Below are 112,320 nucleotides of genomic sequence, written 5' to 3' on the forward strand. Positions count from 1 at the left end.
CAGGATCGCCACCGTGCCGAGACGGATCGGGATCATGATTCCGATCGCCATATAGAGCCCGAGCAGCGTATTGCCGCGGAAACGATATTCCGACAGGGCGAAGGCCGCCATGGCGCCGAAGAGCAGCACCAGCAGGATCGAGACGATCGTGACGATGAAGCTGTTCTGGAAATAGGTGGCGAAATCGCCCTGCCCCAGCACCGTCTGATAGCCGACAAGGCTGAAGGTCGACGGCGTCGGGATCATCAGCGGCTCGCGGAAGATCGAAGCGCGATCCTTGAACGAGTTGACGATGGTCAGAAACACCGGAAACAACGCGACCAGCGTATAGGCGCTCAGCGCCAGATGCACGAGGCCGGTGCGGATGGGAGATGTGCGTGCCTTGGACATGCGCGCTCCTCAGAACTGGTAGCGACGCATGCGCCGCTGGATGACGAAGAGATAAAGCGAGACGCCGGCGAGAATGATGAGGAACATCACCGTAGCGATCGTCGCGCCCATCGAGCGGTCGCCGAGCTGAAGCTGGAAACCGAAAAAGGTGCGGTAGAGCAAGGTGCCGAGAATGTCGGTCGACATGTCAGGCCCGGCGAGCGCCCCCTGCACGGTGTAGATCAGATCGAAGGCGTTGAAATTGCCGACGAAGGTCAGGATCGAGATGATGCCGATCGCCGGCAGGATGAGCGGCAGCTTGATCTTCCAGAATTGCGCCCAGCCGGTAATGCCGTCGCATTCGGCCGCCTCGATCACCTCTTCAGGGATGCTGAGAAGCGCGGCATAGATCAGCATCATCGGAATGCCGACATATTGCCAGTTCGAGATCAGCGACACCGCGATCAGCGCCGAACCGGACTTGCCGAGCCAAGGCGCGAACAGGAATTTCAAGCCGATGAGATCGAGCATCCAGGGCGCCACGCCCCAGATCGGCGAGAGGATCAGTTTCCAGATGAAGCCGACGATTACGAAGGACAGGAGAGTCGGCAGAAACATCGCCGTGCGGTAGAAGGCAACGCCACGCAGCTTCGGCACCGAAAGCAGGGCGGCAAGCGCCACGCCGATCGGGTTCTGCACGCACATGTGGATGGCAAAGAAGATCAGGTTATTGACAAGGGCATTCCAGAAATCGCGCGCCCAGCGCGCATCGCCGAACAGCACCTTGAAATTCGCCAGTCCGACGAAGGCCGGCTGCCCGTCGACCATATTGTAGAGCGACAGCCGGAGGGTTTCGATGAGCGGCAGCACCATGACGGCGGAATAGACGATCAGGGCCGGCAGCATGAAGACGAAAATGTGCCAGCGCACCGGGCGCTTGAGCGGGACGATATCCGCCGCGTTGTTGGTTTCGCTCATGGCTTTTGCCTGTTCTTGTCGACTGGCCGCAAGGGCAGCACAGGTGGAAAACGTTGCGCCTCACCCGAACTCTCCACCACCTGGGAAGAAAGGAACGCCCTGCTGGGATGCTATGTCGGGCTGGGAGGTCGCTGCGAATCTCCTTCTCCCCGCACGCGGGGAGAAGGTGGCCGGCAGGCTGGATGAGGGGCAGCAAACGCCGCCCCTGATCACATCACTTGGCCGGCTTGTACCAGCTGTCGAGGCCCTTCTGGAGCTTTTCGGCAGCAACCGCCGGCGTATCCGTGCCGTTGATGACGTTGGCCGATTCGACCCAGGTCTCGTTTTCGAGGTTCGGCGTGCCGCGCGACAGGATCTGATAGGTCGAGCGCACCGTCGACTTGTACGGGCCGCGCCAGGAAACGAATTCCTGAGCGAGCGGATCGGACATCTTGACCGGGTTGGAGTTCAGGCTGAAGAAGCCCGGCAGCGCGTTGGCGTAGATATCGGCGAACTCAGGCGAAGCGACCCAAGTGAGGAACTTCTTGGCTTCCTCAGCATGCGCGCTCTTCGCGTTCAGGCCGACCGCAATGTCAGGATGGTCGGAGATGTAGCCAGTGTCGCCAGCCTTTGGAACCGGCGGCGGGAAGGCGCCCATCTTGAACTGTGCCTGGCTGTTGAACAGCGCGATTTCCCACGAGCCGGCCGGGTAGATCGCTGCACGGCCGAGCGTGAAGAGGTTCTGGCTGTCGGAGTAGGTCTGAGCTTCGAAGCCGTCGCCGAGATAGGGCTTCCACTTGGCAAGCTCTTCATAGGGCTTGACCCAGTCAGCGTCGGTCAGCTTCTGCTTGCCGGCGATCAGGGCGGCGCGGCCGTCCTCACCCTTCCAGTAGTTCGGGCCGATGTTCTGGTAGCCCATGGTGGCGGCTTCCCAGAGGTCCTTCGTGCCCATGGCGAGCGGGATGTAGGTGCCGTCGGCCTTGATCTTGTCGAGCGCTGCGTAGAACTCGTCCTGCGTCTTCGGCACCGAGATGCCGAGCTTGTCGAAGGCATCCTTGTTGTAGATGAAGCCGTGGATGACCGAAGCCATCGGCACGCAGAAGGTCGACTTGCCGTCGTCGGTCGTCCAGGCGGCCTTTGCGACCGGCGAGAAGTTCTCCATACCCGGCAGATCATTCAGGCTCGTCAAGTTGCCGCTCTTGAACAGGGCCAGCGACTTGTCGAAGGGACGGCAGGTGATGATGTCGCCGGCGCTGCCGGCATCGATCTTGGCAGACGTTGCAGCATCGTATTCGGTCGGTGCTGTCGGCGAGAAGACGAGTTTGATGCCCGGGTTCTTGGCTTCGAAGGCCGGGATGATCTTCTCCTGCCAGATCTGCAGGTCGTCATTGCGCCAGCTTTCGATCGTCAGCGTGACGTCGGCGGCATGGACGAGGCCTGCTGACGTCAGCAGGCTGGATGCAAGCAGGAAGCTTTTCAGAGCAGTGTTTTTCATTTCCCTCTCCTGTTTAAGCGCCGCGAGGCGCTGTTTTCGATCTGAAACAAGCAATTGGCGTGCCTGAGGCAACACCCAACGCCCCTTGGAGGACCGCCAGCAATGCCGGTCCCGAAAGCTCGACGGACACGAAGGCGGATCGCCTGCGGCCGGACTGCGCACCTTCCCAGCGACTACACCGGGGCGGCGAAATGATGGGGAAAGCCGATGAATGCCGAATTCGCCACAAGCCCGATAGGCCAGTGGGTCGTCATCTCGATCACCTTCGTAGCGGTTCCGGCTTGGCTTAACTGCCGGTTTTCGCGGGCTTCGAAGTGCTGTTCCCTTTTGCGGAATTAATGCCAAAAAAATACCAATTGTCCAGCCGAATTTAACTTTTCGGCCTGAGAAAATTCGTTAAAAAATTAAATCCAGTAAAATCAATGAGATAAAAAGATTGATTTTCTCCCTCATTCCCACTTGGTAAATGGTATTTTTTTGGTATTGTATTAAAAAACATAGGGAACGGTATATTCGGAGGCCCGATGACGGAGCTTGCAATCGGCATAGACGGCGGCGGAACGAGCTGCCGGGCCGCAGTCGCGGACGGAAACGGCAATGTCATCGGCCGCGGCAAATCAGGCCCTGCCAACATTCTGTCGGATCTCGAAAACTCTCTTCTCAATATCGTCGAATCCGCCCGGCAGGCGCTGTGCGATGCCGGGCTTGCTGCTGAAACCATCTCGTCCGTCGCAGCCGTCGTCGGCGTCGCCGGTGCCAATGTCGGGGATTACGGCGGGCGAATCGAAAAGGCCCTGCCATTTGCCGAAGGCCGCGTCGTCACCGATGCGCTGATTGCCCTTCAGGGCGCACTCGGCGATGCCGACGGTATCGTTGGCGCCTTCGGCACCGGCTCGGTCTATAATGCCCGTAGGGACGGCCGGCTGAACGGCATCGGCGGCTGGGGTTTCGTCGTTGGGGACCAGGCAAGCGGCGCCCGCCTCGGCCGCGACCTGATGGAACGATCGCTGCTCGCCCATGACGGGGTGCGGCCGGCATCGCCGATCACCGAAGCGGTCATGGCCGAATACGGCAACGATCCCGAGCGCATCGTCGAATTCGCGCATTCGGCAAGACCGAAGGACTTTGCCCGCTACGCACCTGTTGTCTTCGAACATGCGGCCAAGGGCGATACTGTTGCGGTTGGCATCGTCACCGATGCCGCGACCGCGATCGGCGAAAGCCTCGAGGCGCTGCTCTGGCCCGAATGCCCGTCGATCTGCCTGCTCGGCGGCCTTGCCGAAGCCTATGAACCCTGGCTTGCCGAACGTTACAGGCCGCTGCTCGCCAAACCGAAGGGCGATGCCCTGCAGGGCGCGGTGGGACTTGCGGTGAAGCTCCTGAACAACAGGCAGAGAGGTGCGGCATGAGCGACGACCTCGCTACCATCCTATCCCTGGAGCGCCTGCAGGCTGCCGGTACCGGCCCGCTCTACGTCAAGCTGCGCCGCATGCTCGAAGAGGCCGTGCGCACCGGCACGCTCGGCCACGGCGATGCGCTGCCGCCGGAACGCGACATCGCCGAATTCGCCGCCGTCAGCCGCGTCACCGTCCGCAAGGCGATCGACGAATTGGTCGCCGACGGCCTGCTGGTGCGCCGCCACGGCTCGGGCACCTTCGTCGCCAAGCCGGTCTCCAAGGTCGAGCAACGCCTGTCGCAGCTGACCTCCTTCACCGAGGACATGGCGCGCCGCGGCATGTCCTCCCGCTCCGAATGGCTGCACAAGGGCATCCACACCCCCTCGCCCGACGAGATGATGATTCTCGGCCTCGGTACCGACGTCAAAGTTTCGCGCCTCTCCCGTCTGCGCATCGCCGACGACCAGCCGCTGGCGATCGAGAATGCCAGCGTTTCCGGCGAGTTCCTGCCCGATCCCTCGGCCGTCACCAATTCGCTCTATGCGGAACTTGAACGCCTCCAGGTCCGCCCCGTGCGCGCGGTGCAGCGCATCTCGGCAACCAATATGAAGGAAGCCGACGCCCAGCTTCTCGGCGTCTCGGTCGGTGCGGCCGGCCTGTCGATCGAGCGCATCTCCTATCTTGGCTCCGGCCGCGCCGTGGAATTCACCCGCTCGCTCTATCGCGGCGACGCCTATGATTTCGTCGCGGAGCTGACGATCGCGGTGACTTGAACCGCAAGGCCGACATCATCGGCTCAAAAGAAAAATCTTCTTGATTTTCAAAAGCATGGAGCCGGAAAGTGATTCACTTCCGGCTCCCTCGTTTCTTGAATCATTTTATCAGCGGAAGACGCCAAACGGCCGGTTACGCCGCGTCGTCGATCTCCTCATCCGCCTTGCGCGGCACGTAGTTCAGCACCGGTCCGAGCCAGCGCTCGACTTCGGAAACCTCCATGCCCTTGCGCCTTGCATAATCTTCCACCTGATCGCGCTCGATTTTGGCGACACCGAAATAATAGGAGTCGGGGTGGCCGATATAGAGGCCGGAGACCGAGGAACCCGGCCACATCGCATAACTTTCCGTTAGCTTCACGCCGGCCGCTTTTTCAGCGTCGAGCAGCTTGAAGAGCGTTGCCTTTTCGGTATGGTCTGGCTGGGCGGGATAGCCGGGCGCGGGGCGGATGCCGGCATAGGCTTCGGTGATGAGATCCTCTTTGCTGAGCGTCTCGTTCTTGGCATAGCCCCAATATTCCCGACGCACCTGCTCATGCATACGCTCGGCAAAAGCTTCGGCGAAACGGTCGGCCAGCGCCTTGACCAGGATCGAAGAATAATCATCGTTCGCCCGTTCGAAACGCTCGGCAATGGCGATTTCCTCAATACCGGCCGTCACCACGAAGCCGCCGACATAATCCTGAACACCGCTTGCGACAGGCGCGACGAAGTCGGAGAGCGCCACGTTCGGCCGCCCGTCACGCTTCGAAAGCTGCTGGCGCAGTGTGTAGAAGGTCTCCAGTTCTTGGCTGCGGCTCTCGTCGGTGAACAGGCGGATATCGTCGCCGACGGCGCCGGCCGGCCAGAAGCCGATGACGGCGCGCGGGCGGAACCACTTCTCGTCGATGATCTTCTTGAGCATGGCTTGCGCATCGGTCCAGAGCGCGCGCGCTGCCTCGCCCTGCTTCTCGTCTTCGAGAATGGCGGGGTAACGGCCGCGCAGCTCCCAGGTCTGGAAGAACGGCGTCCAGTCGATATATTTGGCAAGTTCGCCCAGATCGTAATCCTCGAACACCCGCGTGCCGAAGAATTGCGGCTTCACCGGCTGGTAGGCAGACCAGTCGATCTTGTGAGCATTCTCGCGAGCCCGGGGTAACGGCAGGCGCACCTTCTCTGCCTCGCTGCGCGCATGTGCTGCCGCCACCTTGGCATATTCGGCTCTTATATCGTCGACATAGCCCTGGCGCGTTTCCGGCGAAAGCAGTGCGGAGACGACGCCGACGGCGCGGCTGGCATCGGTTACATAGATCGTCTGCCCGTTGTTGTAGCCGGGATGTATCTTCACGGCCGTATGCACGCGGCTGGTCGTCGCCCCGCCGATCAAGAGCGGGATCTTGAAACCCTGCCGCTCCATCTCGGCCGCAACGTGCACCATCTCGTCGAGCGACGGCGTGATCAGGCCCGAAAGGCCAATGATATCGACCTTCTCGGCGATCGCCGTTTCGAGGATCTTCGTCGCCGGCACCATGACGCCGAGGTCGACGATCTCGTAATTGTTGCAGGCCAGCACGACGCCGACGATGTTCTTGCCGATATCGTGCACGTCGCCCTTGACCGTCGCCATCAGGATCTTGCCGGCCGACTGGCGCTCTTCGCCGCCGTTGAGGCGCTTTTCCTCTTCCATGTAGGGCAGCAGCACGGCGACCGCCTGCTTCATGACACGCGCCGACTTGACCACCTGCGGCAGGAACATCTTGCCTGAACCGAAGAGATCGCCGACGACGTTCATGCCGGCCATCAGCGGGCCCTCGATGACATGCAGCGGCCGGGCGGCCTGCTGGTGCGCCTCCTCGGTATCGGCCTCGATATATTCGGTGATGCCGTTGACCAGTGCATGTTCGAGACGCTTCTCGACACTCCATTCGCGCCAGGAGAGATCCTGGACCCGGCCTTCCCTGGCGCCGGCGCCGCGGAAGCGCTCGGCCACTTCGAGCAGCCGCTCGGTGCCGTCGGGGCGGCGGTTCAGCACCACGTCCTCGCAGGCCTCGCGCAGCTCGGGATCGATGTTGTCGTAGACCGCCAGCTGGCCGGCATTGACGATGCCCATGTCCATGCCCGCCTGGATGGCGTGGTAGAGGAACACGGCGTGCATCGCCTCGCGCACCGGCTCGTTGCCGCGGAACGAGAAGGACAGGTTCGAAACGCCGCCGGAAATATGCACCAGCGGCATGCGCTCACGGATCGTCCGCGTCGCCTCGATGAAATCGACGCCGTAATTATTGTGCTCTTCGATGCCGGTCGCGACCGCGAAAATGTTCGGATCGAAGATGATATCCTCGGGCGGGAAGCCGATCTTCTCGGTCAGCAGCTTGTAGGCGCGCGTGCAGATTTCCACCTTGCGCTCATAGCTGTCGGCCTGTCCGGTCTCGTCGAAGGCCATGACGACGACGGCCGCGCCGTAATTGTGCAACAGTCGCGCCTGGGCGAGGAAATTCTCCTCGCCTTCCTTGAGCGAGATCGAGTTGACGATCGGCTTGCCCTGGACGCGCTTCAGGCCGGATTCGATGATCGAGAACTTCGACGAATCGATCATCACGGGCACGCGGGCGATGTCAGGCTCGGCGGCGATCAGGTTGAGGAATTCGACCATCGCCTTTTCCGAATCGATCAGGCCCTCGTCCATGTTGATGTCGATCACCTGCGCGCCGTTCTCGACCTGGTCGCGGGCGACGTCGAGCGCTGCCGTATAATCGGCATTGGTGATCAGCTTGCGGAACTTCGCCGAGCCGGTGACGTTGGTGCGCTCGCCGACATTGACGAAGGGAATGTCCTTGGTCAGCTCGAAAGGTTCGAGGCCTGACAGCGACATGAAGGGACGATGCTCGGGGATCGGCCGCGGCTTGTACTTGGCGACGGTCTCGGCGATCGCCCTGATATGTTCCGGCGTCGAACCGCAGCAGCCACCGACGATATTGACGAGGCCTTCGCGGGCGAAGCTGTCGATCTGCGCGGCCATCAGCTCCGGCGTTTCGTCATACTGGCCGAATTCGTTCGGCAGGCCGGCATTCGGATAGGCGCAGATGAAGGTGTCGGCGACGCCCGAAAGTTCCTGCAGATGCGGGCGCATGGCGTTGGCGCCGAGCGCGCAGTTGAGACCGATCGTAAAGGGATTGGCATGGCGCACCGAGTTCCAGAAGGCCGACGGCGTCTGGCCGGACAGGGTGCGGCCGGACAGATCGGTGATCGTGCCGGAGATCATCACCGGCAGGCGCACGCCCTTGGCCGCGAAGCGCTCCTCGCAGGCGAAGATCGCCGCCTTGGCGTTCAGCGTGTCGAAGATCGTCTCGATGAGGATGATGTCGGCGCCGCCGTCGATCAAGCCGTCGATCTGCTCGCCATAGGCGGAACGCAGATCGTCGAAGGTGACGGCGCGAAAGCCGGGATTGTTGACGTCGGGCGAGATCGAGGCGGTGCGGTTGGTCGGGCCGATGGCGCCGGCGACGAAGCGGCGGCGGCCGTCCTCGCGTTCAGCGCGCTGTGCCGCCCGGCGCACGATCTCGGCACCTTCCTTGTTGAGGTCGTAGACCGCGCCTTCCATCTCGTAATCGGCCTGCGCGATGCGGGTCGAGGAGAAGGTGTTGGTCTCGAGAATGTCGGCGCCGGCCTTGGCGTATTTGTAATGGATCTCTTCGATCGCGTCCGGCTGGGTCAGGATCAGAAGGTCGTTATTGCCCTTCTGGTGACAGGCGCAGCCGATGAAGCGTGTCCCGCGGAACTGGTCTTCGTCATAGCCGAGCCCCTGGATCTGTGTGCCCATGGCGCCATCGAGGACAAGGATGCGCTCGCTCGCGGCTTGTTTCAAAGCCGCGAAAACTTCACTGCCGTCACGCTTGCCCGTTTCCGGACCAAAGAGATTGTCAAACACGGGAGGGCTCCTTGACGTCATAAGACTAGACTTCCAAATCACATAAAGATATCTTTATGTCAATATATGCCTATCGATTTCGTGCTTTGCAAGCCTGCAGCACCGCGCGCCTTTTCAGACGCGCAAAGGACGACCGATGCGATAGACCGATGACAGGCTTGCTCGACCTCTATATAGGCGTTTGCAACGCTTGTGCACGAAATCGGAGGAGCATCATGGCACCCGCAACCGGCAACGCCGTGCTTGGAAACTGGACGACCCGCGCCTATCACCGCGACTGGCTGCTCAACCAGGCGAACGGCCTCTTCGATTTCTTCCAGCACAATTCGGTCAACCCCAAGGGCGGCTTCTACGATCTCGACGACCAAGGCAGGCCGCTCGACGCCGAGGGCCAGGTTCGCGGCATCCATATTGCCGCGCGCGCCGTGCATTGCTTCTCGATCGGCGCCCTGCTCGGCCGTCCGGGCGCTGCCGACGTCACCGACCACGGCATGAACTATATCTGGAACCATCATCGCGACCGGAAAAACGGCGGCTATTTCTGGTCGCTTAACAATGACGGTCCGGTCGATTCCAACAAGCAGGGCTATGGCCATGCTTTCGTGCTGCTGGCCGCCTCCTCCGCAAAGACCATCGGCCATCCGCTTGCTGACGGCATGCTCAATGATATCACCGAGATCCTCAACACAAAGTTCTGGGAAGCCAAGCACGGCGCGATCGCCGAGGAATTCACCGCCGACTGGCAGCCGCTCGACGGCGGCGCCTATCGCGGCCAGAACTCCAACATGCACCTGACCGAAGCGCTGATGGCGGCCTTCGAAGCGACCGGCGACAGGCAATATCTGACCAAGGCCGAAAGCATCGCCGATCTCGTCATCCGCCGCGCCGCCGGTTCGGTCGACTGGCGCGTCGCCGAGCATTTCGACGCCGAATGGAAGCTCGACAAGGCCTATTATCATCCGAACGAAATGTTCCGCCCGGCCGGCACGACGCCCGGCCATTGGCTGGAATGGGCTCGCCTGATCCTGCAGCTCTGGGCGCTCGGCGGCAAACGCATCGAATGGATGCCGGATGCGGCGAAGGCGCTGTTTGCCCAATCCATGGCGCTCGGCTGGGACAACGACAAGGGTGGCTTCTTTTATACGCTCGACTGGGACGACAAGCCCGCCAAGCGCAACAAGCTCTGGTGGCCGGCCTGCGAAGGTGCGGCTGCCGCCCATTTCCTCAACGAACATCTGCCGAGCGATTTCCACGAGGAGAGCTACCGCAAGATCTGGAACGTGATCGAGCGCGCCTTCATCGACCACAAGAACGGCGGCTGGCATGAGGAACTGACGGAAGATCTCGTGCCCTCGCACTCGCTCTTCCCCGGCAAGGGCGATATCTACCACGCGCTGCAGGCCTGCCTCATCCCGCTCTTCCCGGCAACCGGCAGCCTGACGAAGGGCATCGCCGAGGCCAACGGCAAGCTCTGAGCTTCAGTAACCCGGCGCCGGCAGTTCGGCGCTCGGGTTGCGCTGGAACCATTCGACATCCTCGTTGACGCGGTCGAGATCCTCCTGCACGTCGCGCTGGTCGCGGCGGATGTCGTGCATGTCGTCTTCCAGATCCTCGATCCGCCGGCGCAGTTCCGAGCGGTCGCCATCCTTGGCATCCCTCAGCTTGTCGGAAAGCTCGTCAATGCTCATCTCCTTGGAGCTATAGTCGTTCTGCATCGAGTTGAGGCGTTCCTGCAGCCCGTGCTGCTTGCTGCCGAGGTTGAAGCCGCGCAGGAACCCCGGCGCGGCTTCCGGTGGGCAGACATTGGCATAGCCGCTGCCCGCCTGGCCGCGTGAAAGCCCGCTGAGCGGCGTGCAGTAGCGCACCAGGCCCGCTTGATAGCCCTGGAACCAGATCGACTGATCGGGGATGATCTTGACCCGTTCGCAGGATTTCGCATGGGCGGCGAAACGCTGCTGCGGCTCGTAGCCCGCCGCCCCGTCACTCTCACCGATCACCCGCCAGTCGGCGGCGACGCATTCCTCCTTGGACAGCGTGTTGCAGGAGGCAAGGAAAAGGCCGAAGCCGACAATGGCGGCAAGCGCAAGAAACAAGCGGATCATGGCGTCCCGGGGTAAAATAGGAGTGCGATGCCGCAGCTTAGCCGCAGGATAGGGCCGCGTCACCGGAGCGGCGACACGATTTTGCAGTTTTCATGGCTTTTTTCTGTCAAAATTACGGCGGGAAAGGCCGCATCAGAGCGGCGGGGCAAGCCGCAACGTATCCAGATCCTTCGCCAGCATCAGCGCCAGTGCCTCGACCGCGAGATTGTGGTCGTCGCGCTGCGGCAGGCCGGACACAGTGACGGCGCCGATGCAACCGGTGCCCTTGACGTTGATCGGAAAACTGCCGCCATGCGGCGCATAGTCGGCGCCATCAAGCCCATTGTCTTCGACCGTCTTGCCGTCCTTCTGCAACTTCAGGCCGGAGGCATAGCTGCTGCGGAAATAGCGCAACACCATGTTGCGCTTGCGGCGGACCCAATTGACGTTATCGGGCGTCACGCCAGGGAGTGCCGCGTAAAACACCGGCATCGAATGCAAGGTCACATCGATCGCGATGCCGAGGCCGCGCTCGGTGGCGAGTTCCTGCAGGAGCTTGCCGAGCTGCCATGCCGTCGTCAGGTCGAAAGCGTCGAAGCTCAGCGCTTTCTCCTGCTCCGCGATCCGGCTGAGATCGTTCTCGATTGTCATGGGTAAGCGCTCCTCTGCCGCGATAATCCGTGCAGACCATTCGCGCGGGAGCCGAAAAAGTAAAGCAAAACTTGGGCCTATGGCCTATCGCACCCGTCAGAGCTTCGGCGTCAGCATCTCGAAACGGTCGCGGATGGTGGCGCAGGTATCGCCGCCGAGCCTTGCAATCGCATCGACCGCTGCCGGATCGACATGCAGCCTTTGCGGATCGACGACCCCGTCGCGGTAATGCGCATAGACGATCTCACCCATGACGATCTGCCGCGAGCGGCCGAGTTCCAGCGTCACATGCCGCCGGCATTCGAAGGCGGCCGGCGCCTCGGCGATGAAGGGCGAAGCGACCTTCTCGCCCGGCATCGCCGTCAGCCCCGCCCGCTTCAGCTCGTCGACGCCGCGCGGATATTTGGCGCCGCAGACATGCATCGCCTCGGCGATGGCGAAGGAGACGATATTGACCGTGAACACCTCGGTCATGCGGATATTGTGGCCCGTGTCCTTGAACGACATGTCGGCATTGTTCTCGACCCCGATCGCAAGGATCGGCGGATCGGCAGAAAGGCAGTTGAAGAAGCTGAAGGGCGCGGCGTTGATCCGGCCGTCCTCATCCACCGTCGTCACCAGCGCGATCGGCCGCGGGATGATCGTGCCGATCATCAGCTTGTAGCGTTCGCGCTCGCTGAGCTGTTTGAAATCGAAGGAAACGGACATGGCTCAGCCGGCTTTCCGGACTGGCGCAAAACCGCTCATCGCCCCGCTGAAGGGTTTCGGCAGCGGGGAGGCATAGGAGCCGCGCTTGCTGGTGGAAAGCCCGAGCGACACCAGCGCCTCGGCCTGCTTGACGGCGGCCGCAACGCCGTCGACGACCGGCACGCCGTAGATCTCCTGCAGCTCGCGCGCCAGATCGGTCATGCCGGCGCAGCCGAGCACGATCGCCTCGGCGCCGTCCTCTGAAAGCGCCCGCTCGATCTCGGCCCTGAGCTTGCCGATTGCGCCCGAGGCCGCATCTTCCAGCTCCAGCACCGGGATGTCGGAGGCCCGCACCTTGGCGCGCTCGCCCATGCCGTAGCGGCGCACGAGATTGTCGATCAGCACCCGCGAGCGCTCCAGCGTCGTCACCACGGTGAAGCGCTGCGCCAGGAATCCTGCCGTCACCACGGCGGATTCGCAAAGCCCGAGGATCGGCACATCGGCAAAGCTCCGTGCCGCTTCGAGCCCGGTATCGTCGAAGCAGGCGATCACAGCCGCGTCATAGCCGACCGCCTGCCGCTCCTGGAGTTCAGAGAGCAGACCGGGGATCGCCAGCGCGCCGTCGTAATGTCCCTCGATGGAAACCGGCCCCATGCGCGACGTCGCGGCGATGATCTCCGTGCCGGAGGCTGCCACCGCACGCGCGGCGGTCGCGGCCTTCTCGGTCATGGAGGCCGTTGTGTTCGGATTGACGATGAGGATGCGCATATCAGTTTATCTTTGCCTGCCGCCGGCTGAGCATCATCATGATGCCGAGGGCGATGAGAATGATAGTGAAGGAAAACAGCGTCGTCACCGTGCCGAGCGCATAGAGCACCGGCGTCGTGACGTTGGTCGTCATGCCGTAGATTTCGAGCGGCAAGGTGTTGTAGCTGCCTGAGGTCATCAGCGTGCGGGCAAATTCGTCATAGGAGAGAGTGAAGCCGAACAAGCCGACGCCGATCAGGCTTGGCGCGATCATCGGCAGCACGACATGGCGGAACGTCTGCCAGGAGCTGGCGCCGAGATCGCGCGCCGCCTCTTCGTAAGCCGGCGAGAAACGGTTGAAGACGGCAAACATGATCAGCACGCCGAAGGGCAGCGTCCAGGTGAGATGCGCGCCGAAGGCCGACGAATACCAGGCGGGCTTCAGCCCTCCCTGCTGGAAGACCACGCCGATGCCGAGCGAGATGATGATCGACGGCACGACGAGGCTTGCGACCGTGGCGTAAAACAGCGCGGTCGAACCGCGGAAGCGGCGGCGGAAGGCAAGCCCGGCAAGCAGCGACACGACGACCGTCACCGCCATCACCATCAGCCCGAGGGTGAAGGAACGGCGGAACGAGGCGCCGAAATCGCCGACCGCCTGCTTCTCGAACAGGTTGAAGAACCAATGGGTGGAAACGCCGTTCATCGGGAAGGTCAGGCCGCCGTCCGGTCCCTGGAAGGAGAGGATCAGGATCGCCGAAAGCGGGCCGTAGAGAAACAGTACGAAGATGATGAAGAAGATCGCCAGCAGATAGAATTGCAGGCCGCGTTTTTCGTGGTTCATCTCAAAGCTCCTTGCGGATGTCGACGACGCGCAGGATGGCCGCGACCATCAGGAGCACGACGGCGAGCAGCACCACGGCATTGGCGGCCGCTGCCGGATATTGCAGCAGCGACATCTGGTTCTTCATCATCAGCGCCACCGAGGCGCTCTGGCCGCCGGACATCACCTGCACCGTCGAAAAGTCGGCCATGACGAGCGTCACGACGAAGATCGTGCCGATCGCCATGCCGGGCTTGGCGAGCGGAATGACGACGTTCCACAATATCTGCCAGCCCGACGCACCGGCATCGCGCGCCGCCTCGAACAGCGACCGGTCGATGCGCATCAGCGTGTTGAAGATCGGCGTCACCATGAACAGCGTATAGAGATGCACCATGGCGAGCACGACGGCGAAATCGGAATAGAGCAGCCATTCGATCGGCTGCGGAATGATGCCCATTTTGATCAGCGCCGAATTGACCAGGCCGTTGCGCCCGAGCACCGGGATCCACGAGATCATCCGGATGATGTTCGACGTCATGAACGGCACGGTGCAGACGAGGAAGAGGATCATCTGCGTTGAGGTCTTGCGGATGTGGAAGGCCAGGAAATAGGCGACCCAGAAGCCGATGACGAGCGTCAGCGACCAGACGATCGCGGTGAATTTCAACGTGTTGAGATAGGTCTTCCACGTCACCCACGAACCGAGCGTGTCGGTATAGTTCATGGTGAGGAAATCGGGGTAGAGACCGGCGAAATCGTAGTCCCAGAAGCTGACGACCGCGATCATGGCGATCGGCAGCAGGAAGAAGAAGCCGAGAATGGCGAACAGCGGCGTCGCCTGGAGATAGGATATCGCCGATGGGGAGAGCCTCAGTCGACGCCCGCCGCGCGCGCCCTGACCGTCCTCCTCCGTTTCCGCTGCGATGGTCGCCATATCCGGTTCTCCGTTCTAATTACGTCAAGTGGAACGAAGGTGCGTGCCACCCCCTCATCCGCCTGCCGGCACCTTCTCCCCGCTGGGGGAGAAGAGAATCGCGGCGGCGTCCGGGCCACCTGCTTTCCGACAGGGAGGGCTCAAAAAAGACCCCTCCCCAACCCTCCCCACAAGGGGGAGGGAGTTCTCTGCCGCACCGCCTCCGGACTCCCTCCCCCTTGTGGGGAGGGTTGAGGAGGGGAAAACGGCAATCGCATTACGCAGCGATGAACTCGTTCCAGCGGCGGACCATGTAGCGGTCCTCGTCCATGACGGAGTTCCAGCAGGCGACCGCGCCCATGCGGGCTTCGAAGGCTCCGCCGTCGCGAACGGCGCCAGCCTTTTCCATGACCTTGCCTTCGGGCGACAGGATATCGCCCTGTGCCGGCTTGCCCTCGATCCAGTAGCCCCATTCGTCGGCTGTCATGAAGTTCTTGGCCGTTTCCATGCAGGCGGAATAGTAGCCCTGGCGGTTGAGGTAGCCGCCGACCCAGCCCGACGTGTACCAGTTGATATATTCGTAAGCCGCATCGAGCTGCGCGCCCTTGAGGTGCGAGGCAAGGCCGAGGCCGCCGCCCCATGCGCGGTAGCCTTCCTTGAGTGGCTGATACTTGCAGGCGATGCCCTTGGAGCGGACGGCGGCGACGGCCGGCGACCACATGGACTGGATGACCACTTCACCCGATGCCATCAGGTTGACCGATTCGTCGAAGCTCTTCCAGAAGGCGCGGAACTGGCCGTCGCCCTTGGCCTTGATGAGGAATTCGATCGTCTTGTCGATCTCTTCCTTGGTCATGTTGCCCTTGTCGGCATACTTGATGTTGCCCATAGCCTCCATGATCATCGCCGCATCCATGATGCCGATCGACGGAATGTTGAGGATCGAGGTCTTGCCCTTGAACTTCGGATCCATGATGTCGGCCCAGCTCGAAATATCGCGGCCGACGAGATCGGGGCGGATGCCGAGCGTATCGGCATTGTAGATGGTCGGAACCATCGTCATCCACTGCGTCGGTTCCTTGGCAAAAGTCTTGGCGCCCGGAGCCTCGACGAAGCCGACCGTGTGCGGCGCCGTGCCCTGGGCGATGACGCTTTCCGGCTTCAGCTTGCCGTTGATGAACAGCGGCACGATCTTGTCGTAATATTTCAGCTTCTTGACGTCCATCGGCTGCAGGACGCCTGTCGGGAACACCTTCTTGGCGATCCAGTATTCGATATCGGCAATGTCGTAGCTGTCAGGCTGGGTGACGGCGCGCTGGGCGGCGGCGTCGGAATCGGTCGCCGTCATTTCCAGCGTAATGCCGAGATCGGCTTTGCACTTCTCGGCGATGGCATTGATGTTGGAAACGCCGGTGCCGAACTGGCGAAGCGTGATGTTCGTCTGCGCCCAGATTGTCGGAAAGCCGGTGATGGCGCCGGAGCCGGCGATGGCGCCGACAGCGGCGGCACCCGTCTTCAGCAGTGTGCGGCGGGACAGACCCTTCTCCGCCTTGGTCGATGTCGTTTCAGTCGTCATGTCAGTTCCCCTTTTCTTGATATGGAAGGTTCATGGTTCTTGATGGTGATGGCTCACGCCGAGGAGCGGCCGAGAAGCACGGCATCCTCGAGCGCCCAGCTGAGCGCGACGGTGTCGCCGACGGCGACCGGCCGGGCGAAATAGTCGCCGTCGTCTGATATGACGGTGAAATCGTCGCTGCCGGCGCCGATAACGGTGATCTTCACGGAAGAGCCGCGATATTCGATGTTGGAGACGATGCCGTTGAAGCCGAGCGTCCATTCGGTCGCCACCTGCAGGCGCACGCGATCGGTGCGGATGCCGATATCGACGCGCTCGCCGACCTCCCTGCCCGTCCCGCGCACGGAAAAGCTCTGCCCCTCCGGCACCGTCATGACCAGCACCCCGTTCTCGCTCGATGTCACCTGGCCCGACAGCACATTGTGATCGCCCATGAAGCGCGCGACGAAGGCCGTCGCCGGCCGTTCGAAGACCTCGCGGGGTGCTGCGGCCTGCTCGATCCGGCCGTCATTCATGATGACGATGACATCGGCGAGCGCCATCGCCTCTTCCTGGCTGTGGGTGACGTGCACGAAGGTGATGCCGAGCGACTTCTGCAGCTTCTTGAGTTCGGCGCGCATGCGGATCTTCAGGAACGGATCGAGCGCCGACAACGGCTCATCGAGCAGCAGCGCTTCCGGATCGGTGATCAGCGCGCGCGCCAGCGCCACGCGCTGTTGCTGGCCGCCGGAAAGCTGGGCCGGACGCCTGCTGGCATAGGCCTCCATCTGCATCAGTTTGAGCATCTCGCGCGCCTTCGCCCGCCGCTCCTGCTTGTCGACGCCCTTCATCTTCAAGCTGAAAGCGACGTTGTCGATCAGGTCGAGATGCGGGAACAGCGCATAAGACTGGAACATCATCGCCGTGCCGCGCCTGGCCGGCGGAAAATCGGTGACGACGACATTGCCGAGCCGGATATCACCCGACGAAATGCTCTCATGGCCGGCGATCATGCGCAGTGTCGAGGTCTTGCCGCAGCCCGACGGGCCGAGGAAGCAGCAATATGAGCCGGCCGGAATTTTCAGGCTGATCGCATGGACGGCCGTCGTCGCGCCATAGACCTTCGAAACGGATACTATATCGATCTCTGCCGCTTTCGACATCATGCCTTCCCCTGTTTGGAAAAGACGATGCATCTGCCGTGCCAAATGCAGTTTTCTGCATCAAACCGTTGCGAAATAAGGATTTTATATCAACAGAAGTTTCAAGGGCGAATTATAGGCAGAACCGCATCTGCTCACGATTTAGGCTATCGTGCGCGATTTGTGCAAAAGATCGTATACAATTTCAGCGTCACTTCGGGCACAAATTCTATTTAACTTTTGCCGCGAACACGGATATGGTTTGCCGACCATCAGGAAATCGATTTCATGAAATCCGCTGCCAAGGCTCAGCAGGCCGACGACTCCGCCGAAACCGGCGCGCAACAGATCCGCGATGCCATTCGCGAAGCGATCGTCGAGCGCAGGCTCTCGCCCGGTACCAAGCTTTCGGAAAGCGATGTCGGCAATCTCTTCAATGTCAGCCGCACGCTTGCCCGCGCCGCCCTGCAGGCACTCTCCTATGAAGGCCTCGTCAGCGTCGAGAAGAACCGCGGCGCTTTCGTCGCCTATCCCTCGCCGGATGAGGCGCGCCAGATCTTTTCCGCCCGCCGGCTCGTCGAACCCGGCATATTGCGCGAGGCAGCGGCCCGGATCACGCCCGATGACATCGCCCATCTGAGACAGCTGCTGCTGGAAGAAGGCCGCCTGATGAGCGAGCGCGGCCAGACGGCGCGCCGAGCCGAGATCAAGGCATCGGGCGATTTTCACCTGACGCTGGCGGCGATATCCGGCAATGCGATCATGCAGCGCTTCATGGAGGAGCTCGTTGCCCGCTCATCCCTCGTCATTGCGCTCTATGGCCAGTCGACTGCATCGAGCTGCGGCCATTCCGAACATGGCGACATCATTTCGGCGATCGAAGCCAAGGAACTCGACCGCGCCTGCCAGCTGATGCTGCATCATATCGCCCATATCGAGGCCGACCTCGATCTGCGCGAACGCAAGAGCCTCGGCCTCAAGGAAGCCTTCGAGCTCTGAACACGCAAAGGGGGAGCGCAGCTTTCGCCACGCCCCGCTTTCGTTTCAGACCGAAGGCTGAAGCTTACCAGGGTGTCTGCTTCGGCAGCGTCTCGAAGGCCGCGAAAATTTCCTCAGCGGTTTGCGGCTCGCTTGATCGCAGCCTCACGGTCCCGTCGCGCCCGATCAGGATCAGGCCGAACTCACCGGCCGGCGGTCCCTGCAGCCGCGCGCGAATATCGTCGGCATCGAGCTCCCAGTCATCATCGAACAGCGCGAACGCGCCGCCGCCGGCAATGGTGAATACCTCGACATCTTCCTCGATGAGGCGCATTTGCGCCTTGCGCAACCATTCGTCCTGAATGATTGGACGGTCGTCTTGCGCGTCTGCGAAGATGATCAATACCCGCTTCCTGTCGCGAAACTGCTCCAGCGATTGCGGAAGCTCCGGCTCATGTCTGGATGCGCCGATGATTTCATGAACGATGGATTTCAGCATGATGCTCATTCCTCGGCCGTCATCACTACAGAATTGCGCGTACAGATTTTCGCGTCCGAAGACGCGAGGCGCTGTAGTGGCGGGCTGTGCGGACTAAACGACTGGGGATGAGCGAGGTTCCGCCAGAAAGCGGAAAAGGATCGCAGCCATGGCCGCGATCCTCATCCTGTCAATCGCGGCTCTGGTCTTCGGCCGCGTGGGCCGAAACGGCGACGAGATCCGCCGTGCCGTTGGCGAGAAGGCGCTTGCGCACCAGCACGCGCATGACGCGTGCCGCCGTCGAGAAAGTCATCTGGTCGAGCGGGCCTTCGCCCTCCCACGGCTTGGTCAGCCGTTCGGTGACGGCGCCGACGATATTCATCGGCACGATGTCGGTGCATTCGCGCATGGCTTCGAAAACGAAGCTGATGGGGATGATCCGTCCTTCGTGGGTCACGATCGGCTCGGTCAATTCGCTATCCCATTCCTCGAAGGCATAGAGCGCTTCGCGGAACAATTGCTGGAGGGTAAACGGCGCGTGGCCGTTATGAAGTGGCGGCAGTGCATTCATCATGTCTGTCTCCTCTTGTTGGATTGAAGCCAAGTCCTCCGGTATCGGTCGGCATCAACGCGGGAACGGAAAAATATTGCCCCTGCGGACCGAATAACACGATTGATTCTATAGAGTAACGTGCCGGGGATAAAGCCATTTATCGGCCGCCGCGAAAGCCAATTTCATAACCGGCTGAAATTCTTGCATTTTTTAGGCGAAATTTTCTCAGGCGACACCCTTTTGGAAAATTCATGCCACCCGCGTTCAGACGCCCCAAAACGGTACGACGAGGCGAAAAAACCCTGAAAAATCACGGAACCTTTGTCGTTGTAATTTGTTTTGTTCTCATAATTCGCAAAACAGTCTGGGGTTATCACCAATGACGCAAATCCGTGAGCCGGAGCGCCGAAGCAGAATCCTGCGCGGCCGCCCCTATAGCCTTGATGAATTCGCTTCCAAATATGGCCTGCTGAGCGATCAGGCCGAAAGCCTGTTCACCCGTTTCGGGCCCTCCTCGATCGAACTCGACCTGCTGATGGCAGCCAAACGCCGGTCGCCGGTTCTGCCGGACAGAATTGCCGAATAACACTTTGACGAGTGGAATGGATAGATGAGCGACAGACGCCACGAATGGATCAGCAAAAGAGCTTACGCGATCTGGGAAGAACAGGGCCGGCCCATTGGCCGCGACGACCAACACTGGCGCCAGGCGGTTGCCGAACGCGATGTGCTTGAGCGTACAAAGGCCTCTTCCGATGGCCGCGAGGTGCTGGTGAAGTTTCGCCCGAGATCGCAGCAGCCCGAAATGCCGCAGCAAGACTGGGTCAATCCTTCCGCGAAGGTCGGCTGACCCCCATCCCATGCCGGCTTCAGCCGTTCGGCAGCGCTCGTTCATTGCCGGAGACCCCCGTGGCCGGCCTCGTCCTTAGAGGCCCCTGCGGGGCGCCTCACGATGAGGGCGGAGAGAGGTCGCCGCTTGCCTCACCGGAGAGCTGAGCGACAAGCTAAAGCCAGACTCTCTGCACGACACCACTCAGCACCACACAGCATACCGATCGCCCGCCTGCCACACGGCCGCCGATCAGCCCACACGGCACACCAATCAGCTCTCATCCTGAGATGCGCAAGCCGAAGGCCGGAGCCTCGAAGGACGGGGGATGGGTGCTGGGGCCGCTCCATTGCCGGAGCGGGACCCCGGTAGCCGGCCTTGCTTCTCTCGAGGCCCTGGCGCTTCAGGATGGAAAGAGTGCTCGGTTTGCCTTTCGCAAGAGAGCGTCAGCGACCGCACAGCGCAACCGTTTCCACAGACATCGTCGCTCCCGCCGCAAAGTCTCCATCAATCGTTTCGGAACAAGTCGATGAAATAATACGGATTTCTTAACCATAGATCCAGAACGCAGCGTCCGATCCTTTCACCACCAAATCGAATCACGACATGAATGAAGACGTATTCATCGGCAGTTTTGCAGAGCAGAAAGGCTGTGGGATTTGCCTGCCGACCGGCGGGGGTGTCATGCCTGAATTGCGGAGAAGAGGCTGAGCCGTTCGGGAAGGCCGATCGTCAGAAAGCGTTGGTTTCCTGGCAGAGCGCCCGGTGAACCTCGGTCCAGAACAGTGCCAGCGACCTATCGCCGTTGCGTTCGGCAACGAGGGCGCGGATCAGCGCTTCGGAGCCTGCCATGTCCTGCCAACTGGATTTCAGGCCCTTGGCGGCCTGTTGGCATTCGGCAATCTCGAATGGTCTCTTGCTGTCCATATGAGGTCTCCTCATGACAGGCGCTAGCAGATGGGACCCGAATTGTCATTCCCCGCATATGTGGGGATGCCTTGTATTTATGACGGCCCTCGCGGTAGGATTGAGGGAATTGGGGCAGTGGAAATGATTGAGAATACCTATAGCGAAAAGTTCGAGTCCGCTTTCGAACAGATCAAGGCCGCGGCCAATGTGGATGCCGCCATCCGCATTCTGCAGGCGGAATATGGCCTCGATTTCGTCACATACCATCTCGCCCAGACGATCGCCAGCAAGATCGATTCGCCCTTCGTGCGCACCACCTATCCGGATGCCTGGGTCTCCCGCTACCTCCTGAACAGCTATGTGAAGGTCGATCCGATCGTCAAAGAGGGCTTCGAACGGCAACTGCCCTTCGACTGGAGCGAGGTCGAGCCGACGCCGGAGGCCTATGCCATGCTGGTCGACGCCCAGAAGCACGGCATCAGCGGCAACGGCTACTCCATTCCCGTCGCCGACAAGGCGCAGCGCCGCGCCCTCCTGTCGATGAATGCCCGCATACCGGCTGACCAATGGGCCGAACTCGTCCGCCGCTGCCGCAACGAATGGCTCGAGATCGCTCATCTGATCCACCGCAAGGCCGTCTACGAGCTGCATGGCGAGAACGATCCGGTGCCGGCACTGTCGCCGCGCGAAATCGAGTGCCTGCACTGGACGGCGCTCGGCAAGGACTACAAGGATATTTCGGTCATCCTGGGCATATCCGAGCACACCACGCGCGATTATCTGAAGACCGCCCGCTTCAAGCTCGGCTGCGCGACGATCTCGGCCGCCGCCTCGCGGGCCGTGCAATTGCGCATCATCAATCCCTAGAGCCTTTCCTGGTCAGATTGCAGCATTCTGTTGGCTCAAACGGAGTCGGATGGTCGACCGGCCGGCGCGCGGCGTAGCCCGGCTCTACGGCCAAGCCGGCCGGTCGATCAGCTGGCCCGTTTCAGCCAACCCTCCGGCAGAATGCTTCAAGCTGACCAGGAAAAGCTCTAACTCGTTTGTCGTCGCATGTCGTGATCGCAAGATCTCACTTTTGCGCGGCAGGCTCTGCCCCCCTCATCTGAGGGGGCCCATCTGAGGGAATTTCCGATCCGGCCCGCCTGAACCATTCTGCCTTCCACGAACTTGAAAACGCTGGAGGGCAAAATGTTCGTTATCATTCAGGCACATGAGTATCAGAAATACGCTGCCGTACTCGACCAGATGTTTCGCCTGCGCAAGAAGGTGTTCGCCGATACGCTCGGCTGGGACGTGCCCGTCATCGGCCCTTACGAACGCGACAGCTACGATTCGCTGGCTCCCGCCTATCTCGTCTGGTGCAACGACAGCCGCACCCGTCTTTATGGCGGCATGCGCCTGATGCCGACGACGGGCCCGACTCTCCTCTACGACGTGTTCCGCGAGACCTTTCCCGATGCCGCCGATCTCATCGCCCCCGGCATCTGGGAAGGCACGCGGATGTGCATCGATGAAGAGGCGATCACCCGGGATTTCCCCGGCATCGATGCCGGCCGCGCCTTCTCCATGATGCTGCTTGCGCTTTGCGAATGCGCGCTCGATCACGGCATCCATACGATGATTTCCAACTACGAGCCCTACCTCAAGCGCGTTTACAAGCGCGCAGGCGCCGAAGTGGAAGAACTTGGCCGCGCCGACGGCTACGGCAAATATCCCGTCTGCTGCGGCGCCTTCGAAGTTTCGGACCGCGTGCTGCGCAAGATGCGCGCCGCCCTCGGCCTCACCCTACCCCTTTATGTCAGGCACGTGCCGGCTCGCTCGGTCGTGACCCAATTCCTGGAGATGGCAGCATGAACCGCCTCGCTGAAACCACCACGCAGAAGGATATCGGCGCGCTGGAACGCCATGTCCTCGCATCCCGCGACCTCGCCACGCAGATAGGGGATCCCTTCCTCTCCTATCTCCTCTCGATGGCGCTGTTCACGATCTACGAGAAGAAAGCCCATCACGAGAACGAGGCGCTGAAGAGCAGCTTCAGCTGAGGGCGCCGTTCCCCTCCGCCGTGCCTGAAGACGAGCCATGTCTCCCGGCGCCTCGCGCGCAGCCGCAAAACCAGTCCCCGTTTTGCGGCTGCGCGGCGTTACTACGTCATCAGGGAATTGATCGTCGAAATCAGCGTGTCGTGCATATAGGGCTTCGGCAGGAAAGCCGTATTGGCGGGTAGCGCCATCGGATCGAGCCGCACCATGCCCGAGGTGATGATGATGCCGATGTTCGGCCGCATCGCCCTCACCCGATTGGCAAGCTGGAGACCGTCCATCGAGCCGGCCATGTTGACGTCGGTGAACAGGATATCGACATCCTGCCTGCCCTTCAGCACCACCAGCGCCTCATCGGCATTCGCCGCCTCCAGCGCCACATGGCCGACATCCTCCAGCACATCGAGGATATTGAACCGGATCAGCGGCTCATCCTCCACGATGAGCACCACGGCACTGTTCAAAGCCACCATCTTCGATCGCCCTTTTCATGCGGAATTTCACTTGAATAAGTGTAGCCCAGGCGGGAAGGTTCCAGTGGCCGCCCACGAAATATGCATCGTCCACAGATGCGTGCGCTCTCCGCTTGTGGCTCCCTCGGATTTGCGTTAGAGCGGAACCCGTGCTGCGGGAACCATTGCCCCGGCACCCAAGCGCCGGACACCCGGCGCCAAGGGCCTGTAGCTCAATGGTTAGAGCCGGCGGCTCATAACCGCTTGGTTGGGGGTTCGAGTCCCTCCGGGCCCACCATTCAACTCTCTAAGATCCTGTTTTTACTGCTGTAGTCGGTGTAGCCGGACGCGAAATTTCGGAATTTTGACACGTAATTCCGGAATTTTGAAATCCTTGAGGGTCGCTCAAAGTCGCCTCAAAAGGCCCTCACAGCTAATTTCATTTTAGAAGACCAAGTGATTTTGCTGTTGCCTTCGTAATCGTACACTCGGAAACACCGGGCTCAGACACCAGGATGACGGCGCCGTGGATATAAGAGAGAGCTTCGGGATCGGATAGGCCCGCATCGACGAAATAGCGTTCAAGGGCATTCTGGTCGATTTCGTAGTCACATGTCTTGGAGAAGGCGATGATTTGCGCGAGCCCACTCGCTTCGTTCCTTTTAGCTGAATTCATCTCAGCCGAGACCTGGCTGGCTGTGCCAAGAACAAAGAGTGCCAACGCACAACATCCCGTGTAACGCAATGATCTATCCCTCAATGATTAATTCCGAAGCTTTGGTACCTTTTCCGCCCGAGGGTGAATAGGTCAATTCGGTTGCTTCGCATAAGAGAACCCCGCCGCATCTCTGCGACGGGGTTTTATCATTTACGCCGGTAGAACATATCGTAGATCGTCAGCAAAAGGGCAAGTATTCCTGCCACTCCCGAAGCGATTGCGATGGCCTGGTTGAGATCCATGGCCTTATCCTTTCGAACAGCGCCGAAAGGATCGTCTTGCAGGGTATTATCACCATTCATGGCCCTTCGGTCAGTGAACGTGGTCTTCTTCACCTCCCTGAGGCGCGACCACGCATGGCGCTAGGCTTCAATCCAACCACCAGGCGCGCAGAGCTGCTTAACACCCCTGAAGGCAAGCTCTTTGGCGGCATTCTATTTGCCTATCTGCGATGATGAGAAATGCGAAATGATTCTTCAAGATTAGAGCAAGCTCAAATGCGCATTTTTGAGAGTTCTCCACGCATACGCTGCAGCCAGACTGACCACCCCGTTACCGGCTGCATCGGATCGGTCCATCCGATCGGCCAACCCATGATCCAATCCGAAAAGTTCGGGTTGAAGGTCAGGGCGGACGTCGAGGATCGGGGCCCAGCGTTCAAACTGAGATGGAGCGGGCGGGAATAAGGGAAGCTGAAAGACTTCGTCGGCCGAGCCCCGCACGCTTTCATCAACATCCAGATCTGCGTCCAGAGCCGCGCGGCCTTGCCAATCCCAAATTGTGAACCCGCCTGAGACGCATCGTCCCTCATCCTGAATTGGCAATTCACCAACTCCAACTCGATCCGCGTGCAATATGGAGACTTTGTCGGCGTGGGCCACAATGAAGAGCCGGCGCCGTATCTGGCTAGCACCGGTTTCGAGCGCGCTGAACAGGCCCGCTTTGACTGTAAAGCCCAGCTCGCGAAGTTGCCTGAAGACGGTGTCGGCTCCCAAGGACATATGGCCTTCGACGTTTTCGAAGAAGCACCATTCGGGGTCGAGTTCACCAATGATGCGTTTGATCTGCGGCCAAAGGTGTCGAGGATCATTTTCGCCGCGGCGTCGGCCGGCAAGGCTGAAGGGCTGGCACGGATATCCTCCAGTGAGGATATGAACCTTGCCACGCCAAGGGCGGCTGTAGTGCGTCTCGTCCGGCGAAGGTTGCTCGTAGAGGAGCGAGCCTACCGGGAATATGGTGGTGGAAGTCTCCATACGCGTCAGTGTCCATGGGCCGGTGCCGGAAACGTCGATGCAAACCGCGCCTGTGAACGTCGTGCCCGCCCCACCGCTGATATCGATGGTGTGTTAGCCAAACCTCCCCCTCGACCCGATGCCAGATCGCATCGAGCCGTGCCTGGCCTTGCTGAAAGCAAGGCCACCGAAGGGCGACGACTGGGTTTATGAAATCAAATGGGATGGATATCGCCTGTCGGTTCATGTCGAGCCGACGCGCATTCGCATTCTGACGCGCGGCGGCCATGACTGGACAGATCGTTTCCCGTACCGCGGTTATTGCGCCCCCCGCCTAGCTCTAAATCAGCAGCCCCCTAATCCTTGCGAAAATTCACGAGGCGCATAAATTCAATCTATCGGATAGCTTTTGCTGGTGACCACGGATGTACTGGCACCGTGCGATGCAATCAAAGAAAGGTCGGCGCGAGCATTCGCCCGACCTTTCTTTTTATAGGTTGGCGCCCGTGGCAGTGCCGACTAAAAATCGAAATACACAGTCACTCCTGACCGACGACGATAGGAGTAATCGTCGCGATAGCCGTAATAGTCGCGATGACCGTAATACCGCGGACGGTAGCACGAGCCATAATACCTGCAGTCGCGGTAGGCGTATCGCTGTTTCCAGTGGCGATTTGCATGCCATTTCCCATGTTTCCGGTGTTTGACCTGCTCGACGTCTGGGGTGTGCAGTTGTGCTGCGTTCGGCACGACAATCGGCGTGGCGTTTAGCGGCAGGGCGAACGATGCAGACAAGACAATGGCTGCAAGTGACGAAAAAAGCATCTTCATCGGATCATCCTTTCAGGCTTCGATTCTGGGTTAACAAGGATTAACCTCCGATGAACGCGCGCTTCTCAGAAAAACACCGGCCGTTGGACTTCCTTCGGCTCGGCGGACGTGATTTTTTGGAATTTTGACACGAGGTTCCCGAAAAGCCCAATCAGGTCTTAAGGACGGCTCAAGGAGCGTTTAAACCGTTCTCAAAGGGCCGGCAAAATATCCTCCCGCCCGAGGTCCAATCCCGTCCGATTTCCGAGCGCTTTGCCGCGACGCGCCAGCGGTCATTGCCGCTGAAGGTCGGCCGGCGGTGGTGGGCACACTAAGTGCGCTTATAGATCGTCGCGGATAGAAAAAACGTAGTTGTAAGGCGTTCCGGAAGAGCCCTTCCGGACCTCGTCGATCGACAGGGAACGAAATTTTCGATCTTTCAGGCAATATACAGAATATCCAAACGGCTTAAGATAGTCGATCACACTGCCGACAGCGTTGGGTCGATGTCGGTCTTCCGCTTCGATAAGCAGATTTGGGCGATCCCGGTGCAATATAGCCTCCGCGCCTTCGAGTACTTTTAGTTCGTGCCCTTCAACGTCGATCTTGATGAAGCCTACAGTGTCGAACTGATAGCTATCCAGGCGCCGGGTTGGAACGGAAATTTCTTCGACATTTTGCGTCGAAAGCCTATTCTGCTCCTCAATCGTGGCGCAGCCATCCATGCGCTGATCACTGGGGATCCGCATCGTTGCAACGCCAGCGCTGTCGGAAAGTGCGACCTGCTCCACCCGAACCGACGAACCAAGCGCGGCCTTCAGAAAAGCTACCATGTTAGGCTGAGGCTCGAAGGCGACGACATTGCGCGCATACTTGGTCAAGAACCAAGAATAGACACCGTAGTTCGCACCTATATCGATTGCAGTCTGGCTCCGACGGCTTAATCGATCGAGGATCCGAAGCTCGGGCTCACCATGGCGCCATTCTCGTGAAGCGCGCGTCCATAACCTGAACCGAGGTGGCGCAATCTTAGCAATATGAAGCATGTAGGCTCCCGGTAACTCGAAAGCATGCGCTATCCACTCGTCGAGCGGCGTGCCCCCGTTTTTTCACCTTCCGTGAATTGGCAACCAGTGGCTAGATCATCGATAGTTGATGCCTTGCGTGGCCGTTTCGCCAAGCCTAGTTCTTTAGGTGAAGCCGACGTAGCCGTGGATCCCTTCTGCAGGCATGGCCAAACAACCTTGATCGTGGCAGCAAGCGCTTGCGAAGGGGTTTTCAACAAATAACAAAATCTTGATCGGCAACGACAGTTATCAGGACGCCTCTTCGGCCCTACTTGCCACGAGTATACGGACACGTTGGACAGTGAAGGGTGGGGAGATGCTTCAAACGCGCAAACTATCGGGGGCCATGACAGCCGTCTTCGTCATTACCATGTCGGCATCGGCCTGCACCACGAGCCCAAACGACTCGATGCAAACGGGCTCGGTCGGGTATACCGCCCGGAGCGCTGACTTTGACCTCCGGCCTGCCTGCCGCGATGGATTCGGCAATGATCGTCCGTGCAGCTATTAGCGCGGGAAAAATTGGAAGTCTGATTGCAGCGATAGTTCGCCTCCAGCGATTGCCAGTCAGACGACTTCATTCGGCGGCATCATGCCCGGTCGGCGCAGATTTCTAATAGCTGCAAGAACGCCCATCGCTCGGCCTGAACCCACCACCGCAGGCTGGGTTGAGCGGCAGATCCTCGTGGTAGGAGCCGATCGAGGAGGTTTGGTCGACGCTTCCGGACGAAGTGCAGGCCGAGATGATCGAGGCAAGGCTGATCAGCGTTCCGGTCGCGATAAATGCGAAAAATCGGTTCATCTGAGCTTCTCCTTCGGAGGGGTATCGTTTTACCCCAAGCGGGCAATCTACCACGCCACGGCGACGACAGACGAGGATTTATCGTGGCCGACCGGCCTTAGCGGTCCGATCTAACGCCAATGTGATCAGCGTGCAGGCCATCTCCTCAAGCCATGCACTGTCGCATAACTGTCATGTGAAATTGCCCATTGTTCCGGCAGTCTGGGCAAAATATATGCTGTCGGCTAACAAAAAAAAGAATGAGTGAATTGCCATGAGTGCCATACAGAAACTTTTCCACCGCAATCTCCTGACCCGCTTCGTCTCCGGTCTCGGTGCGGTTCCCCAGCGCATTCGCGCCGCACGCGAAGAGCGCCAGCCCGCCATCCATCCATCCTTCATGGACGATTTCGGCGCCTAAGCGTCCAATACATTCCCCGGCCAACGGGTAGGGAAACGCCCCTACCCTCGCCGGCGCGCGTCCTTAGTTCACTGCGGGTGCAGCCGGTTCACCCCAGCTGGAAATGGGTTGGCCGGCCTTGGTCGCCACGCGCATGTCGTAGAGCGCGAGCGAAGCCTGGAGCTGCCGCATGTCGGTGCAGCGGCTGATGATGCCTCCGATATATTGCACGCAGTCGCTGGCGTTGCCCTGTACCGAGCCAGTCGCCCAATCCTTGACGACCCCGTCGGCGCCCACCAGGAAATAGGAAAGCCGGTTGTTCTGCGAAACGGTAGAGCTGCCGACCAGACCGACGAAATTCGTGCCGGTTTCGGTCTTGGCGCCGGGCGCCATGTGCCGGTAGATCGTCATGCCGTTCGTCAATGACGTCGCACCGATCATCGGCCCGAAGGTCGCTTCCGAGCCGGAAAGCCGCGCCATCGGCGACTGGCCGAGATTGGCGACCTCCGCATAGGGCTTGCCCAGCGCATAGCTGGTGTAAGAGCGGTTGGCGGCATTCTCCGCCTTTTCCGCCACCTGAGAGCAGCCCGCCAGACCGACGGCGAGGCTGATCGAAAGAATTGCCAAGAATCGCATGCTGCCCCCTTGCCGGCCGCACGATGTGCTGTGCGGCCGCCGCTTGTTCCTTAACCCGCCGTATTTGCTATCAGGTTTGCGGAATTTGGGAAGCGGTGGCGTCGCCACGTCGGTTGATGCGAGGCGAAGTATCGTTTGCCTGCACTTTACCGGTGTGCCGTGTGAGCCCCTCTGCCTGGCGGGGCAGAGAGGGTGACCGCGGCATATCCTCTCCTCGTTACTCCACATTTTTCTCGCGATGCGCATGCGCCTGTCTTTTCCGCCGCAATAGCTTCACAATCAACCGACAGAAAGCTGTTCAGGGAAACGACAACCAAGGAATGAAAACATGGCGCCGATCTACACCAGAACTGTTCTGATGACTGCCCTTTTGGCCCTGCCGCTGACCGCCGCAGCGCCGGCATTCGCGCAGGAGGTAAAGCCGCGCGAGCCGGTGATCTCGGTGACGGGCGACGGCGAATCGTCCGCAGCGCCCGATATGGCCGTCCTCAATCTTGCCGTCGTCAAACAGGCGAAAACCGCGCGCGAAGCGCTCGACGAGAACAACAAGGCGATGAACGACGTGCTGACCGCCCTGAAGAGCGGCGGCATCGCCGAGCGCGATCTGCAGACCTCCGGCTTTTCCATCCAACCACAATACAATTATCCGCAGCCCGTCGACGGCCAGCAGCAACAGCCGCAACTGGTCGGCTACCAGACCATCAATTCGGTCACCGTCAGGCTGCGCGATCTCGCCAAGCTCGGCCAGGTGATCGATCAGGCCGTCACCCTCGGCATCAACCAAGGCGGTGACATCCAGTTCACCAACGACAAACCGGAAGCCACTCTCGAAGAGGCACGCAAGGATGCCGTCGCCGATGCCGTCAAGAAGGCGAAGACGCTGAGCGAAGCCGCCGGCGTCAAGCTCGGCCGCATCCTCGAGATCAACGAGAATGTGCCGCGCGCCATGCCGCAGCCGGTCTATCGCGCCACGATGATGAAAGAAACCTCCGACACTGCCGTTCCCGTCCAGGGCGGCGAGAATAATTACAATGTCAGCGTCACCGTGACTTTCGCCATCGAGCAGTAAAAGGAGAGCACCGCGCGTTTGAAGAAACGTGCGGTGCTCAGGCTGCCGACAATACACGAGCAAGGGTTCAGCGTGACACGACCTCCCACCGCTTGGAGATCGACGAGAGGCAGCCCTCTATCCGCGTAAACCGGACAGCAGTGGCACAATTCCGAGGATGAGGCGGGGGCGAGCGAGATTTGTCGTTAAACGGAGCGCTCGGCGTCTTTTCAGACCCGCAGCGCTGTAAAAAGTCTTTCAAAAAGAAAACCGCCCTTGCCGATCCGGGAAGATTGGCAAAGGCGGTTCTGGCCGCCGGGGGAGACGAGGCGGTATTCTACTTGATATCAGCGGCGCAGGGCGGGGCAGCCGCGCACGTTGCCGAAGCTCATTTCATCGGGACCACGACGCGTCCAGCCCTGGACGATCACGCGGCGCGGGGTGATGTCGACGACGCGGGCGCGGCGGAAGCCGTAATCCCGGGCGAGATTTTCGGCGAGCTGCGGATTGCAGCCGCGCGACGGGCGGCCGTAGCCCGGAGGCGGACGGTCATAGCCCGGAGGCGGACGGCGGTAATCCTGTGGCGGACCACGGTCCGGCTCGCCGATAATGATATTCAACTGGGCGGCGGCCGGGGCCACCGTGCCGGCAAGAGTGCCGGCTGTCAGCATGACGGCAAGACCCGCCTTTGCCAAAAACTGCATCATCGAAAAACCTTTCGTTTGAAAGTCGGAGCGGTCGAGCCGCCCTCCCCACTCTCCACATTACGCCGAAGCGTCATTTGAGAATCACTCATACAGATCAGAGAAGAGACGGCTGAAAGTGTCGCCGTCAAGGCAAAACGGACCGGAAGCGCCGCTTCGGCGCCTCCGACCGCAGTCCTCAGCGCCGGATCAGCGGGCAGCCGCGGACATTCGCGAAGACCATTCTGTCCCAGCCGCGACGGTCGCGCCCTGCGACGACGACGACGCGCGGCGACATGCGGGTGACATGGGCTCTCCGCAGGCCGAAATCGCGCGCCTTATTCACGGCGTGTATCGGCGAGCAGCCGCGGATCGGCCGATGGTATTGTGCCTCGACGACGAAGCTCGTCTGCGGCCCCGCGGCGGCGGCCGTGGAAACAGTGGCCGGAATGGTGCAGAGGGCGAGCAGAGCGGCAAGCGAAGCCTTGGTGAGGAAATGCGTCATGGATGTCTCCGTCGATTGAATTCCAAGCTCTCCCTTCAGGGATTGTGTCGACAGTAAACGTTGCAAAATGAATGGTGTTCGAACCGGGCATTCAGTTTGCATTCACAACAGCATGATGCCGAAAACGTCGGCGGTTTCCGGCATTATCGACTCTCTCTTTCGATGTTCAGGGGCTGAGATGCAGCACGATCTCGCGCCGGTGCGGCCGGTCTCGAAGTTCGAAGAGATAGAGCCCCTGCCAGGTGCCGAGCATCAGCCGCCCCCTGGCGACGGGAATGCCGATGGAGACCTGCGTCAGCGCCGCCTTGATATGCGCCGGCATATCATCCGGCCCCTCGGCCCTGTGCACGATCCAGCTCATCTCGGGATCGGAGGCCGGCGGCACGAGACGGCGGAAGAAGGAGAGAAGATCGGTGCGCACATCGGGATCGGCATTTTCCTGGATCAGCAGCGAGCAGGATGTGTGGCGCACGAAGACGGTCAGAAGCCCCTCCTCCCGCCCCGAGGCGTTGACGAAAGCGCTCGCCTGGTCGGTGAATTCGTAAAGGCCCTGTCCGCGTGTGGACAGGCTAAGGATCGTCTGGGGCAAGGCGCTCTCCCATCTCGCAATGACATTCCCCGCGAGTTGGCGCACCGCTGGCGGCGAGTCAAGCTTGCCGGGGGAAGTCAAGGCTGCCTGGCGCCATCAGAGCTTGAGCAGCATCTCGAAGCCGCCATAAATCATCCGCTTGCCGTCGAACGGCATCTGCCATTGGTCGCCCTTGAGCCTCGGATCCTCCATCACCTTGGCATTGATATCGTCGCGCTCCCGGCGCGAGCCGTAGACGATCCAGGAAAACACCACCACCTCATCCGCCTTCGCCTGCACGGCGCGGGGAAAGGAGGTCAGTTCGCCATAGGGCACGTCGTCGCCGATGCATTCGACATATTCGAGCGCGCCATATTCCTTCCAGATCGTGCCGGCAAAGGTCGAGAACTTCTTGTAGGCCCCGACATTCTCCTTCGGCACCGCGACGATGAAACCATCGACATAGGACATTGCACTCCTCCTCTCATGTGTCTGTTATTGCGGGGGAGATAGGAGCTTGACCAAGCGGGTCCAGCCCGCTGGCGAGTGGTTGACGGCGCCGCTGATCAGCTTCGGCCCGATCAGGGACCATTCACCAGCTTCAAGATCAGTTGCTGGATATTGCCGCCGTCACCCATTTCGATCTTGTCGAAGTCGCGGCCGCGCTGGCGCTGGCGCATCGAGATCTCGCCGAGGCGCCGGGTCAGCTCGACCCGAATCTTCTTGCAATCGGGGTCATCGGCAACGGTGAGGCCGATGCTCGTCGCCTCGATTTCCTTGACCATTTCCTTGATGGTCACGCCATGCACGCGTTCATGGGCCGCAACACCCGATATAAAGGCCTGCCAGCTGCTGTCGACGGCCGCCGGCAGCTCGCTCGCCGGCTTCGGCAGCGTGTAGGTGATGATGAGCTTCGGCCGGTTGGTGACGATCACACAGGCATTGCCCTGCGGTTCGTATTTCCTCGTCCAGGTCAGCTTGAACGTCGTATGCGCGATCACCCGGCCCGTGACCCCGGCTTTCGGTCCCCGCGCCCCGATCGATTCGTAGAGTTCGGCCCCGGTCTTGCCGGATATCGAATAGGGCCGCACCTCCTCGACCGCCTGCCATTCGGCGAGCGCTGCCGCCGGCGCCAACGCGAAAAACGCCGTCAGCGCAGAAGATAGAAAATGTCTCGTCACGCGCCGCCCCGCCAAATGATTCCCGCCGCCGAACCTAATGGGACCGCTCCCGTCTTTCAACGCGGTTGAACGAGGCGCAAGCATCAGCCCTGCAGCGTCTTGACCCTGGTGAGATCGGGGAAGAGCCGCATCCACAGGACGACGACGACGATCGTGCCGAGCCCGCCGACGACGCCGGTGGCGACCGGCCCGAGGGCTGCAGCCATCATGCCCGATTCGAATTCGCCGAGCTGGTTGGAGGTGCCGATGAACAGCGAGTTGACGGCGCTGACACGGCCACGCATCTCGTCCGGCGTCAGAAGCTGTACCAGCGAGCTGCGCACGACAACGCTCACCGTATCGGAGGCGCCGACGACAAGCAGCGCCGCGACGGAAAGCGCAATATTGGTGGAGAGCGAGAAGACGATGGTGGCGACGCCGAACACCGCGACGGCGGCCAGCATCTTGCGCCCGACATTGCTTTCGAGCGGCCGGCGGGCAAGCACGATCGACATGGCGAGCGCGCCGATTGCCGGCGCTGCGCGCAGCAGGCCGAGGCCCCAGGGGCCGGCATGCAGGATATCGCGGGCAAACATCGGCAACAGCGCCGTGGCGCCACCGAGCAGCACCGCGAAGAGATCGAGCGAGATCGTGCCGAGCATGACAGGCCGGCTGCGGATGAAGGAGACGCCGGCAAAGACGGAAGCAAGCGTCACCGGCTCGCGCCTGGCAGGGCTCCATTGCATGCGGATCGAAATGACATTGAAGCTCGCAACGGCAAACAGCAGCGCCGCGATGGCAAAGGGCGCCACGGGATGAAGGCCATAGAGCAGGCCGCCGAGCGAGGGGCCGATGATCAGCGCCGTCTGCATCATCGAGGTGGACGTGGCGACCGCCTTCTGCAGCATCGAGGCCGGCACGATATTCGGCAGCAGCGCCGCCATGGTCGGCCGCTCGAAGGCGACGACGGCGCCAAGCACGGTGACGGCGGCAAGGATGCCGGCAGGCGTCAGCCATTGCTGCCAGGTGGCGATCGCCAGCACCAGCGCCGTCACCGCCTCGATCAACTGGCAGACAAGCCCGATGCGCCGCCGGTCGAACCGGTCGGCCACATGGCCAACGACAAAGGTCAGCACCGCCATCGGCAGGAACTGGCAGAAGCCGACGAGGCCGAGCGCAAAGGCGCTGTGCGTCTGATCGTAAATCATCCAGCCCATGGCGATGCCGATGGATTGGAAGGAAAGCGAGGAAAAGACGCGGGAGGCGGCGAAGTTCAGATAGCCGGGGTGGCGAAGAACGCTCCCCGGGCTTTGGGATATGTCCATTGCGATGTCACCGGCCGACGCGGCGAAGCCGTGGCCTTCATGGGGTTTTCAAAAATATTGGCACGTGTTCTGCCCCAATAAATGGTTTGTCAATTGCAATGAGCTGTTGTCACCGGATTGTGCAATGCTCGGCCTCACAAAGTTAGCGCGGTTCCCTGGAGATGCTGAGATAGCCGGGGTCGAATTCGGCGATTTCCTGCAGGCGTTCCCAGTCGACGATGGTGATCGTCCGGTTCTCCCAGGTGAACACCCCCTCGCGCCTCAACGCCTGCAGCGTCTTGTTCAGATGGACGACGGAAACGCCGAGCACGTCGGCCATCTCGATCTGCGTCAACGGAAACTGGAAGCTTGCGCCGCGCGTCCGCTTCACCACCTGCAGCCGCACGAAGAGTTCGCAGACGAGGTGAGCGATATGGGCGCGTTTGGAGCGCCGGCCCATGGCGACGATCCATTCCCGGTGAATGGCGCCATCGACCAACGTGTCGAGCCAGAGCAGCCGGGTCAGGTGCGGCATGCGCTCGGTGATCGCCCTGAGGTCGGCGTGATCGGCAAAGGCGACATGGCAGGACGACAGCGCAACGATGCCGTGATCCATCTTCTTGATCGGGAAAGCGTGCAGATCGACGAAATCGCCGGCGACATGCAGCGCCGTGATCTGGCGGCTGCCGTCGGCCATCACCTTGTAGCGCGCCGCAAAACCGTCGAGCAGTAGCGTGCTGTAGCCAGGCCTGCTTCCTTCGGAGACGAGATCCTCCCCGGCCGCAAAATACCTGTCTTTGACGATGATCGCCCTGAGATGGCTTTCCTCTTCATCCGACAGCACATCGCGGCTTCCAAGGTTGAGCAGCAGGGATTCAATCACGGGCCTGCCCCCCCGGATATCGCGAGGGGCCCGACCGATTTCGATGCAACCCAGTTTTTCTATAAGAATCAATGCCTAGCCTCGGGAACAATTGTCTTCATCTGTGATTTCCCCTCTAACGCGTAGGGAAAAACCATGGCTCGCTACTATTTCGATCTACACAACGGGGAAGGTCCCACGCGCGATGAGCACGGCACCGAGCTCAGATCTCGTGAAGACATTCCGAAGGAAGTGACCCGCATCCTGCTGGATGTGGCCCGGGACGAACTGCCTGCGGGTGACCGCATGACGATCGCCGTCACCGTTCGCAACGAGAAGGGCGATCCGGTCACGGTTGCCAGCCTCGTCTTCAACAATGAATGGCTCGACATCTTGCGATAGCGGCCGCTGTTCAAGGGCTGCCGCCGGTCACACATACGCATCAATCCGACTCGGTCGATTGTGACGCGACGCTAAGACCCGTCTTCATAGCCGACAATTAAATTTGACATAGTCTTTCGATTGCTTCGGCTCGATCGACAGCTATTCAAGGCTGGCGCGCCGATCGCGGTTCTTTCGAAATTTCTTCGAGAACCAGCCGGATTTCCGCCAGCGGCCGCCGGCTTTCATCGAAGAGTTCCACCGACAGCATATTCAAAGGCGCAGCCGGCAGGCCTTCGGCGGCCATCTCCGCGAGCACGCGCCGCGCCTCCGCTTTGGCAGCCTCGACGGAGTCAAAATCATATCCCGTCTCGGTCGCCCCGACGCCATCCCGATCGAAAAGCTGAAAGTAGAATTTCGGCACGACACATCCCCCGCTAGGTGAGCCTAACGGGCCGGCGGCAAACATGTTCCGCCGGAACGGCTGCAATGGGCGTCGTCAGAAGGTGCCGGCTTCCGGAGAGGCCATTTCCTCGATACCGTCGACACGGTCGGGGTAGAAGGCGAGATGGTCCTTGATATTACTGACCGCGGTATTCGGCGCCTCATAGGTCCAGACGGCATTCTTCGACCGCTCGCCGCCTGCAATGATGCTGTAATAGGAGGCATCGCCCTTATAGGGGCAATGGCTGGTGTGGTCGGTGCGCTGCAGCAGCGACATGTCCACATCCCTCCGCGGAATATACTGCACCGGCGGATAGGAGGCCTCGCGCAGCGTCAGCGCATCGTGTGTATCCGCGATGATCTTGCCGCCGAGCGTGACGACGACGCGGGAGGGATTGTGCTCGACGGTGATCGGGTGGTCCGGCCCCGGGATCTTGATCGTCTTGTCTGACATGGTGGTTCGTCTCCAGGAGATATCGGCCCCTTGGAGATAGGGCGGGCACGCTGCCGGCCCAAGGCCTGGAATGCCACCTTTGCTGAAGTGTCGCTCCCTTAGAATTCAAAATGCCGAGATTCTACGCTCAGCATCGCCGTTTTCGGCGCCGCCGGCCAATAGTGCGCGAGCGCATCGGCCACCGTGGCGACCAACCTTTCCAAGTCCTCACCGGCCGAAGCATGCAAGGCCTCGGCAACGATCAGCACCGAGCGCGTCGTCTGTCGCACGGCCGAAAGCCCACTCTGCCGGTTCGTCCAGCGCCGCGCATGCGCGTTCCCCGCCCCGTCTGCGAAGATCACCTCATTCGGCTCCGGATGTTCGCTCACGCCGCCGAAGGTCAAATAGGTCTCGTCACCCCCAGCCCGCCGAACCTCGAGATCGCCGACGATCATTTCGGCGTCGAAGACGGCGATCGGGATGGCAAAAGCGAGCGAAATCGCATTGCAGAGATCGATGAGCGGATGCAGGCGCGGCAGCGCATGGTCCTGACGGAAGCGGCGCAGCAGCGCCTCGGAAGCGCAGCGATATTGCGTCGGCTTCAACCCCATACGGGAAAAGCCACGCCGCCAGGCCTGGATTTCGGGGAATTCGCCTTCCTGCGTTTCGGCCAGCCGGGCCTCTGCGATCGCACTGAAACCTGCGATCGCCTCCTCGACATTGGCATCCGCATCGATGCCTCCCGCATGGAGCGCACCGGCGAGAAGCTCCGGAAAGACCTGCCATATGGTATCGGAATGGCTGAACTGCATGGTCTATCTCCCCTCGACGCGCTTCACCGCGACACGGCTCCCGGCAAAGGCCAGCCCGAGCACAGCGGCCAGCACGCAGGCGATGCCGGCGATCTGGCCAAGCCCGACCGGCTCGCCAAGGATGATGAAGGCAAGCATGACGGCGGAAACTGGGGCAAGTGCGGTGAAGAGCGCCGCTTCCGTGCCGCTCACCCTCTCCGCCCCCGCATACCACAATAGAAATCCGCCGACGGTCGGCACCAGCGCATAATAGACGACGGCGGCGACCGCGCTTCCCGACATGCCTTCTGCGAGAGGCGCTTCGAAAACAGCCGGGATGACGGCGACGATGAAGCCAATACCGGTCATCAGCGCCGACTGGGCAAGCGGCGCGATTTCCGTTTTCAGTTTTTTGTTCAGCAGGATGAACACTCCCTCGCAGACCACCGCCAGGAAGATCAGCGCATTGCCGGCAAGCGAGCCTCCTGCGGCCTCCGGCGTGGCGGCGATCGACAGCACGCCTGCCGTCGCCAGCGCCACGGCGAGAAGCAGGCCACGCTGCGGCCGTTCGCCAAGCAGCAGGATGGAGATTGCGGCCGACACCACCGGCAGCGTGCCGATGATGACACCGGCATCGGCCGCCGAGGTCAGGCTGAGGCCAGAAATTAGCAGCGTCGTATAGCCGACGCTACCGGCCCCGGCTTGAATGACGAGGATGAGGCGGTCTTTTCCGGAGAGCTTCGGCAGCCGCGCGCCGGTCGCCCGCATCAACACGAGAAAGATGGGAAAGGCGATGGCGAAACGCAACGCGGTGGCGCTGAACGGCGGCAGGCCTGATGCAATGAGCTTGCTTGATACAACCGTGCTTCCCACAGTCAGCATGGCCAGCGCCAGATAGAGATAACCTTGAACCTGTCTCGACATCCGCGTCTCCTGTTGGACGCGCCGAGAAAACAGCAGGAGCCTGTCAAAGGTCTTGAACGAAATTGCAGGCCTAGCCTGAGGTTCAGAGAAAGCCGCCGGCATAGAGGCGCGGCGACAGGCCGTATTTGCGCACGAAGACGCGCGTCATATGGCTCTGATCGGCAAAGCCGCTGGCAAAAGCCGCTTCCGCCAGCGGCATGCCCTGAGCAATCAGCCGCCGTGCAATATGGATGCGGGCCTGGACGAGATAGGCATGCGGTGTCAGTCCGGTCGCCTTGGCAAAACCACGCAGCACCTGGAAGCGGCTGAGCCCACTTTCCCGGGAGAGATCGGCAAGCGAGACGGCGGCAAGCGGATCGTCATCGATCAGCTCTCGGGCCGCACGGATCGACGCCGGCACCGGCGGCCTCTGTTCGGCGCCGCCGCGCTCGCGCATGACGTCGGCGACAAGTTGCAGAAGCAGTTCCTCGCAGAGCAGCCCGTCCGCCGCGGCGCCGGTTGCCGCACGGAACAGCGTTTCGAAGCGGCCGGCGATCGCGCGGTTACGGATGACGGGATGCGGGATTTCCGATCGCCCTGCCCCGCCTTCGCCGATCTCGTGCGCCAGACCGGTGACGATGGCGGGATCGAAATAGAGGATGCGCCAGGACCGTCGCTGGCCGATCGGCGCGCCGTCATGCACTTCGTTCGGATTGACCGTGATGATGTCGCCGGCCTCTGCCTCCACCATGCCGCGACCGCTCAGCGACGACTGTGCCCCGGCGGACATCAGGCCGATTCCGAACTGCTCATGCGTGTGGCGCGCGAAACTGTGATGCGTTTCCGCTTCTACCGCTTCGACGCCTATCAGCGCCGAGCGCAACATCCTGAACTGGTTTTTCGCCATCGTCTGTCCGCGGGTCCGATCGCCGGCCACTCTGCCAGCCGGACGGTGAGGAGGCAACGCCTAGAAGAACTCGTCGAGCAACTGATAGTAGTCGAGCCGTGCCGGATCCGTGGCCGGCATGCCGTAACGATCGAGGAAGGGCTGCACCAACGCCTCGCCGAAATTATAGGCGATGCTGCGGCAGGCGAGCGCGATATCCTGATAGCGGTCGGCGACGCCGAGGCGGCTGCAGTCGATATAGCCGGAAAATCCCTTTTCGGAGGCGATGAAATTCGGCAGGCAGGCATCGCCATGGGTGACGACGAGATCCTCGCGGCCTGGCCTTCTGCTTTCGAGTTCGGCAAACAGGGCCTCGGCGCTCTTTCCAAGTCGTGCCTCATCGAAATCGGTCTCGTCGACGATGCCGGCCTGCATCCGCGCTTTCGCCGCCGCAAGGCGTCTCTCCAGCCGATGATCGAAAGGGCAGGATGCGATCGGCAGCCGATGCAGGTCGAGAAGGGCTACCGCCAGCAGTTCGACCCGCGCAAACGGCGTCAGCGCCGACGCGCTGGCGAGGTCACAACCCGGCAGCGCGCTGATCAGCAGCCGGTTGTGCGCACCGTCGCTATCCTCTGCTATGACATCGGGACAGGGCAGACCGGACGCCTTGAGCCAACGAAGCCTGGCTGCCTCGTCGGCGAGCTCGCCGAAAGGAGCGGCCTGTTCGACCTTCAGATAAAGCGTCGGCAATCCGAGAGCTTCGAGCCGGAAGACGCTCGCCGCAGAACGTCCGAGCGCATCGCGCTCGAACCGGTATCCGGCCAGGCCGGCATCAAGCGCGCCCGCTGCCAGCAGTTGATCGTCTTGGGAATTCGACATGATATCCGTGCCATTGACACTGCCGCATTATCCCGACAGGGCGATGCACTGCAAGCGGCACGATCGGTCAGCGCATATCGGCGCTGGACGCCCTCTGCGACCTCAATGAACAGTTTCGGGGGGCGCGGCTTCGAGAAGGATTTCAAAAGCCTCTTCCAGAGCAGCCACCAGAATATCGGTCAGCTCGTCGCCTTTGTTTTCCAGGAACAGCGCGCTCACGGCTTCGTCCTGACGCTCAAGAAAACGCTCGATCTCGTTCGACATATCATTGTCCCTTCTTCACCGTAACCATCACGGCCATGAGAAGAGGCTAGGTGCGGTTCCTTGCGCGTGGCTTGTTCCTGATAAGACCGCAATCCAGGATCGCGAGGACTAGTCACGAATTTCATATTTCGCATACTGACTGCGGGGGATCAATCCGCCAACTTCGTGGGCAAACGACACGATTTTCGTCGCTCCCTCATCCAACTCGCAACGGAAGCGAACATGGTACCAGCCTCTAGCTGTGCCAAAGGCTGCATCCGGCACATCAAGGACGGTCCCGCTTCGCAACCCGAAACTGGGCAATGCGGACGGGAAGTAACTCGGCGAACCATGAACGAGTTGGGCCTGAAGCTCGGTAGTGCAGAGCGTGGCCACCCGCTCTTTGCGCGGGAGGCCATCGATCGCAGTCTGAGCAAGCAAATTGCCATCTCCCATGCGCGAAAACAGCGTTTTTGCCTTGGGCAGATCGTTGTTTTTAGCGACCGTTTTCGACTTTTCAGCGGTCGTCTGCTCCGGTGGTTTGGCCTGCTCGATACTCGTCGTGGCTTCGCCAGACACATCTGTCGGCGGCCGATTGGGCTTCGGAGAAACCTCCGTTGTCGCAACCTCTGGAAGCTTCACATCATCCGGGACGGGCTTTGAAGCAGGCGTCTCGGTTTCAGGTTTTTCCGCAGCAGCCTGTGCCGGCCTCTGCTCCGGTTCCGCATCACGCTCCGGTGGAATTGATGCCGGTTTGGCTTCGCCTTGAGAAGATTTTCCCTCCAACGATTTTTCAGGGCCGCTGTTCTTATCACCAAACTCGATGACAGGGTTCAGGGTCGGCATCGGCCTCCCTTGCTGAGGCACTTTCTTAGTCGCCGGTGGCGGTGGTGGTGGTGGTGGTGGCGGTGGTGGCTGCTTCTTGGCCTCTTCCGGCGGCTTCGGCTCCGGTGGTTTTTCCTCGGGCTTGGGCTCCGGCTTCTTTTCCTCCGGTGGCGGAACGAGTTCCACCTTCACGCTCTCGTCTTCCGCGGGCTTCGGATCGATCTTCGGCAGCCCGAAAATCAGAAGAGCAATGATGGGAATATGCGCGACAACGGACGCGACGATGCCCCAGCGGATTTCAGGCCGCTGTTTTCCCGTTTCATGCTGCGTTTCCGCTGGTTCCACGTCTTCTTCTGTCACAGCAGCGATGTGGCCTCTAAAGCCGGCAGCATCAAGCCACAAAAGAAAAAAACCGCGTGATCGCAGCAGCCATCTAACGTGCTACAGCGTCCGTTGCGCGTCCGAAAAGACGCGCGGCGCTATAGTGTCATTGGTCGGCGGCTCCATCGTCGGCCACCAGATCATGCGCCTGCCATTCGCTTTGCGGAATGGCATCCCCGATGAGAAAGGCGAAGGACGCGACCTTGCCGGAGGCGGCATTGAGCTCGCATTTGAACTGAATATTGTACCACTTCCGTTTGCTGCGGAAGGCGCCGCCCTTCACCTCGACCCTGTTGCCGCTGACCTTTTCCGCCGCCATCGCATAGGGCGCGAGCGCATCCGGCGCCATCGCAGGCCGCGCGCGGCGCACCTGTTCCAGCGCCTCCAGGTCACAGAGCTGCAGATTGCGCTCGCTGCCGGCAAGGCCGCGCAGCGCCTCGCGGGCGCGCCGGCTGCGCGGATCTGATAACACCGTCTCCGAAAACAGCTGGCCCGCCTGGACGAATACACCAGGCTTCGGCGGCACCGGAGGGACGGAAGCCACTTCAGGCGACCTCGCGGCCGCCGGCGCCTCCTCCTGATGCGGCGGAGCGATCTCCTGGGCCGGCGCACTCGCATCCGGATTTGCCGTAGCGGGTGCAGGCGTCGCGACCCGCTGCGCTATCGCAGAAGGTTTGGCGACTTCGGGAACGATATCAACCGTAATGCCGTCGTCCGGCAACGGTGCCGGCGGCTCAGGTCTCGGAAGCAGAAGGAGCAGCAGTGCAAGCATGACGGCATGCAGAGCGAACGAGGCGAAAGCGCCCCGCTCGATGCCTTCGCCCCGTTTTTCCCACACCAGTGCCATCGCTCAGGAAGCAGCTGTCGGACAATCGAAGACGGCCATAAAACCCGGGAACGCTTTCATCAAGAGCCTGCCGATACGCCACGAGGAATTAAGGACAGGGCGAAAGTGCCAGTCTGAGGCGAGTTGCGCAACGCTTATGATCGCCGATAGCGGTCCTTTGTCGCGATCAAGCAAGCGAGCCGATGATCTCTCGATAGGCGGCCTCCGGGAATGCCTTCAGTGTCTGGGTGCGGACATTGCCGCCCATCGCGAGCGAGAGGCCAAACCGCGCCATGACGGCATCGTCAGGCGCTTCGCAGACAGCCACCATGTCGTGGCCGCCCATCGTCAGAAAGAACTGGTTGAAGGAGCCGCCCATGTCGCCGAGCAATTTCTTCGCCGCATCTAGCCGTTTTGACGAGTCGCGAACGTTGCGCACACCTTGGTCCGTCCAATTGATCAACACAATGTAAGTGGTCATTTCGCACCTCCCAACGGAGGATTCGCCCGACGCGGGCATGCACCGGTCCTCGCTCGCGCATCGCGATCGATTTCTTCCCCCGTGGCCGGACTATAATCTTGTCACCACCCAGCGACAAGAAAGCCGCCGGGATCATTGGTATTAGGCATGTCGCCCAAAAGTGTGCAGAAAGTCGAGATAACCCCGCGTCTGGGACTGCGTACAGATTTCTTCGTACACGGAGCGTCAGTGCGCGCTCGCGTGGCACCTAAAAGCGGACCTCTAAACGTTCGACATGGCAGCAGATCACAGATTGAGACGAGGCGAGCAATGTGGGGCCGAAACACCGGTTGCGAGATAACGACTGGATGACACAAAGACGGAAAGCAAAAAGCCGGACATGAAGCCCGGCTTTCGCAATCGTAGAGATCGTGTCGTCGCTCAGCTGTCGAGGAACGAGCGCAGCTTTCTGGAGCGGCTCGGATGCTTCAGCTTGCGCAGCGCCTTTGCCTCGATCTGGCGGATACGTTCACGGGTGACCGAGAACTGCTGGCCGACTTCTTCGAGCGTGTGGTCGGTGTTCATGCCGATGCCGAAGCGCATGCGCAGGACGCGTTCCTCGCGCGGCGTCAGCGAGGCCAAAACGCGGGTCGTCGTTTCGCGCAGGTTCGCCTGGATGGCGGCGTCGATCGGCAGCAGCGCGTTCTTGTCCTCGATGAAATCGCCGAGATGCGAATCTTCTTCGTCGCCCACCGGGGTTTCGAGCGAGATCGGCTCCTTGGCGATCTTCAGGACCTTGCGGACCTTTTCGAGCGGCATCGCAAGCTTTTCGGCCAGTTCTTCCGGCGTCGGCTCGCGGCCGATCTCGTGCAGCATCTGGCGCGAGGTGCGGACGATCTTGTTGATCGTCTCGATCATGTGCACCGGAATGCGGATCGTGCGGGCCTGGTCGGCGATCGAACGGGTGATCGCCTGACGGATCCACCATGTCGCATAGGTCGAGAACTTGTAGCCGCGGCGATATTCGAACTTGTCGACCGCCTTCATCAGGCCGATATTGCCTTCCTGAATGAGGTCGAGGAACTGCAGGCCGCGGTTCGTGTACTTCTTGGCGATGGAGATGACGAGGCGAAGGTTTGCTTCGACCATTTCCTTCTTGGCGATGCGCGCTTCGCGCTCGCCCTTCTGCACCATATGCACGATGCGGCGGAATTCCGAGATCGAGATCCCGGTCTCGGTCGCCAGATTCTGGATTTCCTGGCGGATGTCGCGGATCGTCGTGTTTTCGCCCCTGGCGAATTCCTTCCAGCCGCGAGCAGCCAGATTGCCGATCGACTTCATCCAGTTCGGGTCGAGCTCGGCGCCCTGGTACTGCTCCAGGAAGGAGTCGCGCTTGACGCCGTAGGATTCGGCCAGACGCAGCAGGCGGCCTTCGTTGGAAACGAGGCGCTTGTTGATGTCGTAGAGCTGCTCGACCAGAGCATCGATGCGGTTCTGGTTCAGGGACAGAGACTTGACGGCCTTGATGAGCTCATCCTTGAGTTCCTTGTAGCGGCGCTCCTGGGCGGTAGACAGCGTGCCGGAAGCCGACAGCCGCTGCTCGACCTGCTGGTCCTGCAGCTTGCGCAGCTTCTTGTAGGTCTCGGCGATCGTGTCCAGCGTCTCCATCACCTGCGGGCGAAGCTCTGCTTCCATCGCCGCCAGCGAAAGGTTGGATTCGTCCTCGTCCTCTTCCTCCTCTTCGGGAGGCAGGCCTTCGCCGCCGACATCGGTAATGTCGTCGTCGCCGGAGCGGGCGCGGCGGGTCTTTTCCTTTTCCTCGGCGAGCTTGCGGTCGGCCTCGATCTTCTCCGGGCTCTGGAACTGCGGCGCAGCCTTGGCTTCAGGACCGGAATAGGTCGTTTCGAGATCGATGATCTCGCGCAGCAGCGTCGTGCCTTCGTTGAGTTCGTCGCGCCAGATGATCAGCGCCTGGAAGGTCAGCGGGCTCTCGCAGAGGCCTGCGATCATCGTTTCGCGGCCAGCCTCGATGCGCTTGGCGATCGCGATTTCGCCCTCGCGGGAGAGAAGCTCCACCGAGCCCATCTCACGCAGGTACATACGAACAGGATCGTCCGTCCGGTCTGTCGGTTCTTTCTTCTTGGCGGTCGCAAGCGCCGTGCCGCTCGAAGGCGCGAGCTCGCCGCCTTCGCTGTCCTCGTCGCCGCCGGCGTCGTCGTCATCGCCGCCGCCGGAAGCACCGGCTTCCTCGGCTTCTTCGTCTTCGATGACATTGATGCCCATGTCCGACAGCATCGACATCGTGTCTTCGATCTGCTCGGACGTCACTTCCTCGGACGGCAGGACCGCGTTGAGCTCGTCCATCGTCACATAGCCGCGCTTCTTGGCGGCCTTGATCATCTTCTTGACCGCGTCGTCGGAAAGATCGAGAAGAGGGCCGTCGCTTGCGCCGTCGCGTTCGACTTCCGCGTCTTCGTTCTCTTTGACCTTGGTTGCCATTTATATCGTCGCCTTCCTGACGCTATCCAATCTCGCTACGGTGAATGGGCCGTCTCAGGGCCTGACGCGTCGCTCGCGCCGCCCTCGAATCACCTTTGCCCACCTAACGGGATGACATTTAAAGCCTGATTAACCACGATCGCCGGCACCGGACAGCAAAGCTTTCTTGCTTTTGGATTTCCGGCCATGGTTGCGCGATCCGCCTTGACCCAGTTCACCGTTTCAACAAGTCGAACGGTGATTCCCACATTTTTTGTTCTCGTCAAGCTTTTCCAGAAAAAAAGCTCACGAAATATCGGAAAAAGCCTTATCCACAGGCTTTGAACCGCGGCAGCGATTGCGAAGCCTTATTTAAGATGCGGCGAACAAAAGACAAGGGCAGCAAATATTTTGCCCGCCATACCCGTTATTTCCACCATTTTTGCAGTTGTACCGATGATATATGCGCCTTCAGCCTGAAGAATCTAACGCGCCGCGCCGTCATAGGCCTTCACCGTCAGCGCCCCGAGATCGACCGCGGGAATGCAGCGCAGATTGATCGAGGCCATCGCCGCGCCATCCGGGGTCACGGCTTCACCGAACGGCGCGATGCCGCAATTGGCGCAGAAGTGATGCCGGATGACATGGCTGTTGAAAGTATAGGTCGAGAGATTGGCCTCGGGCGTCTTCAGCACCAGCTTGTCGCGCGGCACGAAGGCGAGAAGCCCGCCCCGCCTGCGGCAGAGCGAGCAGTTGCAATCCACCGCCTCGGTGAATTCGCCTTCGACCTCGAAAGCAACGTTGCCGCAATGGCAGCTTCCTTCATAAATCATGTCGTCCTCCTCACATCCAATCCATGACGACCTTGCCGGAGTTGCCCGACCGCATCGCCTCGAAGCCATCGCGGAAATCGTCGATGCCGATCCGATGGGTGATGATGGGCGCAAGGTCGAGGCCGCCCTGGACGAAGGCGATCATCTTGTACCAGGTCTCGAACATCTCGCGGCCATAGATGCCCTTGAGATTGAGCATCTTGAAGATCACCTTGTTCCAGTCGATCTCGAAACCAGCAGGCGCGATGCCGAGAATGGCGATCTTGCCGCCATTGTTCATCTTGTCGATCATGTCGCGGAAGGCGGGGGCCGCTCCCGACATTTCAAGCCCGACGTCGAAACCCTCCGTCATGCCGATCGCCTTCATCACATCGGCGAGGTTTTCCTTGGAAGCATCGACGACGTGGTCAATGCCGAGTTTGCGCGCGAGATCCAGCCGGTGCGGATTGATATCGGTGATGACGACCTTGCGGGCGCCCGATCGCTTGGCGACGAGCGCGCCCATGATGCCGATCGGGCCGGCGCCGGTGACGAGCACGTCCTCGCCGACAAGATCGAAGGAGAGTGCGGTATGCACGGCATTGCCGAACGGGTCGAAGATTGCCGCGATCTCGTCTGATATATCGTCCGGGATCGGCACGACATTGCTTTCGGGAATGCAGACGAATTCGCCGAAGGAACCCGGGCGGTTGACGCCGACGCCAAGCGTGTTGCGGCAGAGGTGCCCCCTGCCCGCCCGGCAGTTGCGGCACTTGCCGCAGACGATATGCCCCTCGCCGGAGACGCGCTCGCCGACATGATAGCGGGTGACCGCCGAACCGATCTCGGCGATCTCGCCGGAAAATTCATGGCCAACCACCATCGGCACCGGAATGGTCTTCTGCGCCCACTGGTCCCAGTTCCAGATATGGACGTCGGTGCCGCAGATCGCCGATTTCTTCACCCGGATCAGCACATCGTTCGGCCCGACCTCGGGCACTGGCACATTCTCCATCCAGAGCCCGACTTCCGGTTTCGCTTTGACCAGTGCCTTCATCATGTTCGACATATCTGTATTCCTTGGCCCCGTATCTGTCGCAGCCCCTCATCCGCCTGCCGGCCCCTTCTCCCCGCAAGCGGGGCGAAGGGATATGCCGCACCGTTTCCGCATTCTCAAGCGGTCCGTTGGGCACGTCCCCTCTCCCCGCGAGCGGGGAGAGGGTTAGGGTGAGGGGCAGCATCGCCTATTCTCAAATCACACCCAATTCCCGCCCTGCCTCGGCAAAAGCCGCGATCGCCCGCTCCACATCCGCCCGCGAATGCGCCGCCGACATCTGCGTGCGAATGCGGGCCTGGCCTTTCGGCACCACGGGGAAGGAGAAGCCGATCACATAGATCCCCTTCTTCAGCATCAGGCCCGCCATGTCCTGGGCGAGCTTGGCGTCACCCAGCATGACGGGGATGATCGGATGGCCTTCGCCGGCAAGCGTGAAACCGAGCTTGGTCATCTCTGTGCGGAAGAGATCCGCATTGTCGGAAAGGCGCTTGCGCAAGGCATCGCCGTTTTCGATGAGATCGAACACCTTGAGCGAGGCCGCAGCGATGACAGGCGCCAGCGTGTTCGAGAACAGATAGGGCCGCGAGCGCTGCCGCAGCCATTCGACGACTTCAGCCTTGGCCGAAGTGTAACCGCCCGAGGCGCCGCCGAGCGCTTTGCCAAGCGTGCCGGTGATGATGTCGATCCGGCCCTCGACACCGCAATGTTCGGCCGAACCGCGGCCATTCTTGCCGACGAAGCCGACGGCGTGGCTGTCATCGACCATGACCATCGCGCCGTATTTCTCGGCGAGATCGCAGACACCGCCGAGATTGGCGATGATGCCGTCCATCGAGAAGACACCGTCGGTGGCGACCAGCTTGAAGCGGCTGCCTTCGGCCTTTTTCAATTCCTCTTCGAGTGCCGCCATGTCGTTATTGGCGTAGCGGAAACGCTTGGCCTTCGAAAGCCTGACGCCGTCGATGATCGAGGCGTGGTTCAGCGCGTCCGAGATGATCGCGTCCTCTTCGGACAGCAGTGTTTCGAACAGGCCGCCATTGGCATCGAAGCAGGAGGAATAGAGGATCGTGTCTTCCATGCCGAGGAAGGCGGAGATGCGCGCCTCGAGTTGCTTATGCTCCTCCTGCGTGCCGCAGATGAAGCGCACCGAAGCCATGCCATAACCGTAGCGGTCGAGCGCCTGCTTGCCGGCCTCGGCCAGTTCCTCGTTGTCGGCAAGGCCGAGATAGTTGTTGGCGCAGAAATTCAGCACCCGCTCACCGGTGGAAATGCCGATCTCGCCCGCCTGCTTGGAAGTGATGACCCGCTCGGATTTATAGAGGCCGGCATCCTTCAGCACCGAAATCTCGTTGCGGAGATGGGAGAGAAATTGCGAGGTCATGGGGCGGCCCTTCGTGAAGATTTCCGTGCCAGCCGGGTTAGCATATCGCCGCCGGCTTGTCTTCTTCAGCGCTGGACCGAGATCAGCCGTGAGCCTTCAGCCCTTGTCGTGCGAGAGAATGATCTCGAGGAAGGCATCGCCGTAGCGTTCGAGCTTCGCCTGCCCGACGCCCGATATGGCGAGCAATTCCTTGCGGCTTCGCGGCTTCTCCGTGGCGAAGGCGATGAGTGTCGTATCGGGAAAGACGACATAGGGCGGCACGCCGAGCGATTTCGCGATCGCCATGCGCTCGGCCCGCAGCGCCTCGAAGAGAGCGCCATCGGCGCCTGACAAGCCGGATTTGCGCTCGCCGCGCTCCGCCTTCTTCGTACGCCGCTCCGAGGCCGGGCGGTCCTTGCGAAAGAACACCTGCCGCTCGTGCTTGAAGACGGCCCGCGCCTCCGGCTCCAGCTTCAGCGCGCCGAAAGCTTCGTGATCGACGCGGATCAGACCCATGGCGAGCAACTGACGGAACACGGATTGCCAGACACGCGCCGGAATATCCTTGCCGGCACCGAAGACCGGCATCTCGGCGTGACCGAAACGCTCGGTCTTTTCGTTGACGTTGCCGAGGAGCACGTCGACGACATGGCCGGCGCCGAAACGCTCGCCGGTGCGATAGATGGCGGCCAGCGCCTTGATCGCCGCCTCCGTGCCCTCCCAGGTTTCGCCCGGCTTCAGGCAGGTGTCGCAATTGCCGCAATGGCCGGCATGCGCTTCGCCGAAATGGGCAAGGATCGCCTGGCGCCGGCAGGAAGCCGTCTCGCAGATCGCCAGCAATGCGTTGAGTTTGGCGCGTTCGACCCGCTTGATCTCGGCGGCTGCACTGCCCTCGTCGATCATCCGGCCGCGCTGGATGACGTCGGCCATGCCATAGGCCATCCAGACCTCCGACGGCAGGCCGTCGCGCCCGGCGCGCCCGGTCTCCTGATAATAGGCTTCCACCGAGCCCGGCAGGTCGAGATGGGCAACATACCGCACATTCGGCTTGTCGATGCCCATGCCGAAGGCGACGGTGGCGACCAGGCAAAGATTCTCTTCTTTCAGGAAGGCATCCTGATTGGCGTCGCGAACCGCCCTGTCCATGCCGGCATGATAGGCGAGCGCGCGGATGCCCTGCCCGTTCAGCCAGTCGGCCGTATCCTCGACCTTGGCGCGCGACAGGCAATAGACGATGCCGCTGTCGCCCTTATGGCCGGAGAGGAACCTCAAGAGCTGCTGGCGCGGCTGGTCACGCTCGACGATCTCGTAGGCAATGTTCGGCCGGTCGAAACTGGTGGTGAAGATCTCCGCGGCATCGAGCCCCAACCGCTCGATGATGTCGTCGCGCGTATGCGGATCGGCCGTCGCCGTCAGCGCCACGCGCGGCACGCCGCGATATTGTTCGCCGAGCCGGCCGAGGGCACGATATTCCGGCCGGAAATCATGGCCCCATTGCGAGACGCAGTGGGCCTCGTCGATGGCAAAGAGCGCGATCTTCTCGTTGGCGATCAGCTCGCGGAACCCGTCGGTCAGAATGCGCTCGGGCGTCACGTAGAGAAGGTCGAGCTGGCCTGCCGAGAGCGCGCGACGAACCTCGACGAATTCCTCGCGCGACAGCGACGAATTGAGCGCTGCGGCACGGATGCCGAGCTGCTTCATCGCCTCCACCTGATCGCGCATCAGCGCAATCAGCGGCGAAACGACGATGCCGACGCCATCGCGGCAGAGCGCCGGGATCTGGAAACACAGCGATTTGCCGGCACCTGTGGGAAAGAGCACGACGGCATCGCCGCCGGAAACCACATGTTCGACCACCTGCTGCTGCTTGCCGCGGAAGGAGGAATAGCCATAGACCTGCTTGAGGATAGCGAGTGGCGAGCGGCCGGAAGAAAACAGCGCGCCGGAAGCGGAAAAGCCCGGTTCATTGCGTTCGGTCAGCGACATCAGTGGTTCGCCGCCCCTTTGACGCGGCCGGAAAGCACCCCGAAGCCATCGATGATCGCCTCCTGGTTCTCAAGACGCACCCCTTCGAAATGCACTTCCTGCTGCGCGCGCATCAGTTGAACGATCGCCTCGCCGTCGCCGGCTTCGGTCGCCAGCGCAATCTCTCGCTCGAGTTCGATCTTCTGCCGGCGCAGCGCCTTCGCCCGCTTGTGGAAGGCCAGCGCCTGGCGGTAGCCTTCGCGCGCATCCTCCATCGCCGCCTCCTCGGTCGCCGTCCAGAGTCGGGCATTGCGCACCTGCTGATCGAGGCTCTTGATGAGCGGACCGAAACCCTCGAATTCCAGCCGTTCGGTCAGATATTCGCGTGTCAGATGCGGGCCGGCGACGGCAGCGGCAGCCCCAAGCATCGCCGACCAGAGCCGCTGCAGCTCGCGGCTGTCATAGTCGATCGCGGCGATTTCGTCATAATCGTCGATCATCAGCGAGGGATGATTGATGACGGTCAGCGCCAACACGCTTTCGCGCAACGCCGTATTGTCCCGGTGGCCGCGCACGGGGCCCGAGCGGGCGAGCCGGTCGGAAATGATGCTGGGGCTTTTCGGCCCCGCCTTGCCGGCATTGTCGCGGCCCGGGCGGTAATTGCCATTGCCCGCGAAGCCGCCGCGGCGCTCGCCATTGTTGCGGTTCTGGAACTGCGGCTGGAAGAAGGCGTTCAGCCGGTCGCGAATATCCTGCTGGTAGTGGCGGCGCACATTCTCGTCGGCGATGACGGCGACCAGTTGCTTCAGCCGCGCCTCGAGTTCGGCGCGCGCCTCGGGCGTATCGAACTTGCCGGTATTGATCTCCCGGCTCCACAGCATCTCGGAAAGCGGCTTTGCCTGGCTCATCACCTTGTCGAAGGGCGCGCGGCCCTCGTCGCGCACCAGATCGTCGGGGTCCTTGCCGTCGGGCAGAAGCGCGAAGCGGACGGAACGGCCGGGCTTCAGATGCGGCAGCGCCAGTTCGGCGGCGCGATTGGCGGCGCGGATACCGGCCCCGTCGCCGTCGAAGCAGAGCACCGGTTGCGGCACCATCTTCCAGATTAGTTCGAGCTGGTTTTCGGTAAGCGCCGTGCCAAGCGGCGCAACGGCATTCTCGACGCCGGCCTGATAGAGCGCGATCACGTCCATATAGCCTTCGACGGCGATGATGGTGCCTGTCGCATTGTCATCCTGGGGGTCGCCGCGGCCCGGTCCCTGGATCGCGCGCCGCGCACGGGCGAAATTATAAAGAACATTGCCCTTGTGGAAGAGCTCCGTCTCGTTCGAGTTCAGATATTTCGCCGGCGCATCCGCAGACATGGCACGGCCGCCGAAAGCGATGACCTTCTCACGCGACGAAAGGATCGGGAACATAATGCGGTCGCGGAAGCGATCGTAGGAAACCGGCACGTTTTCATGGACGACCAGGCCACAGGCCTCGATCCGCTCCTTGAGCACGCCCTTGCCGGCAAGAAATTCCTTCAGCGCATTGCGGCTGTCGGGCGCATAGCCGAGACGGAAGGTCTCGATGGTGCGTCCCGTCAGCCCGCGGTCGCGCAGATAGGCGCGTGCCCTCGCCCCATTCGCCGTCTGCAACTGGTCCTGGAAAAATTGCGTCGCCATTTCCATGACGTCGATCAGCGAGCCGCGCTCCTTCTCACGCTTCTCCATGACAGGATCGGCCAGCGGCATCGGCATGCCGGCCATATCGGCGATCTGCTGCACCGCCTCGGGAAAACTCAGGCCCTCGAGTTCGGTCAGGAAGCGGAAATGGTCGCCGGTGACCCCACAACCGAAGCAGTGATAGCGGCCCTTTCGGTCCTCGCAGTGGAAGCTCGGCGATTTCTCGCCGTGGAACGGGCAGCAGGCCCAATAATCGCCGCGCGATACGTTGGTCTTGCGCTTGTCCCAGCTGACGCGGCGCGCAATCACGTTCGAAATCGGAACGCGGTCGCGGATCTCATCGAGAAAGGTGTTGGAAAAGCGCATCTATACCTCTTGGCCAAGCTCCATATAAGCTGCTTTGCCGCTCCATGCCACGAAACTTGTCATGAAAACCCGCTATTCACAGGCAAGTGCACCGGTTGCTTGCGATGTCGGTTTTCCAATCAACAACACGTTATCGCCCCTGCGACAGGGGTGCGACATTATTGTCCTCGCAGATCGGGAACGGCACCGTCGTGAGTGCTCCACAAAGAGCCAAAGCCTGCCGAATTCCCATATTAAATCCTTTAAAAACAGTGACATATCAATTCCGACGCTCGGACACCCCCGTCTTACAGCCTACTGCCCGACCTCCGCTTTGATGCCCCCCAAACCGCCGTTTTCGCCAATCATTATTTTTTTGTAATTTGAATAAGCAGCCAGCCCGCAATAGGTTCGATCTCAACAAAGCGATCCCCGAGCGAAGCACCATCCCTACCCCCGGCGCCGCTTCGCAAGGGTGCCTTTGCAAATACCCTCCGGCTTGGGCCTCGGCCCTGCGTTGCCGGCGGAAGCAAAGAGCAAGAAGGCAGGAGCGCCCCCAGCTCCTGCCTTCTTAAATTTCTGGCTCCCTCTGCGACAACTCTCCCTTTGAAATTAACCGCTTATTGACAAAACCGTTGACAGGCGGCGCTGGCATGAAAGATGTATGCGCCGAACTCCTGGACCTCTCCAATGGCTTTTACCGCGGAAAATCTTGCAGCAGACGATCGATTTTTCGCTGCGATCCTGCAGTGCGCCGATCAGATGCTCGCCATCTATCGCGAGAGCCCGCGCATCGCCTCGATCTTCGCCGCGCAGCAGCGCTGGCTGATGGCCCATGCCGGTTTCGCCCTTCACTACGGTCATCCCGACGGCGGCAAGAGCGGCCTCTATTCCGGCCGCTTCATCGATTTCGCGGTCAAGAACGATATCGCCAGCCGCAACACGGCCGCAGCCTTCATGCAGGAAATGCTGGCCTATCGCTTCCTGCGACCGGTTCCCGGCCCCGACAAGCGCACACGCTACCTGGAGCCGACCGAAATCGCCGAGCAGCATTTCACCCGATGGCTCGTCACCCACATGATGATCCTCGATAGCCTCGACGGCGGCGAGCGCGCCGACAAGATCACTGCCGATCCCTCGGCGATGATGGCAGCGATCCAGCCGCTGATCGCCAAGGCGATCATCGGGAGTGAAGCGGTGCGCAATCCGGGCCCGACCTTCAACCTCTTCAATTGGGCAAATTCCGGCGGACTGGTGATGGACTACCTGATCTCGCGCCTTCCGGAATTTCCCCGGACGGCCGACCGCGTCGTTCTCGGCACTCTGTCGCTCAGGGAACTGCGCGAACAGTTCATGATCTCCAACACCCATCTGAAGCGGCTACTGACGCAGGCGTCGACCATGGAAAGCGTCGGCTGGACAGCACCCTCCCGCAAGGGCGACTTCTGGCTGTCGGGCCACTTCATCCGCGAATATTGGAATTATCAGGCGGCGAAATTCGCCATCGTCGATGCCGCCGCCGAAGCGGTGCTCGGGCCTGCGGTCCGTGACGAGCCGCAGGCACGACGCGTTATCTGAAACTTATCCGTTCAACAGTTCCTTGACGGTCGCCGAGGCCTTGGCGAAATCCATCTGGCCGGCATAACGCTCCTTCAGCGCTGCCATCACCTTGCCCATATCCTTGGCGCCTGCGGCACCCGTCTCGGCGATGATCGCCGAGACGTTGGCGCGCACTTCACTGTCGGAAAGCTGCTTCGGCATGAAATCCTGGATGACGGTGATTTCGGCGCGCTCCTTGGCGGCAAGCTCCGGCCGGGAATTCTCCTCGTAGATCTTTGCCGATTCGTCGCGCTGCTTCACCATCTTGGCGAGAATCTGCAGGATCTCGTCGTCGCTCGCCTGCTCCTTGCCGGTGCCGCGATTGGCGATATCGCGGTCCTTGACCGCGGCCTGAATCAGCCGGACGGTGGAAAGCCGCTCCGCATTCTTGGCCTTCATCGCCTCTTTCAGCTGGGTGGCGAGTTGATCGCGCAGCATGGTCTTCACTCCTGTTTTGATGCCGCTTCATAAACCACGCTGATGCGGCGGATCAAATAAATTGCGCGGTCGTTGCGACAAAGCGCAGGAAAACAGCGGCAATCTCGGCTACAAAGATTGACGCTAAGCGATTGCGTGGCTATTTACCGCCACCTGCACCAAAATTCGTGATCAGGCCTGAAGCGCGCGGCATTGCCGTGTCCACACGCCTGCGAGATCAAATGGCGACGAGCGCGGCAACGCGCCCACCTGCCGGAAACGGGATGAAGATGACCGCGACAGCACCCTGGACAATCGAAAAGCCGACCGCCCTGCTCGTTCTTGCCGACGGCACGGTCATCGAAGGCAAGGGCATCGGCGCCACCGGCAAAGTGCCGGCCGAAGTGGTCTTCAACACGGCGCTGACCGGCTATGAGGAGATCCTGACGGACCCCTCCTATCTCGGCCAGATCGTCACCTTCACCTTCCCGCATATCGGCAATATCGGCACCAACGAGGAAGACATCGAGGATCTGACGCCGGCCGCCCGGCACGGCGCCGTCGGCGTCATCTTCAAGGCCGACATCACCGACCCTTCGAACTACCGCGCCGCCAAGCACCTCGACCAATGGCTGAAGGCACGCGGCGTCATCGGCCTCTGCGGCATCGACACGCGCGCGCTGACAGCCTGGATCCGCGAGAACGGCGCCCCGAACGCGGTGATCGCCCACGATCCGAACGGCGTCTTCGACATCGAGACGCTGAAGGCCGAAGCCAAGGCCTGGAGCGGCCTCGAAGGTCTCGACCTTGCCAAGATCGCCTCGTCGGGCCAGTCCTCGCAGTGGACCGAAACGCCGTGGGTCTGGAACGAAGGTTACGGTGAACTCAAGGCTGCGGACGCCAAATTCCACGTCGTCTGCCTTGATTACGGCGTCAAGCGCAACATCCTGCGCCTGTTTGCCGGCCTCGACTGCAAGGTGACCGTCATGCCGGCCACAACGAGCGCCGAAGACGTCCTCGCCATGCAGCCGGACGGCATCTTCCTGTCGAACGGCCCGGGCGATCCGGCGGCAACCGGCGAATATGCCGTGCCTGTCATCAAGACGCTGATCAAGACCGACATCCCGGTTTTCGGCATCTGCCTCGGCCACCAGATGCTGGGTCTCGCACTCGGCGCAAAGACCGAGAAGATGCATCAGGGCCATCACGGCGCCAACCACCCCGTCAAGGACCATACGACGGGCAAGGTCGAGATCGTCTCGATGAACCATGGCTTCGCGGTCGACTCGAAGTCGCTGCCTGATGGCGTTGAAGAGACTCACATTTCGCTTTTCGACGGCACCAATTGCGGCCTGCGCGTGCTCGGCAAGCAGGTCTTTTCCGTCCAGCATCATCCGGAAGCCTCTCCCGGCCCGCAGGACAGCCACTATCTCTTCCGCCGCTTCATCAACATGGTGCGCGAAAAGAAGGGCGTACCGGCACTCGCCGAACGCTGATTTCAAGCCACAGCGATTTCCGATGAAGGCTCGCCCAGGCGGGCCTTTTTCTTTATCCGCCCCTTGACCTCAGCTTAAGTTGAGGAATTACAGATCTGCCTGCAAACATCTGATGCAGGAGAAAACTGATGAGCGGAGCTTTCTACAGGATAGACAAGTTCGTCGTGCCGGCAGCGGCGCGAGAGGAATTTCTCGTCAAAGTGATGATGACCCACAAGCTGTTGGAGGCGCAGGACGGTTTCATCGATCACAGGGTGCTGGAACAGTTCGCCGGCCCAGGCGAATTCAATTTCGTCACGATCGCCGAATGGGAAAATACCGAGGTCGTCGAGCGCGCGCGGGCGGCCGTTGCAGCGGCCCATAGGGCCGCCCATTTCGATCCGCAGGAAATGTTTGCACGTCTCGGCATTCGCGCCGATATCGCCAGTTACAAGCCCGTCGCGGCCTGACGGCAGAGGCGGACGGCTCAGGCGTGGGCCAGCTCCGCCTCGCGGCGAAGGAGAAGGTAGAAGCGCGCACAGAGCATGACGGCGGCGGCTGCCAGCCCGACGAGGAAGCCGAACCAGATGCCGATACCGCCGAAACCCAGCGGGAAGGCAAAAGCCCAGGCCAGGAAGAAGCCGATCGGCCAGTAAGCGATCAACGCCATGATCATCGGTACGCGCGCGTCCTTGAGACCGCGCAGCAATCCATTGGCGATCACCTGCAGCCCGTCGACGAGCTGGAAAAGCCCGGCAACGACGATCAGCGGCCCGGCATAGGCAAGCACCTCCGGCGCTTCGGGCGAGTTCACGTCGAGGAACCAGCTGCCGAGGAATTGCGGCATGGTGGCAAAGAGTACCGAGCCCACCGCCGAAATGGCGCAGGCGAGGATGAGCACCATGATCGAAGCCCGCACCAGCCCCTGATGGTCGCCCTGCCCGTGCGCGACGCCGACGCGCACCGTCGCCGCCTGGCTGAGGCCGAGCGGGATCATGAATGCGATCGACGCCCATTGCAGGGCAATGCCGTGAGCCGCAAGCTCGATGGTGCCGATATAACCCATCAGCAGCGAGGCCACCGTGAACAGGCTGACTTCGGCAAGGATGGTGACGCTGATCGGGAAACCAAGCCGGATGACCTCCAGCAGCGCATGCCAGTCGGGTTTCCAGAACCGCACGAAGATCTCGTAGCGCCGCGTCTCTTCCCGCCGCTGCACGAAAGCCAGGATGAAGAGGAAGCCTGCCGTCTGCACGACGACCGAAACGATCGCCGCGCCCTCGAGCCCCATTGCCGGAAAGCCGAAATGGCCGAGCACGAGCATATAGGCGAAGATCGCATTCATCACCAGCGTGGCGATGGTGACGTTGAGGATGATGCCCGCCTTGCCGATGGCGCTGACCAGCGCCCGCATGACGTTGAAGAGCAGCGCCGGCAGCACGCCGAACTGGCCGATCATGATGTAGCCGTGGGCGAGTTTGGCCACCTCGGGCTTCTGCTGTGCGAAGAGAAGGACCTGCTCCGAATTGAAGAAGGCCGGCTGCATGATTACCCAGTACCCGATCACCACCCACAGACCCATGCGCAGCGACCGGCGCACCGAGACAACGTCGCCGCGGCCGTAGGCCTGCGCCACCATCGGAATGACGGCGATGGCAAAGCCCGAGCCGAAGATCAGGATCGTGAACAGGAACTGCGCCGCAAGCACCATCGCCGCCAGATGCTCGGCGCCGAGCCGGCCGACGATCATCACGTCGGTGGTGTTGATGCCGAGCTGGGCAAGCTGCGCGCCGATCAGCGGAATGCCGAGCGCCAGCGTTGCACGGAAATGTGCGCCCCAACGATTATCGGTTGTCGGCGCAAGCCTGCGCGCGTCGATCGGCGTGTCCATGACACCAGTCCTGTGATTGAAATATGCGTCGCCGCAGCTTGCGGCGAAATAACATCCGGACTTAGAGCAAAGCCCCGCAAAGAACTACCCCAGATGAGGCAGATGATGAAAAATTCATCATCGCATCAGCGTTTCTGATCGATCAACCTGCCGCTTCCAGTGCCTCGGCCGGTTCACGGACCCGAACCCGCATGAGGAACACGCCGGCGGCCACCAGGATGAACAGGGCAGCGGTCAGATAGGGTGCCCCGGCGAAGGTGACCGGCGCCTCGGGCCGCGTGAAATAACCGAACATCTGCGTGAAGATCAGTGGCCCAAGGATGGTGGTGATGCTGCTGAGGCTGGTCAGCGCGCCTTGCAACTCGCCTTGCGCCGAGGGCGGCACCTTGCCGGCGGCGATGCTGCGCAGCGGCGGATCGGCGACGTTTTCCATGACGGTCGCAACGATGATGACATAGACGACCCAGCCCTCCCAGGCGAAGGCATAGCCGGTGAGCCCGACGGCCGAGAAGCAGAGGCCGAGAAGAGCGGTCTTCCACTCGCCGAGTACCGGCACGATCCGCGGCAGAACCAGCCCCATGACGATCACCGCGCCGATGCCATAAATGCCGAGCGACAGGCCGATCTGTCCCTCGCTCCAGCCGTAACGATAGGTCGAGACGAACGACCAGACCGAGGGATAGACGGCATGCGCCAGGAAAAACAGGAACATGACGAGGCTGACCCAGCCGATGCCGGGATAATGGCGCATCTGGCGCAACGCGCCGAGCGGATTGGCGCGTTTCCATTCGAACCGGCGGCGGTTCTTCGCCGCCAGCGTTTCCGGCAGCAGGAAGCAGGCGGCGATGAAATTGATGAGCGATAGCGCGGCCGCGCCGAGGAACGGCACACGCGGACCGAATTCGCCGAGGAAGCCGCCGACGACGGGGCCGATGGTGAAGCCGACGCCGAAGGCAATGCCGATCAACCCGAAATTCTTCGCCCGGTTCTCCTCGGTGCTGATATCGGCGATATAGGCCGAGCAGGTGGCGAAGCTGCCGCCGCTGATGCCGGCAAGCACGCGGCCGACGAACAGCATCCAGAAGCTGGTAGCGATGCCGCAGATGAAATTGTCGATCGCAAAGGTCAGCACCGAAAGCAAAAGGATCGGACGACGGCCGAAACGGTCAGACAGGTTTCCGAGCAGCGGCGCGAACAGGAATTGCATACCGGCATAGACGAGCATCAGCCAGCCGCCGTCGATTGCCGCATCGCTGACGCTGCCGCCGGTCAACTGCTCCAGATAGGCGGGCAGCACCGGCATGATGATGGCGATGCCGATAATGTCGAGGAAGAGGATGATGAAGACCAGGAAAAGGCCGCGGCGAACGAATTTGGGGTCCAGCATGAGGCATCTCTACAGCGGTTGGTTCTGAAAAGACGATCTCATCGCCGAGAAAGTGACATAGCTCAGAAAAGAAACCGAAACAATCCGTGAACATTTCAAAGTTTTTGATAATGCTAGGCGGGAAGTTCACGAGATGCCTCAACCGGAGGGCGCGCGCTGCCGTTCCAGCTTCAGGAGATCGAGAGCCGCCCAGCCGATCGCCGGGCGACACGTTCCCTTGCAATCGCTGCGACGGCTTCCAGATCACCAGAGAACACCGGTCCAAAGACTGGTCATTGTGCACTTCGCCGTACAGCCCGTCCTGTGCCGCCCGATTATCGCCCGCATGCGAAAGCGGTAGAACGGCATCGAGGACGCCCCCGGCGCGGATACCCGATTGCGCCGCGTGGCGCAAACTGATGGAGAAGACAAATGCAGACTTATCGTTTGGGAAAGACCGGACCCGATGTCTCGGCCATCGGTCTCGGCTGCATGGGCATGTCGGGCATGTACGGCCCCTCGGATCGCGCAGAAAGCATCGCGACGATCCATGCCGCGCTCGATGCCGGCATCAACCTGCTCGACACCGGCGATTTCTACGGCATGGGCCACAATGAAATGCTGATCGGCGAGGCATTGAAAGGCCGCAGGCGCGAGAGCGCCGTCATCAGCGTCAAGTTCGGCGGCCTGCGCGATCCCGTCGGCGGCTGGAACGGCATCGATGCCCGCCCGGTCGCGGTGAAGAACTTCCTCAGCTACACGCTGCAGCGCCTCGGTGTCGACTATATCGACATCTACCGCCCGGCCCGCCTCGATCCGAAGGTGCCGATCGAGGACACGGTCGGCGCCATCGCCGACATGGTCAAGGCAGGTTATGTCAGGCATATCGGCCTGTCGGAGGTCGGTGCCGATACGATCCGCCGCGCCGCCACTGTTGCCCCGATCGTCGACCTGCAGATCGAATATTCGCTGATCTCGCGCGGCATCGAGGAGAAGATCCTGCCGACGACACGCGAACTCGGCATCTCGATCACCGCCTACGGCGTGCTCTCGCGCGGCCTGATCAGCGGCCACTGGCAGAAGGGCCAGGGTGCGACGGCCGGCGATTTCCGTGCCTACAGCCCGCGCTTCCAGGAAGGCAATATCGAACAAAACCTCGCTCTGGTGGAGAAGCTGCGCGAGATCGCCGAGGCAAAGAGCGTCTCGGTCGCCCAGATCGCCATCGCCTGGGTCGCCGCCAAGGGCAAGGATATCGTCCCGATCGTCGGCGCCCGCCGCCGCGACCGGCTGAGCGAGGCGCTCGGCTCACGCGCGGTCGACCTGTCACCAGACGATTTCGCCGCCATCGAACGCGCCGTGCCGAAGGATGCGGCTGCAGGTGGGCGTTATCCCGAACATATGCTGCAGCATATGGACAGCGAGAAGTAAGCAAAAGGATTGAAAGGGCTGCGTGGGCGCGTGCTACGCGCCTCTACCTCTCACCCTCTCAGATCGGCCCGGAAAACGTATCGCAGGCCGACAGCTGGCCGCTGTCGAAACCGCGCTTGAACCATTTGACGCGCTGCGCCGAGGTACCGTGGTTGAAGCTTTCCGGGACGACGTAGCCCTGCGACCGTTTCTGCAGCGTGTCGTCGCCGATCTGCTGGGCAGCGTTCAGCGCTTCCTCCAGGTCGCCGGACTCCAAGAGGCCCTTCTGCTGGGTATATTTGCCCCAGATGCCGGCAAAGCAATCGGCCTGCAACTCGACGCGCACCGACATCTTGTTGGCTTCCTCCTCGCTCATGCGCTGGCGGGCCTGATTGAATTTCGGCAGGATGCCGAGCAGGTTCTGCACATGATGGCCCACCTCGTGGGCAACGACATAGGCCTCGGCAAAATCGCCCGACGCGCCGAACCGGTCGGAAAGCTCCTGGAAGAATTCGGTGTCGAGATAGACCTTGTGATCGCCAGGGCAGTAGAATGGCCCGGTAGCCGATGATGCGGAGCCGCAGGCCGATGCAGTCGAACCCGAGAACAGCACGAGGCGCGGCTCCTCGTAATTCTGGCCCTGCGCCTGGAAGATGCCCTGCCAGGTATCCTCGGTCTCGGCAAGAACGGTGCGCATGAAAGCGGTCATCTCGTCATTGGCAGGCGTGCGCGTTCCGCCCGACTGGCTCTGCTCGTAGCCGGGGCCGGTCGTCACGCCGCCGGTGTCGAGCACCTGCAACAGGTCGATGCCCATCATCTTGAAGATGAAATAGATGACGACGAGGAAGATGATCGTGCCGATACTGAGGCCGCCGCCGGCGCGGCGAACGCCACCGCCGGACGGAAAATTGAAGCCGCCCCCGCGGCCGAAACCTCCGCCGCCCGGATCACCGCGGCGATCCTCGACATTGTCGGACTGACGCCGGCCTCTCCATTCCATCTTCGCTCTCCCCGGCAATGCCCCGTGCTTGCACTCAAGGAATCTATATATCCGTCAGCGGCCGGAATTCCAGCGGCTTCATCGAGCCATCAGGCGCCCGCGCCGGCGACGCAGCGCGATTGCAGCCAGGATCGAGCCGATCACCGCCGCGGCAAGGGCCGCCGACCATTGCCCGCCGGTGAAGACGACCGCATGCATGATCCGGCCGGGCAGGAAGGTAAACAGGCCGGCAAGAACGATGCCGCCGAAATAAAGACCGGCGACGATGCGCCTGTGCAGACGGATATCGCCGCGACGAGCCGCCGCGATCGCATTCCAGCTGCCGAACAATGTTGCGATGGACAGAAGATGGATCGGGCTGAACCCGTAGATAAGATCGAGCTCATGAATGAAGAAGCTCGATATCGCCGTCACGACCATCAGCGCCATCCAGATCCTGCCGAACAGCCGATGGCGCGGCGTGCCCTTGGGGCGCAGCAGGATATAGGCGCCGAGAGCGGCTGCCGGCGTAACGGCGGCGACATGGATCTGGACGGCAAGCGGGGCGTCGAGGAGCGGTTCGAGGGTCATGGGCGGCGTCCGGTTGAATTCGATCCGTCTTTCCGCCAAGACTGCATCTGCCTCAATATGAACCGCGCGAACGGCAGGAAAACTTCGTGATTCACCCCTTCTTGCAATCCACGCTTCGCGAATTGCAGGTCTTTCTCCATTCCCGGCGCTTCTGGGGAACCTTTGCCGCGATCGTCCTGCTCTTTGCCGTCACCGGCCCCTACGGCACGATGGAAAGCATGGCCTTCGGCGAACGCCTCGCCTACTGGCTGACCCTGCATGCCCTTGCCTGGGCGATCGCCATTCTCTGCGCAGTCATCGCCGAAAGACTGTTGCGGGAGGTGGTCGCTTCGATGTTTGCCCGCATGATGGCGGGTTCGCTCATAGCCGCCCTGCCGATCGGTTTTGCCATCGGCCTCGTCGACTACGCCTTCACCGGTGAAGCGACGACGCTGGAAAGCGGCCTCTACCGCGCGCTCTTCGCCATCCCTCTCTGCGCTCTTTTCTGCCTTCTGACTTACATGGCTATGAGCCAGAAAATCGCCGAAGCGGCAGTTCCTGAGGAAACCAGCCCCCGCCTCTCGATCCTCGATCGGCTGAAGCCTGAGAATCGTGGCCCTCTGCTGCGCCTTTCCGTCCAGGATCACTATACCGAGGTGGTGACCAGCCGCGGGCGCGAACTGCTGCTCCTGCGTTTCGCCGACGCGCTGAAGGAAACCGCCGCGACGCCTGGTCTTCGTGTCCATCGCTCGCATTGGGTGGCCGACGCCCATGTCGAAAGCCTGAAACGCGACAATGGCAGGCTGCTGATCCTCACCCGTGACGGCACGCAAATCCCGGTCAGCCGCAGTTATGCCGAGGACGTGCGCCGCCGCTTCACCTAAAGAAGACGCACGGCGCCGCAGGCCCTTGGCGGGACTCCCGCTTTCGCTCGTCCCGAAGCAAGGCTAGGGATTCCGGCTGCTCGTCGGGCCGGACGCTAAATAGCCGTTCGCGCCGTGTTGGATTCCTGTCGATTCCGCGATTTATGGGGTTCCGTTTGCAAATACATTTGCCTATAAGCCGCTTCTAGCCTGAAAAGACCCTCAATGCGCGACCCGACCCGGTGATCTCCCACCCTGGCCGGCTTTTTGCGCAGCTAGAAATGGATATCGCCCATGCCGAAGCGCCAAGACATCAAATCGATCCTCATCATCGGCGCGGGACCGATCGTCATTGGCCAGGCTTGCGAGTTCGACTATTCCGGCACCCAGGCCTGCAAGGCGCTGAAGGAGGAAGGCTACCGCGTCATCCTCGTCAACTCCAACCCGGCGACGATCATGACCGATCCGGGCCTTGCCGACGCCACCTATGTCGAACCGATCACCCCCGAGGTCGTCGCCAAGATCATTGCCAAGGAGCGCCCCGATGCGCTGCTGCCGACCATGGGTGGCCAGACGGCGCTGAACACCGCGCTTTCGCTGAAGCGCATGGGCGTGCTCGATCGCTACAATGTCGAGATGATCGGCGCCAAGCCCGCCGCCATCGACATGGCCGAAGACCGCGCGCTGTTTCGCGAGGCGATGGCCCGTATCGGGCTGGAAACGCCGCGCTCGATGCTGGCCAACGCCACCGACATCAAGGACCTCGACCGCAAGACGCACGAGGCCGAGCGCAACAAGCTGCGCGAAAGCCTGTCCGGATCCGAGCTCGACAAGGCGCTGGACGAACTGGAAAACCAGTGGAACCTCGGCGAAAGCGACCGCAAGCAGCGCTACATGAGCCATGCCATGGCGATCGCCGCCCAGGCCATCGATCATGTCGGCCTGCCCGCCATCATCCGCCCCTCCTTCACGCTCGGCGGCACCGGCGGCGGCATCGCCTACAATCGCTCGGAATTCTTCGAGATCGTCGGCGGCGGCCTCGACGCCTCGCCGACCACCGAAGTGCTGGTCGAGGAATCGGTGCTTGGCTGGAAGGAATATGAAATGGAGGTCGTCCGCGACAAGGCGGACAACTGCATCATCATCTGCTCGATCGAAAACATCGATCCGATGGGCGTCCATACCGGCGATTCGATCACCGTCGCGCCGGCGCTGACGCTGACCGACAAGGAATACCAGATCATGCGCAACGCCTCGATTGCGGTGCTGCGCGAGATCGGCGTCGAAACCGGCGGCTCGAACGTCCAGTTCGCCGTCAATCCGAAGGACGGCCGTCTCGTCGTCATCGAAATGAACCCGCGCGTCTCGCGCTCGTCGGCGCTCGCCTCAAAGGCCACCGGCTTCCCGATCGCCAAGATCGCCGCCAAGCTCGCGATCGGTTATACGCTTGACGAACTGGAAAACGACATCACCGGCGGCGCAACGCCTGCTTCCTTCGAACCGTCGATCGACTACGTCGTCACCAAGATCCCGCGTTTCGCCTTCGAGAAATTCCCCGGCGCTTCGCCGGTGCTGACGACGGCGATGAAGTCGGTCGGCGAAGTCATGGCGATCGGCCGCACCTTCGCCGAATCACTGCAGAAGGCGCTGCGCGGCCTCGAAACCGGCCTGACCGGCCTCGACGAAATCGAAATTCCTGATTTCGAGGAAGGTGAATCCAGCCAGAACGCCATCCGCGCCGCCATCGGCACGCCGACGCCGGACCGTCTGCGCATGGTCGCCCAGGCGCTGCGCCAGGGCCTCAGCATCGAAGAGGTGCATGAAGGCTGCAAGATCGACCCGTGGTTCCTCGCTGAGCTCAAGAACATCGTCGACATGGAAGCCCGCATCCGCGAGCACGGCCTGCCGGAGGATGCCACCAACCTGCGCATGCTGAAGGCCATGGGCTTCTCCGACGCCCGCCTGGCGACGCTGACCGGCAAACGCCCGAAGGAAGTCGCCGAACTGCGCAACGGCCTGAACGTCCGGCCGGTCTTCAAGCGCATCGATACTTGTGCCGCCGAATTCGCTTCGCCGACCGCCTATATGTATTCAACCTACGAGACGCCCTTCGCCGGCGCCGCCCGCTCCGAGGCCGAAGTCTCCGACCGCAAGAAGGTCGTCATTCTCGGCGGTGGCCCGAACCGTATCGGCCAGGGCATCGAGTTCGACTATTGCTGCTGCCATGCCGCCTTCGCGCTGAAGGATGCCGGTTATGAAGCGATCATGATCAACTGCAATCCCGAAACCGTCTCGACCGATTACGACACGTCGGACCGCCTCTATTTCGAGCCGCTGACCGCCGAGGACGTGATCGAGATCCTGCGCGCCGAGCAGGAAAAGGGCGAAGTCGTCGGCGTCATCGTCCAGTTCGGCGGCCAGACGCCGCTGAAGCTTGCCGAGGCGCTGGAAAAGAACGGCATTCCGATCCTCGGCACCGCGCCTGACATGATCGACCTTGCCGAAGACCGCGACCGCTTCCAGAAGCTCCTGATGAAGCTCGATCTCAACCAGCCGAACAACGGCATCGCCTATTCGGTCGAGCAGGCCCGCCTGGTCGCGGCCGAAATCGGCTTCCCGCTGGTCGTGCGCCCGTCCTACGTGCTCGGCGGCCGCGCCATGCAGATCCTGCATTCTGAGGGCCAGTTGCAGAGCTACTTGCTCGACACGGTTCCGGAACTGGTGCCTGAAGATATCAAGCAGCGCTATCCCAACGACAAGACCGGCCAGATCAACACCCTGCTCGGCAAGAACCCGCTGCTCTTCGACAGCTATCTCTCTCATGCGATCGAAGTCGACGTCGACTGCCTCTCCGACGGCACCGACGTCTATGTCGCCGGTATTATGGAGCATATCGAGGAAGCCGGCATCCATTCCGGCGACAGCGCCTGCTCGCTGCCGCCGCGCTCGCTGCCCGTCGAACTGATCGACGAGCTGGAGCGCCAAGCCAAGGCGATGGCCAAGGCGCTCAATGTCGGCGGCCTGATGAACGTCCAGTTCGCCATCAAGGACGGCATCGTCTACGTTCTCGAGGTCAATCCGCGCGCCTCGCGTACCGTGCCCTTCGTCGCCAAGACCATCGGCGCGCCGATCGCCAAGATCGCCGCCCGCGTCATGGCCGGCGAGAAACTCGACGCGACCTTCGCCGCCTACGGCGAAAAGCCCGATCCGCGCAAGCTGAAGCACATCGCCGTCAAGGAAGCCGTCTTCCCCTTCGCTCGTTTCCCCGGCGTCGACACCCTGCTCGGCCCGGAAATGCGCTCGACCGGCGAAGTCATCGGCCTCGACACCGATTTCGCCCTTGCCTTCGCCAAGTCGCAGCTCGGCGCCGGCGTAGAGCTGCCGCGTGACGGGACGGTCTTCGTCTCAGTGCGCGACGAGGACAAGCCGCGCGTGCTGCCGGCGATCCGCATCCTTGTCGAGCAGGGCTTCAAGGTGCTGGCGACCGGCGGCACCGCCCGCTTCCTCGGCGAAAACGGCATCACCGCCACCAAGATCAACAAGGTGCTGGAAGGCCGTCCGCACATCGAGGACGCAATCCGCAACCGGCAGGTCCAGCTTGTCATCAACACCACCGACGGCAACAAGGCGATCTCGGACTCCAAGTCGCTGCGCCGTGCAACGCTGATGCAGAAGGTGCCCTATTATACGACGATGGCAGGTGCCGAGGCCGCCGCCCAGGCGATCAAGGCGCTGAAGGCCGGCAATCTCGAAGTGCGGCCGCTGCAGAGCTACTTCGCCTGAGATAGGGCAGCATCACCGCTCGATGAGCGGTGATGCACACCTCGAAGCTCCGGAATCGATTTATCCAGCCGCTGCCATAAGCCGCTGGATTTTCGCCATATCTTCGCGAAACCGCGCCAGCTCCTCGGCTTTCAGCCGCTCGTCGGGAATACGCAGCAGATAGGAAGGATGCACCGTCACGAAGAGCGTTCGCCTGTCGTCGATCGCAATGGCTTTCCCCCTGACATCCTGCAACCGCTGCTTCGCATCGGTCAGCGCCGCCAGCGCCGTCGCTCCCATGGCAACGATGAGCTTCGGTTTGACCAGCGCCATCTCCAGATCGAGCCACCAGCGGCAATGCTTCACCTCGCCCATATTGGGCTTCTGGTGGATACGACGCTTGCCGCGCGGCTCATATTTGAAATGCTTGACGGCATTGGTGACATAGAGCCGCGAGCGGTCGATGCCCGCTTCTGCGATCACCTGATCCAGCAGCCGGCCGGCCGGACCGACGAAGGGGCGCCCTGATATATCCTCCTGGTCGCCTGGCTGCTCGCCGACGAACATCACCTCGGCATCGCGTGGCCCCTCCCCGAATACGGTTTGCGTCGCCGTCGCATGCAGCGGACAGCGGGTACAGACGGCCGCGTCCGCGCGCAGCTCTTCCAGCGTGCCCGCCGGCGCTTCGGGCACGGCAGGAATATTGCGCGCGGCCTCCTGCAACCGGTCGTGAAAGGGCAGCGACTGCGTCGCCTCCCGTGCGGCCATGGCGCGCACCTTGCTCTCCGCCGAGGCGATCAGCCCGGGGATGAGATCGGCTTCCGGCAGGTTCTTCCAGTATTTTTTCGGCATCTCCGACTGCATCGCCTTCAGCTTCAATCGCGCTGGGTTGAAGATACTGACGTAATAGGTGCGCCACAGTTCATCGGTGGCATCGGTGAGATTGGGCTTTTCACACGGCGCGTCGTTTAGCATCAGCCGCTCGCCGTCCCAGGCGGCTGACCCTTTGGGCGTGGCGATCAGCCAGTCCATGTCGGTGAAGCGTCGTTGGAAGAAGGGCGCTGTGCGCCTGACGATATGGTGGTCCGGCTCGAACCAGGCGAGGAATTTCCGACGGTCTGCCGATACCGCACCCACTTCCTTGAAGCGGACGAAAGCCGTCATCTTGTGCGCGTCGCGTCGAACGTTTTTCGCCATCAGCCTGGCACGGACAACGTCCTCGTCGGAGGCCACTTCGAGCAGCTGCCGGTCCAGCTGCAGCCGCCAGAGCAGCCGGTAAAGCAGGGAAAACCGCACCGGATCGGAATGGCAGAGAACGGTCTCGGCAAGATCGATGAAGGCGGGCGGCACCGTCATCGGCTTGCGTGCCATGATCGGCGCCGGCGGCATGGCGTCGCGCTGAAAAGCGAGATCGGCCTCTTCATCTTTTTCGCGCCAATCGATCTCTTCAGGCAATATGCCGGCGGCAGCAAAGGCCCGCGCGGCATCACGCCATTCGGCAAGATCTCCGCGTCCTGCCAGCACGACCCGGCGCATCACAGCAACGACAATTGTTCAGGTTGCGGCTCGAACATGGCGCGAAGGTCGGGGCGGTCGATCAGACGGCGCGGCGACCAGCCTTCCGCTGAAATAAAGGACTGGACCTTCTTGATCGAAATGCCGAGCCGTTGGAGATCGTCGATCCGCAGGCGGCGAAAACGGCGAGCCGAAACGATCGCTTTGACGGTCTTGGTGCCGAGACCGGGCACGCGCAGCAACCGCTCGCGCTCGGCTTTGTTGATATCGACAGGAAATTCGGCCCTGTTGGCGAGCGCCCAGGCTAGTTTCGGGTCGAGGGTGAGATCGAGCATGCCTCCCGCCTGGTTCGCGGTGATCTCATCGATGCCGAAACCGTAGAATCGGTAGAGCCAGTCGGCCTGATAAAGCCGGTGTTCCCGCATCAGCGGCGGCTTGATCAGCGGCAGATTTTTCGACGAATCCGGGATCGGGCTGAAGGCGGAGTAATAGACGCGCTTCAGGCCATAGCTGCTGTAAAGCCGGCCGCTGGTGGCAAGGATCGTCGCGTCGTTGGCGCCATCGGCGCCGACGATCATCTGCGTGCTCTGACCGGCCGGCACAAAACGCTGACGCTTCTTCGTCCGCAGCGTCGGCTCGCCGGCAGCCTCGATCTTCAGCCTCAGATCCCCCATCGATCGCCTTATATTGGCGGGCTTCTTTTCCGGCGCGAAACGGGTAATGCCGCTATCCGTTGGCAACTCGATATTGAGGGACAGCCTGTCGGCATGAAGCCCCGCCTCCTCGATCAGATGCGGTGATGCTTCAGGGATCGACTTCAGATGGATATAGCCGCGAAAATTATGCGTCACACGCAGTTCGCGGACGATGCGAACCATCTGTTCCATCGTGTAATCGGACGAACGAATGATGCCGGAGGAAAGAAACAGGCCCTCGATATAATTGCGGCGATAGAATTCCAGTGTCAGCCAGATGACCTCTTCAGGCGTAAAGCGCGCCCGTTCGACATTGCTCGACGAGCGATTGACGCAATAGGCGCAGTCGTAGATGCAGAAATTGGTCAGCAGTATTTTCAGCAGCGAAATGCACCGTCCATCCGGCGCATAGGCATGACAAATGCCGGATCCCTCGGTCGAACCGAGGCCGCCGCTTGCGTGAGAATCGCGTTTCACCGTGCCGCTGGAAGCGCAGGAAGCGTCATATTTCGCAGCATCGGAAAGGATGGCCAAGCGTTCTGTTAGCGACTTCTTCATTAGTATGTTCACTATATGTTCTTATATGCAAAGTCAATAGGAGCGACGTCACCTTTGCCCATTTTTCAGGCGCGCCACCGGATGCCGCGGCGGGTTGCGTTTCGTTTATGCGAATTTTCTGGAAATCGGCCTTGGCGATCTGCTATAAGCACTTAACTAGGATTGTGGCACGGTTCCGAAGCTCCCCTTCGGGACCTGTTTTCTTTTGTGTCTGCGGCTGACTGCTCGAAAAGCACGGACGAGCGGATACAAGGAGTGAAGGACAGAAAAATGGTTGAAAAGGTACCGATGACACAGGGTGGTTTCGTCAAGCTGCAGGAAGAGCTGCGCTGGCGTCAGCAGGAGGAGCGCCCCCGAATCATCGAGGCGATCGCCGAAGCCCGTGCTCATGGCGACCTTTCCGAAAACGCCGAATATCACGCCGCCAAGGAAGCCCAGAGCCATAATGAAGGCCGCATCAGCGAACTGGAAGACCTGACGGCGCGTGCCGAGGTCATCGACCTCACGAAGATGTCGGGCGACAAGATCAAGTTCGGCGCCAAGGTAAAGCTCGTCGACGAGGACACCGAGGAAGAAAAGACCTATCAGATCGTTGGCGACCAGGAAGCCGACGTCAAGGCCGGCCGCATCTCTATCTCTTCGCCGATCGCCCGTGCGCTGATCGGCAAGGAAGTCGGCGACTCCATCGAGGTCAATGCGCCGGGCGGCTCCAAGGCCTACGAAATCCTCCAGGTTTCCTGGGGCTGATCGCCCGCCAGCCGCGAGACCTATCCCTTGCCCGATATGCGTGACGTCGAGATCATCGCGCCCAATTTCAAGCGCCGGCTCTCCGGCGTCACGTCGACCATTGTTCAGCTCATTCCCTGCCAGATCCGGCACGGCATAAAGATCGCAACCCTTGGCCCCGGCCTGCCGGAAGGCCTGCCGAAACTGGCGTGGCGCCAGCTCCTTGGCCTCTGGCGCCCGCCGTCACGCCGGCGCCAGCGTGTCTGGCACGCGCGCCGCAACAACGAGATGGCCGTCGGCATCCTGCTTCGCCATCTCATGCGCATGCCGCTGAAGCTGCTCTTCACCTCGGCCGCCCAACGCCGCCACACCGCCTATACGAAATGGCTGATCCGCCGCATGGACGCCGTCATCGCGACCAGCGACCGTTCCGGCTCGTTCCTCGAGGTGCCGCACACGGTCATCCAGCACGGCGTCGACCTTGCCCTCTTTCATCCGCCGGAAACGGCAGAGGACGGCATCGCCGCCACCGGCCTGCCCGGATGCCATCTTATCGGCTGTTTCGGCCGCGTGCGCCACCAGAAGGGTACCGATCTTTTCGTCAAATCGATGATCGAACTGCTGCCGCAGAATCCGGAATGGACAGCGATCGTCTCCGGCCGCGTGACGGCGGAGCATGCGGCATTCGGTGACAAGCTCAAGGCCGATGTCGCCGCCGCCGGGCTTAGCGACCGTATCCTCTTTCTCGGCGAAGTGCCCGATATCAAGATCTGGTATCGCCGCCTGACGCTTTACGTCGCGCCCTCCCGCAACGAGGGCTTCGGCCTAACGCCGCTTGAAGCCATGGCTTCGCGCACCGCGGTGGTGGCATCGGATGCGGGCGCTTATGCCGAGCTCATCGTCACGGGCGAGACGGGTTCGGTCGTTGCCGCCGGCGATGGCGAGGCGCTGACGCGGGCAATCGCGCCCTATATCGCAGATCCCGCCCTGGCGATCGCGCATGGCGAAAATGCGCTGCGGCATGTCAGGACGAATTTCGCGCTGGAGAAGGAAGCAGGCGCGATCGGCGCCGTGTACGATCGTCTTCTCGGCGACAACCGCGGCTAGCGCATCGTGCTGTCTGCGCCCGAAAGGACGCACGGCGCTCTAACCACAAAAGAGAAACGGCCCGCTGAAAAACGGGCCGCTGCAGGATTTTCAAGACTGTGAACGTCGTGGCCGATTACTCGGCCGGCTGGAGCCCGGCAGTCGGAGCGTCCTCGTTTGTCTGGCCGTCCAGCGCCGCGGCCAGCTGAGCCGTATCCAGCTCATTTTCCCAGCGTGCCACGACGATCGTCGCAACCGCATTGCCGACAAGGTTGGTCAGCGCCCGGCATTCCGACATGAAACGATCGATGCCGAGGATGAGCGCCATGCCGGCGACCGGTACGGAGGGGACGACGGAGAGCGTCGCTGCCAGGGTGATGAAGCCGGCGCCGGTGATGCCTGCGGCACCCTTGGAGCTCAGCATCGCCACCAGGAGCAGCAGGATCTGGTCACCCCAGGAGAGATGGATGCCGGTTGCCTGGGCAATGAAGAGGGCAGCCAGGGTCATGTAGATGTTGGTGCCGTCGAGATTGAAGGAATAGCCTGTGGGGATGACGAGCCCGACGACCGAGCGCTTGCAGCCGGCCTTTTCCATCTTGTTCATCAGGCCCGGAAGCGCCGCCTCCGAAGACGAGGTGCCGAGAACCAGCAGCAGCTCTTCCTTGATGTAGCGCAACAGCGCCACGATCGAGAAGCCGTTGTAGCGGGCGACGGCACCGAGAACGATGAAGACGAAGAGCAGAGAGGTGACGTAGAAGGTGCCGATTAGCATGGCGAGGTTGGCGATCGATCCGACGCCGTACTTGCCGATGGTGAATGCCATGGCGCCGAAGGCGCCGATCGGGGCAGCCTTCATGAGGATGGCGACGAGCTTGAAGACGGGAGCCGTCAGGGAATTCAGGAAATTGACGACCTGCTCGCCCTTTTCGCCGACCATGGCGAGCGCGATGCCGAAGAGCACCGAGAAGAACAGGACCTGCAGAATATCGCCATCGGCAAAGGCGCCGACAATCGTCGTCGGGATGATATTGGTGAGGAAGCCGACGATGCTCTGCTCATGCGCCTTGGCGGCAAAGGTGGCGACGGCGGCCGGATCCAGCGAGGCCGGATCGATGTTCATGCCGGCGCCAGGCTGGACGACGTTGGCGACGATCAGGCCGATGATGAGCGCCAATGTCGAGAAGGTCAGGAAGTACAGCATCGCCTTGCCGGCGACACGGCCAACCTTCTGCAGATCGCTCATGCCGGCAATGCCGGTCGCGACGGTCAGGAAGATGACCGGGGCGATGATCATCTTGACGAGCTTGATGAAGGCATCGCCGAGCGGCTTCAGCTGGGTGCCGAGTTCGGGGTAGAAATGGCCGAGAAGGATACCCGCAGCAATGGCCACGAGAACCTGAACGTAAAGATGGCTATAAAAGGGCTTCTTGCCCTTGCTGCCTGCGACTGCATCGAGTGGTGCTGCGATCATGATGTCCTCCTAATGGCTCGTCCGGAACGAACTCCGGCCTCCCGAGCCGTTCGCTTCAAGTCCAACAGCTCAGCCGTTGTTGCCATCTCCTTCGCAATCACCGTGCCAGTTTCACGCCGACCAACCAACAGATTGAATTTATTAATGAAAAATTTACGGGGCTGCTGACAGCTAATTAAGCAATGCGGAAATCCGCACAAATCCATTTGCGTTTCGTGCAGAAAAATGCACAAATCCGCCATGTCCGTGTCGCAGAAATTGTGGCCTTCCCTGCCCCTGCAGCACCGCATCCGCCGGATGTGGTGGACCTATGCCGTGCTCGCCCTCCTCGCCGTCGTCGCAAGCCTCTGGGCTGGCGGCGAGATCGGCCGGCACCGGGCGGAGGCCGCCCTTGAGGAACAGGCCCGCATGGATGCGAGACTGAATGCGGCTTTGCTGCGCACGGTTCTCGAAAAATACCGGGCGCTTCCCTTCGTTCTGTCGCAGGACGCAGCACTCGCCGCGGCGCTTGCCGGAAAGGATGCCGGCGCGTTCGAGCGGCTCAGTCAGAAGCTGGAAAATTTGGCGGCGGGCACCAAGGCCGCCGTCATCTATGTCATCGACAAGGACGGCATGGCGGTTTCGGCCAGCAACTGGCGCGAACCGACGAGCTTCGTCGGCAATGACTACCGCTTCCGCGAGTATTTCCAAGGGGCAGTCGAACGAGGACAGGCCGAGCACTTCGCACTTGGCACGGTCAGCAAGAAACCGGGCCTCTATATCTCCCAACGGATTTCGGGCAGCAATGGCCTGCTGGGTGTCGTCGTGGTCAAGGTCGAATTCGACGACGTCGAGGCGGATTGGAATGCCTCGGGCACTCCGTCCTATGTCGTTGACGAACGCGGCATCGTCCTCATCACCAGTCTTCCATCATGGCGGTTCATGACGATCGGCCGGATCGCCGAAGACCGGTTGACTGCGATCCGCGAAAGCCTTCAATTCGGCGCTGCGCCGCTTCAACCCCTGCCGCTCGATCTTATCAGGAACCTCGGGGACGGCCTTGACGTCGTTGAGATCGTCATGCCCGGCGATGCCGGAAAAACCAGGTTTCTCGATGTCGGGATGCCGGTTCCGGCCACCGGATGGCAGTTGCAGCATCTCGTGACGCTCGGGCCGTCCGTCGATGCGGGAATTCGCGAAGCCCGCATGCTGGCCTTGCTCATACTCTTGCCGCTGCTGGCGGCAGCAGCCTTCCTCTTGCGCCGCCGCCATGCGATCACCCTGCGGATATCCAGAGAACAGCAGGCGCGGGAGGAACTGGAACGGCGGGTAGTCGAGCGGACGCTGGATCTCAGCCAGGCGCGGGACCGGCTGCAGGCCGAAATCATCGGCCATAAGAGCACGGAGCAGAAGCTGCAGGCGGTGCAGCAGGATCTGGTGCAGGCCAACCGGCTGGCCATCCTGGGCCAGGTGGCGGCCGGCGTCGCTCATGAGATCAATCAGCCGGTGGCGACCATCCGTGCCTATGCAGACAATGCCCGCACCTTCCTCGATCGCGGCCAGGCGGCGCCTGCCGGCGAAAATCTCGAAAGCATCGCGGCGCTGACGGAGCGCATAGGTGCGATCACCGAAGAGCTGAAGACCTTTGCCCGCAAAGGCCGAGGCAGCGCCGAACCGACAGGATTGAAGGACGTCATCGAGGGTGCTGTGATGCTGTTGCGCAGCCGGTTTGCCGGGCGCATGGATTTGCTCGACATCGACTTGCCGCCGCCTGAACTGCAGGTGATGGGAAACCGGATCCGTCTCGAACAGGTGCTGATCAACTTGCTTCAGAATGCCCTGGAGGCGGTGGCGCCGAAGGCCGGAGAGGGCCGCGTCGAGGTCAGAACGTCAGCCGATGCGGAGATGGTAACGGTGACGGTCGCCGACAACGGCCCGGGCATTCCGCCTGAAATCCGCAAAGGCCTGTTCACCCCGTTCAATACCTCGAAAGAGAGCGGTCTCGGTCTCGGGCTGGTCATCTCCAAGGATATCGTCGGCGATTACGGCGGCCGGATGGAGGTTGAAAGCGACAGCGAGGGAACCCAGTTCATCGTTCATCTGAGGAAGGCTTGAGCTCATGGACACACTGAGCCCCGTTGCGCTGATCGACGACGACAAGGACCTGCGCCGCGCCACCGCCCAGACGCTCGAACTCGCCGGTTTCACCGTGTCCGCCTATGACGGGGCGAAAGCCGCGTTGGCGGACCTGCCGGCCGACTTCGCCGGCCCCGTCGTCACCGATATCCGCATGCCGGAGATCGATGGACTGCAACTCTTCGCCACGCTGCAGGGCATGGATGCCGACCTGCCGGTGATCCTGATGACCGGCCACGGCGATATTCCGATGGCCGTTCAGGCGATCCAGGACGGCGCCTATGATTTCATCGCCAAACCCTTCGCGGCCGATCGGCTCGTCCAAAGCGTGCGTCGCGCCAGCGAGAAGCGGCGGCTTGTTCTGGAGAACCGCATGCTGCGCAAAGCAGCCGAGGATGCGCAGGAGAACTTGCCGCTGATCGGCCAGACCCCTGTCATGGAAAACTTGAGAAACATTCTTCGCCATATCGCCGATACCGATGTGGACGTGCTGGTCGCCGGCGAAACGGGCAGCGGCAAGGAAGTGGTTGCCCAGATCCTGCATCAGTGGAGCCACCGCCGGAAGGGCAATTTCGTGGCGCTCAACTGTGGCGCTCTGCCCGAAACCGTCATCGAAAGCGAACTGTTCGGCCACGAAGCCGGCGCCTTTACCGGCGCTCAGAAGCGCCGCACGGGCCGCATCGAACATGCAAGCGGCGGCACGCTTTTCCTCGACGAGATCGAGAGCATGCCGGCCGCCACGCAGGTCAAGATGCTGCGAGTGCTGGAGATGCGCGAGATCACGCCGCTCGGCACCAACGAGGTGCGCCCGGTCGATCTTCGCGTTGTCGCGGCTGCCAAGATCGACCTCGGGGATCCCTCGGTGCGCGGCGATTTTCGCGAGGATCTCTATTACAGGCTGAATGTGGTGACGATCTCTATCCCGCCGCTGCGAGAACGCCGCGACGATATTCCGCTGCTGTTCTCCCATTTCGCCGCCCGCGCCGCGGAGCGCTTTCGCCGCGAGGTCCCGCCGCTTTCGCCCGGTGTGCGGCAGCATCTCGCCTCGCATACATGGCCCGGCAATGTTCGCGAACTCTCGCATTATGCCGAACGCGTGGTGCTTGGCGTGGAAGGCGGTGGAGCGGCCGTGGTCCCTGCGCAGCCGGCGGGCGCCACGCTTCCCGAACGACTGGAACGCTACGAGGCGGAGATCATCCGCGACACGCTGTCGGCCAATGACGGCGACGTGCGCCGCACCATCGAAGCGCTCGGTATTCCGAGAAAGACGTTCTACGACAAACTCCAGCGCCACGGCATCAACCGGGGCGGCTATATCTCGCGCAAGTAATGGACAGGAGCAATTGGGAGTCTAGACTTCCACCAGTCCCAGCTTCTTCACCTGCCGGATCGTCAGCATGGTGCGCACGGTATCGACATGTTCGTTCGCCGTCAGCACCTCGATGACGAAATCCTGGAAGCGGGTGAGGTTCTCCGCCACGCAATGCAGCAGGAAATCGCTGTCGCCGGAGACCATCCACGCCTGGCGCACCAGCGGCCATTCGGTGGTGGCGGCGGCAAAGGCCTTGAGATTGCCTTCCGACTGGTGCTTGAGGCCAACCATGCAGAAAGCGACGAGGTCGAAGCCGAGCTTGGGGCTGTTCAGCATCGCGTGATAGCCCTCGATGATGCCGGCTTCCTCGAGCTTGCGCACCCGGCGCAGGCAGGGCGGCGCCGAGATGCCGACGCGATCGGCGAGCTCCACATTGGTCATGCGGCCGTCGGCCTGCAGCTCCCGGAGTATCTTTATGTCGATGACGTCGAGTTCGGCGCGACCCACATCATTGCCTTTCTTTAATTCTCCGCGGGGAGCTTCTATATAAAGCGGCGGAATACGCAAGAATGTTTCACGCCGATGACGGATTCTTGCACATCCTGGCGATTTGCCTTGTTGGTAACGCAAGGCTGCCCTTGAATAAAAGCATTGGACGTTCATAAATGGCCCATGGACCGCGAAACGGCCGCAATCACCACTTAGCCGCCGCCCTCCTGCCAGTCGAAAGGAAATGACATGCCCGCCCGCCATACCAAGGTGCTCATCATCGGTTCCGGACCCGCAGGCTATACTGCCGCGGTCTATGCCGCGCGCGCCATGCTGAAACCGGTTTTGATCGCCGGTCTCGAACAGGGCGGCCAGTTGATGATCACCACCGATGTGGAGAATTATCCGGGCTTTGCCGATCCGATCCAGGGTCCCTGGCTGATGGAACAGATGCTGCAGCAGGCAAAACATGTCGGCGCCGAGATCGTCAACGATCTCGTGACCGAAGTCGACATGAACCAGCGTCCCTTCGTCGCCCGCACCGACAGCGGCCAAGTCTGGACCGCGGATACGCTGATCATCGCCACCGGCGCCAAGGCCAAGTGGCTCGGCATCGAGAGCGAGCAGCATTTCCAGGGATTCGGCGTTTCGGCTTGCGCCACCTGCGACGGCTTCTTCTATCGCAACAAGGATGTGATCGTGGTCGGCGGCGGCAACAGCGCCGTCGAAGAGGCGCTCTATCTCTCCAACATCGCCAAGTCGGTCACCGTAGTGCACCGCCGCGATTTCTTCCGGGCCGAGAAGATCCTGCAGGAGCGTCTGTTCTCCAAGGACAATGTCAAGGTGCTGTGGAACACCGAAGTGGCAGAGATCACCGGCACGCCGGCCAAGCCGCCGATGCCGCAATCCGTATCCGGCGCCCGCCTGCGCGACACGCGTACCGGGGCGATCACCGAGGTTACGATCGACGGCGTCTTCGTCGCCATCGGCCATGCGCCGGCGACCGAGCTCTTCAAGGACAAACTGAAGCTGAAGGACAATGGCTATCTCTGGACCGCACCGGATTCGACCGCGACCAGCCTGGAGGGGGTCTATGCCGCGGGCGACGTGACCGACGACACGTTCCGCCAGGCGATCACCGCCGCCGGCCTGGGCTGCATGGCAGCACTGGAAGCCGAGCGATATCTGACGGGCCACATGCCCGTCGCCGTGGCCGCGGAGTAAGATCGGCATGAGGGGTGGGGGAATGCCATTGGATTGGGACAAGCTGCGTATTTTCCACGCAGCTGCCGAGGCGGGTTCGTTCACGCATGCGGCGGATAAACTGCATCTGTCCCAATCCGCCATCAGCCGCCAGGTAAGCGCGCTGGAGCAGGATGTCGGCACCAAGCTGTTTCACCGCCATGCGCGCGGCCTGATTCTGACGGAGCAGGGCGAACTGCTTTATCGCACCGCCCATGACGTGTTGCTGAAGCTCGAAACCGTCAAGATGCAGCTCACCGAGACGACCGAGACGCCGTCCGGCAAACTGCGCGTCACGACGACGGTCGGTCTTGGCCAGGGCTGGCTGACCGACAAGATCCAGGAATTCCTGCAGCTCTATCCCGATGTGCAGATCCAGCTGATCCTCGACAACGAGGAAGTGGATGTGAACATGCGCCATGCCGACTGCGCGATTCGGCTGCGCCAGCCGCAGCAATCCGACCTCATCCAGCGCAAGCTCTTCACCGTGCACATGCACGTCTATGCGGCCCCTTCCTATATCAACCGCCATGGCGAGCCGCAGAAGATCGAGGATCTCGACAATCACCGCATCATCACCTTCGGCGAGCCGGCGCCGAGCTACCTGCTCGACGTCAACTGGCTGGAGGTCGCCGGCCGCTCGTCCGACAACAAGCGCATCCCGCATCTGCAGATCAACAGCCAGACCTCGATCAAGCGGGCCGCCCTGCTCGGCATCGGCGTCGCCTGCCTGCCGGATTACATCGTCGGTCGCGACCCCGGCCTGATTCAGCTGGCGATCAATGCCGACGTCCCCTCCTTCGACACGTATTTCTGCTATCCCGACGAAATCAAGAACGCCGCCAAGCTGAAGGCTTTCCGCGATTTCATCGTCAGCAAGGCCAGAAACTGGAACTTTTAAGCCCGGTTTTGTCGACGTCTTGCATACTATGCAGAAGGCGCATGACTGGCATGCACAAATGAGGGTTGCCGTTTGCCCATTAAACCACCATATCGCACATAGCTGATGCACATGGTGGCTTTTCCTCCCAGTTCCACCGCATTAGCTGTTCCCCTCTGGAGGTTTTTGACCTTCACACTTATAAGGGCCCTGGTTTTCCAGTGGCCCTCTTTTTTTACCTTGCTTGCCCAGGGAAATGCCGCACCGCAAAAAAATTGTGCGGCGCATAGCAGACATGCACAAAAAAGCATTGAAACCTGCTCAAGGAAGCACCATATCCATCTCAGCTGATGCATCTTGTGGTTTCTCTCCCAGTACCACCGCATTAGCTGTTCCCCTCTGGAGGTTTTTGACCTTCACAATTACAAGGGCCCTGGTTTTCCGGTGGCCCTCTTTTTTTGCCCAAAAATTGCGCACCCACTAAAGGCCGCCACCTCACGCCTCCGTGATTTGCATATCGAGTTCCGACGATCAATATATCGGTTAAACACGATTTATAGTTCGGCGAACGACGATGGACAAAGACGAGATTATCAAGGCACTCGCTCATCCCGCCCGGATGGACATTCTGAACTGGCTGAAAAACCCCGAGCAACATTTCCCCTCGCAGGAGCACCCTTTCGAAATGGGTGTCTGCGCCAGTCAGTTCGAGCGCTGCGGCCTGTCGCAGTCGACGGTCTCGGCTCATCTCGGGACGCTGCATCGCGCCGGCCTCGTCACCACCAAACGCGTCGGCCAGTGGATCTTCTACAAGCGAAACGAAGAAACGATCGCCGCTTTTCTCAAGCAACTGACGCAGGACCTTTAGAATGCCCCTCGCCCTCCTCGTTCTCGCCTTGAGCTCGTTTGCGATAGGCACCACCGAATTCGTCATCATGGGTTTGCTGCCTGAGGTCGCCGCCGATCTGTCGGTGACGATCCCGCAGGCCGGATGGCTGGTAACCGGTTATGCGCTGGCGGTCGCGATCGGCGCACCCGTGATGGCCGTTTCGACTGCGAAGCTGAAGCGCCGCACCGCCCTGATTGCGCTGATGGCCTTCTTCATCGCCGGCAACCTGCTGTGCGCTCTGGCGAGCGGCTACTGGGTGCTGATGATCGCCCGCATCGTGACCGCGCTTTGCCACGGCGCCTTCTTCGGCATCGGCTCGGTCGTCGCCGCCGGACTGGTCGCCGAAGACCGCAAGGCTCGCGCCGTCGCGCTGATGTTCACCGGCCTGACGCTTGCCAATGTTCTCGGCGTGCCGCTCGGCACCGCGATCGGCCAGGCCTATGGCTGGCGCGCCACCTTCGGTGTCGTCACCGTCATCGGCATCGTCACTATATCAGGCCTGATCGCCATTTTGCCGAGGGACAAGCAGCAGGAAAACGGCAGCATCCTGCGCGAGATCGCGGCACTCCGGAATGGCGGCCTGTGGCTGGCGCTCTCCACCACCGTCTTCTTCGCCGCCTCGATGTTCGCCCTCTTCACCTATATCGCGCCGCTGCTGCGCGACGTCACCGGCGTGTCGCCCGAAGGCGTCACCTGGACGCTGTTCCTGATCGGCCTCGGGCTGACCGTCGGTAACCTCGTCGGCGGCAAGCTTGCCGACTGGCGGCTCGGCGCGACGCTTGCCGGCGTCTTTGCCGCAATCGCCATCACCTCGATCGCCTTCAGCTATACGAGCCGCTTCTTCATCCCGGCCGAAATCACCCTCTTCCTTTGGGCACTGGCAAGCTTTGCCGCCGTGCCGGCGCTTCAGGTCGGCGTCGTCGGCTTCGGCAAGGACGCCCCGAATCTTGTTTCGACGATCAACATCGGCGCCTTCAACACCGGCAATGCGCTCGGCGCCTGGGTCGGCGGCCTGGTCATCGACGCGGGCTTCGATCTCACCCGCGTTCCACTCGCCGCAGCCTTGATGGCCCTGATCGGCCTCGGCGCGACGGTGCTCACCTATCTCTCCGCCAGGGGCCGAGCCGCCCTCGCTCCTGCCGAGTGATCCTCCCGCAAAAGAAAGGACCATCATGGCCAAGCTTTTCGAACCCACGAAAGTCGGCGACATCCCCGTCAAGAACCGCATCGTCATGGCGCCGCTGACCCGCAACCGCTCGCCGGGCGCAATCCCCAACGACCTCAACGTCGAATATTACCGCCAGCGCGCCAGCGCCGGCCTGATCATCACCGAAGCAACAGCCATCACACATCAAGGCCAGGGTTATGCCAATGTGCCGGGTCTCTATACCAAGGAGGCTCTCGACGGCTGGAAGCGCGTCACCGACGCGGTCCATGCTGCTGGCGGCAAGATCGTCGTGCAGATGTGGCATGTCGGACGCATCTCGCACACGACGCTGCAGCCGAACGACGGCAAGCCGGTTTCCTCGACCAACCGCGTCGCCAAGGCCAAGACCTATCTGGTCAATGCCGACGGCACCGGCAGCTTCGCCGACACCTCCGAGCCGCGCGCGCTTGAAACCGCCGAAATCCCCGGCATTATCGAGGATTACCGCAAGGCCGCCCGGGCCGCGATCGATGCCGGCTTCGATGGTGTCGAGATCCACGGCGCCAACGGCTACCTGCTCGACCAGTTCATCCGCGACGGCGTCAACGACCGTAGCGATGCATATGGCGGCTCGATCGAAAACCGTGCCCGCCTGACCTTCGAAGTCGTCGATGCCGTGGTCAAGGAAATCGGCGCCGGCCGCACCGCGATCCGTATCTCGCCGGTGACGCCGTCCGGCGAAAGCTACGATTCCAATCCGCAGACGACCTTTGCACACATCGTCGAAGGCCTGGCCAAATACGACCTCGCCTATCTCCATGTCATCGAAGGCCAGACCGGCGGCGACCGTGACTACAAGCAGGGCGATAATCCCTCCTTCGATTACAAGGCGCTGCGCCAAGCTTACGAAAAGGCCGGCGGCAAGGCCGACTGGATGGTCAACAACGGCTACGACCGTGATCTGGCGATCGACACCGTCGAAAGCGGCCGCGCCGATCTCGTCGCCTTCGGCAAGCCCTTCATTGCCAATCCCGACCTCGTCGAGCGCCTGGAACACCATCTGCCGCTCAACACGCCCGACCAGTCGACCTTCTACGGCGGCACCGGCAAGGGCTATATCGACTATCCCATCCTCGAAAAAGTCGCCTGAGCCTTTTGCAATGCAAACCGCGAAATCCCGCCGAAAGGCGGGATTTCCATTTTCGATGCATCTTTGTAGCGTGTCGCCATGTTCGATTCTCATCTCCACCGTTGGTCGCTCATACAAGACGGCGAGCCGATCATCACCCATTCGAGCCAGTTGCTGCCGGTCCTCTGGCAGGATAGGCCCGCCATGTTGAAAGTGGCTGCCGATATCGACGAGCGATATGGCGCGCTGCTGATGCAATGGTGGGATGGTGACGGCGCAGCCTATGTCTTCGCCCGTGAGGACGACGCCGTGCTGCTGGAAAGGGCGATGGGGAAACGCTCGCTGCTTGCCATGGCGATGAATGGTGAGGACGACGAGGCAAGCCGCATTCTCTGTCAGACAGCGGCACGGCTGCATGCGCCGCGCGAAAAACCGCTTCCCGATCCCGTGCCCCTCACCCGCTGGTTCCGCGATCTGGAGCCGGCAGCAGCCAAGCATGGCGGCACGCTTGCCGATTGTTCGGCGATCGCCAACGCCCTCCTTGCCGATCCGCGTGACGTCGCCATCCTTCACGGCGACATCCACCACGGCAATATCCTCGATTTCGAGTCGCGCGGCTGGCTGGCGATCGATCCGAAGCGGCTCCACGGCGAACGCGGCTTCGATTTCGCCAACATCTTCGCCAATGAGGAATTGCCAACGATCACCGATCCGGCTCGCTTCCGCCGCCAGCTCGCAGTCGTCTCAGCAGCGGCTGGGCTCGAGCCGAAACGGCTGCTGCAATGGATCTCTGCCTATTCCGGCCTCTCCGCCGCCTGGTTCCTCGGCGATCCGAACATCGAGCAGGCAGAAAAAGCCCTGACGGTCGCCCGGATTGCGCTGGCCGAACTTCGGGCCTAACGCATCTTTTCAGGCGAATGCCCGATAAAGGCGGTCGCCATGTCGCGATGCGGTTCAGGCAGGCAGCCAAGCGCCGCGAGCGAAGCCCTGACGGCCTCGTCGATCGGCGTCTGCGGCTCCCTTCCGAGCTCGGCCGTGAGCCTGGTGTTCCGCATCCGCACCGGCACCTTCCAGAGATAACGCATCTCCTTGATCTCCCGCATCACAGGAACAAAGGGCGCTGCCAGTGGCACGATCCACCAGGGAAAGCCGGCGATCTTCGCCTTGCCGCCGGCGACGCGCTTGATCGCTTCGGCCATCTGCATGCCGTCCGCATCCCAGAAGCCTTCCATATGATAGACGGCGAAAGGCGGCAGCCGATCGGCCCGCTCGACGAGCTGGGCGATGGTTTCCGCCATGTCGGGCAGATAGGCCCATTGATGGCCGATGCCACGCCGTGCGGGATTCCTGATCGTGCCGACCGGCTTGCCTGGGGTTACGAGGCCGGACGAAAACCAGCTGTTACCAGTCGTGCCCGGGCCGAAAAAATCCCCTGCCCTGACGATGATGACGCCTGCGCCGGCCCGCGACGCTGCCTTCAGCCGTTTCTCCATGTCGACGCGGATCGCCCCCTTCTTCGTCACCGGATGCTGCGGGCTCTCCTCCGTTGGCGCCGGCAAGGCATCGGGACCGAAATTATAGACGTTGCCCGGCAGCACGATGCGCGCACCGACGGCGCGAGCGGCGGCGATTGTATTGTCGAGCATCGGCAGCACCAGCCTTTCCCAGTCGCGGTAGCCGGGCGGATTGACGGCGTGGACGATCAGGTCGACGCCTTCAGCCGCCCTCAGCACGTCACCGGCATTCATCGCATCGCCCTGCAGCCATTCGAAAGCCGGCTCGCGCCTCGACGCCTTGGCTGCATCACGGTTGAGCGCCCGGATGCGCCAGCCGCGCCCAAGCAGCTTGCGGGCAACCGCGCCGCCGATACCGCCGGTCGCGCCGAGGACGAGGGCCGTCATCTGCATTTCCCTATTCATGACACTCATCTCCTTCGATTGGATGAGAGGATCATGCCATCAGCAAGACATAAACAAAATTGACGAAATAGTTGCATATGCTATACAAAAATATATGAGCGTTGAACCAAGCTGGGATTTCTACCGCAGTTTCCTGACCGTGCTCCAGCAGGGATCGCTTTCAGCCGCCGCCCGAGAACTGGGGCTGACCCAGCCGACCATAGGCCGCCATGTCGATGCACTGGAACTGGCGATCGGCGCCGAGCTCTTCATCCGCTCGCCGAATGGATTGCTGCCGACCGACGCCGCACTGGCGCTCAAGCCCTATGCCGAAACACTGGCGGCAACCGCTGCCGCCCTGTTGCGCACCGCATCCGGTGAGCGCGAACGCGTGGCTGGAACGGTCAGGGTCAGCGCCAGCGAAGTCATCGCCGTCGAGGTGCTGCCTGGGATTCTCGGACCGCTGCAGGAGACCTATCCCGACCTCCAGATCGAGCTCTCGGCTTCCGATATCATCGAGGACCTGGTGAACCGCGAGGCCGACATCGCCGTGCGCATGGCCGAGCCGCAGCAGGATGCGCTCCTCGTGCGCCGCATCGGCGATATCCCGCTCGGCTTTCACGCCCATCGCCGCTATCTCAGCCGATACGGCATTCCGCAAACCTTGGCTGACCTCGCAAACCACCGGCTGATCGGTTTCGACCGGCAGACGGCCTATGTCCGCATGGTGATGAAACGCTATGCGGTGCCCGGCATCGAATTCTCCTACAGGACCGACAGCAACCTTGCCCAGCTTTCCGCAATCCGCGCCGGCGTCGGCATTGGCATCTGCCAGACCGGGCTTGCGCGGGAAAATCCTGACCTGGTGCACATCCTGCCCGATGCCTTCAAAATCCCGCTCGGTACGTGGGTGGCGATGCATGCGAGCCTGAAGACCTCGCCGCGCTGCCGCGCCACGTTCGACGCCCTGGTCAACGGTCTGCAGGACTATTACCGATATTCGACCAGCGCATAAGTGCGAAAATCGGAATCGATTTTCGGAAAGAATCATGCGCAAATTTCAAAGCAATAGGCTCCTTGGCACGTCCTGTTGGACGGGCGCTCCGGCGGGATGGGAAAATGACGACGCACAACCCGGTTGAACTCGTGCCCCACGATCCGCAATGGCCCCAAGCCTTCCGGCGCATCCGCGACAGGTTGCTGGGCTTGCTGCCGCAGGCGCTCTCCATCGATCACATCGGCAGCACGTCCATACCGGGCATGACCGCCAAGCCGCTTATCGATATCGACATCATCCTTCCCGGCCTCGGGCATATCGAAGGCGCCACCCGCGTGCTTCTGGCAGAAGGCTACGAGCCGCGCGGCAACCGCTATGACGACGATGTCTGGGCGTTTTTGTCGAGAGGTTCAGTGCCGGCGGAGCGGGTCTATCTTTGCCCGCCCGGCAACAGCACCCATCGAAACAGGCTGGCTTTCCGGGATTATCTCATCGCGCATCCGCAAGCGGCGGCGGAGTATGCCGCGCTCAAACGCAGGCTGGCAGCCGAATTCAGGATGGACGGCGATCGCTATACCGCGCATAAGCGTGAATTCGTCGACGCGATCGTCGCGCGGGCATTGACGGGCAATCGGTAACTTCAAATGCCTGGCGAGGCCCCGGCCGCGTGACCTTTCCAGAGACCATCCACCACCTCGGTTTCCGGCCGGTCGCCGCCTTCGGCATATTCCTCATGCCACTTGCCGTTCTCGTCCTGCCAGCTGATCTCGGCGGAATCGCCGCCGACCTGCTGTTCGGCCGCGACGATGCGCGCAGCTTCGAGTGCCTCGGCATGGGTCGGAAATGCCTCGGAATAGACACCTCCCAGCCTGTAGGCCCAGCCGCCGTCATGCGGCACGACTTCGTAGACCACCTTGATCATGCATCCGTCTCCTCATCTTCTTGTTGCGCATTCGCACGCTTCCGGACAGGATCCGGATCATCGCGGCCGCTTGACGAGAATTCGAGGACGCCGCGATCTGCTTTCCGGCCCCGATGACGTTCAGTATTCCATTAAACGCCGAAGACTGCAAACGGGACTGGCCCCGGGCCTGCTTGATAGGCGAAATCAGTGACTTAGATAAAACGCATGAATCGGGACAGGAGCTCAGGCTTGGGGATCGCGTCACGCTTTAAAGAAGAAAAGTTTCTGGTCGTCGCACTTGTCGTTGCAGTGATCGCCTATCTCATGGAACACGCGGTGATCGAGATGGGGCGCGGCGTCGCGCTGATCGCAGCCGTCGCCCTGGTCGGCACCATCGTGCTCGCCTCTATCCGCGTCGCCCATCATGCCGAACTGCTCGCCGTCAAAGTCGGCGATCCCTACGGCACGATGATCCTGACCCTTTCGGCCGTCGCCGTCGAAGTCATCATCCTCGCCATCATGATGAGTGGCGAGAGTTCGCCGACGCTGGTGCGCGACACGATCTATTCCGCCCTAATGCTCGATATCAACGGCATTCTTGGCCTCGCCGCGCTGCTCGGCGGCCTCAAGCACGGCGAACAGCCCTATAACGATAACTCCGGCAAGACTTACGGCGTGATGATCCTCACCGCCATGGGCATCTCGATGATCGTGCCGGAATTCGTGCCCCGCGACAAATGGCACTATTATTCCGCCTTCACCATCGTCGCGATGATCGCGCTCTACGGCCTCTTCCTGCGCATGCAGGTCGGCCAGCACAGCTATTTCTTCAGCTATAGCTATCCGCGCTCCGAGCGGAAGAAAGAAAGTCCGGACGAGCACGCCCCCGACGAGTCGGCCGCGATCTCGATCGCCACCATTCTCGTCGGCGTGGTCATCATCGGCCTGCTGGCGGAGTTCATGTCGGCCTTCATGGCCGACGGGCTGCGCGACAGCGGCGCGCCGATCGCGGTGACCGCCGTCGTCGTCGCGGCGATTTCGGCCGCCCCCGAGATCCTGACGGCATTGAGGGCAGCCCTCAGGAACCGCATGCAGGCGACGGTCAACATCGCCATGGGCGCTTCACTGTCGACGGTGATCCTGACGGTACCCGTCATGGAGGCGATCGCGCTCTACACCGGCCAGCCCTTCATCATGGCCATGACCCCGGTGCAGACGGTAATGGTGACGATCACGCTGATTGCCGCGGCGATCAACCTCAACGACGGCGAGACCAACGCCATCGAGGGCATGACGCATTTCATCCTCTTTGCCACCTTCATCATGCTGACGGCGCTGGGACTTTGACGGTGGCGGCTGACATCGCCTTCTTGGCAGTTCACCCTTGTTGGCAGGTCCCTGCGGCAGTCATTCCTTCGACTTTTCGAGGAAACGCTGCTTGCGGGTTTTCGGCTTGAAGCGCCGGAAGAAACCCTCAATGGCGCGGATCGATTTGGTGACGGACATCAGCCGGTCGATCTGGCCGTTCGCATTGTGGAGCCGTTCCGACAGAACTTCGGCCGCCGTCATCGCAATCTCGATCGGCGGCACCTGCGGAAACCGTTTGGCCAGCGCCGAATAGGGGCTGGCATCGACGCCGCCCATCATCGAGATCGCGCCCATCCTGGCAAAGAGACGCAGGAAGATCTGCTCGAACGTCCAGTCGTGCACGTCGAAGACCTTCCACTTCTCGCTTCTCTTTGCCGAAAAACCGGCAAGCAGGATCTTGCCCGGCAGTTGCAGGTCGGCCAGCCAAAGCGCCATCGCAAAGCCGCTCGTCGCGATCTTGCCTGTCGGATAGAGATCGCCGAGCATTTGCGTCAGATCGAGATGGCGGGTTCTGGCGCCTTTGAAGCCGCTCTCCTCACTGAAGTTTTCCTCCGGGGAGGCGCGAATATTGACGACACCCAAAAAATCGTCGCCGGCAAAGAAACGCAGAACATCCGCCGCCTCGCGCCGGTGGACGATATTGGCGCCCATCACGCCGCTGCGGGCAATCAGCACCGCATGGCCGGTGAAGGCTTCGTCGAGCACCTTATAGACATTGTTGAAGAAGACGTAGAGCGTCGTCTCCGGCAATTCGCTTCGCAGCCGCTCGAAATCGACTGCTTCGCTGTTTGCCACCAGCACGACGTGGGAATAAGGTGACAACAGTGCCTTCCACGCCTCCGGCGTCAGGAAGTTGAAGCCGCCATCCGCGGCGGCCCTCTGCGTGTCACTGGGGATTGCTTCCATATCGGCTCACATGCACTTTCCAAGGACGATGCGCACTGCCCGCCTTACTAGCTGTTGCTGAAATAGGCGCGCGTCCGTGCCAGCCGCGTCAGCCCGCCGATACGCTTTCCCACATGCGAAAGGAAACCCGCGACCCGGCCCATCATCGACGGCTGCCTGCAGAACGAGGCCCACGGCGTATTGCTGAGATCCTCGATATAACGCTTGGCCATCCGGCGGTGCACCCAGGGTACGGTGGCCTGCCACGGTTTTTTCCGGCCGGTAAAATGAATGATCGCCGGCCGGCCGACAAAGGGCAGAAGGCCGGTCTGCGTATTCCAGCGCGGATCGAGCACCAGCCAGTCGCCGTCGAAGGTGACGTTCAGCGCATCCTGATCGTTATTCTCGAAAAGATGCGACCGCTCCTCGAAGATCTCCCGTGTCCTGGCAAAAAGCTCCCTCTCCCGGCAGGCCGCCCAGTCGAACAGCAGCACACCGGCATTGAAATAGCGGCCACCCTCGTGCATGCCGATCTTCCGCTGCCGTGCGCCAGCCTTCTCGGGAAAGGCCATGACATAGTCGTCGACGGCGGCAAGCGCCTTGCCTTGAAAATCCCTGCTGAAGAGTTCGTCAACTGGCGCAACTGCCAGCACATCGGCGTCGAGGTAAAGCAGACGCTCGATATGAGCGGGTATGTGCAGATCCATGTAGAGCCGCGCCAGCGTCGCACCCGACCAGCGGCCCCGCGCCTGCTTTGCCGTATCCGGCGTATTGTAGGGCAGCACAGTGATCGCCATGCCGTGCATCCGCGCGAAATTTCCGACCTCGGCGCTTTCATTCGGCGTAAGGTCGATGCCGAGAAGCAGGAACTCCACGGCAGAACCGCCGAGATTGCGCTTGACGGAAAGCAGGGTGCAGCAGGCGGCCGGCAGCATGTTGACATCCGAACAGACGATCACCGCACTCTGCTGCAAAATCCCGGCCTCCCGAAGCGGCAACGTAAACTTGATGCCGGATATCTAGTTGGTTTGATGCCAACCCGCAACCGCCGATCACCCGCCGAGCCGTCACCCTGCGTCACGTTTTGAATCGGAATTCAACGACTTGCGAGGCAAAGTGGAATCAACTCTGCAGCATGTTGAATCGGGACGTGAACGACAATCACAGCGCCAGCCCAACCTCGCCACAAAGAAAAAGGCCCGCCGTCGCGGCGGGCCTTTGATCGATGCTGTGCCAACCGGCTTACTTGCAGGCGCCGCAGAAGCGCTGGATACGGCGGCAGGCTTCCTCGAGCTGTGCTTCCGAGGTTGCATAGGAGATGCGGAAGTTCGGGCCGAGACCGAAGGCCGAACCGTGAACGACGGCAACGCCTTCCGATTCCAGCAGTTCGGAAACAAAATCCTCGTCCGTCTCGATGACCTTGCCCGACGGAGCCGTCTTGCCGATCAGACCCTTGCAGGAGGGATAGACGTAGAAGGCGCCTTCCGGCACCGGGCAGACAATGCCCTTGGCCTGGTTCAGCATGGAAACGACGAGATCGCGACGGCCTTCGAAGATCTTCTTGTTCTCCGGGATGAAGTCCTGCGTGCCGTTCAACGCTTCGACAGCAGCCCACTGGGCGATCGATGTCGCACCCGAGGTCTGCTGGCCCTGGATCATGTCCATGGCCTTGATGAGCTGCAGCGGGCCTGCCGCGTAGCCGATACGCCAGCCGGTCATTGCATAGGCCTTGGAGACGCCGTTCATCGTCAGCGTCCGGTCGTAGAGCTTCGGCTCGACTTCGACAGGCGTGACGAACTTGAAGTCGCCATAGGTCAGGTGCTCGTACATGTCGTCGGTCAGCACCCAGACATGCGGATGTTTCATCAGCACATCCGTCAACGCCTTCAACTCGTCATGCGTATAGGCCGCACCCGTCGGGTTGGACGGCGAGTTGAAGATGAACCACTTTGTCTTCTCGGTGATCGCCTTTTCGAGATCGGCCGGCTGGAGCTTGAAATTATGCTCCTGGGTGGCCGAAACGAAAACCGGCGTGCCGCCGCACAGTGCCACCATCTCGGGATAGGAAACCCAGTAAGGCGCCGGGATGACGACTTCGTCGCCGGGGTTCATCGTTGCCATGAAAGCGTTGAAAAGGATCTGCTTGCCGCCGGTGCCGACGATCGTCTGCTCCGCTGTATAGTCCAGGCCGTTCTCGCGCTTGAACTTGGCGGCAATTGCCTTGCGCAGCTCAGGAATGCCGGAAACCGGCGTGTACTTCGTCTCGCCGCGGTTGATCGCGTCGATGGCGGCCTTCTTGATATTGTCGGGCGTATCGAAATCCGGTTCACCCGCACCGAGGCCAATGACGTCACGTCCTTTTGCTTTCAGCTCGCGCGCTTTCTGGGAGACGGCGATGGTGGCTGAAGGCTTCACACGGGAAAGAGCATCGGCAAGGAAGGCCATGATAACGGTCCTATTGGTTGAAACGGGCAGAAAGCCGGGACCGGAGTTCTGCGGTTAGCTCTATGTCCAATGTATGACGGCATTTCAAGCGGAAAGGCGTCATGGCGGCATGATTCTTATTGATCATTTCGCCGCGCCGCCCGCCCGGCCTGTCCACGCCTTCGGACAGGCCGGCGTCACGAGGTTGAATCGTGCTGCGCGGATCTTGAATCAAACTCTGAAGTCATCCGGATTTATACCCTGAAATCAGTGGCATCACCGGATTCGACCATCGCCACGAATAAGCCGCAACAAATGCCGCGCCACGCCGCAATTCGGTCGTGAGCGCGCCGAGATCGAAGCCGCATCATCCGGCATCCGAAATTGGTTATTGAGGGTATGCCAATGTTTCTGGAAGATGGGTTTGCCATAGGGCGCATTCGCGCGCGCCGAATTTCCGTTTCAGTCCTTGTTGCCGTCACCGCTCTTGCCGCCTGCATAGCGGCGATGCTGGGGCTTGCCTCCACAGTCCGCGCCGAGCAGGCGCCGCAGGCATCCAACCAACTGGCGGCGCTTGTCCGGCCGAACGACGTCAACAGCGGCTCGCTGCTCTTTCCGTCGAAGGAGCCGGGCTTTTATGTCGAAGCGCCGCGGCTGAAGACCGATGTCGCCATCGACGTCTCCGGCCCGATCGCCAGGGTGAAGGTGACGCAGCGCTTTCAGAATCCAAGCCAGGGTTGGGTAGAAGGCACCTACGTCTTCCCGCTGCCGGACAATTCCGCCGTTGACGCCTTGAAAATGCAGATCGGCGAACGCTTCATCGAAGGCCAGATCAAGCCTCGCCAGGAAGCCCGTGAAATCTACGAGCAGGCCAAGGCCGAGGGCAAGAAGACGGCGCTGCTCGAACAACAGCGGCCGAACATTTTCACCAACCAGGTCGCCAATATCGGTCCCGGCGAAACCGTCGTCGTCCAGATCGAATATCAGCAGACGGTCCACCAGTCGGGCGGCGAGTTCTCGCTGCGTTTTCCGATGGTCGTCGCCCCGCGCTACAATCCGGCGCCGATCGTCCAGACCGTCGAGTTCAATAACGGCGCCGGTTTCGCCACACCACGCGACCCGGTGGAAAACCGCGACAAGATCGAAGCCCCCGTACTTGATCCGCGTGAGAACGCCAGGATCAATCCGATTTCGCTGACCGTCGACCTCAAGGCAGGCTTCCCGCTTGGCGACGTCAAATCGTCCTTCCACGCGGTCGATATCAGGCAGGATGGCGACCAGGCGAGGACGATCGGCCTGAAGGCGGACACCGTTCCCGCCGACAAGGATTTCGAGCTCATCTGGAAGGCCGCCCACGGCAAGATGCCGAGTGCCGGCCTCTTCCGGGAAGTCATGAACGGCAAGACCTATCTGCTCGCCTTCGTCACCCCGCCCACGGCTCCGGATGCGGCAGCGCCGCCGGCAAAACGCGAGGTGGTCTTCGTCATCGACAATTCCGGTTCCATGTCCGGTCCGTCGATCGAGCAGGCAAGGCAGAGCCTGGCGCTTGCCATTTCCAAGCTGAACCCCGACGACCGTTTCAACGTCATCCGTTTCGACGATACGATGACGGATTACTTCAAGGGTCTCGTCGCTGCCACCCCGGACAATCGCGAAAAGGCCATTGCCTATGTCAGAGGCCTGACAGCCGACGGCGGCACGGAAATGCTGCCCGCCCTGGAGGCTGCATTGCGCAACCAGGGACCGGTCGCAAGCGGAGCGTTGCGCCAGGTCGTGTTCCTGACGGATGGCGCGATCGGCAACGAGCAGCAGCTCTTCCAGGAAATCACTGCAAACCGCGGCGATGCCCGCGTCTTCACCGTCGGTATCGGCTCGGCGCCGAATACCTATTTCATGACCAAGGCCGCCGAAGTCGGCCGTGGCACTTTCACGGCAATCGGCTCGACCGATCAGGTGGCAAGCCGCATGGGCGAGCTTTTCGCCAAGCTGCAGAACCCAGCCATGACCGATATCGCCGCGACCTTTGAAGGCATAAAAGCCGAGGATATCACGCCGAACCCGATGCCGGACCTATACAGTGGCGAACCCGTCGTGCTGACCGCCGAACTGCCTGAGGACAAACCCGCCGGCAAGCTGCAGATCTTCGGCAAGACAGGCGAGCAACCCTGGCGCGTCGAGATGGATATCGCCAATGCCGCCGACGGCAACGGCATTTCCAAGCTCTGGGCCCGCCGCAAGATCGACGATTTCGAAGCCCGTGCCTATGAGCGTCAGGATCGGGCCACGCTCGACAAGGATATCGAGACTGTCGCTCTCGCCCACCATCTCGTCTCCCGCCTCACCAGCCTCGTTGCCGTCGACGTTACCCCGTCACGCCCGGCCGATCAGCCGCTCGGCTCAACCAAGCTGCCGCTCGATCTGCCTGAAGGTTGGGACTTCGATAAGGTCTTCGGCGAAAACCCTGTCCATCCTGCCGGCGGAGAACGCCATGGCTCGGCGACGCCGGCAGGAAACGCCGGACCGGAACAGGCGGCAGCCGAAACACAGGATCTCGCCCCATCGCCCGGGATCGCAAACATGATGGCAGCAGCCCCGACCGCCAAGGCCGCCACTATGATCGCGCAGAAGAGCTCGACCGTGAACCTGCCGCAGACGGCAACGCGCGCCGACGAGCAGATCATCCGCGGGCTTACCATGCTGCTCCTGGCGCTGACGGCGGCAAGCGGGCTGGCCATCTGGCGCCGGCGCATCAAGCGGGTGATCGCGGTCGGGGCCAAGCGTTATGGCCTCTAGGCTCTCCGCAAGCCACAACGAGGAAGCGGCCGAATTCGAGCCGCTTCCGACCTATCTGGAACTCGCCATGGCGGCCGCCACGGCCTATGACAGGCCGAAGGCGCGCCCGAGCAAGGGCTTTTTCCTCTGGCGTCTTTCCTCGATCGAAAAGGCAATCGCCTTCGCCATTGCCGGTCTTGCCCTCTATGGCCTGGCGCTGATCGGCGACGGCTTCCTGCTGAAAGCGAAGGCGGAGCTCTCCCAGATCCTGCTGAAACGCGCTTTCGCCGCGGAGCTGCAGGGGAAAGAGACAAAGCCCTGGCCCTGGGCGGATTTCACCACCGAGGCCAAGGTGCGCGCCCCGCGCCTCGGCAAGGAGGCGATCGTGCTTTCCGGCGCCTCCGGCGAGGCTCTCGCCTTCGGTCCGGCCTGGCTCGTCAACACCCCACAGCCGGGCGAGGAAGGCACCTCCGTGATCGCAGCCCATCGCGACACGCACTTCCGCTGGCTGCAATATATAAAGCCCGGCGATACGATCGAAGTCACGCGCCGCGACGGCAAACTATTGACCTTCAAGGCGGGCGAAGGCCGCATCGCTCCGTGGGATGCAAACGGCATCGATCCCTCCTCCGACGGCCGCCGTCTCGTGCTGACCACCTGCTGGCCCTTCGACGCGACGGAGCGCGGGCCCTTGCGCTACATCCTCGAGGCGGAACTGGTCGACCCTCAGGCGACCGGCTCGGTTCAACCGCCAAACACAAAGCCGTTATATCAGGTCGAATGAGGGTTGAAGCTGTTTCCTGTCCGCTCCACGTTCAGCCTGGAGAGACGACAGGGAAAACACGATGAAGAGAATATCCGCCCTCCATTTGGCCGCAGCGCTGGTCCTGTTCGGGGCTATATCCGCGGATGCGGCTGATACCATCAAAGCGCAGGATCTTACAGTGCGAGTCGACAAGCTCGCCGACGGTCTCGAACATCCCTGGGCGGTCGAGGTGTTGCCCGACGGCGCCTATCTCGTCACCGAGCGGCCGGGCCGCATGCGCATCATCCGAGAGGGCAAGGTCTCCGACCCGATCGGCGGCGTGCCGAAAGTCACCGCCCGTGGCCAGGGCGGCCTGATGGACGTGGCGCTCGCCCCGGACTTTGCGACGAGCCGAAAACTCTATTTCACCGCCGCCATCGCCAACAGGCAGGGCTCCGGCACCGAAGCCTTCAGCGCCACACTTTCGGCCGATGAAAAGACCCTGGACGCAGTAAAGCCGGTTTTCACCATGCGGCGCTTCACATCAGGCAATATCCAGTACGGCTCGCGTATCGCGATATCCGGCGACGGCTCGCTGTTCATCAGCGTCGGCGACCGCGGCGACCGCGACCGCTCGCAGGACTGGCAGGACGATGCCGGCTCGATCATCCATATCAATGCCGACGGCAGCATCCCCGCCGACAATCCATTTAAGGACGGCGGCAAGGCACTGCCGGAAATCTGGTCGAAAGGCCACCGCAACCCGCAGGGCATCACCTTCGACGCCAGGGATGGCAAGCTCTATACCGTCGAACACGGCGCCCGCGGCGGCGACGAGATCAACCAGCCCCAGGCCGGCAAGAATTACGGCTGGCCGATCATCACCTATGGACGCGACTATTCCGGCGCCGAGATCGGCGAAGGCACAGCCAAGGAAGGGCTGGAACAGCCGCTGCATTATTGGGATCCTTCGATCGCACCCGGCGCGCTCGTCGTCTATCGCGGCGCCATGTTTCCGGAATGGGACGGCAATTTCATCGTCGCAGCGCTGAAGTTCCAGTTGCTGTCGCGCATGCAACGTGACGACAACGGCGCTTTCGTCGCCGAAGAGCGCCTGTTCGAGGGCGAATACGGCCGCATCCGCGACGTCGTCGTCGCACCCGACGGAGCGCTGCTGATGGTGACGGACGAGGACGACGGCGCGCTGCTCAGGGTCTCCAGGGCGCAAGCCCGCAACGGCTGAGAGATCACAACGGGCCGCGCAGTTCCTTGCGGATGACGAATTTCAGCCCGGACCAGATCTCGTCGACGGCGCAGACCTTGACGTCGACGAGGCCCGTCGGGAGCAGAACCTCCCGCAACACGTCCTCGGTGATGTCGGTCGGCACGCGTGAACTCTTCTTCGGCCAGGAGATCCAGACCATGCCGCTCGGCATCAGGACAGAAAAAAGCGTGGGCGCAACAGCCTCCAGCGCCGCCCGTTCTGTTGTAAACAAATGCACATAGTCGAAGGCGCGCTGAGGCGTCTCGGGAAGCGCGCGGACGACCGAAGCAAAACCGTCGAAACCATGGATCTCGCCGATCGTTTCGGGAACACCGAGAAGAGCCGCGGCCTGCCCATCAGTCAGGCCGAGCTTCCGGGCAAGCGGCGTGCCGGAATAGCCTGCCGTCTTGGACGCTGCGGTGTCGCCGGCTGGCCGTTCTTCACGTCGCATGCCTTCACCTCCGTTCACACCGCCCAAAGTCTTCACCCTTGCCGGAAGGAAACGCAACTGCTAACCGCTTGACCACACCTCCCTTCCCCATCGAGGACGACATGACGCGCGTTCAGGCGAACCTCCTCCTGTTGCTTGCAGCCGCCATCTGGGGCGGCGGCTTCGTCGCGCAGTCGACGGCGATGAAGGCGATCGGTCCCTTCTGGTTCATCTGCCTGCGTTTTGCCGTCGCCACGCTGGCCGTGCTGCCTTTCGTCCTTTTTGAGGCGCGCAAGGCCAAAGAGAAGACCAGCGCGCGCCATGCGAAGCTCTACATCCTGACCGGCCTTGCTCTTTTCGGCGGTGCAGCCACGCAGCAGGTCGGACTGCAGACGACGACGGTGACGAATTCCAGCTTCATCACCGGCCTCTATGTCGTCTTTGTGCCGCTGATTGCCGTGTGCTTCCTGCGCCGCGCCCCGCATTGGATCATCTGGCCCGGCGCGCTGCTGGCGATCACTGGCATCTACCTCCTGTCCGGTGGCCATCTTTCGGCGCTGACGCCGGGCGATCTGCTGACCGTCGTCTGCGCCGTCTTCTGGGCGATCCAGATCACCCTCGCCGGTACGACCGTTTCGGCGACCGGAAGGCCGCTCGCGCTCTCCGCCGTGCAATTCGCCGTAACCGCGACCTGTGCGCTGGCCGTTGCCGCAGCCGTCGAACCTGTCAGCCTTGCGGCGATTTGGGCGGCGGCGCCGGAGATCCTCTATGTCGGTATTTTCTCCTCTGGCCTGGCTTTCGTCCTGCAGGTGATAGCCCAGCGCTACACGACGCCCTCGCAGGCCGCGATCTTCCTTTCTTCCGAAGCGATCTTCGGCGCATCGCTCGGAGCCCTGCTGCTCGGCGAAACGATGCCGGCGACAGGTTATGCAGGTTGCGCGCTCATGTTGATCGCTATGCTTGTAGTCGAACTCGTCCCTGGATTCGCCCGACGGCGGCTGCCAGCCACGTGAACACGCGTCCAAATATGGGTGAGTCCCACAGCGGAAAAAAAATTTACCGGGGGCGGAAAGACGCGTTCACGTTGCATTTTTGGGAAAATCTGCTCGGAACTTATATTGCAGACGATATAAAACGTTAATCATTCCCTATCAGCGAAGGAAATTTTGCGTTTTTGCGCAAATTGTTTATCGGCAGGGGTGTGCCAGGAACGACACGCTAAAAAACTTTTGCTTGCCAAAATCCTTTAAACGCAGCACTCTCAGCGCGTTCGGGCATTTTGCGAGCATGGGAAGTCCTTAAGTATTTGCGCGCCGGGAACGCTAATATTCCGGTCAGCCGGTTCCAAAAATGGCGGGCGAAAGTCCTGCCTGGAACAGGCCGAGGTAGAGGGGACCTTTTTCTCACATTTCAAGAATTGCCTGCCAACCCCTCCCGCAAGGAGGCAATGCTATGATGCTGCCCGTGTGGATGGCGGGCAGAGAGAAAAGGACCTGACGCATGGCAGAGACTGGCACTGTAAAATTCTTCAATACCGACAAAGGCTTCGGCTTCATCAAGCCGGACCGGGGCGGCGCCGATATCTTCGTTCACATTTCTGCCGTTCAGGCCTCCGGGCTGGCCGGTCTGACGGAAAACCAGAAGGTAAGCTTCGACACGGAGCCGGATCGCCGCGGCAAGGGCCCGAAGGCCGTCAATCTGCAGATTGCCGGCTGAACCCTTAACGGCTGTCGAATTCGAGTTGAAGCCCGGCAGCAATGCCGGGTTTTGTCGTTCAGCCTTCGTTCAGCTACAAATCTCTAGGACTATCATCATCGAGAAAGGAACCGGCGTTCGGTTCCCGGGATTGGGATTTATGCTTATGAACAGGCTCGCCAAGACTCTTCTGCTGACGGCAACTGCTGCCGCGCTTACTCTCTCCGCCATTGGCGAAGCATCGGCACGCGACCGCCACTGGCGCCATCATAACGGCAACGACGCGCTCGTCGGCGGTGCCGTCGGCCTCGCAACCGGCCTGATCGTTGGTTCGGCCATCGCCAACGCCAATAACGGCTCAGTCTACGAAGAGCGCCGCTACATCGACCCGGCCTACGAGCCGGATTATTACGAGCCCGCTCCGGTCTATCGCGCCCCGCGCCGTGTCTATGTCGAGCAGCAGCAATATTACGAGCCGGTCCGCACGGCGGTAGAACCCTGGTCGCCGCAATGGGAGCGTTACTGCTCTTACCGCTACCGCTCCTTCGATCCGCGCAGCGGCACCTATATCGGCAGTGACGGCCGCAGCCACTTCTGCACCGCCGGCTGATTTCGCCATCATCCCTGATGCCAAGCGCCGCTCTTCAGCGGCGCTTTCTTTTTGTCGACCCGTCAGATGATCCACTCCCGCATCCGCTTTCTCGACATTGCGCGCCGCACCACATCCACGCGGCCGGGGAAAAATATTTCCACAAATTCCATAGAAATAGACGTTATAGGTTTCTCGCCCATCACCAGTGCTCGTAGGTTATTTCGACCTATCGATGGCAATGGTACGGAGAGGAAATAAGTTATGGGCGTGTTTCGTTCGGCGATGATCGGTGTCGCGGTTGCTTTGGGGCTGGGGCTGTCATCGGCTGGCGCAGCCGATCTTTCAGAAATCAGGATCGACTGGGCAACCTATAATCCGGTCAGTGTTCTTCTGAAAAAGGAAGGCCTCCTGGAAAAGGAATTCGCCAAGGACAATATCAGCATTCGCTGGGTACAATCCGCCGGCTCGAACAAGGCACTGGAATTCCTGAACGCCGGATCGATCGATTTCGGCTCGACGGCGGGTGCGGCAGCACTGATCGCGCGGGTCAACGGCAATCCGATCAAATCCATTTATGTTTATTCGCGCCCCGAATGGACGGCTCTGGTCACCCGCGCCGACAGTCCGATTTCCACCGTCGAGGATCTGAAGGGCAAGACGATCGCGGTGACGCGCGGCACCGATCCGCATGTCTTTCTCGTCCGTGCCTTGGCGGATGCCGGCCTGAAACAATCGGATGTGAAGCTGGTGCTGCTGCAGCATGCCGATGGCAAGCTGGCGCTTCTGCGTGGCGATGTCGATGCATGGGCCGGGCTCGATCCGCTGATGGCGGCCGCCGAAGTGGACGACAAGGCGAAGCTCTTCTATCGCAAGCCGGAAAACAACAGCTGGGGCGTGCTCAATACGACCGAGACATTTGCCGCCGAACATCCCGACATCATCAAACGCGTCGTCGCCGTCTATGAGCAGGCACGCGCCGAGGCGCTGGCCGATCCCGCAGCGCTCAAGGCGGCGCTGGTGGAGGCGGCAAAACTGCCGGACAATGTCATCGCCAAGCAACTGGAGCGGACTGACCTCTCGCAATCGACGATCGGCGACCTGCAGCGCGACACGATCTCGAAAGCGGGTATCGCCTTGCAAAGCGCCGGCGTCCTGCCCGCGGACGTCGACATTCCCAAAGTCACGGCCGAGCTGATCGACGATCGTTTTGCAGTCGGGAAAACCCAGTAACAGGGCATCGATCATCGCTATGACGGACTTGGCCGAAACCGGTATCAAGACGGAAACAAGGACGCCGCGTCCGGTCGCGGCGTCGATCTTTTATGGTGTGAGCAGCAGGGTGGCGGTCGCCGTTCTGCTGCCTGCGCTCGGGCTGCTCTTCTGGGAGATTGCGGTCGCGGCCGGCTGGTTCTCAGGCCGTCTCATGCCGCCGCCATCCAGGGTCGCGGCGACGCTATGGGCGCTCTTCAGGTCCGGCGAACTGCTCGATCATATCGGCATCACCACCGTCCGGGTGTTCTTCGGATTTGCGATCGGCGCCGCCACGGCCACGATCGCCGGCGCCATAACGGGATATTTCGGTCTCGCCCGCCGACTGATCGATCCGTCGCTTCAAGCGCTCCGCTCCATCCCGTCGATCGCCTGGGTGCCGCTCTTCATTCTCTGGTTCGGGATCTTCGAGACATCCAAAGTGGCGCTGATCGCCGTCGGGGTGTTTTTTCCGGTCTATCTCGGCATCTCCGGTGCGATCCTGTCGGTTGATCGCAAGATTGTCGAGGTCGGCCGCATCTTCCGGCTTTCCGGTTTCGCACTGGTGCGGCGGGTCATGCTACCTGCGGTCTTTCCGGCCTATGTGACTGCCTTGCGATCCGGCCTCGGCCTCGGTTGGATGTTCGTCGTCGCAGCGGAATTCATGGGCGCTTCGGAGGGCCTCGGCTATCTCCTCGTTGATGGCCAGCAAATGGGCAAGCCGGACCAGATCATGGCTGCCATCATCACCTTCGCGGTCGTCGGCAAGTTGACGGACAGCCTGTTGCTGGCGGCGACGGCACCCTTCCTGACCTGGCAGGACAGTTACAGGCGGGAGGGATGAGCCGATGCTGACGCTGCGAAATTTGGAAAAAACCTATGCGAATGGGGTGCGCGCACTGGAGGGCTTCTCGCTCGGGCTGGCTCCGGGAGAAATCGTCGCCGTCATCGGCGGATCCGGTTGCGGCAAGAGCACGTTGCTGCGATTGATCAGCGGTCTCGACATTCCCACGCAGGGAACGGTCGAGCTGGATGGCGAACAGGTCACCAAGCCGCATCCGCTGATCAATCTCATCTTTCAGGAGCCACGCCTCTTCCCCTGGCTGAGTGTTGCAAACAATGTCGGCTTCGGCCTCGCCGAGCTCGAAGGTGATGACCGCCGGCAACGGGTGGAGGCCGCATTGGAAAAGGTCGGCCTCGGGAAATTGGGCGGACGCTGGCCGAAGGAACTGTCTGGCGGCCAGGCCCAGAGAGTGGCAATCGCTCGCGCGCTGATTACCCGACCGGAAGTTCTGCTGCTGGATGAGCCTTTCTCGGCCCTCGATGCTTTCACGCGCGCCGATCTGCAGGATCACCTGCTCGACATATGGGCCGAAACGCGCCCAACGCTCGTGCTGGTGACGCATGATATCGACGAGGCGCTCGTCCTTGCCGACCGGATCATCGTGATGCGGCCGTGGCCGGGGCGCATTCTCGAGGAGATCAGCATCGATCTGCCGAGGAAGCGCGATCGGGCATCGGCGTCGTTCGAGGCCGTGAAAAGACGGCTGCTCATGTCGCTCAACATATCGCTGCAGTACAGCTGATCCAACTCATTTGACGCAGTCCCGTCAGGCTGGGATGCGGATCGTTGCCCTTAGTCCACCAAGCGGGCTGTCGCTCAGCGTGACGTTGCCGCCATGGCTGCGGGCGATGTCGCGGGCAATCGCAAGACCGAGGCCGGTGCCCGATGCGTCGAGGTTGCGCGCCGTATCCAGCCGGAAGAACGGCTTGAACACGTCCTCGCGATTCTTTTCGGGAATGCCCGGCCCGTCATCGTCGAAGATGACGGTCAGCCATTTGGCATTGTGCTTGGCCTCGATGTCGAGGCGGTCGGCATAACGGCGCGCGTTCGAGGCAAGGTTGGTGACGAGACGCATGAAGGCGTTCGGCCTGACCGATATGTCGTCATCGCCTTCGATCGAATAGCTGAATTTTTTGCCGTGCAGGGCGAAATCGGATTCCAGCTTCGCGAAGATCTCGCTGAGTTTCAGCTCGCCGACATCCTCTTCGACCTCGCCGCGGGCGAAGGCCATGTAGGCCTCCAGCATAGTCTGCATATCGTTGACGTCGTCGTTCAGCCCGTGCAAGTCGGGATTGTCGCCGGCGAGCGCCAATTGCAGCTTGAAGCGAGTGAGGATGGTTCGCAGATCATGGCTGACGCCGGAGAGCATCGCGGTGCGCTGCTCGATCTGCCGCTCGATCCGCTCGCGCATCAGGATGAAGGCAAGGCCGGCGCGCCTGACCTCGTCGGCCCCGCGCGGATAGAAATTATCGGGTTTCTGCCCCTTGCCGAAGCTTTCGGCCGCTCGCGCCAGCATCAGGATCGGCCGGATCTGTCCACGCAGGAAAAGGATCGAGATACCGATCAGCACCAGCGAGGTACCGACCATCCAGACGATGAAGATATGGGTGTTCGAGGCATAGGTCTGACTGCGCTTGGTCAGCACCCGGAGGATCTTGTTTTCCAGCTTGATGCGAATCTCGACCAGGTTTGAATTGCCGACCGTGTCGATCCAGAAAGGCCGGTGGATCTCGTCGGTGATCTCGTCGCTGAGGATGCCGTCGAGGATCGAGAAGAACGGCTTGACGCGCGGCGGCGGCAGGTCACCATCCGGCTCGATCGAAATTTGCAGGCTGAGCTGGTCGCGGGCGATGCGGATGATCTCGCTATAGTCCGAATTCTGCGGATAGGTCTCGATGATTTCGATGATCGCGGCAATGTCGCGGGTGACGGCAAGCGACAACCGCTCGGTCACCATCTGCCAGTGGCGCTCCATGAAGACGGCGGCGACGACGGATTGCAGGAGCACCATCGGAATGATGATGATCAGCAGCGAGCGAGCGTAAAGTCCGGTCGGCAGCCGCCGGCGCAGCCAGCGGACGATCCAGCGCCAACCCTGCGCAGGGGTGCGGTCTTCCCGCCGCAAGCTGTCGATCGTCACCATCAGCGCCGGTCCCGAACCTTGAGTTTAGTCGATGCTCAGCCTGTATCCGATGCCGCGCACGGTCTGCAGCCAGACCGGATTGGCGGGATCGTCCTCGATCTTGCGCCGCAGCCGGTTGATCTGCACATCGATCGTCCGCTCGCCGACTTCGGTGTCGTTGCCGATCAGTTCGTGGCGCGGGATCGTGTCGCCGGCACGCCGTGCAAAGAGCAGCATGATCTCCTGTTCGCGGTCGGTGAGCCGGATCACCTCGCTGGCCTTCTTCAGCTCCTTGCGGGTCAGCGAGAAGGTATAGGGGCCGAACATCACCTGTTCGATCTTTGGTCCCTCGCCGCCGGCATTGCGGCGCAGGATGTTGTTGATGCGCAGCACCAGTTCGCGCGGGTCGAAGGGCTTGGAAAGATAATCGTCGGCGCCGGCCTCGAGGCCCTCGATGCGATTGCCCGATTCAGCCAGCGCCGTCAGCATGATGATCGGCACGTTCTTGATGGCGCGAAGCCCTCGGGTGACGTCGATGCCGGATTCGCCGGGCATCATCACATCCATGATGATCAGGTCGAAATCGAGGCCGGTGAGTTTGCGCTGCGCCTCGGCGCCATCGGCGGCGACGGTGACGCGGAAGCCGTTCTCGGCGAGATAACGATTGAGCAGCGCCCGGATGCGGGAGTCGTCATCGACCACCAGCAAATGCGCCGCATCGTCGGAAATACCTGTCTTGACCGCCATTCAATCCGCCCTCTGTCTGTCCCGCATCCCTCTGAGGAAAGCTTTTACGCCCTCCCGCACCTCCGCAGAAGCCCCTTCGAATGCCCGCTCAATGCGGCGCGATTGCGGCTCGGCAAGGGCAAGCGCCAGCTCTCGTCCCGATTTCGTCGGATAGAGCTTGCGCTGTCGCCGGTCTTCGGGGCCTGCAACCTGGCGAATATAGCCTGAATCGATCAGCTGTTTCAGCACCCTTGCGAGGCTCTGCTTGGTGATCTTCAGCGTATCGAGAAGATCGGCGACCGTCATACCGGGATTGCGGTTGACGAAATGCACGACGCGGTGATGCGCCCGGCCGAAACCGCTCTTTTCAAGGATGGCGTCGGGATCGGAAACAAAGTCGCGATAGGCGAAGAAGAACAACTCGATGATCTCGAAATCGATAATATCGGTATCTTCCATCGGCGTGGCCAGCGGCTCTGGTTTGCCTGCTTTCGGGCCGGTCTGTCGTGACACTCGGCATTTCCTTTCAGTTTCCGCGCATAACGGGAGACTTTCGCGAAGATATGGCAGCCTTATTGACATAAATTTGCGTCGCGGCCAGCTTCTCCGAACTCTGCGGCAGCGCCGCACGGTCTCTCATGTCCCTGGCATTTCTGGAAACCAAGTCCGTCCGGCACTCCGACGCAATACGCGATTTCCCCTTCCGTCTGTGGATAAAACGTAATGGGGACAACAATCAACAGGCATGGCGCCCGCATCGACGGTCGAGCTCCCGAAGTGCCAGGGGTTTAAGCATGCCTATATCGGTCCGATTGCCTGGCGCGAGACAGCAAGATGATGTTTCGGCGCAGGCCAATCTCATCAACCGGAAGTAACCTCGGTTTCGGAAATCGGTCCGTATCGCTTGCCGTCGATGATCTTCGAAGCGCTGACGAACGACTGTATGAAGGAGGTCTATCCGGCCGCAGTCGCCGCCGGATAAGAGCCTCACGCGATCGGTCCGGCCACTGCATAGTTCCTCAAATCGGAACCGATTTAAGGATAAAATTACGCAGCCATTCAACGTGCTCCAGCAGCCTTTCCGCGTCCCAAAACAGGCGCGGCGCTGTCGGTAAACGTCTGCGGGGCCTTCTTTACCTGTGCGCCCGTGCCATGACCAGTCCGGCGAGCGTCGAGAGAATGCCGCCGCCGATCAGGCCGCCGATTCCGTCGGCGAGCAGGCCGGTCATAGCCGCTTCCCCGCCGACCATGCTGAGCAGCATGCCGCCGCCGACGCCGCCGAGCGCGCCTGCGATCGTACGAGCGACGACATTGATCGCGTGCTGCTTCAAAGCGGCGCTCGCGGCATTGCCGCCGATTGCACCGGCTATCAATTGTGTGATGAGCGGAAGTAGCGCTTCCATGATTTCCTCCTCTGGCGATCTCCCCGATCGCCGATCCATGCCGAACCTTCGGCATATTAGGATATTATCATATTTTGGAAGACAGCGTTAAGAAAATCAACCGATGCGGGATTAAGGCAGGGAGAACTGCCCTGGAACGAGGCGGCCCGACGTTCCGCCTCGCCTCAGTTCTTGCCGATTCACGTCATTGATAGACGTAGACGATCCGGCGTGTACCTGGATCGACCAGCACCGGCCGGTCGTTGATCCTCGTATAGCGGTACTCATAGTCGGGGATCGTCTGGAAGGTGACATCGGCAGGCACTTCCGCGCCGACGACGACATCGCCGCCAAGTCGCACCGTCTCACCCGGATTGGTGTCGATATAGGTGCGAACCGTTTCCGGCGGAGTGATGGTCTCGACCGACCCGACGGGGCCGAGCAGTTCGTCGCCCGGCGCCGGCTGCGGCTCGGCCGGAACGACGCTTGCAGTCGACTCGTAGGTGACGGCGGGAACGCCGATCTCGGCACGATGCTCCTCGACGATAACGCGGCTGCCGCCATGATCGACCTGCAGATAATCGGCATAGACCCAGCCGCGCATGCCGTTGACGTCGACACGGCACCATCGGCTGCCTTCGATGCAGCCGTCGAGGACTGCGGTGGAGCCGCGGGTGGCAAGACCGACCGAGGGATATTGCGGGCCGGGGCCAGCGCGGACGTTGAGATCATCGACCGTCGTCGCCATCATCTCCGCCTGCGCAAGACCGGCGCTCGCTATCAGCACCGCGCCCGCCAGCAGAATGTTTCTCTTTAAGGTCATGTGAGCGTCTCCTTGGTTTCGATGGGCTGACAACGTGTGGGGTTCCACGATGTTCCCATGCGCTCAGCCCGGCGGAACATCGCCTCTATGAGAATTCCTGCAAGTGCCTTGAAAAATTGAATAAAAGCCGCGTGATGACGATGACAAAAGCAGGTATAAACTCTTGTTGCAGTCTGTCTTTTTGCCGTGAGGCCGACCGTAAATGGGAGAAGATTCCGGCTGTCCTCGCCGTGGTTTCGGACTATACCCTGGATATCCGAGACACCAAGCGAGGCACCTATGGGCATGCTCCAGGCCGGCATTATTCCGGTGACACCCTTCCAGCAGAACTGCACGATCTTCTTCGATCCAGATACCAAGGAAGGCGTCGTCATCGATCCGGGCGGCGACGTGCCGCTCATCCTGCAGGCGATCGCGGAAAACGGGTTGACCATCAAGGAAATCTGGCTGACGCATGGCCATCTCGACCATGCGGGCGGCGCCAGCGAACTGAAGGCGGCCCTCGGGGTCGATGTGGTCGGCCCGCATCAGGACGATCTGCCGCTGCTGCAGCGGGTCGAGAGCCAGGCTGCGAAATACGGCATATCAGGATTGCGTAACGTCGTGCCCGACCGCTGGCTGAAGGATGGCGACAAGATCTCCTTCGGCGCCCACGAATTCGAGGTCTATCACACGCCCGGCCATGCCCCCGGCCACGTCATCTATTTCAACCGCGCGCAGAATTTCGCCCATCTCGGCGACGTGCTCTTCAACGGCTCGATCGGCCGCACCGACCTGCCGGGCGGCGATCATCAGCAGCTTCTTGATTCGATCCGCGACAAAGTGCTGCCGCTCGGCGACGACGTCGGCTTCATCTGCGGCCACGGTCCCGGCAGCCGCATCGGCGATGAGCGGCGAAGCAATCCGTTTTTGCGGGAAATCTGACCTGGGGGGAGAATGGGCGGCGAAGCTGCGCTCCGCCCGCTCACATCATCTTCCGGCCGTTCGGCACTGGCTGCTCGACGGCCGCAAGCACGACCGCGCCGTTCTCGTCCTCGAATCCCAGTGTTAGCACTTCCGAGCGGAACGGCCCGATCTGGCGCGGCGGGAAATTGACCACGCCGAGCACCTGACGGCCGATCAGGCTTTCCGGCATATAATGCACGGTGATCTGCGCTGAGGATTTCTTCGTGCCGATCTCAGGGCCGAAATCGATCACCAGCTTAATCGCCGGCTTGCGCGCTTCCGGAAAAGGGCTGGCCTCGATGATCGTGCCGACACGAATATCGACACGCTCGAAATCGGCATAGGTGATCTCGTCGGCCATGTCGTCTCCGTCAGCCGGCCAGTTCCTCGGCCCGCTTGCGCGCTGCCGCGAGTGCCGCGTCGAACAGAGGCTGCATGCCGTCCTCTGCCATCAGCACGGCGAGCGCCGCCGCCGTCGTGCCACCGGGAGAGGTCACATTCTCGCGCAGCCGCGAAGCGCCGTCGGGGGACTGGTGCAAAAGTTCACCAGCCCCCGCGACTGTTTCCCGCGCAAGACGCATGGCGAGGTCCGCCTGCAGACCGAGTTTACGGCCTGCCTCCGCCATACATTCGACGAGATAGAAGACATAGGCCGGACCACTGCCCGAAAGCGCCGTCACGGCATCGATATCGGCTTCCGCGGGCACCCATTCGACAGGCCCCGAGACGCGCAGGAGGGAATGGACGCGCTCACGCTGCTGATCGCTGACCGCTGAATTGGCAAAGGCGCCGGTGACGCCGCGCCCAACCATAGCAGGAGTGTTCGGCATGGCGCGCACCATGGCGGCTTTACCCAGATGCTTCTCGAGGAAACCGAGCGTCTTGCCGGCCGCGACCGAGACGACGACCGTGTCCGGCCCGATCGCACTCTTCACCGCCGGCAGCACCGTCTCCATCACCTGTGGCTTGACCGCGAGGAACAGCACGCTTGCCTTCAAATCCGCCGGGAGCGCGGTCACATGGGTGGCGCCAGCTTCGTTGATCGTCGCCAGCATCGCCGGCGACGGACCGGGATCGACGACAATGACGGCCGAGCCCGGGACGCCGCTTTTCAGCCAGCCGGAGAGCATCGCCCCGCCCATGTTTCCGGCGCCGATCAAAAGGACGGGATTTGTCGAGGAGAAACGCTTCGTCGGCATCTTATGCCTCGCCGACCGTTTCGAACAGCACGGCTTCCATCGCCTTCGTCGCTTCCATGCCGGACCAGACGACGAACTGGAATGCCTGGAAATAGGCTTCGCAGGTATCGAGCGCGCTGGAAAGCAGCACCTCCACCTGACGGTTGGTGGGCTCTGCACCGCCGGCGAGCAGCAGCGACTGGCGGAAAATGACGACATCTTCCTGGCGCCAGAGATCGAAATGACCCATCAGCACCTGCCCGTTGATCGCCGAGAGCAGCTTGACCACCTCGTTGACCCTGATGTCGGGAACTTTGATATCGAAGGCGCAGCCAAGGTGCAGCGCCTCGAACTCCTCCATCCAGGAGAAGGAGACGTGATAGTCCGTCCAGCGACCCTCGACCGTCATCGCGATCTCGTCCTCGCCGGACCGTTCGAACGACCAGTCGTTGTTGGAGGCAACGTACTCGATCATATCGACCGGGTTCGACTGACGCTCGACTTCCAATTCCATCAGGTTCATGCAGCACCTTCTTGACCGGAACGAATGCGACTTAACTTGGTGTACGAACACAAGAAAGACACACGCAAATACCGGAAACCACCACTCGGATGATCGTTGAACCGCTGCCAGACTTAACGCAGATAACCTGCCCGGAGCTTACCAAGTCGCTTCGAATCATCATTTAAAATCAGTGTATAGCGCCCCTTGCCCCCTGCCAGCCCCCCGAACGGAAAATAGGACCGGCCACTGTGGAAAGGCTCTTCGAAATTCAATTCAGAAGGGAGAATAAGCGACTCTGCGAATTGGCTTTTTTGGCAGTGTCCACAGGTGGAAAACTCACCTGAATTTTTTGTGACAGATGCGGCATCTGCCAGGAAGACGTGCCGCACCTGCGTCATATCGGGACTTCAGTGCCCTTCGCCGGCAAGCTTCGCCTCGAGTGCCGCGATGCGGGCGGCGAGCGCCTCGTTCTCGTCGCGTGCCTTGATCGCCATCTCGCGCACAGCCTCGAACTCCTCGCGCTTGACGACGTCCATACTGTTCAGCCAACGCTCGGCCTGGGCGTTGAACGCGGTTTCGATCTCCTTGCGGACGCCCTGGGCGGCACCGGCCGCATCGGTCATCAGCTTGGCGAATTCGTCCATGATGCGGTTCGTTCCGGTCGTCATGGCGTTTTTCTCCCTTCGCATGAGGTGAATTCAGCCCTTCGGGGCCTCGAGGATTGAGGTAGGGCTTCACCATCGACGATGCAAGCGCTTTGCACGGGATAGGCCTCGGGAAGCGGCCGCAAACGGGCCATCACGAACAATGGACTTGACCGTCCGGGATCGCAGCGGCATGTTCCGCGCAACCAAACAGGTGGGAAAACCTTGCCGACAGCAGCCAATCTCCTTGCCATCATGCCTTTCCCGGATATCGATCCGATCGCCTTTTCGATCGGTCCGGTGGCGATTCACTGGTATGGTCTTGCCTATGTCGCCGGCATCCTGCTCGGCTGGGCCTATGCGCGCCGCATCGCCGCCAATGACAGTCTCTGGCCCGGCAACGTCTCGCCGATATCAAGGACGCAGCTCGACGATTTCATCGTCTGGGCAGCGCTTGGAGTCGTGCTTGGCGGTCGTCTCGGCTATATCTTCTTCTATGACCTCCCCGCCGTCATGCGCAGTCCCGTCCGTGCGCTCGAGATCTGGAACGGCGGCATGTCCTTCCATGGCGGCCTGACCGGCACGACGATTGCCATGATCCTCTTTGCCCGCCGCAACGCCATCCCTATCTGGAGCCTGTTCGACATCGTCGCTGCTGTCGTTCCCTTCGGGCTGTTTTTCGGCCGCATCGCCAATTTCATCAATGGCGAGCTCTGGGGTCGATTGACCGACGTGCCCTGGGCCGTGGTCTTCCCGACCGGCGGCCCGTTCGCCCGCCATCCGAGCCAGCTTTACGAAGCCGGCCTCGAAGGCATCGTTCTGCTGCTGGTGCTGGCCGCCCTCGTCTATTTCATGCGGGCACTGAAAAGCCCCGGTTTCATCACGGGTGTCTTTGTCTGCGGTTATGCGCTGTCGCGCATTTTCGTCGAATTCTTCCGCGAGCCTGACGCCCAGATCGGTTACCTCATCGGCACGAACTGGCTGACCATGGGCATGGTGCTCTCTTTCCCGATGATCCTGCTTGGCCTCTGGGCGATGCTGCGGGCCCGCCGCCAGGCTGCGCTGCAGCTCTGAAACGGCAGGACGCGCGACATGACCACCGCTCTAGGCGAAAAGATCAAGGCGATCATCCAGGCGAACGGCCCGATCAGCGTCACCGATTATTTCTCGCTGTGCCTCGCCGATCCCGAACACGGCTATTACCGCACCCGCGAGCCCTTCGGCCGTTCCGGCGACTTCGTCACCGCGCCGGAGGTCAGCCAGATTTTCGGCGAGATGATCGGCGTCTTCATCGTCCATGCGTGGCAGCGTCACGGCACGCCGGCCGACGTCCGCCTCGTCGAGATCGGCCCTGGCCGCGGCACGATGATGGCAGACATGCTGCGCGTCATCTCCCGCATCGCTCCACCGCTTTTCGACGCCATGACCGTGCATCTCGTCGAAACCAGTGAGCGCCTGCGCGACGTCCAGAGCCAGACGCTCGAACCCCACGGCGAGAAGATTTCCTGGCACGATGGCTTCGACGAAGTACCATCAGGCTTCACCTTGATTGCCGCCAACGAACTCTTCGACGCCATCCCGATCCGCCAGTTCGTCCGCATGCCGACGGGTTTCCGCGAACGCATGGTCGGCATCGACGCCGATGGCGAACTGACCTTCGCCGCCGGCGTCGCCGGCCTCGATCCCGCGCTTCTTCCCGAACCGGTGCAGAACGTGCCGGTCGGTACGCTCTTCGAGATCTCGCCGGCCCGCCAGGCGGTGATGATGGCGATCTGCGAGCGGCTGCGCGCCTTCGGCGGCACGGCGCTCGCGATCGACTACGGTCATCTCGTCACCGGCTTCGGCGATACGCTGCAAGCCGTGCGCATGCATGAATTCGACCCGCCGCTCGCCCATCCCGGTGAAGCCGATCTGACGAGCCATGTCGACTTCCAGCAGCTCGCCGAAACGGCGCTTGCGGCCGGCATCCATCTGAACGGCGCCCTGCATCAGGGTGATTTTCTGACCGGCCTCGGCATCCTCGAGCGCGCGGCCGCCCTCGGCCGCGACCGCGAGCCGCAAACCCAGCAGATCATCCAGACGGCGGTCGAAAGGCTCGCCGGCGCCGGTGAAGGCCGGATGGGCGAACTCTTCAAGGTAATGGCGGTCTCCTATCCCGCCGTCGATCTCATGCCCTTTCGCCCGGTGGATTGACAGGGCGCACGCGGCTGGTTCAACATCCCAGCGCAACAAGAACTTGAAGCGCGCCGCATATGCGATGCGCTTGGGATAATAACAAACCCCTTAAAAACCCCGGAATCACAGATGCAGGACGCGGCCTCTCCCGCACCGATCGAAAGCACGCTGCTGAACGAAGCGGCGGGCAGCACCATCCGCCACGGTTATTTCACTCGGGCCGGCGGCGTTTCCGAAGGGCTGTATCGCGGCCTCAATGTCGGCCTCAGCTCCAGCGACGAACGCGACAAGGTCCTGGAAAACCGCCGCCGTGTCGCCGCCTGGTTCGACCTGCCGGTCGAGCGGCTGGCAACCGTGCATCAGGTTCATTCCCCCGATGTCGTGACGATCCGCGCCAATTACGACGGTGCCCGCCCCGACGCCGATGCGATGGTGACGGCGGCCCCCGGCATTGCGCTTGGCGTGCTCGCCGCCGATTGCGGGCCGATCCTTTTCGCCGACCCCGACAACCGCGTCATCGGCGCCGCCCATGCCGGCTGGAAGGGCGTGCTGACGGGCGTGCTCGAAAACACCATTGCCGCTATGGAGGCGCTGGGTGCGGACCGCGGCAGCATCGTCGCCTGCCTTGGCCCCTCGATCAGCCAGGCAAGTTATGAAGTCGGTCCCGAGTTCGTCGAGCGTTTCGTCGCCGAGAACCCGGATGACGATCGCTTCTTCGTGCCTTCCGCAACATCAGGTCACGCCATGTTCGACCTGCCGGGGCTGACCGTCGATCGGCTGACGAAAGCCGGCGTGCGCGCCGAAAGTCTCGGCCTGTGCACCTATCCGGACAGCGAGCGCTTCTTTTCCTATCGCAGAACGACACATCGCAAGGAGCCGGATTACGGCCGCCAGATTTCCGCGATATCAATCAGGGAGACTTGAGCAGAATGGCACTGCACTTCGAAAAGGCTGAATTCGCAAGCCGGCTTGCGCGCCTCACCGAGAAGATGAAGGAAGAAAAGCTCGACGCCCTGCTGCTCTTCGCCCAGGAAAGCATGTACTGGCTGACCGGCTACGACACCTTCGGCTACTGCTTCTTCCAGACGCTGGTCGTCAAGAGCGACGGCACCATGGCGCTGATCACCCGCTCGGCCGATCTTCGCCAGGCCAGGCACACCTCGATCCTCGAGGACATCCATATCTGGGTCGACCGGGTCAATGCCGATCCGACGCTCGACCTGAAGAACCTGCTGGTCGAGATGGATCTGCTTGGCACCCGCATCGGCGTCGAATATGATACGCACGGCATGACCGGCCGCGTCGCCCGCCTGCTTGACGCGCAACTGACCACCTTCGGCCAGATCGTCGACGCCTCCTACCTCGTCAGCCGCCTGCGCCTGATCAAGAGCCCAACCGAGGTCGCCTATGTCGAGCGCGCCGCCGTTCTGGCCGACGATGCGCTCGATGCCGCAATCCGGTTGACGAAGCCCGGCGCCGACGAGGCCGATATCCTCGCCGCCATGCAGGGCGCGATCTTTTCC

General features: G+C 61.5%; 116 protein-coding genes, 1 tRNA gene and 1 pseudogene (2 of these 118 only partly in view). 48 read left to right on the plus strand and 70 right to left on the minus strand.

From position 1 onward, the window contains the following. The 3 genes from FHT79_RS07485 to FHT79_RS07495 all read right to left on the minus strand — a co-directional run. Positions 1-390, minus strand: partial view of a carbohydrate ABC transporter permease gene (locus FHT79_RS07485; protein WP_028755805.1) — the start only. 450 nt of this gene lie to the left of the window's left edge; 390 of the gene's 840 nt are visible here — the first part of the coding sequence; the start codon lies at positions 388-390; its stop codon lies off the left edge, out of view. Between the two features lie 9 nt (positions 391-399). Further along, entirely contained in the window at positions 400-1,347 is a 948-nt protein-coding gene (locus tag FHT79_RS07490; protein WP_183903182.1) for a sugar ABC transporter permease, read from the minus strand. A 214-nt stretch (positions 1,348-1,561) separates the two neighbouring features. Then, positions 1,562-2,821 carry an ABC transporter substrate-binding protein gene (locus FHT79_RS07495; RefSeq protein WP_047611009.1) on the minus strand — a complete coding sequence of 420 codons (1,260 nt, stop codon included), beginning with the start codon at positions 2,819-2,821 and terminating at the stop codon, positions 1,562-1,564. Between the two features lie 524 nt (positions 2,822-3,345). Between FHT79_RS07495 and FHT79_RS07500 the strand changes: the two genes are divergently transcribed. Together FHT79_RS07500 and FHT79_RS07505 are read left to right on the plus strand one after the other, a co-directional pair. Then, positions 3,346-4,230 carry an N-acetylglucosamine kinase gene (locus FHT79_RS07500; protein WP_183903183.1) on the plus strand — a complete coding sequence of 295 codons (885 nt, stop codon included), beginning with the start codon at positions 3,346-3,348 and terminating at the stop codon, positions 4,228-4,230. Beyond that, on the plus strand, positions 4,227-4,991 hold the full coding sequence (locus tag FHT79_RS07505; RefSeq protein ID WP_011652849.1) for a GntR family transcriptional regulator: 765 nt from the start codon (positions 4,227-4,229) through the stop codon (positions 4,989-4,991). The genes FHT79_RS07500 and FHT79_RS07505 overlap by 4 nt, the downstream gene beginning before the upstream one ends. A 133-nt stretch (positions 4,992-5,124) precedes the next feature. Here FHT79_RS07505 and metH read toward each other — a convergent pair whose 3' ends face one another. Further along, positions 5,125-8,898 carry a methionine synthase gene (gene metH / locus FHT79_RS07510; protein WP_183903184.1) on the minus strand — a complete coding sequence of 1,258 codons (3,774 nt, stop codon included), beginning with the start codon at positions 8,896-8,898 and terminating at the stop codon, positions 5,125-5,127. 215 nt (positions 8,899-9,113) lie between these two features. On the opposite strand from metH, the gene FHT79_RS07515 reads away from it, so the two are divergent. Further along, on the plus strand, positions 9,114-10,373 hold the full coding sequence (locus FHT79_RS07515; protein WP_183903185.1) for an AGE family epimerase/isomerase: 1,260 nt from the start codon (positions 9,114-9,116) through the stop codon (positions 10,371-10,373). Positions 10,374-10,376: 3 nt separating this feature from the next. Here the strand turns inward: FHT79_RS07515 and FHT79_RS07520 are convergent, their stop codons facing one another. The 8 genes from FHT79_RS07520 to FHT79_RS07555 all read right to left on the minus strand — a co-directional run bounded on the left by FHT79_RS07520 (position 10,377) and on the right by FHT79_RS07555 (position 17,521). Continuing rightward, the gene (locus tag FHT79_RS07520) at positions 10,377-11,000 is read right to left on the minus strand and encodes a DUF2799 domain-containing protein (RefSeq protein ID WP_183903186.1); all 624 of its coding nucleotides are present in this window, start codon (positions 10,998-11,000) and stop codon (positions 10,377-10,379) included. Between the two features lie 132 nt (positions 11,001-11,132). Further along, on the minus strand, positions 11,133-11,630 hold the full coding sequence (locus FHT79_RS07525; protein WP_028756352.1) for a heme-degrading domain-containing protein: 498 nt from the start codon (positions 11,628-11,630) through the stop codon (positions 11,133-11,135). Between the two features lie 96 nt (positions 11,631-11,726). Beyond that, positions 11,727-12,338: a flavin reductase family protein gene (locus FHT79_RS07530; protein ID WP_183903187.1), complete on the minus strand. Its 612-nt coding sequence runs from the start codon at positions 12,336-12,338 to the stop codon at positions 11,727-11,729. Between the two features lie 3 nt (positions 12,339-12,341). Continuing rightward, positions 12,342-13,085, minus strand: a complete 744-nt coding sequence (locus tag FHT79_RS07535) for an aspartate/glutamate racemase family protein (RefSeq protein ID WP_028756354.1) — start codon at positions 13,083-13,085, stop codon at positions 12,342-12,344. A 1-nt stretch (position 13,086) separates the two neighbouring features. Next, complete coding sequence (locus FHT79_RS07540) at positions 13,087-13,908, minus strand: ABC transporter permease (RefSeq protein WP_047611022.1); 822 nt, start codon at positions 13,906-13,908, stop codon at positions 13,087-13,089. Between the two features lies 1 nt (position 13,909). Then, positions 13,910-14,824: an ABC transporter permease gene (locus FHT79_RS07545; protein ID WP_183903188.1), complete on the minus strand. Its 915-nt coding sequence runs from the start codon at positions 14,822-14,824 to the stop codon at positions 13,910-13,912. A gap of 256 nt (positions 14,825-15,080) precedes the next feature. After that, entirely contained in the window at positions 15,081-16,379 is a 1,299-nt protein-coding gene (locus FHT79_RS07550) for a PotD/PotF family extracellular solute-binding protein (protein ID WP_047611023.1), read from the minus strand. Positions 16,380-16,432: 53 nt separating this feature from the next. Further along, positions 16,433-17,521: an ABC transporter ATP-binding protein gene (locus FHT79_RS07555; RefSeq protein WP_028756346.1), complete on the minus strand. Its 1,089-nt coding sequence runs from the start codon at positions 17,519-17,521 to the stop codon at positions 16,433-16,435. 267 nt (positions 17,522-17,788) lie between these two features. Between FHT79_RS07555 and FHT79_RS07560 the strand changes: the two genes are divergently transcribed. Continuing rightward, complete coding sequence (locus FHT79_RS07560; RefSeq protein ID WP_183903189.1) at positions 17,789-18,499, plus strand: GntR family transcriptional regulator; 711 nt, start codon at positions 17,789-17,791, stop codon at positions 18,497-18,499. A 64-nt stretch (positions 18,500-18,563) separates the two neighbouring features. On the opposite strand, the gene FHT79_RS07565 is transcribed toward FHT79_RS07560, so the two are convergent. Continuing rightward, on the minus strand, positions 18,564-18,977 hold the full coding sequence (locus FHT79_RS07565; protein ID WP_028759120.1) for a DUF4174 domain-containing protein: 414 nt from the start codon (positions 18,975-18,977) through the stop codon (positions 18,564-18,566). Between the two features lie 169 nt (positions 18,978-19,146). Next, positions 19,147-19,530, minus strand: coding sequence for a hypothetical protein (locus FHT79_RS07570; protein WP_028756343.1), 384 nt, complete (start codon positions 19,528-19,530; stop codon positions 19,147-19,149). Between the two features lie 358 nt (positions 19,531-19,888). Here FHT79_RS07570 and FHT79_RS07575 point away from each other — a divergent pair, with 358 nt between their 5' ends. Next, entirely contained in the window at positions 19,889-20,095 is a 207-nt protein-coding gene (locus tag FHT79_RS07575) for a hypothetical protein (RefSeq protein WP_028756342.1), read from the plus strand. A 24-nt stretch (positions 20,096-20,119) separates the two neighbouring features. Continuing rightward, on the plus strand, positions 20,120-20,359 hold the full coding sequence (locus FHT79_RS07580; protein WP_028759121.1) for a DUF2934 domain-containing protein: 240 nt from the start codon (positions 20,120-20,122) through the stop codon (positions 20,357-20,359). A gap of 711 nt (positions 20,360-21,070) precedes the next feature. Here the strand turns inward: FHT79_RS07580 and FHT79_RS07585 are convergent. After that, on the minus strand, positions 21,071-21,265 hold the full coding sequence (locus FHT79_RS07585) for a hypothetical protein (protein ID WP_028759122.1): 195 nt from the start codon (positions 21,263-21,265) through the stop codon (positions 21,071-21,073). Positions 21,266-21,388: 123 nt separating this feature from the next. On the opposite strand from FHT79_RS07585, the gene FHT79_RS07590 reads away from it, so the two are divergent. The 3 genes from FHT79_RS07590 to FHT79_RS07600 all read left to right on the plus strand — a co-directional run bounded on the left by FHT79_RS07590 (position 21,389) and on the right by FHT79_RS07600 (position 23,292). Continuing rightward, the gene (locus tag FHT79_RS07590; protein WP_028758644.1) at positions 21,389-22,114 is read left to right on the plus strand and encodes a LuxR family transcriptional regulator; all 726 of its coding nucleotides are present in this window, start codon (positions 21,389-21,391) and stop codon (positions 22,112-22,114) included. A gap of 324 nt (positions 22,115-22,438) precedes the next feature. Further along, positions 22,439-23,104, plus strand: coding sequence for an acyl-homoserine-lactone synthase (locus FHT79_RS07595; protein WP_028758645.1), 666 nt, complete (start codon positions 22,439-22,441; stop codon positions 23,102-23,104). Next, positions 23,101-23,292 carry a hypothetical protein gene (locus FHT79_RS07600; protein WP_028758646.1) on the plus strand — a complete coding sequence of 64 codons (192 nt, stop codon included), beginning with the start codon at positions 23,101-23,103 and terminating at the stop codon, positions 23,290-23,292. The genes FHT79_RS07595 and FHT79_RS07600 overlap by 4 nt, the downstream gene beginning before the upstream one ends. 101 nt (positions 23,293-23,393) lie before the next feature. Here FHT79_RS07600 and FHT79_RS07605 read toward each other — a convergent pair whose 3' ends face one another. Then, positions 23,394-23,762: a response regulator gene (locus FHT79_RS07605; RefSeq protein WP_047611029.1), complete on the minus strand. Its 369-nt coding sequence runs from the start codon at positions 23,760-23,762 to the stop codon at positions 23,394-23,396. Between the two features lie 201 nt (positions 23,763-23,963). Between FHT79_RS07605 and FHT79_RS07610 the strand changes: the two genes are divergently transcribed. Continuing rightward, positions 23,964-24,039, plus strand: a tRNA-Ile gene (locus FHT79_RS07610). Between the two features lie 141 nt (positions 24,040-24,180). Here the strand turns inward: FHT79_RS07610 and FHT79_RS07615 are convergent. From FHT79_RS07615 to FHT79_RS07625, 3 genes are all read right to left on the minus strand, one after another. After that, positions 24,181-24,462, minus strand: a complete 282-nt coding sequence (locus tag FHT79_RS07615) for a hypothetical protein (protein ID WP_183903190.1) — start codon at positions 24,460-24,462, stop codon at positions 24,181-24,183. Between the two features lie 143 nt (positions 24,463-24,605). Continuing rightward, positions 24,606-24,761, minus strand: coding sequence for a hypothetical protein (locus tag FHT79_RS07620; protein ID WP_183903191.1), 156 nt, complete (start codon positions 24,759-24,761; stop codon positions 24,606-24,608). A gap of 180 nt (positions 24,762-24,941) precedes the next feature. Continuing rightward, the gene (locus tag FHT79_RS07625) at positions 24,942-25,712 is read right to left on the minus strand and encodes a DNA cytosine methyltransferase (RefSeq protein WP_183903192.1); all 771 of its coding nucleotides are present in this window, start codon (positions 25,710-25,712) and stop codon (positions 24,942-24,944) included. 97 nt (positions 25,713-25,809) lie between these two features. Between FHT79_RS07625 and FHT79_RS07630 the strand changes: the two are divergent. Next, positions 25,810-26,001 (plus strand): annotated as a pseudogene (locus tag FHT79_RS07630) (ATP-dependent DNA ligase); the annotation flags it as partial. A 209-nt stretch (positions 26,002-26,210) separates the two neighbouring features. Here FHT79_RS07630 and FHT79_RS07635 read toward each other — a convergent pair. Both FHT79_RS07635 and FHT79_RS07640 read right to left on the minus strand, forming a co-directional pair. After that, positions 26,211-26,522 (minus strand): hypothetical protein, encoded by a 312-nt coding sequence (locus tag FHT79_RS07635; protein ID WP_028827911.1) that lies wholly within the window; start codon positions 26,520-26,522, stop codon positions 26,211-26,213. 320 nt (positions 26,523-26,842) lie between these two features. After that, positions 26,843-27,547: an FkbM family methyltransferase gene (locus tag FHT79_RS07640; RefSeq protein ID WP_028758650.1), complete on the minus strand. Its 705-nt coding sequence runs from the start codon at positions 27,545-27,547 to the stop codon at positions 26,843-26,845. Positions 27,548-27,884: 337 nt separating this feature from the next. On the opposite strand from FHT79_RS07640, the gene FHT79_RS32060 reads away from it, so the two are divergent. Then, positions 27,885-28,079, plus strand: coding sequence for a hypothetical protein (locus FHT79_RS32060; protein WP_028827910.1), 195 nt, complete (start codon positions 27,885-27,887; stop codon positions 28,077-28,079). 102 nt (positions 28,080-28,181) lie between these two features. On the opposite strand, the gene FHT79_RS07645 is transcribed toward FHT79_RS32060, so the two are convergent. Next, on the minus strand, positions 28,182-28,370 hold the full coding sequence (locus FHT79_RS07645; RefSeq protein WP_028758651.1) for a hypothetical protein: 189 nt from the start codon (positions 28,368-28,370) through the stop codon (positions 28,182-28,184). 253 nt (positions 28,371-28,623) lie between these two features. Here FHT79_RS07645 and FHT79_RS07650 point away from each other — a divergent pair, with 253 nt between their 5' ends. Next, positions 28,624-28,770, plus strand: a complete 147-nt coding sequence (locus FHT79_RS07650) for a hypothetical protein (RefSeq protein ID WP_183903193.1) — start codon at positions 28,624-28,626, stop codon at positions 28,768-28,770. 63 nt (positions 28,771-28,833) lie between these two features. On the opposite strand, the gene FHT79_RS07655 is transcribed toward FHT79_RS07650, so the two are convergent. Next, the gene (locus FHT79_RS07655; RefSeq protein WP_028758652.1) at positions 28,834-29,385 is read right to left on the minus strand and encodes a hypothetical protein; all 552 of its coding nucleotides are present in this window, start codon (positions 29,383-29,385) and stop codon (positions 28,834-28,836) included. A gap of 328 nt (positions 29,386-29,713) precedes the next feature. Here FHT79_RS07655 and FHT79_RS07660 point away from each other — a divergent pair, with 328 nt between their 5' ends. Next, entirely contained in the window at positions 29,714-30,454 is a 741-nt protein-coding gene (locus tag FHT79_RS07660; RefSeq protein WP_028756007.1) for an SIMPL domain-containing protein, read from the plus strand. Positions 30,455-30,780: 326 nt separating this feature from the next. On the opposite strand, the gene FHT79_RS07665 is transcribed toward FHT79_RS07660, so the two are convergent. The 7 genes from FHT79_RS07665 to FHT79_RS07695 form a co-directional block, all read right to left on the minus strand. Further along, entirely contained in the window at positions 30,781-31,140 is a 360-nt protein-coding gene (locus FHT79_RS07665; RefSeq protein ID WP_018242957.1) for a hypothetical protein, read from the minus strand. A gap of 175 nt (positions 31,141-31,315) precedes the next feature. Further along, complete coding sequence (locus FHT79_RS07670; RefSeq protein WP_028756008.1) at positions 31,316-31,621, minus strand: hypothetical protein; 306 nt, start codon at positions 31,619-31,621, stop codon at positions 31,316-31,318. Positions 31,622-31,787: 166 nt separating this feature from the next. Beyond that, positions 31,788-32,210 carry a secondary thiamine-phosphate synthase enzyme YjbQ gene (locus FHT79_RS07675; RefSeq protein ID WP_183903194.1) on the minus strand — a complete coding sequence of 141 codons (423 nt, stop codon included), beginning with the start codon at positions 32,208-32,210 and terminating at the stop codon, positions 31,788-31,790. Positions 32,211-32,306: 96 nt separating this feature from the next. After that, entirely contained in the window at positions 32,307-32,660 is a 354-nt protein-coding gene (locus FHT79_RS07680; protein ID WP_028756010.1) for a DUF1428 family protein, read from the minus strand. A 110-nt stretch (positions 32,661-32,770) separates the two neighbouring features. Continuing rightward, on the minus strand, positions 32,771-33,370 hold the full coding sequence (locus FHT79_RS07685; RefSeq protein WP_028756011.1) for a DUF922 domain-containing protein: 600 nt from the start codon (positions 33,368-33,370) through the stop codon (positions 32,771-32,773). Between the two features lie 83 nt (positions 33,371-33,453). Then, positions 33,454-34,674: an MFS transporter gene (locus tag FHT79_RS07690; RefSeq protein WP_028756012.1), complete on the minus strand. Its 1,221-nt coding sequence runs from the start codon at positions 34,672-34,674 to the stop codon at positions 33,454-33,456. Between the two features lie 142 nt (positions 34,675-34,816). Beyond that, a complete protein-coding gene (locus FHT79_RS07695; protein WP_028756013.1) occupies positions 34,817-35,536 on the minus strand; it encodes a Crp/Fnr family transcriptional regulator in 720 nt (239 codons plus the stop codon). Between the two features lie 135 nt (positions 35,537-35,671). Between FHT79_RS07695 and FHT79_RS07700 the strand changes: the two genes are divergently transcribed. Further along, on the plus strand, positions 35,672-35,917 hold the full coding sequence (locus FHT79_RS07700; RefSeq protein ID WP_028756014.1) for a hypothetical protein: 246 nt from the start codon (positions 35,672-35,674) through the stop codon (positions 35,915-35,917). A gap of 145 nt (positions 35,918-36,062) precedes the next feature. On the opposite strand, the gene FHT79_RS07705 is transcribed toward FHT79_RS07700, so the two are convergent. The 16 genes from FHT79_RS07705 to dnaG all read right to left on the minus strand — a co-directional run bounded on the left by FHT79_RS07705 (position 36,063) and on the right by dnaG (position 52,669). After that, a complete protein-coding gene (locus FHT79_RS07705; RefSeq protein WP_028756015.1) occupies positions 36,063-36,320 on the minus strand; it encodes a hypothetical protein in 258 nt (85 codons plus the stop codon). Positions 36,321-36,395: 75 nt separating this feature from the next. Continuing rightward, the gene (locus FHT79_RS07710) at positions 36,396-36,794 is read right to left on the minus strand and encodes a DUF427 domain-containing protein (protein ID WP_028758343.1); all 399 of its coding nucleotides are present in this window, start codon (positions 36,792-36,794) and stop codon (positions 36,396-36,398) included. 98 nt (positions 36,795-36,892) lie between these two features. Next, on the minus strand, positions 36,893-37,585 hold the full coding sequence (locus tag FHT79_RS07715; protein WP_028758342.1) for a phenylalanine--tRNA ligase beta subunit-related protein: 693 nt from the start codon (positions 37,583-37,585) through the stop codon (positions 36,893-36,895). A 3-nt stretch (positions 37,586-37,588) separates the two neighbouring features. Beyond that, the gene (locus tag FHT79_RS07720) at positions 37,589-38,488 is read right to left on the minus strand and encodes a DMT family transporter (RefSeq protein WP_028758341.1); all 900 of its coding nucleotides are present in this window, start codon (positions 38,486-38,488) and stop codon (positions 37,589-37,591) included. 82 nt (positions 38,489-38,570) lie between these two features. Further along, on the minus strand, positions 38,571-39,374 hold the full coding sequence (locus tag FHT79_RS07725; protein ID WP_028758340.1) for an AraC family transcriptional regulator: 804 nt from the start codon (positions 39,372-39,374) through the stop codon (positions 38,571-38,573). Positions 39,375-39,434: 60 nt separating this feature from the next. Further along, positions 39,435-40,232: an APH(3')-II family aminoglycoside O-phosphotransferase gene (locus FHT79_RS07730; RefSeq protein WP_028758339.1), complete on the minus strand. Its 798-nt coding sequence runs from the start codon at positions 40,230-40,232 to the stop codon at positions 39,435-39,437. Positions 40,233-40,334: 102 nt separating this feature from the next. Beyond that, positions 40,335-40,496 carry a hypothetical protein gene (locus FHT79_RS07735; RefSeq protein WP_165932205.1) on the minus strand — a complete coding sequence of 54 codons (162 nt, stop codon included), beginning with the start codon at positions 40,494-40,496 and terminating at the stop codon, positions 40,335-40,337. 108 nt (positions 40,497-40,604) lie between these two features. Then, entirely contained in the window at positions 40,605-41,702 is a 1,098-nt protein-coding gene (locus FHT79_RS07740) for a DUF930 domain-containing protein (protein ID WP_028758338.1), read from the minus strand. A gap of 85 nt (positions 41,703-41,787) precedes the next feature. Then, positions 41,788-42,528 carry a DUF930 domain-containing protein gene (locus FHT79_RS07745; protein ID WP_028758337.1) on the minus strand — a complete coding sequence of 247 codons (741 nt, stop codon included), beginning with the start codon at positions 42,526-42,528 and terminating at the stop codon, positions 41,788-41,790. Positions 42,529-42,694: 166 nt separating this feature from the next. After that, positions 42,695-42,988, minus strand: a complete 294-nt coding sequence (locus FHT79_RS07750; RefSeq protein ID WP_028758336.1) for a GYD domain-containing protein — start codon at positions 42,986-42,988, stop codon at positions 42,695-42,697. Positions 42,989-43,408: 420 nt separating this feature from the next. Beyond that, positions 43,409-45,466, minus strand: a complete 2,058-nt coding sequence (rpoD, locus tag FHT79_RS07755) for an RNA polymerase sigma factor RpoD (protein ID WP_047611085.1) — start codon at positions 45,464-45,466, stop codon at positions 43,409-43,411. Between the two features lie 464 nt (positions 45,467-45,930). Next, complete coding sequence (locus tag FHT79_RS07760; protein ID WP_028758334.1) at positions 45,931-46,278, minus strand: GFA family protein; 348 nt, start codon at positions 46,276-46,278, stop codon at positions 45,931-45,933. Between the two features lie 10 nt (positions 46,279-46,288). Then, positions 46,289-47,326 carry an L-threonine 3-dehydrogenase gene (gene tdh, locus FHT79_RS07765; RefSeq protein WP_028758333.1) on the minus strand — a complete coding sequence of 346 codons (1,038 nt, stop codon included), beginning with the start codon at positions 47,324-47,326 and terminating at the stop codon, positions 46,289-46,291. Positions 47,327-47,507: 181 nt separating this feature from the next. Continuing rightward, positions 47,508-48,695, minus strand: coding sequence for a glycine C-acetyltransferase (locus tag FHT79_RS07770; protein WP_028758332.1), 1,188 nt, complete (start codon positions 48,693-48,695; stop codon positions 47,508-47,510). 96 nt (positions 48,696-48,791) lie between these two features. Further along, positions 48,792-50,660: a DNA helicase RecQ gene (gene recQ, locus FHT79_RS07775; RefSeq protein WP_183903195.1), complete on the minus strand. Its 1,869-nt coding sequence runs from the start codon at positions 50,658-50,660 to the stop codon at positions 48,792-48,794. Next, positions 50,660-52,669, minus strand: a complete 2,010-nt coding sequence (gene dnaG, locus FHT79_RS07780; RefSeq protein ID WP_183903196.1) for a DNA primase — start codon at positions 52,667-52,669, stop codon at positions 50,660-50,662. Before dnaG ends, recQ begins: the two co-directional genes overlap by 1 nt. Before the next feature lie 669 nt (positions 52,670-53,338). On the opposite strand from dnaG, the gene FHT79_RS07785 reads away from it, so the two are divergent. Next, positions 53,339-54,226, plus strand: coding sequence for a hypothetical protein (locus FHT79_RS07785; protein ID WP_183903197.1), 888 nt, complete (start codon positions 53,339-53,341; stop codon positions 54,224-54,226). Positions 54,227-54,229: 3 nt separating this feature from the next. On the opposite strand, the gene FHT79_RS07790 is transcribed toward FHT79_RS07785, so the two are convergent. Further along, positions 54,230-54,685 (minus strand): GatB/YqeY domain-containing protein, encoded by a 456-nt coding sequence (locus FHT79_RS07790; RefSeq protein WP_028758328.1) that lies wholly within the window; start codon positions 54,683-54,685, stop codon positions 54,230-54,232. 269 nt (positions 54,686-54,954) lie between these two features. Here FHT79_RS07790 and carA point away from each other — a divergent pair, with 269 nt between their 5' ends. Next, positions 54,955-56,160, plus strand: a complete 1,206-nt coding sequence (carA, locus tag FHT79_RS07795) for a glutamine-hydrolyzing carbamoyl-phosphate synthase small subunit (protein WP_183903320.1) — start codon at positions 54,955-54,957, stop codon at positions 56,158-56,160. A 128-nt stretch (positions 56,161-56,288) separates the two neighbouring features. Next, a complete protein-coding gene (locus FHT79_RS07800) occupies positions 56,289-56,609 on the plus strand; it encodes an antibiotic biosynthesis monooxygenase (RefSeq protein WP_183903198.1) in 321 nt (106 codons plus the stop codon). 17 nt (positions 56,610-56,626) lie between these two features. Here FHT79_RS07800 and FHT79_RS07805 read toward each other — a convergent pair whose 3' ends face one another. After that, positions 56,627-58,030 carry an MATE family efflux transporter gene (locus FHT79_RS07805; RefSeq protein ID WP_047611097.1) on the minus strand — a complete coding sequence of 468 codons (1,404 nt, stop codon included), beginning with the start codon at positions 58,028-58,030 and terminating at the stop codon, positions 56,627-56,629. A 142-nt stretch (positions 58,031-58,172) separates the two neighbouring features. Next, positions 58,173-59,417, minus strand: coding sequence for a TCR/Tet family MFS transporter (locus FHT79_RS07810; RefSeq protein WP_063474554.1), 1,245 nt, complete (start codon positions 59,415-59,417; stop codon positions 58,173-58,175). A 411-nt stretch (positions 59,418-59,828) separates the two neighbouring features. Here FHT79_RS07810 and FHT79_RS07815 point away from each other — a divergent pair, with 411 nt between their 5' ends. Next, the gene (locus FHT79_RS07815) at positions 59,829-60,824 is read left to right on the plus strand and encodes an aldo/keto reductase (RefSeq protein WP_028758323.1); all 996 of its coding nucleotides are present in this window, start codon (positions 59,829-59,831) and stop codon (positions 60,822-60,824) included. Positions 60,825-60,882: 58 nt separating this feature from the next. Here FHT79_RS07815 and FHT79_RS07820 read toward each other — a convergent pair whose 3' ends face one another. Beyond that, on the minus strand, positions 60,883-61,803 hold the full coding sequence (locus FHT79_RS07820) for a neutral zinc metallopeptidase (RefSeq protein ID WP_028759077.1): 921 nt from the start codon (positions 61,801-61,803) through the stop codon (positions 60,883-60,885). A gap of 78 nt (positions 61,804-61,881) precedes the next feature. Further along, positions 61,882-62,412, minus strand: coding sequence for a DUF2306 domain-containing protein (locus FHT79_RS07825; RefSeq protein WP_028759078.1), 531 nt, complete (start codon positions 62,410-62,412; stop codon positions 61,882-61,884). Positions 62,413-62,459: 47 nt separating this feature from the next. On the opposite strand from FHT79_RS07825, the gene FHT79_RS07830 reads away from it, so the two are divergent. Beyond that, complete coding sequence (locus FHT79_RS07830; RefSeq protein ID WP_028759079.1) at positions 62,460-63,236, plus strand: LytTR family DNA-binding domain-containing protein; 777 nt, start codon at positions 62,460-62,462, stop codon at positions 63,234-63,236. A 273-nt stretch (positions 63,237-63,509) separates the two neighbouring features. Further along, positions 63,510-66,998 (plus strand): carbamoyl-phosphate synthase large subunit, encoded by a 3,489-nt coding sequence (gene carB / locus FHT79_RS07835; RefSeq protein WP_047614239.1) that lies wholly within the window; start codon positions 63,510-63,512, stop codon positions 66,996-66,998. 60 nt (positions 66,999-67,058) lie between these two features. Here the strand turns inward: carB and FHT79_RS07840 are convergent, their stop codons facing one another. Together FHT79_RS07840 and FHT79_RS07845 are read right to left on the minus strand one after the other, a co-directional pair. Further along, positions 67,059-68,513, minus strand: coding sequence for a UdgX family uracil-DNA binding protein (locus FHT79_RS07840; RefSeq protein WP_183903199.1), 1,455 nt, complete (start codon positions 68,511-68,513; stop codon positions 67,059-67,061). Beyond that, positions 68,513-69,745 (minus strand): putative DNA modification/repair radical SAM protein, encoded by a 1,233-nt coding sequence (locus tag FHT79_RS07845; RefSeq protein ID WP_183903321.1) that lies wholly within the window; start codon positions 69,743-69,745, stop codon positions 68,513-68,515. The genes FHT79_RS07840 and FHT79_RS07845 overlap by 1 nt, the downstream gene beginning before the upstream one ends. 270 nt (positions 69,746-70,015) lie before the next feature. On the opposite strand from FHT79_RS07845, the gene greA reads away from it, so the two are divergent. Continuing rightward, positions 70,016-70,492, plus strand: a complete 477-nt coding sequence (gene greA, locus FHT79_RS07850) for a transcription elongation factor GreA (RefSeq protein WP_017965278.1) — start codon at positions 70,016-70,018, stop codon at positions 70,490-70,492. A gap of 27 nt (positions 70,493-70,519) precedes the next feature. Continuing rightward, positions 70,520-71,578, plus strand: a complete 1,059-nt coding sequence (locus tag FHT79_RS07855) for a glycosyltransferase family 4 protein (RefSeq protein ID WP_028758977.1) — start codon at positions 70,520-70,522, stop codon at positions 71,576-71,578. 115 nt (positions 71,579-71,693) lie between these two features. Here FHT79_RS07855 and FHT79_RS07860 read toward each other — a convergent pair whose 3' ends face one another. Continuing rightward, a complete protein-coding gene (locus FHT79_RS07860) occupies positions 71,694-73,028 on the minus strand; it encodes a dicarboxylate/amino acid:cation symporter (protein WP_028758978.1) in 1,335 nt (444 codons plus the stop codon). A gap of 225 nt (positions 73,029-73,253) precedes the next feature. Here FHT79_RS07860 and FHT79_RS07865 point away from each other — a divergent pair, with 225 nt between their 5' ends. Together FHT79_RS07865 and FHT79_RS07870 are read left to right on the plus strand one after the other, a co-directional pair. Continuing rightward, positions 73,254-75,122, plus strand: a complete 1,869-nt coding sequence (locus FHT79_RS07865; protein WP_028758979.1) for an ATP-binding protein — start codon at positions 73,254-73,256, stop codon at positions 75,120-75,122. A 4-nt stretch (positions 75,123-75,126) separates the two neighbouring features. Next, a complete protein-coding gene (locus FHT79_RS07870) occupies positions 75,127-76,473 on the plus strand; it encodes a sigma-54 dependent transcriptional regulator (protein ID WP_183903200.1) in 1,347 nt (448 codons plus the stop codon). Between the two features lie 21 nt (positions 76,474-76,494). Here the strand turns inward: FHT79_RS07870 and FHT79_RS07875 are convergent, their stop codons facing one another. Continuing rightward, positions 76,495-76,962 (minus strand): Lrp/AsnC family transcriptional regulator, encoded by a 468-nt coding sequence (locus tag FHT79_RS07875; RefSeq protein WP_017994786.1) that lies wholly within the window; start codon positions 76,960-76,962, stop codon positions 76,495-76,497. Positions 76,963-77,193: 231 nt separating this feature from the next. Here FHT79_RS07875 and trxB point away from each other — a divergent pair, with 231 nt between their 5' ends. The 6 genes from trxB (at position 77,194) to FHT79_RS07905 (ending at position 83,131) form a co-directional block, all read left to right on the plus strand. After that, positions 77,194-78,168, plus strand: a complete 975-nt coding sequence (gene trxB, locus FHT79_RS07880; protein WP_028758411.1) for a thioredoxin-disulfide reductase — start codon at positions 77,194-77,196, stop codon at positions 78,166-78,168. Between the two features lie 22 nt (positions 78,169-78,190). Continuing rightward, the gene (locus tag FHT79_RS07885) at positions 78,191-79,087 is read left to right on the plus strand and encodes a LysR family transcriptional regulator VtlR (RefSeq protein ID WP_003581089.1); all 897 of its coding nucleotides are present in this window, start codon (positions 78,191-78,193) and stop codon (positions 79,085-79,087) included. Positions 79,088-79,640: 553 nt separating this feature from the next. Beyond that, positions 79,641-79,934 (plus strand): metalloregulator ArsR/SmtB family transcription factor, encoded by a 294-nt coding sequence (locus FHT79_RS07890; RefSeq protein ID WP_028758410.1) that lies wholly within the window; start codon positions 79,641-79,643, stop codon positions 79,932-79,934. A 1-nt stretch (position 79,935) separates the two neighbouring features. Continuing rightward, positions 79,936-81,102 carry an MFS transporter gene (locus tag FHT79_RS07895; RefSeq protein ID WP_028758409.1) on the plus strand — a complete coding sequence of 389 codons (1,167 nt, stop codon included), beginning with the start codon at positions 79,936-79,938 and terminating at the stop codon, positions 81,100-81,102. A gap of 25 nt (positions 81,103-81,127) precedes the next feature. Further along, entirely contained in the window at positions 81,128-82,252 is a 1,125-nt protein-coding gene (locus tag FHT79_RS07900; protein WP_028758408.1) for an alkene reductase, read from the plus strand. A 78-nt stretch (positions 82,253-82,330) separates the two neighbouring features. After that, entirely contained in the window at positions 82,331-83,131 is an 801-nt protein-coding gene (locus tag FHT79_RS07905) for an aminoglycoside phosphotransferase family protein (RefSeq protein WP_028758407.1), read from the plus strand. On the opposite strand, the gene FHT79_RS07910 is transcribed toward FHT79_RS07905, so the two are convergent. Continuing rightward, a complete protein-coding gene (locus tag FHT79_RS07910) occupies positions 83,128-84,150 on the minus strand; it encodes an NAD(P)H-binding protein (RefSeq protein WP_028758406.1) in 1,023 nt (340 codons plus the stop codon). The two genes, FHT79_RS07905 and FHT79_RS07910, sit on opposite strands and share 4 nt — an antisense overlap. Before the next feature lie 94 nt (positions 84,151-84,244). Here FHT79_RS07910 and FHT79_RS07915 point away from each other — a divergent pair, with 94 nt between their 5' ends. Both FHT79_RS07915 and FHT79_RS07920 read left to right on the plus strand, forming a co-directional pair. Next, positions 84,245-85,144: a LysR family transcriptional regulator gene (locus FHT79_RS07915; RefSeq protein ID WP_028758405.1), complete on the plus strand. Its 900-nt coding sequence runs from the start codon at positions 84,245-84,247 to the stop codon at positions 85,142-85,144. Between the two features lie 104 nt (positions 85,145-85,248). Next, the gene (locus FHT79_RS07920) at positions 85,249-85,764 is read left to right on the plus strand and encodes a GrpB family protein (RefSeq protein WP_028758404.1); all 516 of its coding nucleotides are present in this window, start codon (positions 85,249-85,251) and stop codon (positions 85,762-85,764) included. A 2-nt stretch (positions 85,765-85,766) separates the two neighbouring features. Here the strand turns inward: FHT79_RS07920 and FHT79_RS07925 are convergent, their stop codons facing one another. Further along, positions 85,767-86,048 carry a DUF2188 domain-containing protein gene (locus FHT79_RS07925; protein WP_028758403.1) on the minus strand — a complete coding sequence of 94 codons (282 nt, stop codon included), beginning with the start codon at positions 86,046-86,048 and terminating at the stop codon, positions 85,767-85,769. A 231-nt stretch (positions 86,049-86,279) separates the two neighbouring features. Between FHT79_RS07925 and FHT79_RS07930 the strand changes: the two genes are divergently transcribed. Continuing rightward, on the plus strand, positions 86,280-87,377 hold the full coding sequence (locus FHT79_RS07930) for a calcium:proton antiporter (protein WP_183903201.1): 1,098 nt from the start codon (positions 86,280-86,282) through the stop codon (positions 87,375-87,377). A gap of 60 nt (positions 87,378-87,437) precedes the next feature. On the opposite strand, the gene FHT79_RS07935 is transcribed toward FHT79_RS07930, so the two are convergent. The 3 genes from FHT79_RS07935 to FHT79_RS07945 all read right to left on the minus strand — a co-directional run bounded on the left by FHT79_RS07935 (position 87,438) and on the right by FHT79_RS07945 (position 90,728). After that, positions 87,438-88,304, minus strand: coding sequence for a hypothetical protein (locus tag FHT79_RS07935; protein WP_028758402.1), 867 nt, complete (start codon positions 88,302-88,304; stop codon positions 87,438-87,440). Positions 88,305-88,351: 47 nt separating this feature from the next. Beyond that, a complete protein-coding gene (locus FHT79_RS07940; RefSeq protein ID WP_028758401.1) occupies positions 88,352-89,257 on the minus strand; it encodes a glycosyltransferase family 8 protein in 906 nt (301 codons plus the stop codon). Positions 89,258-89,525: 268 nt separating this feature from the next. Beyond that, entirely contained in the window at positions 89,526-90,728 is a 1,203-nt protein-coding gene (locus FHT79_RS07945; RefSeq protein ID WP_028758400.1) for a pyridoxal phosphate-dependent aminotransferase, read from the minus strand. Between the two features lie 384 nt (positions 90,729-91,112). Here FHT79_RS07945 and FHT79_RS07950 point away from each other — a divergent pair, with 384 nt between their 5' ends. The 3 genes from FHT79_RS07950 to FHT79_RS07960 all read left to right on the plus strand — a co-directional run bounded on the left by FHT79_RS07950 (position 91,113) and on the right by FHT79_RS07960 (position 95,467). Then, positions 91,113-93,500, plus strand: coding sequence for a marine proteobacterial sortase target protein (locus FHT79_RS07950; protein WP_183903202.1), 2,388 nt, complete (start codon positions 91,113-91,115; stop codon positions 93,498-93,500). After that, positions 93,490-94,263 carry a class GN sortase gene (locus tag FHT79_RS07955; protein WP_028758398.1) on the plus strand — a complete coding sequence of 258 codons (774 nt, stop codon included), beginning with the start codon at positions 93,490-93,492 and terminating at the stop codon, positions 94,261-94,263. Before FHT79_RS07950 ends, FHT79_RS07955 begins: the two co-directional genes overlap by 11 nt. 61 nt (positions 94,264-94,324) lie before the next feature. Continuing rightward, entirely contained in the window at positions 94,325-95,467 is a 1,143-nt protein-coding gene (locus FHT79_RS07960; RefSeq protein ID WP_028758397.1) for a PQQ-dependent sugar dehydrogenase, read from the plus strand. Between the two features lie 4 nt (positions 95,468-95,471). On the opposite strand, the gene FHT79_RS07965 is transcribed toward FHT79_RS07960, so the two are convergent. Beyond that, positions 95,472-95,939 (minus strand): hypothetical protein, encoded by a 468-nt coding sequence (locus FHT79_RS07965; RefSeq protein WP_028758396.1) that lies wholly within the window; start codon positions 95,937-95,939, stop codon positions 95,472-95,474. 101 nt (positions 95,940-96,040) lie between these two features. Here FHT79_RS07965 and FHT79_RS07970 point away from each other — a divergent pair, with 101 nt between their 5' ends. The 6 genes from FHT79_RS07970 (at position 96,041) to FHT79_RS07995 (ending at position 101,039) form a co-directional block, all read left to right on the plus strand. Further along, positions 96,041-96,931 (plus strand): DMT family transporter, encoded by an 891-nt coding sequence (locus tag FHT79_RS07970; protein WP_028758395.1) that lies wholly within the window; start codon positions 96,041-96,043, stop codon positions 96,929-96,931. A 487-nt stretch (positions 96,932-97,418) separates the two neighbouring features. Continuing rightward, positions 97,419-97,634: a cold-shock protein gene (locus FHT79_RS07975; RefSeq protein ID WP_003561293.1), complete on the plus strand. Its 216-nt coding sequence runs from the start codon at positions 97,419-97,421 to the stop codon at positions 97,632-97,634. A 139-nt stretch (positions 97,635-97,773) separates the two neighbouring features. Then, positions 97,774-98,223: a BA14K family protein gene (locus FHT79_RS07980; RefSeq protein WP_183903203.1), complete on the plus strand. Its 450-nt coding sequence runs from the start codon at positions 97,774-97,776 to the stop codon at positions 98,221-98,223. Positions 98,224-98,466: 243 nt separating this feature from the next. Further along, positions 98,467-99,435 (plus strand): aliphatic sulfonate ABC transporter substrate-binding protein, encoded by a 969-nt coding sequence (locus FHT79_RS07985; protein ID WP_183903204.1) that lies wholly within the window; start codon positions 98,467-98,469, stop codon positions 99,433-99,435. A gap of 19 nt (positions 99,436-99,454) precedes the next feature. After that, positions 99,455-100,297 carry an ABC transporter permease gene (locus FHT79_RS07990; RefSeq protein ID WP_183903205.1) on the plus strand — a complete coding sequence of 281 codons (843 nt, stop codon included), beginning with the start codon at positions 99,455-99,457 and terminating at the stop codon, positions 100,295-100,297. A gap of 4 nt (positions 100,298-100,301) precedes the next feature. Next, entirely contained in the window at positions 100,302-101,039 is a 738-nt protein-coding gene (locus FHT79_RS07995; protein ID WP_183903206.1) for an ABC transporter ATP-binding protein, read from the plus strand. Between the two features lie 24 nt (positions 101,040-101,063). On the opposite strand, the gene FHT79_RS08000 is transcribed toward FHT79_RS07995, so the two are convergent. The 5 genes from FHT79_RS08000 to FHT79_RS08020 all read right to left on the minus strand — a co-directional run bounded on the left by FHT79_RS08000 (position 101,064) and on the right by FHT79_RS08020 (position 105,350). Further along, positions 101,064-102,440, minus strand: a complete 1,377-nt coding sequence (locus FHT79_RS08000; RefSeq protein ID WP_063474541.1) for an ATP-binding protein — start codon at positions 102,438-102,440, stop codon at positions 101,064-101,066. A gap of 24 nt (positions 102,441-102,464) precedes the next feature. Further along, the gene (locus tag FHT79_RS08005) at positions 102,465-103,166 is read right to left on the minus strand and encodes a response regulator transcription factor (protein ID WP_018073989.1); all 702 of its coding nucleotides are present in this window, start codon (positions 103,164-103,166) and stop codon (positions 102,465-102,467) included. Continuing rightward, positions 103,167-103,658, minus strand: coding sequence for a MarR family transcriptional regulator (locus FHT79_RS08010; protein ID WP_183903207.1), 492 nt, complete (start codon positions 103,656-103,658; stop codon positions 103,167-103,169). A gap of 620 nt (positions 103,659-104,278) precedes the next feature. Then, complete coding sequence (locus FHT79_RS08015) at positions 104,279-104,548, minus strand: hypothetical protein (RefSeq protein WP_183903208.1); 270 nt, start codon at positions 104,546-104,548, stop codon at positions 104,279-104,281. Between the two features lie 184 nt (positions 104,549-104,732). Beyond that, positions 104,733-105,350: a DUF1236 domain-containing protein gene (locus tag FHT79_RS08020; RefSeq protein ID WP_047611204.1), complete on the minus strand. Its 618-nt coding sequence runs from the start codon at positions 105,348-105,350 to the stop codon at positions 104,733-104,735. A gap of 279 nt (positions 105,351-105,629) precedes the next feature. Between FHT79_RS08020 and FHT79_RS08025 the strand changes: the two genes are divergently transcribed. Next, positions 105,630-106,274, plus strand: coding sequence for an MBL fold metallo-hydrolase (locus FHT79_RS08025; RefSeq protein WP_183903209.1), 645 nt, complete (start codon positions 105,630-105,632; stop codon positions 106,272-106,274). Positions 106,275-106,314: 40 nt separating this feature from the next. Here FHT79_RS08025 and FHT79_RS08030 read toward each other — a convergent pair whose 3' ends face one another. The 4 genes from FHT79_RS08030 to FHT79_RS08045 all read right to left on the minus strand — a co-directional run bounded on the left by FHT79_RS08030 (position 106,315) and on the right by FHT79_RS08045 (position 108,646). After that, a complete protein-coding gene (locus FHT79_RS08030; RefSeq protein WP_183903210.1) occupies positions 106,315-106,656 on the minus strand; it encodes a tRNA-binding protein in 342 nt (113 codons plus the stop codon). 10 nt (positions 106,657-106,666) lie between these two features. After that, positions 106,667-107,494, minus strand: coding sequence for a pyrroline-5-carboxylate reductase (gene proC / locus FHT79_RS08035; RefSeq protein WP_132572700.1), 828 nt, complete (start codon positions 107,492-107,494; stop codon positions 106,667-106,669). A gap of 1 nt (position 107,495) precedes the next feature. Continuing rightward, on the minus strand, positions 107,496-107,996 hold the full coding sequence (locus tag FHT79_RS08040) for a YbjN domain-containing protein (protein ID WP_003541709.1): 501 nt from the start codon (positions 107,994-107,996) through the stop codon (positions 107,496-107,498). Positions 107,997-108,385: 389 nt separating this feature from the next. Then, a complete protein-coding gene (locus FHT79_RS08045) occupies positions 108,386-108,646 on the minus strand; it encodes an accessory factor UbiK family protein (RefSeq protein WP_009997186.1) in 261 nt (86 codons plus the stop codon). Between the two features lie 201 nt (positions 108,647-108,847). Here FHT79_RS08045 and lgt point away from each other — a divergent pair, with 201 nt between their 5' ends. The 4 genes from lgt to FHT79_RS08065 all read left to right on the plus strand — a co-directional run. Further along, positions 108,848-109,696, plus strand: a complete 849-nt coding sequence (gene lgt / locus FHT79_RS08050) for a prolipoprotein diacylglyceryl transferase (protein ID WP_047611222.1) — start codon at positions 108,848-108,850, stop codon at positions 109,694-109,696. A gap of 18 nt (positions 109,697-109,714) precedes the next feature. Next, entirely contained in the window at positions 109,715-110,815 is a 1,101-nt protein-coding gene (locus FHT79_RS08055; RefSeq protein WP_047611224.1) for a class I SAM-dependent methyltransferase, read from the plus strand. Positions 110,816-110,926: 111 nt separating this feature from the next. After that, on the plus strand, positions 110,927-111,721 hold the full coding sequence (gene pgeF, locus FHT79_RS08060; RefSeq protein ID WP_047611227.1) for a peptidoglycan editing factor PgeF: 795 nt from the start codon (positions 110,927-110,929) through the stop codon (positions 111,719-111,721). Positions 111,722-111,726: 5 nt separating this feature from the next. Beyond that, on the plus strand, positions 111,727-112,320 hold the 5' portion of the coding sequence (locus tag FHT79_RS08065; RefSeq protein WP_047611230.1) for a Xaa-Pro peptidase family protein. 558 nt of this gene lie beyond the right edge of the window; the window shows 594 of its 1,152 coding nt (coding positions 1-594); its start codon is at positions 111,727-111,729; its stop codon lies beyond the right edge, outside the window.

This window comes from Rhizobium sp. BK212 (assembly GCF_014197475.1).
Lineage (GTDB): Bacteria > Pseudomonadota > Alphaproteobacteria > Rhizobiales > Rhizobiaceae > Rhizobium > Rhizobium anhuiense.

Coding starts and splice junctions, on each gene's coding strand:
- FHT79_RS07490 (WP_183903182.1), bottom strand. CDS start 1,347: ATGAGCGAAACCAACAACGCGGCGGATATCGTCCCGCTCAAGCGCCCG.
- FHT79_RS07495 (WP_047611009.1), bottom strand. CDS start 2,821: ATGAAAAACACTGCTCTGAAAAGCTTCCTGCTTGCATCCAGCCTGCTG.
- FHT79_RS07500 (WP_183903183.1), top strand. CDS start 3,346: ATGACGGAGCTTGCAATCGGCATAGACGGCGGCGGAACGAGCTGCCGG.
- FHT79_RS07505 (WP_011652849.1), top strand. CDS start 4,227: ATGAGCGACGACCTCGCTACCATCCTATCCCTGGAGCGCCTGCAGGCT.
- FHT79_RS07515 (WP_183903185.1), top strand. CDS start 9,114: ATGGCACCCGCAACCGGCAACGCCGTGCTTGGAAACTGGACGACCCGC.
- FHT79_RS07520 (WP_183903186.1), bottom strand. CDS start 11,000: ATGATCCGCTTGTTTCTTGCGCTTGCCGCCATTGTCGGCTTCGGCCTT.
- FHT79_RS07525 (WP_028756352.1), bottom strand. CDS start 11,630: ATGACAATCGAGAACGATCTCAGCCGGATCGCGGAGCAGGAGAAAGCG.
- FHT79_RS07530 (WP_183903187.1), bottom strand. CDS start 12,338: ATGTCCGTTTCCTTCGATTTCAAACAGCTCAGCGAGCGCGAACGCTAC.
- FHT79_RS07535 (WP_028756354.1), bottom strand. CDS start 13,085: ATGCGCATCCTCATCGTCAATCCGAACACAACGGCCTCCATGACCGAG.
- FHT79_RS07540 (WP_047611022.1), bottom strand. CDS start 13,908: ATGAACCACGAAAAACGCGGCCTGCAATTCTATCTGCTGGCGATCTTC.
- FHT79_RS07545 (WP_183903188.1), bottom strand. CDS start 14,824: ATGGCGACCATCGCAGCGGAAACGGAGGAGGACGGTCAGGGCGCGCGC.
- FHT79_RS07550 (WP_047611023.1), bottom strand. CDS start 16,379: ATGACGACTGAAACGACATCGACCAAGGCGGAGAAGGGTCTGTCCCGC.
- FHT79_RS07555 (WP_028756346.1), bottom strand. CDS start 17,521: ATGTCGAAAGCGGCAGAGATCGATATAGTATCCGTTTCGAAGGTCTAT.
- FHT79_RS07560 (WP_183903189.1), top strand. CDS start 17,789: ATGAAATCCGCTGCCAAGGCTCAGCAGGCCGACGACTCCGCCGAAACC.
- FHT79_RS07565 (WP_028759120.1), bottom strand. CDS start 18,977: ATGCTGAAATCCATCGTTCATGAAATCATCGGCGCATCCAGACATGAG.
- FHT79_RS07570 (WP_028756343.1), bottom strand. CDS start 19,530: ATGATGAATGCACTGCCGCCACTTCATAACGGCCACGCGCCGTTTACC.
- FHT79_RS07575 (WP_028756342.1), top strand. CDS start 19,889: ATGACGCAAATCCGTGAGCCGGAGCGCCGAAGCAGAATCCTGCGCGGC.
- FHT79_RS07580 (WP_028759121.1), top strand. CDS start 20,120: ATGAGCGACAGACGCCACGAATGGATCAGCAAAAGAGCTTACGCGATC.
- FHT79_RS07585 (WP_028759122.1), bottom strand. CDS start 21,265: ATGGACAGCAAGAGACCATTCGAGATTGCCGAATGCCAACAGGCCGCC.
- FHT79_RS07590 (WP_028758644.1), top strand. CDS start 21,389: ATGATTGAGAATACCTATAGCGAAAAGTTCGAGTCCGCTTTCGAACAG.
- FHT79_RS07595 (WP_028758645.1), top strand. CDS start 22,439: ATGTTCGTTATCATTCAGGCACATGAGTATCAGAAATACGCTGCCGTA.
- FHT79_RS07600 (WP_028758646.1), top strand. CDS start 23,101: ATGAACCGCCTCGCTGAAACCACCACGCAGAAGGATATCGGCGCGCTG.
- FHT79_RS07605 (WP_047611029.1), bottom strand. CDS start 23,762: ATGGTGGCTTTGAACAGTGCCGTGGTGCTCATCGTGGAGGATGAGCCG.
- FHT79_RS07620 (WP_183903191.1), bottom strand. CDS start 24,761: ATGAATGGTGATAATACCCTGCAAGACGATCCTTTCGGCGCTGTTCGA.
- FHT79_RS07625 (WP_183903192.1), bottom strand. CDS start 25,712: ATGGAGACTTCCACCACCATATTCCCGGTAGGCTCGCTCCTCTACGAG.
- FHT79_RS07635 (WP_028827911.1), bottom strand. CDS start 26,522: ATGAAGATGCTTTTTTCGTCACTTGCAGCCATTGTCTTGTCTGCATCG.
- FHT79_RS07640 (WP_028758650.1), bottom strand. CDS start 27,547: ATGCTTCATATTGCTAAGATTGCGCCACCTCGGTTCAGGTTATGGACG.
- FHT79_RS32060 (WP_028827910.1), top strand. CDS start 27,885: ATGCTTCAAACGCGCAAACTATCGGGGGCCATGACAGCCGTCTTCGTC.
- FHT79_RS07645 (WP_028758651.1), bottom strand. CDS start 28,370: ATGAACCGATTTTTCGCATTTATCGCGACCGGAACGCTGATCAGCCTT.
- FHT79_RS07650 (WP_183903193.1), top strand. CDS start 28,624: ATGAGTGCCATACAGAAACTTTTCCACCGCAATCTCCTGACCCGCTTC.
- FHT79_RS07655 (WP_028758652.1), bottom strand. CDS start 29,385: ATGCGATTCTTGGCAATTCTTTCGATCAGCCTCGCCGTCGGTCTGGCG.
- FHT79_RS07660 (WP_028756007.1), top strand. CDS start 29,714: ATGGCGCCGATCTACACCAGAACTGTTCTGATGACTGCCCTTTTGGCC.
- FHT79_RS07665 (WP_018242957.1), bottom strand. CDS start 31,140: ATGATGCAGTTTTTGGCAAAGGCGGGTCTTGCCGTCATGCTGACAGCC.
- FHT79_RS07670 (WP_028756008.1), bottom strand. CDS start 31,621: ATGACGCATTTCCTCACCAAGGCTTCGCTTGCCGCTCTGCTCGCCCTC.
- FHT79_RS07680 (WP_028756010.1), bottom strand. CDS start 32,660: ATGTCCTATGTCGATGGTTTCATCGTCGCGGTGCCGAAGGAGAATGTC.
- FHT79_RS07690 (WP_028756012.1), bottom strand. CDS start 34,674: ATGGACATATCCCAAAGCCCGGGGAGCGTTCTTCGCCACCCCGGCTAT.
- FHT79_RS07700 (WP_028756014.1), top strand. CDS start 35,672: ATGGCTCGCTACTATTTCGATCTACACAACGGGGAAGGTCCCACGCGC.
- FHT79_RS07710 (WP_028758343.1), bottom strand. CDS start 36,794: ATGTCAGACAAGACGATCAAGATCCCGGGGCCGGACCACCCGATCACC.
- FHT79_RS07715 (WP_028758342.1), bottom strand. CDS start 37,585: ATGCAGTTCAGCCATTCCGATACCATATGGCAGGTCTTTCCGGAGCTT.
- FHT79_RS07720 (WP_028758341.1), bottom strand. CDS start 38,488: ATGTCGAGACAGGTTCAAGGTTATCTCTATCTGGCGCTGGCCATGCTG.
- FHT79_RS07725 (WP_028758340.1), bottom strand. CDS start 39,374: ATGGCGAAAAACCAGTTCAGGATGTTGCGCTCGGCGCTGATAGGCGTC.
- FHT79_RS07730 (WP_028758339.1), bottom strand. CDS start 40,232: ATGTCGAATTCCCAAGACGATCAACTGCTGGCAGCGGGCGCGCTTGAT.
- FHT79_RS07735 (WP_165932205.1), bottom strand. CDS start 40,496: ATGTCGAACGAGATCGAGCGTTTTCTTGAGCGTCAGGACGAAGCCGTG.
- FHT79_RS07745 (WP_028758337.1), bottom strand. CDS start 42,528: ATGGCACTGGTGTGGGAAAAACGGGGCGAAGGCATCGAGCGGGGCGCT.
- FHT79_RS07750 (WP_028758336.1), bottom strand. CDS start 42,988: ATGACCACTTACATTGTGTTGATCAATTGGACGGACCAAGGTGTGCGC.
- rpoD (WP_047611085.1), bottom strand. CDS start 45,466: ATGGCAACCAAGGTCAAAGAGAACGAAGACGCGGAAGTCGAACGCGAC.
- FHT79_RS07760 (WP_028758334.1), bottom strand. CDS start 46,278: ATGATTTATGAAGGAAGCTGCCATTGCGGCAACGTTGCTTTCGAGGTC.
- tdh (WP_028758333.1), bottom strand. CDS start 47,326: ATGTCGAACATGATGAAGGCACTGGTCAAAGCGAAACCGGAAGTCGGG.
- FHT79_RS07770 (WP_028758332.1), bottom strand. CDS start 48,695: ATGACCTCGCAATTTCTCTCCCATCTCCGCAACGAGATTTCGGTGCTG.
- recQ (WP_183903195.1), bottom strand. CDS start 50,660: ATGTCGCTGACCGAACGCAATGAACCGGGCTTTTCCGCTTCCGGCGCG.
- dnaG (WP_183903196.1), bottom strand. CDS start 52,669: ATGCGCTTTTCCAACACCTTTCTCGATGAGATCCGCGACCGCGTTCCG.
- FHT79_RS07785 (WP_183903197.1), top strand. CDS start 53,339: ATGGCTTTTACCGCGGAAAATCTTGCAGCAGACGATCGATTTTTCGCT.
- FHT79_RS07790 (WP_028758328.1), bottom strand. CDS start 54,685: ATGCTGCGCGATCAACTCGCCACCCAGCTGAAAGAGGCGATGAAGGCC.
- carA (WP_183903320.1), top strand. CDS start 54,955: ATGACCGCGACAGCACCCTGGACAATCGAAAAGCCGACCGCCCTGCTC.
- FHT79_RS07800 (WP_183903198.1), top strand. CDS start 56,289: ATGAGCGGAGCTTTCTACAGGATAGACAAGTTCGTCGTGCCGGCAGCG.
- FHT79_RS07805 (WP_047611097.1), bottom strand. CDS start 58,030: ATGGACACGCCGATCGACGCGCGCAGGCTTGCGCCGACAACCGATAAT.
- FHT79_RS07810 (WP_063474554.1), bottom strand. CDS start 59,417: ATGCTGGACCCCAAATTCGTTCGCCGCGGCCTTTTCCTGGTCTTCATC.
- FHT79_RS07815 (WP_028758323.1), top strand. CDS start 59,829: ATGCAGACTTATCGTTTGGGAAAGACCGGACCCGATGTCTCGGCCATC.
- FHT79_RS07820 (WP_028759077.1), bottom strand. CDS start 61,803: ATGGAATGGAGAGGCCGGCGTCAGTCCGACAATGTCGAGGATCGCCGC.
- carB (WP_047614239.1), top strand. CDS start 63,510: ATGCCGAAGCGCCAAGACATCAAATCGATCCTCATCATCGGCGCGGGA.
- FHT79_RS07840 (WP_183903199.1), bottom strand. CDS start 68,513: ATGCGCCGGGTCGTGCTGGCAGGACGCGGAGATCTTGCCGAATGGCGT.
- FHT79_RS07845 (WP_183903321.1), bottom strand. CDS start 69,745: ATGAAGAAGTCGCTAACAGAACGCTTGGCCATCCTTTCCGATGCTGCG.
- greA (WP_017965278.1), top strand. CDS start 70,016: ATGGTTGAAAAGGTACCGATGACACAGGGTGGTTTCGTCAAGCTGCAG.
- FHT79_RS07860 (WP_028758978.1), bottom strand. CDS start 73,028: ATGATCGCAGCACCACTCGATGCAGTCGCAGGCAGCAAGGGCAAGAAG.
- FHT79_RS07865 (WP_028758979.1), top strand. CDS start 73,254: ATGCACAAATCCGCCATGTCCGTGTCGCAGAAATTGTGGCCTTCCCTG.
- FHT79_RS07870 (WP_183903200.1), top strand. CDS start 75,127: ATGGACACACTGAGCCCCGTTGCGCTGATCGACGACGACAAGGACCTG.
- trxB (WP_028758411.1), top strand. CDS start 77,194: ATGCCCGCCCGCCATACCAAGGTGCTCATCATCGGTTCCGGACCCGCA.
- FHT79_RS07885 (WP_003581089.1), top strand. CDS start 78,191: ATGCCATTGGATTGGGACAAGCTGCGTATTTTCCACGCAGCTGCCGAG.
- FHT79_RS07890 (WP_028758410.1), top strand. CDS start 79,641: ATGGACAAAGACGAGATTATCAAGGCACTCGCTCATCCCGCCCGGATG.
- FHT79_RS07895 (WP_028758409.1), top strand. CDS start 79,936: ATGCCCCTCGCCCTCCTCGTTCTCGCCTTGAGCTCGTTTGCGATAGGC.
- FHT79_RS07900 (WP_028758408.1), top strand. CDS start 81,128: ATGGCCAAGCTTTTCGAACCCACGAAAGTCGGCGACATCCCCGTCAAG.
- FHT79_RS07905 (WP_028758407.1), top strand. CDS start 82,331: ATGTTCGATTCTCATCTCCACCGTTGGTCGCTCATACAAGACGGCGAG.
- FHT79_RS07910 (WP_028758406.1), bottom strand. CDS start 84,150: ATGAATAGGGAAATGCAGATGACGGCCCTCGTCCTCGGCGCGACCGGC.
- FHT79_RS07915 (WP_028758405.1), top strand. CDS start 84,245: ATGAGCGTTGAACCAAGCTGGGATTTCTACCGCAGTTTCCTGACCGTG.
- FHT79_RS07920 (WP_028758404.1), top strand. CDS start 85,249: ATGACGACGCACAACCCGGTTGAACTCGTGCCCCACGATCCGCAATGG.
- FHT79_RS07925 (WP_028758403.1), bottom strand. CDS start 86,048: ATGATCAAGGTGGTCTACGAAGTCGTGCCGCATGACGGCGGCTGGGCC.
- FHT79_RS07935 (WP_028758402.1), bottom strand. CDS start 88,304: ATGGAAGCAATCCCCAGTGACACGCAGAGGGCCGCCGCGGATGGCGGC.
- FHT79_RS07945 (WP_028758400.1), bottom strand. CDS start 90,728: ATGGCCTTCCTTGCCGATGCTCTTTCCCGTGTGAAGCCTTCAGCCACC.
- FHT79_RS07950 (WP_183903202.1), top strand. CDS start 91,113: ATGTTTCTGGAAGATGGGTTTGCCATAGGGCGCATTCGCGCGCGCCGA.
- FHT79_RS07955 (WP_028758398.1), top strand. CDS start 93,490: ATGGCCTCTAGGCTCTCCGCAAGCCACAACGAGGAAGCGGCCGAATTC.
- FHT79_RS07960 (WP_028758397.1), top strand. CDS start 94,325: ATGAAGAGAATATCCGCCCTCCATTTGGCCGCAGCGCTGGTCCTGTTC.
- FHT79_RS07965 (WP_028758396.1), bottom strand. CDS start 95,939: ATGCGACGTGAAGAACGGCCAGCCGGCGACACCGCAGCGTCCAAGACG.
- FHT79_RS07970 (WP_028758395.1), top strand. CDS start 96,041: ATGACGCGCGTTCAGGCGAACCTCCTCCTGTTGCTTGCAGCCGCCATC.
- FHT79_RS07975 (WP_003561293.1), top strand. CDS start 97,419: ATGGCAGAGACTGGCACTGTAAAATTCTTCAATACCGACAAAGGCTTC.
- FHT79_RS07980 (WP_183903203.1), top strand. CDS start 97,774: ATGCTTATGAACAGGCTCGCCAAGACTCTTCTGCTGACGGCAACTGCT.
- FHT79_RS07985 (WP_183903204.1), top strand. CDS start 98,467: ATGGGCGTGTTTCGTTCGGCGATGATCGGTGTCGCGGTTGCTTTGGGG.
- FHT79_RS07990 (WP_183903205.1), top strand. CDS start 99,455: ATGACGGACTTGGCCGAAACCGGTATCAAGACGGAAACAAGGACGCCG.
- FHT79_RS07995 (WP_183903206.1), top strand. CDS start 100,302: ATGCTGACGCTGCGAAATTTGGAAAAAACCTATGCGAATGGGGTGCGC.
- FHT79_RS08000 (WP_063474541.1), bottom strand. CDS start 102,440: ATGGTGACGATCGACAGCTTGCGGCGGGAAGACCGCACCCCTGCGCAG.
- FHT79_RS08005 (WP_018073989.1), bottom strand. CDS start 103,166: ATGGCGGTCAAGACAGGTATTTCCGACGATGCGGCGCATTTGCTGGTG.
- FHT79_RS08015 (WP_183903208.1), bottom strand. CDS start 104,548: ATGGAAGCGCTACTTCCGCTCATCACACAATTGATAGCCGGTGCAATC.
- FHT79_RS08020 (WP_047611204.1), bottom strand. CDS start 105,350: ATGACCTTAAAGAGAAACATTCTGCTGGCGGGCGCGGTGCTGATAGCG.
- FHT79_RS08025 (WP_183903209.1), top strand. CDS start 105,630: ATGGGCATGCTCCAGGCCGGCATTATTCCGGTGACACCCTTCCAGCAG.
- FHT79_RS08030 (WP_183903210.1), bottom strand. CDS start 106,656: ATGGCCGACGAGATCACCTATGCCGATTTCGAGCGTGTCGATATTCGT.
- proC (WP_132572700.1), bottom strand. CDS start 107,494: ATGCCGACGAAGCGTTTCTCCTCGACAAATCCCGTCCTTTTGATCGGC.
- FHT79_RS08040 (WP_003541709.1), bottom strand. CDS start 107,996: ATGAACCTGATGGAATTGGAAGTCGAGCGTCAGTCGAACCCGGTCGAT.
- FHT79_RS08045 (WP_009997186.1), bottom strand. CDS start 108,646: ATGACGACCGGAACGAACCGCATCATGGACGAATTCGCCAAGCTGATG.
- FHT79_RS08055 (WP_047611224.1), top strand. CDS start 109,715: ATGACCACCGCTCTAGGCGAAAAGATCAAGGCGATCATCCAGGCGAAC.
- pgeF (WP_047611227.1), top strand. CDS start 110,927: ATGCAGGACGCGGCCTCTCCCGCACCGATCGAAAGCACGCTGCTGAAC.